The sequence below is a fragment of the Roseiconus lacunae genome, assembly GCF_008312935.1.
In the GTDB taxonomy this organism is placed as follows: Bacteria; Planctomycetota; Planctomycetia; order Pirellulales; family Pirellulaceae; genus Stieleria; species Stieleria lacunae.
Window position 1 is genome coordinate 1 of the sequence record NZ_VSZO01000017.1, and the last position, 115,343, is coordinate 115,343.

The 115,343-nt window shown below is 56.1% G+C and carries 76 protein-coding genes and 1 tRNA gene; 41 read left to right on the top strand and 36 right to left on the bottom strand.

Features of this window, described 5'->3' with window-relative positions:
- The 4 genes from FYC48_RS20715 to FYC48_RS20730 all read right to left on the bottom strand — a co-directional run.
- Nucleotides 1-631: hypothetical protein (locus FYC48_RS20715; protein ID WP_149498712.1), on the bottom strand; the 631-nt coding region annotated here is incomplete at its 3' end.
- 150 nt (nucleotides 632-781) lie between these two features.
- Nucleotides 782-4,018, bottom strand: a complete 3,237-nt coding sequence (locus FYC48_RS20720) for a WD40 repeat domain-containing serine/threonine-protein kinase (RefSeq protein ID WP_160149670.1) — start codon at nucleotides 4,016-4,018, stop codon at nucleotides 782-784.
- 120 nt (nucleotides 4,019-4,138) lie between these two features.
- Nucleotides 4,139-4,675, bottom strand: a complete 537-nt coding sequence (locus FYC48_RS20725) for a sigma-70 family RNA polymerase sigma factor (protein ID WP_149498714.1) — start codon at nucleotides 4,673-4,675, stop codon at nucleotides 4,139-4,141.
- A gap of 255 nt (nucleotides 4,676-4,930) precedes the next feature.
- Complete coding sequence (locus FYC48_RS20730; protein WP_149498715.1) at nucleotides 4,931-5,659, bottom strand: hypothetical protein; 729 nt, start codon at nucleotides 5,657-5,659, stop codon at nucleotides 4,931-4,933.
- Nucleotides 5,660-6,030: 371 nt separating this feature from the next.
- On the opposite strand from FYC48_RS20730, the gene FYC48_RS20735 reads away from it, so the two are divergent.
- Entirely contained in the window at nucleotides 6,031-7,863 is a 1,833-nt protein-coding gene (locus FYC48_RS20735; RefSeq protein WP_149498716.1) for an ATP-binding protein, read from the top strand.
- Nucleotides 7,860-8,918: a tetratricopeptide repeat protein gene (locus FYC48_RS20740; protein ID WP_149498717.1), complete on the top strand. Its 1,059-nt coding sequence runs from the start codon at nucleotides 7,860-7,862 to the stop codon at nucleotides 8,916-8,918. The genes FYC48_RS20735 and FYC48_RS20740 overlap by 4 nt, the downstream gene beginning before the upstream one ends.
- On the opposite strand, the gene FYC48_RS20745 is transcribed toward FYC48_RS20740, so the two are convergent.
- From FYC48_RS20745 to FYC48_RS20765, 5 genes are all read right to left on the bottom strand, one after another.
- Nucleotides 8,899-10,263 (bottom strand): DUF1501 domain-containing protein, encoded by a 1,365-nt coding sequence (locus tag FYC48_RS20745; RefSeq protein ID WP_200836662.1) that lies wholly within the window; start codon nucleotides 10,261-10,263, stop codon nucleotides 8,899-8,901. The genes FYC48_RS20740 and FYC48_RS20745 overlap by 20 nt on opposite strands.
- Nucleotides 10,264-10,267: 4 nt before the next feature.
- Nucleotides 10,268-12,757 (bottom strand): PSD1 and planctomycete cytochrome C domain-containing protein, encoded by a 2,490-nt coding sequence (locus tag FYC48_RS20750; protein ID WP_149498718.1) that lies wholly within the window; start codon nucleotides 12,755-12,757, stop codon nucleotides 10,268-10,270.
- A gap of 5 nt (nucleotides 12,758-12,762) precedes the next feature.
- Nucleotides 12,763-14,196: a DUF1501 domain-containing protein gene (locus FYC48_RS20755; RefSeq protein ID WP_149498719.1), complete on the bottom strand. Its 1,434-nt coding sequence runs from the start codon at nucleotides 14,194-14,196 to the stop codon at nucleotides 12,763-12,765.
- Nucleotides 14,193-17,222, bottom strand: a complete 3,030-nt coding sequence (locus FYC48_RS20760; protein WP_149498720.1) for a PSD1 and planctomycete cytochrome C domain-containing protein — start codon at nucleotides 17,220-17,222, stop codon at nucleotides 14,193-14,195. The genes FYC48_RS20755 and FYC48_RS20760 overlap by 4 nt, the downstream gene beginning before the upstream one ends.
- Before the next feature lie 118 nt (nucleotides 17,223-17,340).
- Nucleotides 17,341-18,396, bottom strand: a complete 1,056-nt coding sequence (locus tag FYC48_RS20765) for a lysylphosphatidylglycerol synthase domain-containing protein (RefSeq protein ID WP_149498721.1) — start codon at nucleotides 18,394-18,396, stop codon at nucleotides 17,341-17,343.
- 223 nt (nucleotides 18,397-18,619) lie between these two features.
- On the opposite strand from FYC48_RS20765, the gene lpdA (FYC48_RS20770) reads away from it, so the two are divergent.
- Nucleotides 18,620-20,011: a dihydrolipoyl dehydrogenase gene (gene lpdA, locus FYC48_RS20770; protein WP_149498722.1), complete on the top strand. Its 1,392-nt coding sequence runs from the start codon at nucleotides 18,620-18,622 to the stop codon at nucleotides 20,009-20,011.
- A 189-nt stretch (nucleotides 20,012-20,200) separates the two neighbouring features.
- Here lpdA (FYC48_RS20770) and FYC48_RS20775 read toward each other — a convergent pair whose 3' ends face one another.
- The 8 genes from FYC48_RS20775 to FYC48_RS20810 form a co-directional block, all read right to left on the bottom strand.
- Nucleotides 20,201-21,940 (bottom strand): prenyltransferase/squalene oxidase repeat-containing protein, encoded by a 1,740-nt coding sequence (locus tag FYC48_RS20775; RefSeq protein ID WP_149498723.1) that lies wholly within the window; start codon nucleotides 21,938-21,940, stop codon nucleotides 20,201-20,203.
- A gap of 137 nt (nucleotides 21,941-22,077) precedes the next feature.
- Nucleotides 22,078-23,247: a tetratricopeptide repeat protein gene (locus FYC48_RS20780; RefSeq protein WP_149498724.1), complete on the bottom strand. Its 1,170-nt coding sequence runs from the start codon at nucleotides 23,245-23,247 to the stop codon at nucleotides 22,078-22,080.
- Between the two features lie 128 nt (nucleotides 23,248-23,375).
- A complete protein-coding gene (locus FYC48_RS20785) occupies nucleotides 23,376-24,620 on the bottom strand; it encodes a M16 family metallopeptidase (RefSeq protein WP_149498725.1) in 1,245 nt (414 codons plus the stop codon).
- A gap of 94 nt (nucleotides 24,621-24,714) precedes the next feature.
- Nucleotides 24,715-25,953 carry a M16 family metallopeptidase gene (locus tag FYC48_RS20790; protein WP_235034344.1) on the bottom strand — a complete coding sequence of 413 codons (1,239 nt, stop codon included), beginning with the start codon at nucleotides 25,951-25,953 and terminating at the stop codon, nucleotides 24,715-24,717.
- A gap of 11 nt (nucleotides 25,954-25,964) precedes the next feature.
- On the bottom strand, nucleotides 25,965-27,368 hold the full coding sequence (miaB, locus tag FYC48_RS20795; RefSeq protein WP_149498726.1) for a tRNA (N6-isopentenyl adenosine(37)-C2)-methylthiotransferase MiaB: 1,404 nt from the start codon (nucleotides 27,366-27,368) through the stop codon (nucleotides 25,965-25,967).
- Nucleotides 27,369-27,375: 7 nt separating this feature from the next.
- Nucleotides 27,376-28,815, bottom strand: coding sequence for a dihydrolipoyl dehydrogenase (gene lpdA, locus FYC48_RS20800; protein ID WP_149498727.1), 1,440 nt, complete (start codon nucleotides 28,813-28,815; stop codon nucleotides 27,376-27,378).
- 212 nt (nucleotides 28,816-29,027) lie between these two features.
- A complete protein-coding gene (gene rpsD, locus FYC48_RS20805) occupies nucleotides 29,028-29,636 on the bottom strand; it encodes a 30S ribosomal protein S4 (protein WP_200836663.1) in 609 nt (202 codons plus the stop codon).
- A gap of 328 nt (nucleotides 29,637-29,964) precedes the next feature.
- On the bottom strand, nucleotides 29,965-31,050 hold the full coding sequence (locus tag FYC48_RS20810; RefSeq protein ID WP_149498729.1) for a 3-oxoacyl-ACP synthase III: 1,086 nt from the start codon (nucleotides 31,048-31,050) through the stop codon (nucleotides 29,965-29,967).
- 676 nt (nucleotides 31,051-31,726) lie between these two features.
- Here FYC48_RS20810 and FYC48_RS20815 point away from each other — a divergent pair.
- The 3 genes from FYC48_RS20815 (at nucleotide 31,727) to FYC48_RS20825 (ending at nucleotide 38,507) form a co-directional block, all read left to right on the top strand.
- Entirely contained in the window at nucleotides 31,727-32,500 is a 774-nt protein-coding gene (locus FYC48_RS20815) for a gamma-glutamyl-gamma-aminobutyrate hydrolase family protein (protein ID WP_230779957.1), read from the top strand.
- Between the two features lie 290 nt (nucleotides 32,501-32,790).
- A complete protein-coding gene (locus tag FYC48_RS20820; RefSeq protein WP_160149671.1) occupies nucleotides 32,791-33,537 on the top strand; it encodes a 3-keto-disaccharide hydrolase in 747 nt (248 codons plus the stop codon).
- A gap of 62 nt (nucleotides 33,538-33,599) precedes the next feature.
- Nucleotides 33,600-38,507 (top strand): serine hydrolase, encoded by a 4,908-nt coding sequence (locus FYC48_RS20825; RefSeq protein ID WP_160149672.1) that lies wholly within the window; start codon nucleotides 33,600-33,602, stop codon nucleotides 38,505-38,507.
- A gap of 16 nt (nucleotides 38,508-38,523) precedes the next feature.
- On the opposite strand, the gene FYC48_RS20830 is transcribed toward FYC48_RS20825, so the two are convergent.
- Nucleotides 38,524-39,111, bottom strand: a complete 588-nt coding sequence (locus FYC48_RS20830) for a hypothetical protein (RefSeq protein ID WP_149498732.1) — start codon at nucleotides 39,109-39,111, stop codon at nucleotides 38,524-38,526.
- A gap of 430 nt (nucleotides 39,112-39,541) precedes the next feature.
- Between FYC48_RS20830 and FYC48_RS20835 the strand changes: the two genes are divergently transcribed.
- Both FYC48_RS20835 and FYC48_RS20840 read left to right on the top strand, forming a co-directional pair.
- Nucleotides 39,542-40,315 carry a carbohydrate-binding family 9-like protein gene (locus FYC48_RS20835; protein WP_235034345.1) on the top strand — a complete coding sequence of 258 codons (774 nt, stop codon included), beginning with the start codon at nucleotides 39,542-39,544 and terminating at the stop codon, nucleotides 40,313-40,315.
- A 209-nt stretch (nucleotides 40,316-40,524) separates the two neighbouring features.
- Complete coding sequence (locus FYC48_RS20840) at nucleotides 40,525-41,292, top strand: class I SAM-dependent methyltransferase (RefSeq protein WP_149498782.1); 768 nt, start codon at nucleotides 40,525-40,527, stop codon at nucleotides 41,290-41,292.
- A 68-nt stretch (nucleotides 41,293-41,360) separates the two neighbouring features.
- On the opposite strand, the gene FYC48_RS20845 is transcribed toward FYC48_RS20840, so the two are convergent.
- Complete coding sequence (locus FYC48_RS20845; RefSeq protein WP_149498734.1) at nucleotides 41,361-42,704, bottom strand: extracellular solute-binding protein; 1,344 nt, start codon at nucleotides 42,702-42,704, stop codon at nucleotides 41,361-41,363.
- 350 nt (nucleotides 42,705-43,054) lie between these two features.
- On the opposite strand from FYC48_RS20845, the gene xylB reads away from it, so the two are divergent.
- The gene (gene xylB / locus FYC48_RS20850) at nucleotides 43,055-44,575 is read left to right on the top strand and encodes a xylulokinase (protein ID WP_149498735.1); all 1,521 of its coding nucleotides are present in this window, start codon (nucleotides 43,055-43,057) and stop codon (nucleotides 44,573-44,575) included.
- A gap of 37 nt (nucleotides 44,576-44,612) precedes the next feature.
- Entirely contained in the window at nucleotides 44,613-45,398 is a 786-nt protein-coding gene (locus tag FYC48_RS20855) for an enoyl-CoA hydratase/isomerase family protein (RefSeq protein ID WP_149498736.1), read from the top strand.
- 215 nt (nucleotides 45,399-45,613) lie between these two features.
- Here FYC48_RS20855 and FYC48_RS20860 read toward each other — a convergent pair whose 3' ends face one another.
- Nucleotides 45,614-46,624 carry a beta-ketoacyl-ACP synthase III gene (locus tag FYC48_RS20860; protein WP_149498783.1) on the bottom strand — a complete coding sequence of 337 codons (1,011 nt, stop codon included), beginning with the start codon at nucleotides 46,622-46,624 and terminating at the stop codon, nucleotides 45,614-45,616.
- Between the two features lie 386 nt (nucleotides 46,625-47,010).
- Between FYC48_RS20860 and FYC48_RS20865 the strand changes: the two genes are divergently transcribed.
- Nucleotides 47,011-48,045 carry a S26 family signal peptidase gene (locus tag FYC48_RS20865; protein ID WP_160149673.1) on the top strand — a complete coding sequence of 345 codons (1,035 nt, stop codon included), beginning with the start codon at nucleotides 47,011-47,013 and terminating at the stop codon, nucleotides 48,043-48,045.
- A gap of 51 nt (nucleotides 48,046-48,096) precedes the next feature.
- The gene (locus FYC48_RS20870) at nucleotides 48,097-49,194 is read left to right on the top strand and encodes a tetratricopeptide repeat protein (RefSeq protein WP_160149674.1); all 1,098 of its coding nucleotides are present in this window, start codon (nucleotides 48,097-48,099) and stop codon (nucleotides 49,192-49,194) included.
- 221 nt (nucleotides 49,195-49,415) lie between these two features.
- On the opposite strand, the gene FYC48_RS20875 is transcribed toward FYC48_RS20870, so the two are convergent.
- Nucleotides 49,416-51,221 (bottom strand): response regulator, encoded by a 1,806-nt coding sequence (locus tag FYC48_RS20875; protein WP_149498739.1) that lies wholly within the window; start codon nucleotides 51,219-51,221, stop codon nucleotides 49,416-49,418.
- A gap of 1,267 nt (nucleotides 51,222-52,488) precedes the next feature.
- On the opposite strand from FYC48_RS20875, the gene FYC48_RS20880 reads away from it, so the two are divergent.
- The 4 genes from FYC48_RS20880 (at nucleotide 52,489) to FYC48_RS20895 (ending at nucleotide 61,273) form a co-directional block, all read left to right on the top strand.
- A complete protein-coding gene (locus FYC48_RS20880; RefSeq protein ID WP_149498740.1) occupies nucleotides 52,489-54,669 on the top strand; it encodes a hypothetical protein in 2,181 nt (726 codons plus the stop codon).
- Between the two features lie 801 nt (nucleotides 54,670-55,470).
- On the top strand, nucleotides 55,471-57,120 hold the full coding sequence (locus FYC48_RS20885) for a putative transporter (protein ID WP_149498741.1): 1,650 nt from the start codon (nucleotides 55,471-55,473) through the stop codon (nucleotides 57,118-57,120).
- Nucleotides 57,121-57,293: 173 nt separating this feature from the next.
- Nucleotides 57,294-60,263, top strand: a complete 2,970-nt coding sequence (purL, locus tag FYC48_RS20890) for a phosphoribosylformylglycinamidine synthase subunit PurL (RefSeq protein WP_149498742.1) — start codon at nucleotides 57,294-57,296, stop codon at nucleotides 60,261-60,263.
- Nucleotides 60,260-61,273: an ATP-binding protein gene (locus tag FYC48_RS20895; RefSeq protein ID WP_149498743.1), complete on the top strand. Its 1,014-nt coding sequence runs from the start codon at nucleotides 60,260-60,262 to the stop codon at nucleotides 61,271-61,273. The genes purL and FYC48_RS20895 overlap by 4 nt, the downstream gene beginning before the upstream one ends.
- A gap of 39 nt (nucleotides 61,274-61,312) precedes the next feature.
- Here FYC48_RS20895 and FYC48_RS20900 read toward each other — a convergent pair whose 3' ends face one another.
- Nucleotides 61,313-61,981, bottom strand: coding sequence for a YceH family protein (locus FYC48_RS20900; protein WP_149498784.1), 669 nt, complete (start codon nucleotides 61,979-61,981; stop codon nucleotides 61,313-61,315).
- Nucleotides 61,982-62,187: 206 nt separating this feature from the next.
- Entirely contained in the window at nucleotides 62,188-63,612 is a 1,425-nt protein-coding gene (locus FYC48_RS20905) for a RecQ family ATP-dependent DNA helicase (protein WP_149498744.1), read from the bottom strand.
- Nucleotides 63,613-63,890: 278 nt separating this feature from the next.
- Here FYC48_RS20905 and FYC48_RS20910 point away from each other — a divergent pair, with 278 nt between their 5' ends.
- Nucleotides 63,891-65,183, top strand: coding sequence for a GspE/PulE family protein (locus FYC48_RS20910; protein ID WP_160149675.1), 1,293 nt, complete (start codon nucleotides 63,891-63,893; stop codon nucleotides 65,181-65,183).
- 208 nt (nucleotides 65,184-65,391) lie between these two features.
- Here the strand turns inward: FYC48_RS20910 and FYC48_RS20915 are convergent, their stop codons facing one another.
- Entirely contained in the window at nucleotides 65,392-66,456 is a 1,065-nt protein-coding gene (locus FYC48_RS20915) for a ThiF family adenylyltransferase (RefSeq protein WP_149498746.1), read from the bottom strand.
- 66 nt (nucleotides 66,457-66,522) lie between these two features.
- Here FYC48_RS20915 and epmA point away from each other — a divergent pair, with 66 nt between their 5' ends.
- From epmA to FYC48_RS20930, 3 genes are all read left to right on the top strand, one after another.
- Nucleotides 66,523-67,494, top strand: a complete 972-nt coding sequence (epmA, locus tag FYC48_RS20920) for an EF-P lysine aminoacylase EpmA (RefSeq protein WP_149498747.1) — start codon at nucleotides 66,523-66,525, stop codon at nucleotides 67,492-67,494.
- A gap of 127 nt (nucleotides 67,495-67,621) precedes the next feature.
- Nucleotides 67,622-68,164, top strand: a complete 543-nt coding sequence (locus tag FYC48_RS20925; RefSeq protein ID WP_230779925.1) for a hemerythrin domain-containing protein — start codon at nucleotides 67,622-67,624, stop codon at nucleotides 68,162-68,164.
- 168 nt (nucleotides 68,165-68,332) lie between these two features.
- Nucleotides 68,333-70,876, top strand: a complete 2,544-nt coding sequence (locus FYC48_RS20930) for a DNA gyrase subunit B (protein WP_149498748.1) — start codon at nucleotides 68,333-68,335, stop codon at nucleotides 70,874-70,876.
- 176 nt (nucleotides 70,877-71,052) lie between these two features.
- On the opposite strand, the gene FYC48_RS20935 is transcribed toward FYC48_RS20930, so the two are convergent.
- Nucleotides 71,053-72,123, bottom strand: coding sequence for a S1C family serine protease (locus tag FYC48_RS20935; protein WP_149498749.1), 1,071 nt, complete (start codon nucleotides 72,121-72,123; stop codon nucleotides 71,053-71,055).
- Between the two features lie 74 nt (nucleotides 72,124-72,197).
- Nucleotides 72,198-73,409: a S1C family serine protease gene (locus tag FYC48_RS20940; RefSeq protein WP_230779919.1), complete on the bottom strand. Its 1,212-nt coding sequence runs from the start codon at nucleotides 73,407-73,409 to the stop codon at nucleotides 72,198-72,200.
- A 66-nt stretch (nucleotides 73,410-73,475) separates the two neighbouring features.
- Here FYC48_RS20940 and FYC48_RS20945 point away from each other — a divergent pair, with 66 nt between their 5' ends.
- Both FYC48_RS20945 and FYC48_RS20950 read left to right on the top strand, forming a co-directional pair.
- Nucleotides 73,476-74,507, top strand: coding sequence for an NAD-dependent epimerase/dehydratase family protein (locus FYC48_RS20945; RefSeq protein ID WP_149498750.1), 1,032 nt, complete (start codon nucleotides 73,476-73,478; stop codon nucleotides 74,505-74,507).
- Nucleotides 74,508-74,681: 174 nt separating this feature from the next.
- Nucleotides 74,682-75,476 carry an MBL fold metallo-hydrolase gene (locus FYC48_RS20950; RefSeq protein ID WP_149498751.1) on the top strand — a complete coding sequence of 265 codons (795 nt, stop codon included), beginning with the start codon at nucleotides 74,682-74,684 and terminating at the stop codon, nucleotides 75,474-75,476.
- A gap of 71 nt (nucleotides 75,477-75,547) precedes the next feature.
- Here FYC48_RS20950 and FYC48_RS20955 read toward each other — a convergent pair whose 3' ends face one another.
- Genes FYC48_RS20955 through FYC48_RS20965 form a run of 3 tightly spaced genes read right to left on the bottom strand, consistent with a single transcriptional unit; the run spans nucleotide 75,548 to nucleotide 78,878 of the window.
- Nucleotides 75,548-76,339, bottom strand: a complete 792-nt coding sequence (locus FYC48_RS20955; protein ID WP_160149676.1) for a 2-phosphosulfolactate phosphatase — start codon at nucleotides 76,337-76,339, stop codon at nucleotides 75,548-75,550.
- On the bottom strand, nucleotides 76,339-77,820 hold the full coding sequence (locus tag FYC48_RS20960) for an MATE family efflux transporter (protein WP_230779915.1): 1,482 nt from the start codon (nucleotides 77,818-77,820) through the stop codon (nucleotides 76,339-76,341). Before FYC48_RS20960 ends, FYC48_RS20955 begins: the two co-directional genes overlap by 1 nt.
- On the bottom strand, nucleotides 77,817-78,878 hold the full coding sequence (locus FYC48_RS20965) for a rhomboid family intramembrane serine protease (protein ID WP_149498753.1): 1,062 nt from the start codon (nucleotides 78,876-78,878) through the stop codon (nucleotides 77,817-77,819). Before FYC48_RS20965 ends, FYC48_RS20960 begins: the two co-directional genes overlap by 4 nt.
- A 275-nt stretch (nucleotides 78,879-79,153) precedes the next feature.
- Between FYC48_RS20965 and FYC48_RS20970 the strand changes: the two genes are divergently transcribed.
- The 4 genes from FYC48_RS20970 to FYC48_RS20985 all read left to right on the top strand — a co-directional run bounded on the left by FYC48_RS20970 (nucleotide 79,154) and on the right by FYC48_RS20985 (nucleotide 86,000).
- Complete coding sequence (locus FYC48_RS20970; protein ID WP_149498754.1) at nucleotides 79,154-79,486, top strand: HesB/IscA family protein; 333 nt, start codon at nucleotides 79,154-79,156, stop codon at nucleotides 79,484-79,486.
- Between the two features lie 428 nt (nucleotides 79,487-79,914).
- Complete coding sequence (gene yidD / locus FYC48_RS20975) at nucleotides 79,915-80,160, top strand: membrane protein insertion efficiency factor YidD (RefSeq protein ID WP_235034347.1); 246 nt, start codon at nucleotides 79,915-79,917, stop codon at nucleotides 80,158-80,160.
- A gap of 373 nt (nucleotides 80,161-80,533) precedes the next feature.
- Nucleotides 80,534-85,309, top strand: a complete 4,776-nt coding sequence (locus FYC48_RS20980; RefSeq protein ID WP_149498755.1) for an Ig-like domain-containing protein — start codon at nucleotides 80,534-80,536, stop codon at nucleotides 85,307-85,309.
- 412 nt (nucleotides 85,310-85,721) lie between these two features.
- Nucleotides 85,722-86,000 (top strand): HU family DNA-binding protein, encoded by a 279-nt coding sequence (locus FYC48_RS20985; protein WP_235034348.1) that lies wholly within the window; start codon nucleotides 85,722-85,724, stop codon nucleotides 85,998-86,000.
- Between the two features lie 207 nt (nucleotides 86,001-86,207).
- Here FYC48_RS20985 and FYC48_RS20990 read toward each other — a convergent pair whose 3' ends face one another.
- Nucleotides 86,208-88,688 (bottom strand): transglutaminase TgpA family protein, encoded by a 2,481-nt coding sequence (locus FYC48_RS20990; RefSeq protein ID WP_160149677.1) that lies wholly within the window; start codon nucleotides 88,686-88,688, stop codon nucleotides 86,208-86,210.
- Between the two features lie 66 nt (nucleotides 88,689-88,754).
- Nucleotides 88,755-90,155 (bottom strand): DUF58 domain-containing protein, encoded by a 1,401-nt coding sequence (locus FYC48_RS20995; protein WP_149498758.1) that lies wholly within the window; start codon nucleotides 90,153-90,155, stop codon nucleotides 88,755-88,757.
- A gap of 130 nt (nucleotides 90,156-90,285) precedes the next feature.
- On the opposite strand from FYC48_RS20995, the gene lhgO reads away from it, so the two are divergent.
- The 7 genes from lhgO (at nucleotide 90,286) to FYC48_RS21030 (ending at nucleotide 100,326) form a co-directional block, all read left to right on the top strand.
- Nucleotides 90,286-91,494 carry an L-2-hydroxyglutarate oxidase gene (gene lhgO, locus FYC48_RS21000; protein WP_149498759.1) on the top strand — a complete coding sequence of 403 codons (1,209 nt, stop codon included), beginning with the start codon at nucleotides 90,286-90,288 and terminating at the stop codon, nucleotides 91,492-91,494.
- Between the two features lie 8 nt (nucleotides 91,495-91,502).
- Nucleotides 91,503-92,312, top strand: coding sequence for an ABC transporter ATP-binding protein (locus FYC48_RS21005; protein ID WP_149498760.1), 810 nt, complete (start codon nucleotides 91,503-91,505; stop codon nucleotides 92,310-92,312).
- Entirely contained in the window at nucleotides 92,309-93,259 is a 951-nt protein-coding gene (locus tag FYC48_RS21010; RefSeq protein WP_235034349.1) for an ABC transporter permease, read from the top strand. Before FYC48_RS21005 ends, FYC48_RS21010 begins: the two co-directional genes overlap by 4 nt.
- A 413-nt stretch (nucleotides 93,260-93,672) precedes the next feature.
- Nucleotides 93,673-96,738 carry a PSD1 and planctomycete cytochrome C domain-containing protein gene (locus tag FYC48_RS21015; RefSeq protein WP_160149678.1) on the top strand — a complete coding sequence of 1,022 codons (3,066 nt, stop codon included), beginning with the start codon at nucleotides 93,673-93,675 and terminating at the stop codon, nucleotides 96,736-96,738.
- Between the two features lie 13 nt (nucleotides 96,739-96,751).
- On the top strand, nucleotides 96,752-98,248 hold the full coding sequence (locus FYC48_RS21020) for a DUF1501 domain-containing protein (RefSeq protein ID WP_149498762.1): 1,497 nt from the start codon (nucleotides 96,752-96,754) through the stop codon (nucleotides 98,246-98,248).
- A gap of 114 nt (nucleotides 98,249-98,362) precedes the next feature.
- Complete coding sequence (locus FYC48_RS21025) at nucleotides 98,363-99,319, top strand: acetyltransferase (protein ID WP_149498763.1); 957 nt, start codon at nucleotides 98,363-98,365, stop codon at nucleotides 99,317-99,319.
- Between the two features lie 305 nt (nucleotides 99,320-99,624).
- Nucleotides 99,625-100,326: a LuxR C-terminal-related transcriptional regulator gene (locus FYC48_RS21030; protein ID WP_149498764.1), complete on the top strand. Its 702-nt coding sequence runs from the start codon at nucleotides 99,625-99,627 to the stop codon at nucleotides 100,324-100,326.
- 287 nt (nucleotides 100,327-100,613) lie between these two features.
- On the opposite strand, the gene FYC48_RS21035 is transcribed toward FYC48_RS21030, so the two are convergent.
- Complete coding sequence (locus tag FYC48_RS21035) at nucleotides 100,614-101,879, bottom strand: MauE/DoxX family redox-associated membrane protein (protein ID WP_160149679.1); 1,266 nt, start codon at nucleotides 101,877-101,879, stop codon at nucleotides 100,614-100,616.
- A 585-nt stretch (nucleotides 101,880-102,464) separates the two neighbouring features.
- On the opposite strand from FYC48_RS21035, the gene FYC48_RS21040 reads away from it, so the two are divergent.
- From FYC48_RS21040 to FYC48_RS21055, 4 genes are all read left to right on the top strand, one after another.
- Nucleotides 102,465-102,537 (top strand) — tRNA-Arg (locus FYC48_RS21040).
- Between the two features lie 911 nt (nucleotides 102,538-103,448).
- Nucleotides 103,449-103,949 carry a hypothetical protein gene (locus tag FYC48_RS21045; protein ID WP_149498766.1) on the top strand — a complete coding sequence of 167 codons (501 nt, stop codon included), beginning with the start codon at nucleotides 103,449-103,451 and terminating at the stop codon, nucleotides 103,947-103,949.
- Between the two features lie 58 nt (nucleotides 103,950-104,007).
- A complete protein-coding gene (locus tag FYC48_RS21050; RefSeq protein ID WP_149498767.1) occupies nucleotides 104,008-104,541 on the top strand; it encodes an MBL fold metallo-hydrolase in 534 nt (177 codons plus the stop codon).
- A 35-nt stretch (nucleotides 104,542-104,576) separates the two neighbouring features.
- Nucleotides 104,577-105,542 (top strand): hypothetical protein, encoded by a 966-nt coding sequence (locus FYC48_RS21055; RefSeq protein WP_149498768.1) that lies wholly within the window; start codon nucleotides 104,577-104,579, stop codon nucleotides 105,540-105,542.
- Between the two features lie 207 nt (nucleotides 105,543-105,749).
- Here the strand turns inward: FYC48_RS21055 and katG are convergent, their stop codons facing one another.
- The 3 genes from katG to FYC48_RS21070 all read right to left on the bottom strand — a co-directional run bounded on the left by katG (nucleotide 105,750) and on the right by FYC48_RS21070 (nucleotide 110,690).
- The gene (katG, locus tag FYC48_RS21060) at nucleotides 105,750-108,149 is read right to left on the bottom strand and encodes a catalase/peroxidase HPI (protein WP_149498769.1); all 2,400 of its coding nucleotides are present in this window, start codon (nucleotides 108,147-108,149) and stop codon (nucleotides 105,750-105,752) included.
- Between the two features lie 395 nt (nucleotides 108,150-108,544).
- A complete protein-coding gene (locus FYC48_RS21065) occupies nucleotides 108,545-110,116 on the bottom strand; it encodes a radical SAM protein (protein WP_235034350.1) in 1,572 nt (523 codons plus the stop codon).
- The gene (locus FYC48_RS21070) at nucleotides 110,103-110,690 is read right to left on the bottom strand and encodes a hypothetical protein (RefSeq protein ID WP_160149680.1); all 588 of its coding nucleotides are present in this window, start codon (nucleotides 110,688-110,690) and stop codon (nucleotides 110,103-110,105) included. Before FYC48_RS21070 ends, FYC48_RS21065 begins: the two co-directional genes overlap by 14 nt.
- A 258-nt stretch (nucleotides 110,691-110,948) precedes the next feature.
- On the opposite strand from FYC48_RS21070, the gene FYC48_RS21075 reads away from it, so the two are divergent.
- Nucleotides 110,949-111,791 (top strand): hypothetical protein, encoded by an 843-nt coding sequence (locus FYC48_RS21075; protein ID WP_149498771.1) that lies wholly within the window; start codon nucleotides 110,949-110,951, stop codon nucleotides 111,789-111,791.
- 410 nt (nucleotides 111,792-112,201) lie between these two features.
- Here FYC48_RS21075 and FYC48_RS21080 read toward each other — a convergent pair whose 3' ends face one another.
- On the bottom strand, nucleotides 112,202-113,047 hold the full coding sequence (locus FYC48_RS21080; RefSeq protein ID WP_149498772.1) for a hypothetical protein: 846 nt from the start codon (nucleotides 113,045-113,047) through the stop codon (nucleotides 112,202-112,204).
- Nucleotides 113,048-113,204: 157 nt separating this feature from the next.
- On the opposite strand from FYC48_RS21080, the gene FYC48_RS21085 reads away from it, so the two are divergent.
- From FYC48_RS21085 to rplJ, 3 genes are all read left to right on the top strand, one after another.
- Entirely contained in the window at nucleotides 113,205-113,750 is a 546-nt protein-coding gene (locus FYC48_RS21085; protein ID WP_160149681.1) for a CinA family protein, read from the top strand.
- A gap of 318 nt (nucleotides 113,751-114,068) precedes the next feature.
- Nucleotides 114,069-114,746: a 50S ribosomal protein L1 gene (gene rplA, locus FYC48_RS21090; RefSeq protein ID WP_149498774.1), complete on the top strand. Its 678-nt coding sequence runs from the start codon at nucleotides 114,069-114,071 to the stop codon at nucleotides 114,744-114,746.
- 41 nt (nucleotides 114,747-114,787) lie between these two features.
- Nucleotides 114,788-115,318, top strand: a complete 531-nt coding sequence (gene rplJ, locus FYC48_RS21095) for a 50S ribosomal protein L10 (RefSeq protein WP_149498775.1) — start codon at nucleotides 114,788-114,790, stop codon at nucleotides 115,316-115,318.
- Nucleotides 115,319-115,343 lie beyond the last annotated feature (25 nt).

The window sequence follows — 115,343 nt, forward strand, 5'->3', positions numbered from 1 at the left end:
CGACCACGCCGCCGTTGAGTGCTTCGACGCGAACTTCGTCATAGGGGTCTCGTACACCCGTCAGACTTGTTAGGTTGGGTAGCGACAAAACGCTGCCCACGCCGCTCGCGCGCAGATAGCGGTCAGCATTGTTCGTATTAGTATTCGTATAGCTAGTCGCCCCGAGCAATCGCAGCACACCACCATTGGAGACAAATAAGCTGGTGGTGTCGAACGTGGTGGTACTCTGAGCGAGAAAACTTGCCCCATCGACAGTGAGATTGCGATTGGCATCGATCACGGTTGATCCGGAAACCGTTAACCCCCCCGCGGTGAGTTTCAAACTCTCCGACAGATTTAGACTCGCGATCGAAAGCGGCTCTTCGATGTCGTAGACGACTTCGATACTGCGCGCGTCATCGATCGTAACTTCGTCGCCTGACGCCGGAATCTGGTTTCCGATCCAGTTTTCAGGCGTACTCCAGTTCAGATCGGGACCGCCACCGTCCCAAATCGCCGCTGCCAATACGTATCGCTGCTCTAATGTCTCCAAACGAGGACGTCGGAAACGCGAATTACGAATTCTCGACTGGCTTCGAATTGGTTGTAAAGAACGGTCGAAACGATTTCGAATCGAAGTGGGCTGAGTCATGCTAATCGCGCAAAGAACATCTAAGATCGAATTTCATCAGGCTTTTCGGTCGTATAAATCGCCGATATACACCTATCCACCCGTCTCTGCAGACTCCACGCCGGTTTTGCGACATCCAAAACGAGAGTTTTTGCCTGATTGATGGATTTTTTAATTCGTATCTAGCACGATCACATGATCTCCCTTCCCTCCTACGAGTAGCTGATCATCGCTTGGCGACAGACTGAGCGTCCGGATTGGCGCAATCCCGGTTCGAATTGACAATTGCGGCTCCCATACCACAGCGTCCCAAACGATGAGCTCGCCATCGGCATGCCCCGTGACCATTGCCTGGCCATCCCTCGTGAAGACAATTTGTGTCGCCGGGCGGATTCTCATTTGACGCGTCACATCTTTGTGTAGCTCTGGGACGCTCCAAACGGCGACTGTTCCACCTTCCGTGGCAAGAACCAGCGAGCGTCCCGATGGATGAAACTCCATTGCCTGAATGTCGATAAAATCTCGATAAGCGATCGTGGAAAGCTCGCCTTGTTCTGTCACTGCGCGTAGTTCAATTCGATTTTTAGCGTCATCAAAAGATGCGATCCAATTGTTTTCTTTGTGTACGGCATAGGTATGGACCGGTTGATTGCTCGCCGAATCGGCCAACAGTTCAGCGACGTCCGCCGTCTGCTGGACCCTCATCCAAGCGGCCCGCCCGTCGTGAAAGCCAATGAGAAGACGATCATCAAGTTCAGCCACTCTTCGAATATCGGTAGGATGATCGAATCTGGAAAGCAATTCACCGGTCTCGACATCCCACAGCGAAACGCCCCGTCCTCGATCTGCCGAAACGAGCAACCGACCGGAATCAAGAAACTTCAAGTCCGAAACTGTTCGGCTTCGGCTTGTCCACTGGCGAAGTAAGTCCCCTGTCTCGGAATCGAGGATGCTAATTTGACCTCCACCATGAGATAGCGCGACACGATCGCCGCGGGGAGAATAGCGTGAATGTGAAACGGTATGCTGGTTCGTCTGCCAAACGGGAAACTGAACTCCTTCGGACAGCTGTTTTGTTAACACTATGCCGCCACGAAGTGCGATTGCCACCGCGTTTCCATCGTTAGACACATCAAGAGCGACTGGCTGGAATTCGATCGCAGTCTTTCGGGTTGGTTCGGACCGTAAGTTGACAAGTGATTGGTCATGTCGAAACAGAGTTTCCAATCTTTTACCGTTCTCCGACAACCAGACTTCGCCACGCCCGGACTGAACGTACCGAGAGAACAAAGCAGACGGGTGGACGAAATCGAAATCGGGGCGAAAGCCGTTGCTGCGGTATGCCTGCACGATTTCCCGCGATTGAAGGTTCCAAACCAAAGTGCCGTTTTCCTCTTTGCAAAGGCTGGCAATGCTGAGGTCACTGGAAAACCGTCCACGATTGACATGAATTGTTTCACCCGATCGATCTAAAACTTGTTGTCTATCTTGAACTTCACCACTCGAGAGATTTCCAATAAAAACTTGCCCAGTTGACGACATCGCGGCATAGCGAGTTCCATCCTCGGCAACCGATAGCGCAATGATCGGCAGTCGTGCCAACTGAATCCGCCAGACTTCGACCTCCGTTTGCTGACTCATTCGCGCAACCAATCCATCTTGATCAGCCACCAAAAAGTCTGACGTTCCTTCGATCACCGCAATCGCAGAATGAGGAACTTTCGACATATCAGGCAGGCGTCTGACTTTGTTTTGCCGGATATCCAGTCTCGCCGCAGCGCCGTCCTGCTCAACGAACAGCACTGCGTTCGCTATCGAATCGACCGAAAGTCTGACAGCCGGTGATCGGATTGATCGATCGTATCTCGCTAACACTCGCTTCGATTCTGTATCCCATGCCACCAATCCATTGGGCCCACTGGTCACAACCCAAGAACCATCAGCAGAAACCGCAACATCCAACAATCCTTTTCCATCCGCATTCCATGCATGAGTTTCACTTGACAATTGTTGATGCAGCAAACTCCAGGCAAACCCGCGAAGATGCTCGGGACAATACGCTGGATCTTCTAACTGGCGGGCAGCCAAGTCTGGCTCATGCAACGCCATCATCCCCAATCGCATGAGCGTGTGGTTGAACGCGGATCGTTTTAAACGCAGATTGGAATCCGCAATTTCGACGTTAAGCCTCTTTAGATTGCTTCGTTGCGTTTGCAATTGGGAAACGGATTCCATTAACCTCATTGACCGATCCCTTGCGAGCTTCGCATACCCAAACGCTACGATCGCAAGTGAGATCAGCAGTGCTAGAACGACAGACGATACCAAGGCTGCGAAGCGATACCTCCTACTCCATTTGCGTAGCGCATCAAATGCGCTCGGGCGTCTGGTAAGGATAGGCCGGTGATCGAGATAGCGACGTAGGTCCTCACGCATTGACTCGATCGATTCATAACGCTCGACCGGATCCTTGGCGAGCGCTGTCTCGATGATCAATTCCAGGTCGCGCCCAATCGCTGGATTCAGCCTTCGCAGTGAATCAGGCGATTGAGAACGTACGACTTCGGCAGTCTGCCACAGCGTTAAGTTCTCCAACTTGTACGGCAGACGGTCTGTGAGCAACTGATAAAGCACCACCCCGAACGCATACACATCGGTGCGTGAATCAACTCGAAATGGGGCACCGCCGAATTGCTCCGGGCTCATGTAGCAACGTGTTCCTGCCCAAGATTCAGCCGTTTGATTTGTTGAATCTCCTTCCTGGTTCTCACTACGGATTCGCGCAAGTCCAAAGTCAATCAGCTTTGGAACACCATCATCAGTGACAAGCAAGTTTGCCGGCTTTAAATCACGATGTACGATGCCTTCGGCATGTGCCACCGCCAGAGCATCTAGAAAGGGCAGGCACAGTTCGACCGTGTCTTGATGCGACCAGTCGGAATGTTGCTCGCACCGCCGAATGTACTCCAGAACTGTTTTACCTCGGATCCATTCCATCGTAAAAAACAGACGCTGCGTCCCCCCAAAATCGACGACTCCTGCATCATAGATCCGAGCGATATGATGGTGCTGTAACGCCGCTAAAAGTTGAATCTCGAGTCGAAATCGCGATTCGATTCTGGGACGTGCGGTGACGTCATGCAACAACTTGAGTGCGACCTTTCGGGGTGGCATTTGCTGTTGAACGAGATAGACGACGGAGAATCCGCCTCGGCCAATCTCTGATAAAACTTGGTACTCACCAATCGAAGCCGGTAGTTCGTCCGCCAATTGCTCTTCGAATCGCGAGAACGCCTCCAGCGATCGCAGATAACCTTGCAGCTGGTCGGACAACTCTTCATCGCCTTCACAAAGGTGAGCCAGAGAAACATCCTGCCCCTGCTTTGTCAGCGATTCCCAACGATCCAAGAGACGTTGCAGCTTCTCTGATACGACGTTCCTATCCGTCGAAGAACCAATCGTGGAAGAGTCATTATTGGAAATAGACAATGGTCGTAGCTTCGCGCGCGAAAACCCAGAAAAGCCGGTCTACGAAAGCAATGCCTGTTGGCAAACCTTCCGGGCAATCATCATCCGTGCCGTAGTCCAACGTCGCTGACACTGCCTGAGACTGATTCCCAACTGGAGAGCCGCTTCCTGCTGCGAAAGCCCAGTGTACCAAATCATTTCGAAGACTTCCAAAACGCCTTTCGGGAGTTCTTCTACGCACTGATGAAATCGCCCCCATTCTTCCAACGTAGGATGATCCGGCCGATCCTGGATCGAGGGCAGACTGCCGAGCCATGATTCGTGGTTGGCTGCGTACGAGCCTTTTCGGCTGTGACGTTGCGCAAAATTAAGAAGCTCACGTCGAATCTGCAACGCAGCAAGACGGCGCAAATGCAAGGGAGACTGGATTTGTATCGACTCAATCGATCGGTGCAAACGCACCAGCGCCGCTTGCACGACGTCATCTGTTTCTTCCCAGCGACGAACCCCGGGAAACGTCCTGAGCATTCGATGAGCCAATCTGCGAAATTGCGATTCGAACTCGAGCAACAAATTGCTTTCGTTATCACTAGCCATCACGCTCTGAACCCGTTACTAGCAGCTTCAACTCTTTCGCGTCATTGGGCTGTAGAATAGTACAGAATCACTTTCGGTCAAGCACTTTCAGGATCGGTCCATCGTCCCTATCTTATCTACCTCCGCTGGCGTGACTCCCATTCAAAAACGGTATCGATGCATGAGATTGAGCAGCGATTTCCCGTTGCTCGGACTCGATTTTTGCGTGGTGAACTCCGTAGCCGGAGGCAAGTTCGGAAGTAGCGCCGAGTAAAGCTACGCAAATGCGACTGTTGCGGTCACGTGGCATCTGAAGGGCATGGATGAAGCAGAATCTGATCCGGTGAGTGAATGGCTATCGCCTTGGTCCAGACTCCTCAATGCCTCTCGCCTTTGAGTCGACTCTTTGGGACGGTACCAACGCAGTTCGTCGAATGCGCCTTGGTAGAAGCGTTCGATCAGCTTGAGCGTGGTGATCATGATCGGTCCTTCGCCAAATTTCGAAATCGCCATCGGGATTCCGGCGACCCATTTAAGAAATCCAGAATGGACGTAGTGATCGTGATCACGGTCGTAGCATACGAAGACATCGTGTTCACGGATTGCTGATCGCCCTTTGGACGTGACAGTCTTTGACGAAATACGTTCAAAGCATCGTGCCAAAAGCGTTCCCACCGGATTGTGATGCATCGTCGCCGGACTGGCGAGTCCCTCAAGCCACTGGTCGGGCCCCAAACCAACACTCGATCCGATCGCCAACGCATGACAATTGAAGTTGCGTTTGTCGGCGGTAGACCACTTCCAGCCGGACGACTCTAGGCGGATCGCCGGGCCGCAGCCATAGCTTCCGAGGATCGCTTCCCAGTCACAGTCGACTGCCGGGGCGAGGGGTTGGCCTTGCTTTTCGAAGACGACAACCGGGGAGCGATCGATGAAGGCAACCGATCGTTCCACGCGTCCACCGGATCTGTCAACGGGAGGCAGTGGTTGAAAGGTTTGGAACATCGATCGGGCTCGAGACGCAAGAGGCGTTTAATGGTAAGGACGTCTAAGGTGACGGCAAACCATAAGACGCGGTTTACGATCCCGTTGTTTAAGAAAACATTGCCAATGAGAAATCCAAGATGCTCGCAATCCCGTGGCCGCTCTTAGCGAACATCGCGATTGTTCGGTCGAACATGATCGATCGATGAGGGTCGACGGTCAACTCCATGAAGCCGCGATTTAGTCGTCAAGCCATAGAACCTGGAGAACTCGCGCCGGTCGACGGCGGGCTTCCCTCCTCGACTGCGTTTCGGGAAGCATCTTTGGCGATCGTCTAGATGAATCCCATCTTTGCACAGTCAACTTGACGATCCAACTAACGGGGGAATCTCATGTCGTCGCCTGCTACCGCGAAGTTCGATCTGCATCTTCCCGGCTTGTTAAAAGTACTCGCCGAGCACTTATATTCCGATCGTCGTGTCGGCTTTCGTGAGCTGCTTCAGAACGCCCACGATTCCTGCAGTCGCCGCCGGATCGAAGCCCCCGGTGATTTTCAACCGCGGATCCGTGTTTCAATAGATGCGGACGAAGGCATCTTAGTCATCGATGATAATGGGTGCGGTCTGACAGAAGACGAAATCGTCAATTACCTCGCAACCATCGGCCGAGGTTACACGCGACAACTTCGCGAAGAAGCCGCACTGAACGATCCCGAAAGTTATCGCGAATTGATCGGGCAGTTCGGACTTGGGTTCCTCAGTGCGTTCTTGATCGCATCAGAAGTCGAAGTCCATACGTTGTCATATCAGGCCGGTAGCGAGCCCATGATTTGGCGCAGCCAAGGCAACGAAACCTATCAAATGTGCGCAGGTACGCGTCGAGACATTGGCACAACAATACGACTGACGTGCAAGCCGTCGATGCGGTTTCTGTTTCAGGAAGACGCGATCGCCGAGTTGGTCGAGCGGTATTGTGATTTCTTACCGGTACCGATTTATGTCGCGCCATCGCGGACTCCCGTCAATCGGCAAATCGCCCCATGGGCAGAGGTCGATTTCGAGTCCGCATGGGATGAATTCGGCCAATCACAAACACGCGCCGCAGATTGCCTGTGGAAATTGCAATTGAAAGATTGGCGTTTGGATCTGGGGCACGATTCGATCCTGATTCCGCTTTCGGGTGTAGTTTATGTTCCGGCACGATCGACGGTGTCCTTGAATGAATTCGGTGACGCAACGGTCTACATTCGCAACATGTTTATCACCGACAGCAACCGTTCGCTGTTGCCGAACTGGGCCAAATTCATTCGAGGATACTTAGAATCACCGATGCTGCAGCCGACGGCATCTCGCGAAGACATCCACGAAGACGAAAACTTTGAACTCGTTTGTGAAGCAATCGAACAGCAGTTGCTTCAAGGTATTCGCGAACTTTGTGAAAACGACCTCCGGCGATGGAATATGATCGTCGATTGTCACACGGACTTGATCATGGGGTGGGCCGCGACCTGCGATCATTTCTTTGATCATATCGCCGATTGCATCCAGTTACGCACCACACGCGGGATGATGACGGTCGACCAATATCGATCCCAATGCCCGGACGACAAGATCTATTACGAAACCACACACTCGCCAAGCTTTTTCGAGCAGGTACTGCTTGAAGGCCAATCCAAACCGGTCATCGACGCATCTTGGTTCGGAGTGTTGCCATTTCTCAAAGAGTTCGCTCGGCGAGACCGTTCGATCGAGTTGGTGCGCACCGACGCCGATTTGAAAACGTTGATGCGGGACATTCCCGAAGATAGCTTTACTGACCTATTGGTTGCGTTTCGAAAGGTCTACGAAAATACTCGCATCGCGCGTTTTCAGCCCGACGAAATTCCAGCAGTGTTCCTGTACAGTCAGCATGCCGAATTCATCGCCGAATCGGAGGAAGCACTTTCCGGTGATCAACTATTCCCCGGTGTCGCCGATGCGATTTCGGACATCGTCGAAAATCTTGTACGTGCGGGAGAATCGACCGAGGGTGTTTTGACATTGAACGCCAACAGCCCGTTGATCCGGCAGTTGGCGGCCGCGGCACGCCAAGGAAACTTGGAACCACCGTATTGTGAAATGTTATGCGAGATGGCAAAGCTGTTCAGCGGTCGGATGATGGATGCTCGAAAGATGATCCAGTCGTTCGATACGTTCAGCGGCGCTCTGATGGAGATCGCACCATGAGTGTCTGGGACTGGTATCAACAGCATGTCGAATGTCTGGATCAAAACCCTGACGCGACCGCCAGTGACTGGATCATGTTCGAGTTGTTCGCCGAAGCAACCGAAGCAGAGGATCCGGAAGTCAAACTAATCTATTACCGTGAAGCCAAGGATGCCGCCCAGGCGTGTGGTGACAAAGCGTTCGCACTCTGGTGCGACGCGTGGATAGGAATGGAAACCTGTTCGGTCGGTCGCTATTCCGAATCGTTACATGGGTTGACCAAAGCGGCCGTCGAGGCCAGACATCCCAGGTACAACGGACTGCCCCAGCAAATCATGGTCAACGTGTTGACGATCGACCGGATGGGTGACATCGATCCGTTCGGGTACTTGGCCGAAATCGAAAAGGGCGTCGAGTACTTGGAATCCATTTGCCAGGAAGAACCTGAGCATGGTTGCGTGTATTGGTCAAACATGGCAGCGGTCTACACCGAAGTCGGTCGCTATGACCAAGCAACGCGTGCCCTGGATTATTTGCTACGATCCGTCCGCCGGCATAGCGGGTACGAGTACTACAGTTCGGCATGCATGCGAATGGCGGTGCTGCAATCGTTCTACGGGCAGTGGGATGCGGTGTTTGATTTAGCAGAAGAAGGCTTAAGAAATCCGCCGAAACCATCGGCCCACACGACGCTTTTAATGGCGATGGCTCGTGCATTGTTGCGACGCGACGAACCAGAACTCGCGAAGAAGATGTTTGCAAAAGCTAGCGTCCCGCTAGCGAAGTGTCACGCGTCGGCGCTGAACTATGATTTTGCGACCGCCTTCCACGTGGAGACTGGAAATCTGGAAAACGCGATCAGCGAACGTGAAAAGCAGTACGCGGCGACCAAAGGTCAAGGCCGACACTGGGAGTACGCCAAAAGCTGTATCGAACTGTCGCGGCTACATTCACTCAGCGGCAATCATTCCGCCGCCGATCGGTGGGCCGAGCAAGCGCAACTGGCGAGCGAAAATCTGCGCGATCCCAAAGTTGTTTTCGATCAGTTGAAAGAGATCAAGCGATCAGTTCCTTGACCACGTTGCCGTGCACGTCCGTTAAACGGAAGTCACGACCGGCATGCCGGAACGTCAACCGTTCGTGGTCCATCCCCAGTTGATGAAGGACCGTCGCGTGAAGGTCATGAACCTCGACGGGATTTTCCACGGTGTACTTGCCGATTTCATCGGTCGTGCCATGAACGTGTCCGCCTTTAAACCCGCCGCCGGCAAGCCATACACTGAAACAGTCACGGTGATGTCCACGGCCGTTCTTTCCTTCTCGTGTCGGTGTCCGACCAAACTCGGTCGCCCATAGCACGATGGTGTCATCCAGCATTCCGCGTTGACGCAAATCTTTGATCAGCCCTGCGGTCGGTTGGTCGACGTTGTACGCCAAGTCCTTGTGCTCGTTCATCTCGCCATGGCTATCCCAGTTTGGGCGTGATCCGGTATCAATCAACTCGATAAACCTGACGCCCCGCTCGACAAGACGTCGCGCCACCAAGCATTGCCAACCAAAATCTTTGCCGGGACCTTTGGTCTTGCGATCGAGACCATAGAGCTGCCGGACATGCTCGGGTTCGCTATCGATATCGAACGCTTCTGGGGCAGCCGCTTGCATTCGAAATGCGGTCTCGAATGACTTCATCCTTGCGGCGAGCGCCGAGTCGGTTGGGCGGTCGGCGAGGTGTTGTCGGTTGAGCTGCTGGGCAAAGTCGATTTCAAGTTCTTGCAGTTTTGCGCTTCGGCCGGGTGGCCGAAGATTGGCGATCGGGTTGTCCCCCGGAATCACACGTGTGCCCTGATGAAACGCCGGAAGGAAATCACTCGCGTAGACTTGCGTGCCTCCATAGGGCAGGTGAGGTGCGATCACGATAAACCCGGGTAGGTCTTGATTAAAACTACCAAGACCATAACTGACCCATGATCCCATACTCGGCCGAGCAAATGTTGGCGAACCGGTGTGCATGCCCAATGTCGCTTCGCTATGGTCGAAGTGTGACGCCTTCATCGATCGAATCAGGCAGATCTCGTCCATCACATCTCTGACGTGGGGAAACAGATCGCTGACGAGGGTACCGCAGTTGGGGCTGGGCTGGGCGCCGAAGAGGTTGCCCATCAAGCGATCTTTTCCGCTACCGTCGCGGCCTCCTGACGTTGGCTTTGGATCAAAAGTGTCTATGTGTGAGACGCCGCCGGTAGCATAAATGAAGATGACGCTTTTCGCCTTCGCGGGAAAGTGCGACGGCCGGGCGGCGAGCGGATTGAATGAACTGGACTCCTCCTCGGCACATATCTGCGAAACGATGCCCGGCATCAACAGTGAACTGCCGACCATTGAACGCAACATCGTCCGACGATTTGCTTGAAAGTTCAGCATGACATCAATCCAAATAAAGAAATTCGTTTAACCGAAACATTCCCCGAATCACGCTTGCCCAAACCGCTCGTTTATTGGCAGCGCGTTGATTAGCAACTTGACCGCCGGCCGACGTATTTTCGAGAGCCGCCCGGGCAGATTGCAAATGACTGGACACAAGTTTGATTTCGTCTTCGTCCGGAGGGCGATTCAAGATCTTTCGAAACATTACGTCGATTCGTTCGCCTTGTTCCGACGATGCTTCGAGCAATCGATCGGCAAACTGTAATGATTGATCGTGTAGGAAATCATCATTGAAAAAGTACAACGCTTGAAGCGATGTGACCGATTGGTCGCGTTCAGCCGTACAAACGTTCGGGTCTGGCCCATCAAAGGTCTGCAGGTAGGTGCCCACCGTCAAACGCTTGGTCAATTGATAGACGCTTCGTTTCTGGTTGGGGTAGTCGCCTTTAAACGGATGGTGCTGGGTGAACGACCAGTCGGACTTCTTGGGGAAGGGAAATGGCTCGGTTTGCGGAGCGGTGTCGAGCTGGCCGGCAAGAACGAGCAACGTATCGCGAATCGATTCGGCATCGAGCCGTTGTCGATTGAATTTCCACAACAAGCGGTTGCCTGGGTCTTTGACGGCGTTGTCAGGGTCGCCGATGCTGGCCAATCGGTATGTCCGACTGGTCATGATCTGTCGATGCAACTGTTTGATCGAATAACCGTCGTTGATGAATTGAGTTGCCAAGTAATCTAGCAGCGACGGATGCGAAGGCTTTTCGCCTCGGAGTCCAAAGTCGCTTGTCGAGGCAACGAGGCCGGTCCCAAAGTGTTTTTGCCAAACGCGATTGACGATCACGCGTGCGAATAGCGGATTGTCTGCCGAAGTCACCCAATTCGCCAATTGCAATCGACCGCTCGATTGTGCCGCGGTTTCACTGTCGAGGGTTTGACCACCGAGGACCGCGGGAAAGCCACGCACAACCTCGCCGCCGGGACGCGTCGGTTCGCCCTTTATCTGGATACGGGCATTGGTCGCAACAGCATCCGAGACTGCATACGCGGTTGGGTAATCGGGGATTTCACGAAGGTGGGCGGCTAACTTCTCACCCGCCCTTCGCGCTTTGATCAGCATCCCATCAAGCTCATCACGCATCTTGCGTTTCTCGTCAAGCGAACAAGACTTTTCACGCTCCGCGTTCTCGACCGCTTGCACGCGACAACGCTCAAGCTGCTGATTCAACTCGGTGGTCAGTTTATTCGTTTTTGGTTCGTACTCCGAAAGGTGCTTCGAAGTTGCAGCGGGATCAAGCAGGCTAGCGAAATCCTGTTGTGCTTTGAACAGTTCAATCCCTGGGAACGGATAACGGGTGCTCGCGAAGAAACCATACAACCCGTAGTACTCGCGAGTCGAAACGGGATCAAACTTATGATCATGACATCGCGCACAAGCGAGTGTCATACCGAGCATGGTTTTACCGACGTTGTCGATCGTGTCTTCGATCGTCAGGTGCCACGGGTAACGCTCGACAAGCGAACCGAATCGTCTCGCCATCGCCAGGTATCCAGTCGCGATCAGTTGCCGATTGCGTTGTACGATCGATTCGGCCGGCAGCAAATCACCGGCCAACTGCTCGGTCACAAAGCGATCGTAGGGGACGTCTTGATTGAGCGATTCGATGATGTAGTTGCGATACAAATATGCCTGCGGGATCGGATAGTCCGAATTGTCACCGGCGGTGTCGGCATACCGCACCCAATCCATCCAATGGCGTCCCCATCGTTCACCATAACTTGGGCTGGCAAGCAGGCGTTCGACCAACTCTCGGATCGCTTGATCAAGTCCCACTTGCTTGTGACGTTGCAAAAACGAATCGACTTCGCCGGGCGTTGGCGGCAGTCCCGTCAAGTCATAGGTGGCACGTCGAAGGAAAGCGATCGGATCGGCATCATTGGCGGCCGTCAAACCTGCGTCACTGCGACGGGAAGCGACGAATTGATCGATCGGTGATAAAGACCAACCGGAACGGTCGCTCGGCGGGGTGGCATGCCAAAGGGGCTTGAACGCCCAGTGCGTTTCGGATTCATCGATCGGATCACCCGAATGATCGGGGTCTTGCGGCCAAGCCGCACCGGCGGAAATCCAGGCCCGTAACGTGTCGATTTGCTGATCTGTCAGACGATCACCGTCGGGCGGCATTTGGTCGTCTTCGTTATTGGAAAGCACACGAACCAGGATTTCGCTGTTTCGCGGGTCACCCGAAACAATCGAATGTTTGCCCGAGTCACCTTCGGTGGTGATCGCCGAAGGATGATCCAGTCGTAGCCCGCCGTTTTGATCATCGGCCGAATGGCATTCGACGCAGTGATCACGAAAGATGGGTGCGACGTGCGTCTCGAAATCGACCTCGGCGGATTCGTTTCCGAAGGCGTGACCCTGAGACAAGATTGCCATAGAAAAGGCACACCCGATCCCCATTCGTCTCAGCCATTGGTCGCTTCGTAACATCAACGTTATCCCACCAGTTTGTCGACAACATGCCCGTGCACATCGGTCAGGCGAAAGTCACGACCGGCATGGCTAAAGGTCAATCGTTCGTGATTGATTCCCAACTGATGCAGGATCGTCGCTTGCAGGTCGTGGACATGCACCGGGTCTTCGGTCGGATGAAAACCAAGTTCATCGGTCTCCCCGATGGTCTGTCCGGGACGAATCCCACCGCCAGCCATCCACATTGTATACGCTTGGGGGTGGTGATCGCGACCAAGTGTACGGCCGAGTGCCGCGCTGGCTTCGACCATTGGCGTTCGTCCGAATTCCCCTCCCCAAACGACCAATGTGTCGTCGAGCATCCCAAGCCGCTTCAGATCCTTCAGTAGGGCCGCGCAACCTTGATCGGTTTGTTTGCATTGGCCCTTCAGCCCGTTTTCGACATTGCTGTGATGATCCCAGCCCGCGTGATAAAGCTGAACGAAGCGGACGCCCCGCTCGACCAACCGACGGGCCAGTAAGCAATTTTTTGCGAACGATCCTGTGTCATCACGCGACATACCGTACATCGCGAGTGTGTCGTCGGATTCGTCGGAAAAATCCATCAACTCGGGGGCGCGAGCCTGCATTCGATACGCCATCTCGTACGATTCAATCCGCGAACCGATCGCGTCGATCCCAAGTGCATCGAAACGCTTTTGATTTAGTTTGGAAAGCAGATCCAACGTCGCTCGCTGGGATTGATCGGAAATACCCTCCGGATTGGCGACGTGCAAAATGGGATCACCGTTGGCTCGAAAAGGTACGCCCTGATGCTCGCCCGGAAGGAATCCGTTGCTCCACATCGCGGCGCCGCCAGAAAGATTCCCGCCGCTTTTCAGCACGACAAACCCTGGCAGGTCATCCGCTTCGCTTCCCAGGCCATAGGTTAACCAAGATCCCATCGCCGGACGCCCCGGAATACCACTGCCGGTGTTGACGAAGATTTGTGCGGGGGCATGATTGAACTGGTCGGTGTGGACGCTGCGAATCAGAGCGATATCATCGGCGACTTCTGCCAAGTGCGGCATCACTTCAGAGATCTGCGCCCCGGATTGGCCGTGCCGTGCGAATTTAAATCGCGGCGACAAAACCGCCGCGTCAGGTTGGATGAATGCGTATCGCTGGCCGGCGATTACCGACGGCGGTATCGGTTTGCCTTCTAGTTCAACGAGCTTCGGCTTGTAATCAAATAGATCCAACTGGCTGGGGGCACCGGCCATGAATAGATAGATCACCCGCTTCGCTTTGGCGGGGTGATGAAGTCCAGGACCGGACTGATCACGGTTTTGCGATCCGCTGCTTGACGCGGCGGCAAGGTCGGTGGCCAGCATCGAAGCCAGCGAGATCTTTCCCAGGCCGACACCGCAGGTTTGGAACAGTTGGCGGCGTGTGACCGCTTTGAGTGGGTTGATCATGGCGTCGTGATAGCCTCGTCTAAGTTCATCAATGCGCGAGCGACCAACATCCATGGACTTTCGTGGTCGGTTTGTGAGTCATAAAACGCGAGGATCGAATCGAGCTCGTCGTCGCTTGGGTAACGTGACAACACGCGGCGAAACAAACGCGTGATGATTTGATCGGGCGACGCTTCTGTTCCGCCGCAGTCACGGATGGCTTGCTTGGCCAACGCATCAGCGATCTCGATATACATGCCGTCATTGAGCAGTGTCAGCGCTTGAAGCGGCGTCGTACTTCGATCGCGTTTGGCAAGGCAAATCTCACCCGATGGACCGTCAAAGGTCGCGTAGGCGGCAAAGGGGGCAGTACGTTTACTGAACGTGTACAAGGAACGGCGATACCGATCGCTGCCGGACGATACCGGCCAAGCGGGCTTGCCATAAGCGATCTGTGTCACCGCATCCGGTTGCGGCGGGCGGACGCTGGGGCCGCCAATTTGATTCGCGATCAAGCCCGATGCGGACAAAAACGCATCGCGAATTCGTTCGGCGTCGTACCGGCGATACGGAAAACTCGACAACAATCGGTTTTCCGGATCCGTCGCCGGTGCCGGTCCGACGGCCTGGCGGTAAGTTGCCGAAAGGACGATCTCGCGGTGCAGCCGCTTCAAAGACCAATCCCAACCGGTCGAACTTTGATCACGAAGCCGTTGACCGAGGTAGTCAAGCAACTCCGGGTGTGACGGAAGCTCGCTTTGGGTGCCAAAGTCACCGGACGTTTTGACAATCCCGGTGCCGAAGAATTGACGCCATGCCCGGTTTGCCGTCACGCGACCGACCAAAGGATTGTTTTCACTAACCAACCACTCGGCGAGTTCTAATCGGTTCTCCGGTTGCTTTGACGATGCGTCCGCTAAAAATTCTGGTACGGCCGGCTGCACGACTTCTTTGGCTTGCAAATATTCACCACGATGGTGCCGTCGGGTTTCTCGTGGGTGCCCGATCGGCCGCTCTCGCATAACGAGTGTTCGCACACCGGACGGTGCAGACTTACGCAGTTTTTCGATCGGTTGACGTTGCTCCTTCATCACCGGTGCTTGTCGCAAGAACTCGATCGCCAGCGTTTGAAGCACATCTGTCGGCCATTTCGAAAGCTGCTCGGATGATTCCGAGGCGAGGCGTGCTTGTTGCTGAACTTCGACCGGCAACACCGAAGCTTGCGGCTGTTCGTCGGAGGTCACCGAGACTCGGAAGCGCCCGAGACCGGCGACGTAGTGACGCTCAAACAATAGCTCGATCGTCCAAGGGTTTTCAAACGTCATCGGTTGGGCGAGCGGAATCACCAATCGATGTGTTTGACCGCTCCCGCCGGGAATCGACCAACCGGTCGATCCGTCGTCGTCAAGCACGTTGCCAGGGTAGGTTTTTCCGTTACCCGGTTTTGAATTGGGGATCGATGTTGTTCCTACGGCGAGTTCGATTGACTGCTCGCCAGCGAATACCTTCAATTCACTCAGGAAGAAATCGCCGCGCCGGCCTTCGTAGAAAGCCAGCCCAGGGCCCCGGGCCGGCAGCGATGCGTGGGTAAGGGCTTCCAATCGAATCGCCGTAATCGGTTTCCCATCGGTCGGCGGCATCGTCAACGTATAAACGTCTCGCTTGGTCGCATCACCGGATGCCAAGATCGATCCGTCATCAAGCAATTCCAGCATCGGCATCGTCGACTTCATCTCGCCGGGAACCAGTGTTTCCCATGCCGATAATTCATCGATCCGCTGTTGGCACCAATGGTCGAATTGCTCTGACGCAGTGGGGTCTTTATCGTCGGCGAACAATAGTTGCTGAACGGTTTCACGTTCGAGCGCATCGGCTTGGTGCTCGATCGCTTGTCGCTTGGCAACGACCGATGCGGGATCGGCATTCATTTCCGGTTCGTCCGCGTTGTTCATCAACGCCATCAAACCGAAATAATCGGTGTGCGTGATCGGATCGAACTTGTGGGTATGACATTGGGCGCAGCCGGTCGTCAGCCCCATCCAAACCGTCCCCGTCGTCGCGACGCGATCGACCATCGCATAGAAACGATACTCCAACGGATCAATGCCGCCTTCTTCGTTCAACATGGTGTTGCGATGAAACCCAGTCGCGATCTTTTGCTGCAAGGTTGCGTCATCAAGCATATCGCCGGCAAGCTGCTCGATCGAAAATTGATCGTAAGGCATGTCTTGGTTCATCGCCTGGATCACCCAATCGCGATAGGGCCAAATTGTTCGCGGGCGATCCTTTTCATACCCGTTGGTGTCGCTGTAGCGGGCAAGGTCCAACCAGGATCGCCCGAAACGTTCCCCGTAGCGCGGTGATGCCAGAAGCTGATCGACCAACCGTTCGTAAGCATCGGGCCGTTTGTCGGCCAAGAACCCATCGACGACATCGATCGGCGGGACGATGCCAAGCAAGTCCAAGTAAAGACGACGAACCAGACTGACACGGTCGGCTTCTCGATTGGGACTTAAGCCGGCTTGTTCAAGTCGAGCGATCACGAAGCGATCAATGGGGCTTCGGCACCAGCTGGCTGACCGTTCGACGGATGACTTTCGAGGGCGCGGGACCTTTGGCAACGTCGGCGGCACGAACGCCCAATGACGTTCGTACTTACCTCCGTCGGCAATCCAGCGTCGAATCGTTTCGATCTCCGATGCCTTTAAAGGTCGATGACTGTCCGCCGGTGGCATGCGCAGATCATCGTCGTCGCTGGTGATTCGCAACACCAACTCACTTTCCTCGGGGTCACCCGGTTCGATCGCGCGATAGCCGCCGAGATCGGCTCGTGATCCAGATTCTGTATCGAGTCGCAAATCGGCGGCTCGCGTTTCTTCATCGGGACCATGGCAGGCGTAACAATGCTTGGCCAAGATCGGTCGTACTTCTCGATTAAAATTGACCGGGGCGTCATTCGCCGAGCTGGTTGGGTTCGGCAGACAAACGAGCCCAATGCCGATCCAGGTCGGCAGGCTCGTTCGCAGTCGACGGAGCGAAAGAATCATCGTGGCGGGGTATCAATGGCGGGGTGGGAATCACCCACTATCATACCCAAAATCGCAGCAATGGATTCGTACAAATTCCTCGTTGATGCGCCCGCATTTTCACCGTCCTATGACGACGTCACTGCGGGGGAGGCCTATTTGGCTCGTCCGTTGATTTGGACACAGCGTTTTCTTCCGACGCATCAAGTTCGCCAGCAGGCTCAACTTCGTCACCGAGCTGGATATCGGTGACGTTCGCAGCCAGTTTTGCCGCTTGAGCTCCGCTATGAATCTCATGACCAACCAGGCAGGTCATTCCCGCCAGCAATGGCAGCCAGTAATACAAGATTCGAAAGATCAGCACCGAAGCGAGCACGGAATCTCCGACCGAACCTTTGAGTAGCGCCAACAAGATCACTTCCAATATCCCCAGCCCGCCGGGGACTTGAGTCATCATCGCGACACCAATTGCGACCAAGAAGGCCGCCAGAACCTGGGCGAACGGCACGACCGAATCCCCCGGCAAAACCAAGTACAACGCCGTCGCCGAAATCAGCAGGTCGGTCGCCGCGACGGACGCCTGGACAAACATCAAACCTGGACGTGGGGGACGGAGATGCAATTCCCCAATCGGCCAGGGCTTTCGCCAAAGGAAACACACCAGGGAATACCCCAGCGCCAACGAAAGCAAAATCCAACCAAACGTTTGAGTTCCGAACGGTAACGCGACGTCTTTGGGGAGCTGCAGCGGCACCCAGATCAGAACCATCCCCCCAAGGAACCACCACCCGCTCCAAAACGTCAAGCCGACAACGGAGATCAAGGCGACGATTTGACCAGGAGACAGCCCCCACTGAGAATAAAACCGGAAACGGATCGGCGCCCCGGCGAGCAAGGTCCCCAGGTTGTTGCCCAATGAGAATCCGGAGATCGAAACCAGCAAGACTCGCCGCAGCGGCAGACTTCGTGCGACATAGCGCAGCGCCAAGATGTCGTACGCCGTCAGCATGATGTAGTTGAGCGCAACCAAGAAGGCTGCGATCAAGATTTGGCTAAGTGGGACGCCGGTGAACCCGCGTTTGAATTCTTCCCAGGTGATCTGTCGCGCTTCGTTGACCAACAAACGCAACGCCAGCAGGAACAACAACGCTGCTAAGACCGGCCCGGCATACTTTCGGATTCTTTTTTTGACCAAGGAAGAAAACCGGGCGAGGGTAGTGTGGGAGGAAGCCGGAACAGAGGTCGCGGGTTGAATGTCGACTATGGTAACGAGACCCGCTACGAACTGGGTAGTCCAGTGAATACACGCTGGCAAGCCAATTTCACGGTGATTTACCGCGAATCGTCTACGCCGTAAAGTGTGGCATCGGCGACTCCTGTCAATTGAACGTACACGAAACAAGAATCGGCAAAATACGATGAAAACGGTCCGACATGAACTGGTTGTCCTTGGAGGTGGTCCCGCAGGATATGTCGCTGCGATCCGAGCCGCTCAACTGGGCTTTGATGTCGCATGCGTAGACGAGAACGATCGGTTCGGCGGAACCTGCTTGCGTGTCGGATGTATCCCTAGCAAGGCGTTGCTCGAATCCAGCCATTTGTACGACGAAGCAAAAAACCACTTCGCCGATCATGGCCTGAAAGTTTCCGGATTGGAGCTTGATCTCGACAAAATGATGCAGCGAAAAGCCAAGATCGTCGACACTCTGACCGGCGGCATCGGCATGCTTTTCAAATCCAACAAGGTCACGCCTTACAACGGACGTGGCAAACTGCGTGACCTCAATACGGTGATCGTCAGCGGCAAAGAAGATGTCGCGATCGAAGCAGATCGAATCCTGATCGCGGTCGGAAGTGTCCCCGCCGGTTTGCGCGGGGTCGAAGAAGACGGCGATCGCATCGGAAATAGCACGACCGCGTTGAGCTTCCCCGAGGTCCCCGAACGTCTGGTCGTCATCGGCGGTGGTTACATCGGAATGGAACTCGGAAGCGTTTGGAACCGGTTGGGGAGCGAAACCATTGTGCTCGAAGCGGCCGATCGGATTTTCCCCGGCATCGATGCCGACATTGCCAAACTCGCCGATCGCCAGTTCAAGAAACAAGGGATCAAAATTCATACCAAAACATTCGTCAAGTCTGCGACCGTCAAAGGCGACAAGTGCATCGTCGAAATTCAAGACGGCGACCCGATCGAATGTGATCGCGTCTTGCTCGCAACCGGACGTCGACCGGCGACAGACGAAATCGGTCTTGAGTCGATTGGTCTCGAGACCGATCGTTATGGCTTCATCGCCGTGAATGAGAATTTTGAAACGTCCGCCGAAAATGTCTTTGCGACCGGTGACTGCATCGGCGGAGCCATGTTGGCTCACAAAGCGATGGAAGAAGCGATCGTCTGTATCGAACGCATGGCGGGAATGCCAACGCACGTGAACTACGATGTCATCCCGGCAATCGTTTACACCCACCCAGAGATCGCCAGTGTTGGTAAATCCGAAGACCAACTTAAAGAAGCCGGCATCGCCTACAAGAAGGGCATCGGGTTTTATGGGGCCAACGGCCGTGCCCAGACGCTGGGCGAATCCGACGGACGCGTCAAAGTCTTGGCGGACAAAGAGACCGATCGCGTGTTGGGCATCCATATCATCGGCGCCCGCGCCGGAGACTTGATCGCCGAAGCCGCCGCGGCAATGGAATTTGGTGCCAGCAGTGAAGACATCGCGCGTACTTGTCACGCACACCCGACGCTCGCCGAATCGCTTCACGAAGCCGCCCTGGCCGTCGACAAACGCGCCATCCACACCGCTTAGCTATCCGGATACGTTCTTACCCGGGATTTAAATCGCGGCGATATGCCTATCGGTGATCGCCTGCAAGTCCATCGTTTAGAGTTGCCCACGCACGTCCCGGACGGGAACAAGAGGGTGCCGCCAGCCGGTCCAACCAGTATTGACGACCAAACCCAGGATTCACCCACCACGACGGTGTTCGTTATTCCGCTACAACGGGAACTCTTCCGGGGCTTCGTAAAGTGGTAGGTAGCGATAGTAAACCTCAAGAATCAACGCGCACATGGCGGTCGTGTAGAGCCGCCCACCGACGTTGCCCCACTTGTCACTGAAGTGCCAACTGCCGGCTTCATGTCCCGTTTTCGACTGCGTTCGAACCAGATGATCTCGCAACTGCGTGTTCCAGGCTTCCCAGTCGCGATGGCGTATATGGTGAAGCGCCATCGTTGCATAATAATCATGGTAAACGTTCGTCAGCGTTGGTCCTCGTTCGGCGATTCGGTCGAGTTCGCGATCAAAGAACGACAAGCCAGGTTGTTGCCCAAGGTACAGCAACAGCGTCAGACCGATTGCCGTCGTGGTCTTTTCCGGCTTGGGGCTGTTGTATCCGAACTGGTATCGTGGTTCGTCACGCACGCTCATCACAAACCGTTTCGCACGCGGAAACGTATCGCTACGGGTTTGTACGCCTGCCTTCTTTGCGGTCACCAACGACAGAACTTGCCAACCTGTGATGGTGATGTCTCCGGGCCGCCCAGGGGTGTATCCCCACGATCCGTTGGGATGCTGGGCATGAGTGGTAAAGTTGGCCGCTTGTTGGACGTGATGAAACAAGTCGCTGTCGACTTGCCCATTGATCTTCATCATCGCCATGGCTTCGGACATCGCCAACGTAGCGATACCATGGCCATACATACTACCGCCCTGTTGCCAATCGAATCCGACCTGGGTCTCCAACGCCACCGACTTTAGATAATAGATTCCCTTGCGAACGGTGTCTTGGTAGGGTCCGACGTCTGCCGTGTAGCCGGCGCCAAGGAAGGCCAACAAAGCTAAGCCGGTGGCAGCCGTTTTCGGGGTCGGCGTTGACTCGGACGCGGGTTTGCCGTGACGGCAGCGGCCGCCGCAAGGTGCTAAATCCAAATTGAATGACCACGAACCGTCCGACTGTTGGTGCGTCTGCAACCAGCGCAACGCCTGCTCCACCGCGGCTTCGCTTTCCGATGTCGCACCGAACTGTTCTCCGTATTTAATCCTTCCCTCGGGAGTCCGCGCCGACATGCCGCCGCCTCCCATGTACATCATCATTTGGCTGACTTGAGGACCACCTCCGCCTTCAAGTAGTCCGTGCTCGGAAAGCTCCAGTGGGTTCTTGGGCAGGACCGAATCGGTTTGGATCGTTGCCAGATCCTTCTCCGGTTGCATCACATTGACCTCGACTTGCGTGTCGAGCTGCTGGTCATTGTCGGTCGCTAAATCCGGCGTGACCGAGACCGATTCAAGTCTTGCGTCACTTGCACTGGTCGAGCGTGAGCCTTCGATTGCGATGCCAGTGTCGTTTCCGCCAAGTCGAAACGTCAGCAAAGCCAACAGGATCAGTAGGCCGAGGTGGATCGCGAGACTGAGTAGCCACGATGACGTCCGAGCAGAGCTGACGATGTCTTGCCAGCGACGCTCGTTACCTTCGATCGTGTGATCGGCAAGCGTTTCAGGAAGCGTCGTCTGTGATTGAGGCGGCACCACTGCGGGGGCGGGGTCCGATCGCTGCGTTTGATCCGATGTCCCGATTACCCGTGCGTTCGGCGGCGCGAGTTGCAACGGTGGCGGGGCAGAGCTTGCCGGTGGGCTGGGCTGCGGCGCAGGCTGCGGCTGCGTGACTTGCTTGAAACGCGATGAGGGATCCTCGCGCCATCGGTCGTCTGAATCGGATGCAGCGATTTTTCCGGTCACAAGATGGCGTTGGGCGTGGGAATGAGCGAGACGACAACAAAACCATCGTCATCGACAGTATAGCCTGTGACTAAAAATCCTCTTGATTCGCCCCCGCCCGGCGGCCCGCTTCTGGACTCCCCGGTTCACCTACGCCCTTACTTGTTCTGACGTCCTAACCAAAAATCGACCCAGCGTTTAAGCCACGAGGACTTCGAGCCACGCCGCTCGTCCACGTTTCCTTGATTCCGAAATCGCGCCGGGTCACCAAGTCTTGAGCGGCCTTCGAGTTCGGCGATCGAACGCGGAATTCGCGATTCGCCTGTGCTAACGGCATCGATTCGTTTGGCGAGAAATTTGTTGGTTTGATCATCGGGCTGAATCGCAATCGCGTGACGGATCGTTTTCACGGCCGATTGCACACGTTCGTCTAGCAGATACGCGACGGCAAGGTTGCCTAGCAATTCAACGTCGTTTGGACGAACCGCGACGGCGCGTTCCCCGATTTCGACTGCGTCGCCGGTCTTGCCCATCTCCAGCAACACACCGGCCCACTCTTTGAGGATGACCGTTTGTGGTTCATCTGAAACTTCGTCGGCATGTTCGTAAGCTTGCACGGAACGTGACAAACGCTGCACGGAGTGCCAGGCTTTCCCCAGTAGGAACCAGATCCGCCAAGATTCTTCGTGTCGGCTGAGCAACTGTTGCAACGCACCGATCGCTTCGCGGACTTGTTTTTGGGCCGGGCGTTTCAGCGGTGGGCCGCCGGGCATCCGCATGTTTTCCAGCACCGCCTTTGCCGCGACTTGATACATTTCTTCGGGCGTGTCGTTGATACGAGCGCTATAAAGCAGTTCGCCGGTTTCTCGGTCGCGGTAAACGTCGACTTTGTCTTCACGGCGGACGAACTCTAAGCGATCACGGACTTCGTCGGCGGACATGTGCTGAAGCGTCGGCCCCTGTTCGGGATCCCAGCTTTCCGGGGCCACGACAACGTTGGAATCATTGCCAACCAAGCTGGCAATCAGGTTGCCTTTGTATTCCATCAGCTGCAACCATTCGCATTCCGGGGTCACCGATTGGTGGTGGGCGTCGACGAGAACCACCTCCGGCGAATCGCCTTCGCCTCGAAGTCCCATCAGCACCAGCTTTTCGAAGAAGATCTCCGCGTCACGCGGCGACATAAAACTGGCCTGGGAAAGCTCGCCATCGCCGAACGACATCGAATTGGGGGCGATCGTGTGAAAGTCTGCGGCCCCACCGTCTAAACAGCGGTCGAGCGCATCGTTGCGAATCACCACGGCGGTGCCTTCGAGCAACACCGGCATTGTCTAGACCCAGAATTCGGATTGATAACGGACGACGGTTTGTTCAATCATACCGCCAAGCGGAGGGAGTCACAAATCGAGCGGCGGTGACCGACGCAATCGCTGGCCGTGCTCGGGGATTGTGGGGACTACGATGACTTTGCCGCCGCGATGATCTCTCTGGTCGGTGATGCCAGGTATTGATTGGCCGCCCGGGCGATCGCCGCTGCGTCGACGGCTTTGATTTGATCCAACGAATCATCGAGAGACATATAGTCATCGTGGACCAGGGCTCGGCTGCCGATACTGAACAGTCGATTGCTGGGCCGTTCACTTTGCATGATGTAACCGGCGAGCGTTTTGTTGATCGCTTGCCGTAGCTCGTCCGGCTTGACGCCTTCTTGGACCAAGCCTTTGGTGATGTCTTGGATGAACCGCAGATTGCATTGCAGGTCTTCCGGTGCGCAGACCAAGTACGTGAACCAGGCACCGCAATCACTGAACTCTTGTGGCCAGCAGGTCGCGATCTCAGCCCGACCGGTATCGATCAGTTCCCAAAACATTCGGCTTCCGCCCTCATCGCCTAAGATCGACGCGAGTAACCGAGTCGCATAACGATCGGCGGAGTCGGACGAAGGACCGTCGCCGATTCGGATCGCATACGCCTGAGCGGCATCGGGGGCAGAAAGGTCCGTATCAAGTTCGATGCCCACCGGGATCGTATTGAGGTCGTCATCGGGCAATGTCTCGGTCGGCTTCCGATCGCCCCAGGCCTTTGTCCGCGTTTCGATCTCGGCGACCAAGCCATCAAAGTCAACGTTGCCGGTTGCGGCGACAACGATGTTCTCGGGACGGTAGCGTTCGAGAAAGTAATCTCGCATCCGTTCGGCGGTCATCGCTTCGATCGACTCGGCCGTGCCAAGGACACGACGCCCCAAACCACGCGGAGAAAAGAAGATTTCCATCGCCCGTTCGAAACCGCCGAACGGAGGTTGGTCTTCGTACTTGGCGATCTCTTCGAGAATCACTTGGCGTTCGGTTTCGAACTCACTCGCGTCCAAAACCGGTGCCATCATGTCGGTCAGCAAATCGACGATGCGGTCCTGAAATTTTGGCAACACGGTTGCGTAATAAACCGTTTGCTCTTCGGAAGTGTAAGCGTTGGATTGGCCGCCGAGTTCATCGAGTTCGCGATTGACGTCTTCGGCGCTGCGTCGATCGGTGCCCTTGAACATCATGTGTTCTAAGAAGTGGCTCAGACCGGATTGCAAGTCACATTCGTTTCGCGAACCGGCGCGAACGAAGTAGCCCAGCGACATCGAATAGCTTCGCGGATCGGTTTCGGCAACGACACGCAATCCACTGGCAAGCGTCGCTTTCTTAAATTCGGGCATGAGTCAGTCGGAATGGGAATGGCAAACAGCCGCGGGCAAACCATTTCCAGGAACAACGTCACATTCCTGATGCCCGTCGGCTTATTGGAGTACCTTATGCGCTTGACGCAACTGTCAGCGGTTCAACCCCAAGCGTGACGATTCGATAATCAGACGGCTGGTGCTGGATCCAGTAATCGCGGACATCATCGAGTGTCAACGATTCGATCAATTGGCTCAGTTCTTCGGTCGGCATCGCCCGACCGAGTTGAATAAAGTCACTGGCAAGTGAACTCGCGCGTGAGGCACTTGATTCCTGCTCCATGATCAAGGCGCTTTCGATACGGACTTTCCAGCGATCGAGTTCTTCCTGCTGCAGGTCGTCGGTCAGGTGCCGGATCTCGTGCAGGGTGACGTCGAGCGTTTCTTGGGCTCGCTGCGGCGTAGTACCGGCATAGCCAAACACGCCACCGGCGTTCCGCAACGAGTGACAGCTCGCCGAGACGGTGTAACACAGCCCACGTTTTTCACGCACACGGTCGAACAAGCGACTGCTCATTCCGTCGCTTAAGATGCCGATGCCGGCTCGCATTCGAAAGTAATCCTCGTGTCCATACCAAAGGCTGGGGAACGAGAACGCGATATGGGTTTGGCTGCTGTCTGCTTGCAGGTGTTCGTAGCCCGGCGTGCCATCCGGGTCTGGCATCGGGGACGGTTCACCGGTTCTCCAATCGCAGAATGCCTCTTTGGCGACCTCGAAAATCTGTTCGGCGGTGACGTTTCCCGCGACCGTCAGGATCGACTGTGTCGCGTTGTACTGGGTCCGGTAAAAATCTTGGATCTGCTGCATCGTCAGCGAGCTGAGCGATTCAAACGTCCCTTGATTCCCACGTCCGAGTCGATTGCCGTAATGCATTTCGCGAAGTCGTCGCATCACGCGTTGCGACGGCTCGTCCTCGATCGCACGAAGCTCGTGCAACATCATCATCCGCGCGTCTTCGAGCTGGTCGCCCGGCAAGTGGGGACGTCGGACGATTTCGGCATAGAGTTTGATCGCTTCGTCGATCGATTCGCAGGGCATCGCCCCACCGAAGGAAACGGTGGCCGTCGCGACACCACTGTTGCGATCCATCCCCAAGTTATCTTGAACGGCGACTAGATCACGACTGTTGTAGTGTCCGGCGCCGCGCTGAACCATTTCGCAAACCAGCGAAGCTAACCCCGAACCGTCGGCCGGTTCGTCTTGAACCCCTGCGCGCAAAGAAAGTGTGAACGCCGCCGTTCGCAACCAGGGCATCGGCTGGACGAGCACCGTCATGCCGCACGGCAGCGATAACATTTGAATGTCGGTCACAGAAAAATCTCTTACAGTCCGATCGTGACAACGTCGACGGTTTTGACCCGTCCGATCAAGGTGTGGCTACTAACATCATCAACGTGTACGTCGAGCAACTGCCCGGCCTGGCGCAGATTACCGTCGAAGACAACGATTCGGTCGCAGTGGGTGCGTCCGGTCATCTGAGTGACAGCGGCGTGCGGATCGCTCGCTTTTTTGCTCGGACCTTCGACCAACACCTGAACGTCCCGACCGATCAGTTTGGCATTTTCTTCCTTCGCGATTCGATTTTGCACATCCAACAATCGGTGGTTCCGTTCCGCTTTAACTTCCCGTGGGATGTCGTCTTCGAAACGCTCAGACGCCTTGGTTCCCGGGCGAACGCTGTACTGGAAAATAAAGCTGTTCTTAAAGCGACAACGCTCGACCAAGGCGACCGATTTTTCGAAGTCTTCCTCGGTTTCACCGCAGAAGCCAACGATAAAATCACTGCTGACGGCAGCTTCGGGCAGGATCCGCTCGATGCGTTCAAACATCTCCATGTAATCCGCGATCGTGTAACCTCGCTTCATACGCTTGAGTACCTCGTCGCTACCGCTTTGTGCCGGCACGTGCAGGTACGGCGAAACCTTTGGTAGATCACGAATCGTGACCAACAAACGTTCCGTCATGTCCTTGGGATAATTCGTCACGAACTTGATGCGATCGATGCCGTCGACTTCATGCAACATCTCCAACAGCGACGACATATCGGTCGTCGAGTTTTCATCGCGGTATTTGTAGCTGTTGACGGTCTGCCCGAGCAGCGTGATTTCGCGACAGCCTTGCTCGGCCAAAATGGCGGCTTCGGAAACGATTTGGCTCGGCGGACGTCCCTGCTCGGGACCCCGTGTGTTTGGCACGACGCAATACGTACAGAACTTGTCGCAGCCGATTTGGATTCGCAAATAAGCTTGGAATGGCGTCGGACGCATTGACGGGTCACGCAACGGATCAAACGTTTCGTGTGACCGCGCGACCACGGCTTGCTTGTCGTCTTTACGATTCAGCGAGATCGCCATTTGACGACCATCACCGTTGCGGACCTTGTCCAGCAAATCGGGGATGGTGTGCAACTGCCCGGGGCCGACGACCAAGTCAACGTAGGGTGCTCGCTTAAAAATCAGTTCCTGATCTTTTTGGGCCATGCAGCCCATCACGCCGATGGTCTTTCCCGGATGTGAATCCTTGGACTGACGCACCTTCCCGAGGGCGCTGTAGACCTTTTCCTCGGCATGCTCGCGGACGCTGCACGTGTTATACAAGACACAGTCGGCCTCCTCCGGTGAGTCAACGACGGTGTAGCCGTGTCGCTTCAAATCGGCGATCACCATTTCGCTGTCCAGAACATTCATCTGGCAGCCGACGGTCTTGATGTATACGCGTTGCGTCATCGCTTACTCAGCCAACGGGGGCCTTGTTCTTCTTGGGCTTGTAGATTTCCGTGGCCGTCCCAAAGTGAACCTCGCCCGCATTCATCAGCGTTTCGCTGAGTGTGGGGTGAGGGTGGACACTGTCGGTCACGTCATGAACTTCACAGCCCATCTCGATTGCCAAAACCGCTTCGGCAATCAACTCGCCGGCGCCGCTGCCGACGATACCGCATCCGAGGACGCGGCCGGATTCCGGGTCGACCAACCACTTCGTCAGGCCTTCGGTGATCCCGAGTGCCTGTGCCCGTCCGCTCGCCGCCCAAGGATACGATTCAACGCTGACGTTGATCCCGTCCCGCTTCGCCTCGGTTTCGGTCAAACCTGCCCAGGCGATTTCTGGGTCGGTAAAGACGACCGCGGGAATCGCCTTTTTGTCGAACGACGATGTCTTGCCCGCGATCACTTCAGCCGCGACACGGCCCTCGTGGGTCGCTTTGTGGGCCAGCATTGGGTCACCGGCGATGTCACCGATGGCTAGGATGTGCGGGTCAGCCGTTCGCTGCTGAGAATCGACTTCGACGAAGCCACGCTGGTTGACCACCACCGACGTGTTCTCCAAGCCGATGTCGCGCGTGACCGGCCGGCGTCCGATGCTGACCAGGACACGATCAAAACGCTCATGTCCAAAATGGCCCGGGCCTTCGAAGGTGACTTCGACCTTGCCATCGACTTCGGCCATCGAGCCGACTTTGGTGTTCGTTAGCACGCGACCTTCACAGAGCTTATCGATCCGTTTGGCCAGCGGTTTGACCAGATCACGATCGGCACCGGGAAGCAAGTCTTTGGCCAGCTCGACGACCGTGACCTTGGAACCCAACTGGGCGTACACGCTGCCCATTTCCAAGCCGATGTAACCGCCGCCGACGACCAGCATTGTTTCGGGAATATCTTGCAAAGCCAGCGCGCCGGTGCTGTCCATCACCCGATCGCTGACTTTGAACGCCGGAGGCATCGCGGGAACACTCCCGGTCGCCAAGATACAGTGATCGAAAGTGATCTGGCCGCCTTCGGGGATCGACTCATGATCGCCTTCGAGCGATAACGTGGTTGAGTTAACAAAGCTGCCACGTGCCTGGATCACGTTGACCTTGCGACGCTTGGCCAAGTTACCCAAGCCACCGGTCAGGTTGTTGATCACTTGGTCCTTTTGGGCGCGGACTTTGTCGACATCGATCGTCGGTTCGCCGGCGTACTCGACGCCCCACTTCTCTTTCAGCTCGCCGACTTCCTGGATCACCTTGGCAACGTGCAAAAGGGCTTTGCTGGGGATACAGCCACGCAGCAGGCACGTGCCGCCCAATCGCGGTTCGGCTTCGATGATCGTGACGTCCAAACCTTCATCGGCCGCCAGAAAGGCTGCCGCATATCCTCCCGGGCCACCGCCCAAGACAACTACAGGGCTATGCATGATTCTCTATGTTAATCGCGAGTTTCAAAATCCGGTTGCGTTTCGGCGCAATCAATCTCGGTACAGAATGATACCGACCTGCACGCCCGACAATGTGCGACATGACGGCGGCAATTGAACCACCATCACGTCGGCTTAACGCACGATGAACGCACCCATCGGCCGCCGAGGCATTTGAACCCTTCGGCGAACCGCTATGGCCGCGATCGGAATTAGCGAGACAAGAATTCGACGACGGAGTTCGCGTCGACTGGCAGGCTGATGTCGCTGGCGCCAGGCAGGCCGAGCATGGTCGCTTTCAAGTTTTCGCTGTCGAAGGTGACCCAATCCAATGCGTCCGGAGACGAGTTGGCGATCACGCCACGATAAAGGTTACGAAGATTTTCGCGTCCGCGGACTTCGACGATGTCACCGGGCCGAAGGATGTAACTGGGCTTATCGACCTTGACGCCGTTGACCAAGAAGTGACCGTGCGCGATTCCTTGACGAGCTTGCGGTCGGGTCTTAGTGAAGCCGACGCGACGGACGACGTTATCGAGACGACGCTCGCACATCAGCAACAACAACTCACCGGTGTTGCCCGACTTGCGAGAAACGGCGTCAAAGTAACGGCGAAGTTGACGCTCGCCCAATCCATAATAGTGCTTGATCTTTTGCTTTTCCTGCAGTGCCGCACCGTAGTTACTCGGGCGGCGGCCACGGACGTGCATCCCCGGAGGTGTGTTGCGGCGATCGAGCGCCCGAGCCGCACCGGCGGTTTCATAGATCAACGTTTGGAGGCGGCGGTTAACGCGTGCTTTTGGTCCGGTGTAACGTGCCATTGTTCTTCCAAATTCTCCAGCGCCGTCATCAAATGACGGCAGTAAAAGGGGGATGCCATCGGCCGGATGCCAAGGCGGCATCGGGGACCTGCAGGCGGCGTGATCCGTCCCTTTGTCGCCGCCACAACCTGGGGCAATGGGGCACCGGACGACTCATCCGGTGGCGGTCACGCGCAAAATCTCAATGAGGGGCCGCAGAGTGTCGCCGCTGAACGAGCAATTTTCAAGTCCAACGCGGTATTTTGCGATTCTCGACGTCCGAATAACACGGTTCATCGTCAGGACGCCCGGTCGACATCAGCCGGGAAGGAACAAAAACGTCAAACGGCTACCGTGCGAGCAGGCCGATGTTGCCCGCAATCGGGGTCTGTCCCCACCGTGCGGCCAGCATCACGCTGTTGATTCCCGACCCGATCCCCAGCATCGCCACTCGGTCGCCATGACAGAGTTCACCACGGTCGGCCGCCGCCGCGACGGTCAGCGGGAGCGCGACCGATCCGGTGTTGCCAAGTTGCGGGAACGAAATGCTGTCGGTCTCGACGGGCAGGCCCATCGCGTCCAGCATCGCCGTGCGGTGCCGCGCCCCGACTTGATGACAAACCGATCGCTGGAGCGTTTCTCGGGTCCAACCGCTTTCGGCGAGCAGCTTTTCAAATCCCGCCACACCGGTCGCGATCCCTTCGGCCATCAGTTTCTCGCTGTCGGTTTCCATCAGTGGCTGCATCGCCGCGCCAGCCGAATCACTGTCACTGACACAAAGGTCATGAAATTCGGTGCGAGCCTCGGCAACGCCGCAGTGAACTTCCGCTGCCTCGGGGGCCAGACGGTCGTTCGTTAGCAGCCACGCGCAACTGCCCGATCCGATCGTCAGGGATGCGAAAGCGCCTTTGACCGTCTTGCGAGTGAGCGACTCGTCCTGGTTCAGGGCCGCGATGGTTGATTCAAGCAACATCCGGCTGTTTTCGGTGCCGACGACAATGCCTGCTTCGATCACGCCGGACTGGATCATCATCGCGATTTGAATCGCCCCATTGATGATCCCCAGACATGCGTTGGAAACATCGTAGACCCAGCAATCTGCCGACAGTCCGATGCCGTGGTGGACCTTCGATGCCGTTGCCGGTTCGAGAAAGTCGCGGCAAACGCTGGCATGGACCAAGCAGCCCACTTGTTCGGGGGTGATTCCGGCAGCGGCAATCGCCTGGCGTCCGCTTTCGATACTCGGCCCGCTGGGCTGCGTGCCGGTCGGCCAAACGCGGCGTTCGGCGATCCCGCTCATCAATTCCAGTCGGCCTTCGGGCAGACGCAGCCGATTGTAGAGCGGTGACAGGCGTGATTCGATTTCGGCGCTCGACCAAATCTCCTCGGGCAGGACGGCTCCGATCGAAGCCAGACGGACTCGGTCAAATCTCACGTCAAATACTCTCGCGTCGTTGACTCTCGCATCATTACTGAGAAAGGCGTCGGTTCATCATGAATTACGCCTCGCAGACTGCAAAGGGGGAGCCGGGTGCGAAGCGATCGAACACGCGGCAAAACGCCCCAAATCGGCCGCGTTTGCTAGCACAAAATCGCAATGCTAGCACTGCCTGTTGTGCTAGCAGACGCGAATTTCCACAAGATATGGAGAAGGTTTGTTTTCGCGGTTTTGAGCGGGTACTTTTCGTCCCGCTCGGGGAGGCACTTGGTTGTCAGGTGTTTCTGACCGGCAGTGAACCGTGAGTGCGGTCCTTCACAATCAGGGATGATCAAGTGGGAATCCATGACGGAACGGTGTTGTCGCTTTCGGCATCGCGGCCTACGTATTTGGCCCCAATGCGTCTGGCTACGTCGCTTCGGAGCCTGCGATCGACATTGCACCAGCATCACCCAGTCGGGGACGGCACTCTAAAGGAATTATTCCTTCGTTCGCTACCGCGTTTCTCTACGACATCTCTTTTCGAACACAACAGTCGATCGGCTTTGTCGCCAAGCAAGGCGAGAAGGTCTCTCCCGCCCGTTCATTGTTCGAGGGACCGCGCGTGTTTCGTTTGATGTAACACGTTGTTACGTCTTTTCTTGCTATTTCGACTTTTATGAGGAAATGTCGGATGTCTAGCGATGTTATGACTCGCAAACCGGTTATCGGAATTAACTGCGACTTCAAGGCGGCCGATCGCAACAAACCTGGCTTCGCTTATCTGGCGGCAGGTTACTTTCAGTCGATTGATTCAGCAGGGGGCATTCCGGTCGTCCTTCCACCGATGGACGATTCTCAATCGATCGCTCGCGCATTGGAGCTGGTCGATGGGTTCATGATGATCGGTGGCGGTGACCTTGACCCGCGAAACGATGGATTCATGTTGCACAGCAGCGTGCGGCCGATGGATCCGGTTCGCGAAACTAGCGATCGTCTGTTGATGGCAGAAATCGCCGAGCGACGCATCCCGCTGTTGGCCATCGGTGCCGGCATGCAGTTGATGAATGTGCAGCAAGGAGGAAACTTGTTCTTGCACATCAAGGAAGACCTTCCCGACGCCGTTCCTCACCTGGACCCGCACGACCCCAGTCACCGCCACACGCTGGAAGTGGAAAGTGATTCGTTGGTCGGCCGCGTGTTCGGCGACGGCGAAATCCGTGTCAGCAGCCGTCACCATATGGCGATCGACGAGGTCGCTCCGGGGTTCCGTGTGACCGCTCGTTGTCCCGATGGCGTGATCGAAGCCATCGAAAGTGAAATGATGGACTGGTTCGCCATCGGCACCCAGTTCCATCCCGAATGCGCCGCCGCGTCCGCACTCGACGTCCGTATTTTTGAAGAGTTCATTGAAGGCATCGTTGCCGGCAAGGCCGAAGAGGCCGACAGCCTGCGATTGGTAGCCTAGTCCACGTTCTCTCCTCAAAGCGACCCTCATCGACGGTCGGATCTGCTGTTCCCACGGCAGGTTCGACCGTTCGCTTTTGAGTTCATACGTTTTTCCCGGTAGCGTCACAGATGGCTCGGTAGCGGAACGCGCCGAGCGTTTCGGCCACTAGTCATCACCGAAAGCCTCCGCGGCTTCCGCTACGGCTTTCTCCCTTCCCGGACCTGACAGCGATCGACGCACCGACAAGCTGTTAAACTAGGGGGGTAATGGCCGTACCACTCTCCCCGCCTTCCCCACCGGAGTCCAACGTGCTTGATACCTTTGCCCTTGCGTGCGTGCGTTCCGCCTACAGATCCATACTGTTTGCAAGCTTCATCGTCGCGGCCGTCTCGGTGAACGCGGACGAGCCCGTGTTCACGCCGCTGTTTGATGGGGACACACTGGAAGGATGGGAAGGCGATGATCGGTTTTGGCGAGCCGAAGACGGCGTGCTGATCGGTCAAACCACTGCCGATGTCACGACCGAGAAAAACACTTTCCTTGCCTACACCAAAAAAGACTTCGGCGATTTCGAACTGCGATTCTCCTACCGCGTCACCGGCGGCAATTCCGGAGTTCAGTACCGCAGCGAGTTGATTAACAAATGGGTCGTCAAAGGGCTGCAGGCCGATTTTGAAGACCAAATGCATCAAGGCAAAGACAAGTTCTCGGGAATGTTTTTTGAAGAGAACGGGCGCATGTTTATGGGGCAGCGTGGTGACGTCGTCATCGTTCGCAGCAATCCCACGAACCCGAAGAAACCAAGGATCGAAAAGATCGCGACAGTTGGCTCTGGCGATGAACTTGAAACGCACATCAAACGCGATGGCTGGAATGACTACGTCGTAATCGCTAAGGGCAATGTTTTTATCCATATCATCAACGGCCATGTGATGTCGGTCGGGATTGATGAGGATGAATTGAATGCCAAGGCATCAGGGATCATCGCTTGGCAATTGCATGCCGGGCCACCTCTGAAGATCGAGATGAAGAATGTTCGTATCCGCGAACTCTAAGTCGTTTTTCCGATCTCACACTCCGCCTCTTGACTTGCCCACGATCCGCCATGTGCCTTCGAATGCCCCCTTGGCTGTTGCTCACGTTCACAGCGGTGCTGTGTTCCCCCGCCAGTGATTCGGCCGCCAATGATGTACCAATCACAACGACGCCTGACAAAATCGGGCTCTCCGCTGAAAAACTACGGCACATCACCAGCTACCTTCAAAGCGAAGTGGATTCTGGGCATCTTGTCGGTGCGGTCGCCGCCGTCAGTCGACATGGAAAGGTCGGCTACATCGAAGCGGTCGGAAATCGAGAGCTTGCGTCAACTCAACCGATGCCGGCGGACGCATTGTTTCGAATCGCATCAATGACCAAGGCCGTCACCAGCGCCGCGGTCATGAGCTTGGTCGAGGAACAGGCGATCGCTCTGGACGATCCGGTTTCGAAATACATCCCTGAACTCGCAAACTTGCGAGTCATCAAGAGTGTCGAAGGGGAAGCAACCGAAACCGTTCAAGCGAAACGAGAACCGACGATCCACGATTTGTTGACACATCGATCGGGTTTCACCTACGGCTGGTCGGGACCAGAGAAACTGAACGCCGCATACCAAACGCAAAACATTCCCAATCTGTTCGAACCGATCGAAGAAACGATCGGTGACCGGGTAAAACGTCTCGCGAACGTTCCGCTGAAATTTCAGCCGGGATCCGATTGGAACTATGGGGTGTCGACCGACATCTTGGGACGAATCATCGAAATCAGTTCGGGCCTGACTCTTGATCAGTTCTTTCGCGAGCGTATCTTTCGCCCACTGGGGATGCATGACACTTACTTCTATGTCCCCAAGGCTAAGCAGCAGCGGTTGGCGGGACTGACAACCATCGACAAAAACCGGAACCTTCAGCCGGTCGGAGATGTTCCGGTTCAGGCGGGGTTCCTGCGTTTCTCGGCAAACTACTGCACCACTCCGGGAACGTTCTTTTCCGGCGGCGGCGGATTGGTGTCGACCGCGACCGACTACATGACGTTCTTGCACATGCTGCTGCACGAAGGGGAACTGAACGGAACTCGCATTCTCGAGCGAGCGACGGTCAACCAAATGACTTCGAATCAGATTGGTGATCGAACCATCCCTTTCCCCGGACATGGTGATGGGTTCGGCCTGGGATTCGGGGTCGTGACCGAGAGATCTTTCGGGCAATCGGAATTCTCAGTCGGCAGCTTCTCCTGGGGCGGAATCTTTAACACGTATTACTGGGTTGATCCGCAAGAACAATTCGTCGGCGTGTTGATGACGCAAGTCTTTCCGCACGATCACCTGAATACACGCGACGAATTTCGCCGTCTTGCGTACGAAGCGATTGACGATTCAGGATTTCAAAAACTATATCACTACCAGCCTGGTGAAGCATACGCCAACCCGCACTTCAACGGACGACAGTTGCGAGTTAACGGAGCAGAAATATCGACACATCCAAAGTTTGCGTCGCGAAGTGAGACGCGTTCCAGCGGGTTGGCAAGGATTCGTATTGATGAGGACTTGCGAACGATTCGGCGTGCGGATTTAGAACTCGACGTCTGGGGTGGGCACCCGGGAACACTAAACAAACGCGTCACGATCAACGGACGAAGCACTTACTTCTTTCCCGAAGTTGGCACGGCGTCCGATCAATGCACACACCAGTCGCCGACGTTTAACTTGCGACCGACCGATCTGGTCAATGGTTACAACTCCATGCAATTCGCATGCGATACGGGGGAGACGTTTTGGGGGCACTACCTTGTTGACCGAGCCACCCTGTGCATCGGACTCGATCGTGACGACGATCGATTGAAGGACTTCGGCATCGCCGACTTTGATGCCACCGTTAATGTTCATCCGGCAGACGATTCAATTGAAGGCTTTGTCTTGTCGATTCAATCGCCGAAGGCGTCGCACGACCAAGTCAAATCCGTTCGGTATGAGGCTCGATACGTTGGCTACGACGAAAACGGAAACGGTTCGCGTGCCGATTGGCATCAGGTCGCAACCTGGACTGCCGAGGAAACCCGTTATCCGGGTTCGGATGACTCACATCCATCCGCGACCGATTCTGGTCTGGCCACGATTCGCTGGGAAACATCGCTATTGCCAAAACAAACCGGGATTCAGGTACGAGCGATCATCCATTTTTCCGGCCCTGATGATTTCCGGTTTCTAACTTCGCTGTCTGCCCCGTTTGCGATTCAGCGGGATCCTGCGAACAAGGTCACGTTGTACCATTCGGACGATTTACCGAGACCGTTTTGGTCGAGAGCGAACCGGACGAAGCAGTGCACGATCAAACTCGACATCGACCCAGCGAACATCGAATCCGTCGAACTTCATGTCGTCGCCTGGACCGGTGGTGCGGGCGACATAAACGACTACTTCACGTTAAACGGACATCCAGTCGCGATCGCCGAAGGACACGATCACCAGACGGTCTATTCCCGCGTCCCCATTGACCGAAGCTGGTTGCTTCAAGGCGAGAACAAACTGGTGCTACGTTCAAGCACGGAACACCATGGCATCGAAATCATGGCCCCGGGGCCCGCACTAATGATTCGCAGCCATGTGCCAGAACCCAATCCGGTGTCAGTTTCCACGGCACAAGTTCATGGGTTGGAATGTTACCGGGTCGAGACACCCAAAGCGACGTACTACCTAGACAAAATCGGCGCCGGATTGGCGAGCCTTGTCGACCAAGACGGCAATGACTGGATTGGTTTCGATCCAACCGAAGGTACCGCGGCGGGTGGAGAGTACCGCGGTTTTCCGAATGCCGTCTTCAAAGAAGCGGGCAACTACTTTCATGCATTAAATAGCGGGACCGATCGCTGCACCACAACGATCGAGCACGCCTCACCACATCGCGTCGTGATATCGGCACTCTCTGACAACCAGTTGTGGAAAGGGCGCTACACGTTTACCGAATCATCGTGCACATTCACGATGGAGCGAATGCCACCAGGTCATGCGTACTGGGTTTTGTACGAAGGAATCCCGGGAGGGCAATACGATGACTCCGATTGGTGGATGACAGCTGATTCTGCCACCAAACATCCGCTGACCGTGAACCATGAAGGCGATATCAATGCGCCCAGCATCAGCACAGGCGAGCGGCAAACCGAGTGGATTGCCTTCGGTGACGCCGAATTGGATCGCATGGTTGTCCTGGCGCACCTGAAAGACGACAACTCCCCGGATCGGTTCTATCAGATGAACCGTAGGATGACCGTCTTTGGGTTCGGCCGTGACGGCATGCAGAAATTCCTAGGCGATGTCCCACGAAGTTTCTCGATCGGATTGGTCGAATCAACAAACCATCAAGATGCCGATCAATGGGCAAACGAACAAGCCGCGGTCTCGATCGCTGAAACGACGGCGGTCGAGTCGAACGCGGCGAGCGACATCGCTCTGATAGAAGAATTACAACAGCATGCGCTCACTCATCGAGGTGACGCGAAAGTTGGGAAGCAATTGTTTAATGACCAGCGAACCAAATGTTCGGTCTGTCATCGCATCGGAACGCAGGGCGGTCAAGTCGGTCCGGACCTGACGAAGATCGGTGGGAAGTTTGATCGCCCCCATTTGATAGACTCTCTGCTGTATCCCTCTCGGCAAATCGGCTACGGCTACGAAACGAAAGTTATTTTGACGAGCGATGGAAAAACGACGAGTGGGATCCAAAAAGAATCTAACGATCGAAGCATCACTTTGGCGGACGCGGGCGGACAAACGATCGTCATCGAAAGGGATGCCATCGAGGACTCAAAAGTCTCGACGACCTCGATCATGCCAACGGGGCTTGCGAATCAACTCTCACACGAAGAGTTCACGGATTTGATCGCTTACCTCGAATCTCTCGGTCCCGGCAACGGCCGGTTTGGGAATGGTATTTCCGGTCCGGTGACACTGCCCCCGGGATTCAAGATGACGACGGTCGCGACCGGGTTGTCCGGGGCGGTCGGAATGGATATCGCACCCGATGGCAGGGTGCTGATCTGTGAACAAGAGGGCAAGCTTCGAATCGTAAAGCCAGGATCGGGATTGCTGGAACGACCAATGATTGAACTCCCCGTTGAGTTCAATTGGGAACGCGGTTTGATCGGTGTCACCGTCGCACCTGACTTTCCCACCAATCCATACGTCTATGTCCTTTATGTAGCAGCCGAACCCTTCTCACACCATCGAGTGGCTCGATTCAAAGTCGACGGTGATGTTGCCATTCCCGGAAGCGAAGAGATTTTGTTTCGCGGGGACGACCAGAGTAAATTTGGCGGCAATGTTCCTGCCGGACATCAAGGCGGAGCGATTCACTTTGGCCCCGATGGGAAGCTCTACATCGGATTGGGAGAGCAGACCGCCGGAGCCCCGGCGCAACGAATGGACGCCTTACAAGGAAAGATCCTCCGACTCAATCCCGATGGATCCATCCCAGATGACAATCCGTTCCTGAGCCAAACCGAGGGCAAATACCAAGCGATCTGGGCCAAAGGGTGTCGCAATCCGTTCTCACTGGCCTTCGACAAAAGCGGTGACATGCTGATCAATGACGTCGGCGGCAAATTTGAAGAAATCAATCGCGGGATCGCGGGCGCGAATTACGGCTGGCCGAAGACCGATCATGGCCCGAGCGAAGAACCGGGCATCACTGGTCCGATCCATATTTACCGGCAATCGTCAATCAACGGAAGCGACTTCTGCCCATCGGAAAGCAAGTGGCCGAAACGCTTCCGCGGAAAATACTTCTTTGCCGACTTTGTACTTGGGAACATCAAGTTCATCGATCCTCAAGCACCAAAGGAATCATCGGAGTTTATTGCAGGAATTCGACGCCCTGTTGATATTCGTTTCTCTCCCAACGGAGACCTATATGTACTGCTTCGCAACGCTTGGGTCGTGGACGAGAACTTTGCAGGTGGCACGGGGGCATTGATCAAAATTTCAAGTCCGTGACGCATCGGTGATACGCTCACTGCGAAGGCGAGGCCTTGGCAGTGACTAACGTATTGATTGCGTGTTGGACTGCGCCGATGAGTTTCTTCATCGCATTGATTGAAAACTGGTAACGGTCATCACTGTCGTCTGACTTGTTCCCGAGGACAACGACTTGCGACTTGGGCGACTCCTTTTCGAGTGAGAGGGTCCAATTCATGTCTTTGATCATCGTCTTAAGCGAGACCTTGGATTCCGCGTCTTGCTTTTTCTTGGTTAATTTCTCGGCTGCTTTGACAAAGGCCTTCGCCTGTTCGACGTTCATCATGACGATGCCGCCGGCGACGGGTTTCGTTTCGCCAATTTCGAGCGGAACCATTAACGACACACCGACCGATGGATCCATACCTTCGTATTGGTTCGCATTGACATGCGTGTAGCCGGTCCGCTTGGTACCTTGATGGACAAAGGGAGAGGGGTCTCCAATCCAAGTCCGGTTCCCGATCACGACCGACTTCAAAGCTGGATCAAAAGTCGAGTCATTCGGATCCCATTGGGCTGACACCGTTGCGGTCGAAAGTACGACCAAGAGGGCGACGCAACAAGCGAGTCGAGAATTGATCATGAGCAGATTGCATGTGTGAGAGTATCAAAAAGACAATACAGAGCATTGCGGAATCGTAAAACGTTAGTCGCGCATCGCCGCTCCGGCAACCTTCTCCCACTCCCTGAGGCGGCTTGGATTGATCGGGGCGGGAGTTGTTGGTGCTGGTATTTCGAGTCGGCGTTTTTCAAACCACCGGCTAGTGCTTCGTTTAGAGCCAACCTTCGGTTTCGGCTCAGCAGCCGTCTACCGCTCGCACCAGATTGCACGGAAACCGTGGCGAACGCCTATCGACGAGTCCTGATTCCAGAGGTTGACGACATGCGAGCGTTCATCAACCGTTCTCCGAGTTTACGCCCCGAACGATCCGGCTCCGCACACCAGGGAGTCGATTCGATACGATGGGGGCTGGTTGTAGTTTCTTCTTTGCCTCTCTGCCGTGACGCTATCCATGATCAATCTCCGTGACCTACCGGCGCGATTGAGTTTTCCCTCGCCCACTTTGCTTGTTTTTGCTCTCGCGTTCTTCGCTGTTCTGATGAGCAATTACCGGACGCTTTTGGCTGCCGAGTCGGATCGTCCGAGCATGACGGTCAATCGCTGCGACGATTTCGAAATCACCGGCCTCGGTGACAACGACGCCTGGAGAGCTGCGGACTGGGTATCGCTTCGCCGCCGCGACGGTGGCACCGCTGATTACACCGCGCGAATCAAGATGCTGTACTCGGCATCTGGTGTGTACGTGCTTTTCGATGGTACCGACAAGAAACTAACCGCGACGATGAAGGAGGACTTCCTAGATCTGTGGAATGAAGATGTCTATGAGTTCTTCTTTTGGCCTGACGAGGATCATACCGTTTACTTTGAATACGAGATTTCACCGCTGGGCTACGAACTTCCCATCCTCGTCCCCAAACTTGACGGACAGTTCCTGGGCTGGCGTCCCTGGCATTATGAGGGTGATCGCAAGATTAAAAAGAAAGTCACCGTACGTGACGGCAAGTCTGAATCGATGGCAACGGTGAGCGGCTGGAGCGCCGAGGTCTTCCTCCCGTACGCGTTGCTTAAACCACTACAAAATGTTCCGCCAAAATCGGGGACAACTTGGCGAGCCAATTTTTACCGCGTCGACTATGACGCAAAACCTTCAACGTCATGGGACTGGGCACGTGTCGGTAAGAGCTTCCATGACATCGACAACTTCGGCACACTTCGATTCGAGTAGCACGGAAACGCCGGCTTCGGTCATGCTGGCGTGGTCGCAAGTGCAAGCAGATGCGGACTTGGTATATTTCCCTGAAACACCAAAGGGATTGCCTCGACCAATCCTGCCATCAACTTGTTTGTAGTGGACGCATCGTGGATCAGCAATCTTCACCCCCCTCCGGCGCCGACGCATCGGTTCTTGATGCGAATCGTCGCGTCTATGATCGGATGGCGGCGGCCGGTGATCCATTGTGCCGGCCGGCAACGGAAGAGGAGCTCGCCGACCCGCTGTCCGTCGTCGACCGAGCGGGCTGGTTAGGTGGAAACATCAAGGGCAAGCATGTTTTATGCCTAGCCGCCGGCGGGGGTCGACAGAGTTCATTGTATGCCGCCGCCGGTGGGTTGGTTACCGTCGTTGATCTGAGCGGTGCGATGCTGGAGCTTGATCGGCAAGTCGCCGCCCAACGTGGCTTTTCGCTTCGGATCCTTCAAACATCGATGGAGGATCTCTCTGGGCTTGCCGATGCGTCGTTTGATGTGATCATCCATCCGGTCAGCACGTGCTACGTTCCCGATGTCGCCCCGGTCTTCCGCGAAGTCGCGAGGGTCGCCAAGGCCGGGGCCATATACATCAGCCAGCACAAGCAACCGACCAGTCTACAGGCCGCGTACGAACGGAATGCCGAGGGGTATTCCGTTCGCCACACGTACTATCGTGATCGCCCGGTCCCGCCGCCCGATCGACCGACATCCAGTTCGCGGCGTTTGCGTGAATCGGGCGCCGTGGAGTACTTGCATCGCTGGGAGCAACTTGTAGGCGGAATCTGTCGCGCGGGATTTGTGATCGAAGACTTGGTTGAACCCAAGCATGCCAAACCGGATGCGTCGCTGAATAGCTTCGCCGATCGTGCGAGCTTCATTGCACCCTATGTTCGTATCAAGGCCCGGCGCAGCGGGAACCTTGGTCAAGCGACACCAAAGCTGCTTTTGCTTTAGTTGTCACATGCGGGTTGGCATTGCCGATTGGCGAGTGATCGATGCCGGATGAATCCGCCAACACACCACTAAACGTCTAATTTTTTCCACGCGACGAGTTGTTTGTCGCGGCCGAGCTTTTCGGTAATTTGGCTCCAGGCGTCGGCGACGTTCTTGAGAGCCTGCGCCGGCGTTCGTTCACTTGCCAAACAGCTTCGTACCTCTTGATCCAAGACGTCGTAGTATCGCATCCCGCCCGGAATCCAAGGTCCTGGTACGACACGTGATGTCTTTAGTTGGTCGACAACCCAACGGTCATAGCCGTTCCCACCGCCGGTTGCCTGTTGCGACTCGATCGGCTCGCGAGTGACACCGATTGCAACCGTTTGCCGTAACGCCCCCGATTGCGGCGCGCCACCGGAAAGCCAACCGATAAATCGACGCGACGCTTCGGTCTGCCGGCAACCGGTACTCACACAAGCAAGTCGCGTTTGTGGCCCAAGCCAAACCCGTTCTGTTTCGGTCTCATTGGGGCACGCCGTAGCACTGATGTCGAACACTTCCTTCGCCGCATCGCCATCGGACAGGGATTCGGTCGGCGGTGCGACGAAACCGATGCCGCCTTGCAGTACTCCATTACGGATTTGATTGTAGATTCCGCCTGGCGTCATTTCGGTCGACGCATAGACCTTTGCGGTGTCAACCAAACCTTGCAGCGCATCGATGTACCGAGGCTGATCGATGCTTGGTTTCAGCGTCAGGCGATCGAATAGCCAGCCCCGGTCAAATTGCAACGCACAGCGATTAAAAAACGAATGGGCAGCCCAACCCTCGGCCAACGGTTCAGCGGTTTTTCCGTTTAGGTCCGCGGCCCACTGGGCATGGTCAGCCCAGGTTTTCAATTCCAAGTCTGGGTCGAGCGAAAGCACGGCCAATGGTTTGGCGCCGACCGCGACCCCCCAACGAAGACCATCGAAACGTCCGGAAGAGTTTTCGATCGCGGAGAACGAACGACCGTACCGCGAATCGATCTCATCGAAGACATCGTCGTTGATATCGACGATTGCTTCGTCATTGATCAACCTTCCCAGCAACGCTTGCGAGACAACTGCGACGTCACTGAGTTGAACTTGCTGAACGATCGCTGAGATTTGATCGGACTTTGCGCTGTCAACACTTGAGACTTCGATCGGCTGCTCGGCTGCGGCTCCATACGCACGTCGGATCCGTTCTGCGTCGTCGGTGCCGCCGTCGAAAACAATTCGCAGCGGAACGTTGCTCGGGGCGGGAGTGGATGATCTTTCTTCAGGGACCGACTCGGAACGATCACATCCGAATAGGGCAAGCGAAGAAAGAATCCCCAAAGCGGTACGCCGCGGGACCGGAATGCGGGCGTCATTGGGGCGTTGACTTCCGTGAGCAATGCTTGACATCAGGTCGAAGGTGAATCGAGGTGGTGTGGGCTGCGTCAGCCATATCAAAGCAGGAGGGGCATGGTCCGATCGAGCGGGTCCCCAACGATCGACTTCAAACGTTTTTGCTTGAACGCTGACGATGTAATATATCTCCGCCGACCGACATCATTTTGGGAAAACAATTCGGATCGCGGCATCGCGAAATGACGATACAGCATCGGCCTCGGTACGATACGCAGTCCCCGCGATTCCGGTTCACCGCTTGGTCAAGATGCCGGGGGTGCGTTGCCGAAACCAATGCATACGGTTTTGGTCGGCGGTTATTGTCAACGCAATTTTCCTTTTCCCCTTTTTGAATTTTCTTCATCATGAGTCACTACTTAGGAATTGATGTCGGTACCAGCGGAACAAAAACGTTGTTGATCGACGAGAATGGTGCGTTGCTCGCCGAAGCAGACGCGACTTATCCGATGGAGCAACCCAAACCGGGATGGACACAGCAAGACCCCGATGATTGGTGGGCGGCAACGATCAAGACCGTACACACGGTGATGAAGAAGGCAAAGCTAAAACCACAGGACGTCAAGGCAATCGGCCTGAGCGGCCAAATGCATGGCAGCGTGTTCTTGGATGCAAAGAACAACGTCATCCGACCGGCGCTTCTGTGGAACGACCAACGCACGGCCGCCGAGTGCGATGAAATCACGGCCGCCGCCGGCGGGCGCAAGCGACTGATCAAGATGGTCGCCAACCCAGCACTCACCGGCTTTCAAGCTCCAAAGATTCTCTGGCTTCGTAACAACGAACCGAAGAACTATGACCGGCTCGCGAAAGTGCTGCTCCCAAAAGACGAAATCCGTCGGCGAATGACGGGGGAGTTCTTTAGTGAAGTGAGCGATGCCAGCGGCACGCTATTGTTGGACGTTGTGAAACGTAAGTGGTCGAAGAATTTACTGTCGAAGCTGCAACTCGATGATAGCCTATTGCCCGAGGTTGTTGAGAGTGAACAAGTCACCGGGACATTGACTCAAGCGGCCGCGACGGCACTCGGTTTGACGACAGACTGCAAAGTCGTCGGTGGCGCGGGCGATTGTGCCGCCGGTGCGGTCGGCAATGGCGTGGTCAAGAAAGGAATCCTCAGCACGTCGATCGGAACCAGCGGCGTAATGTTCGTTCACAGTGACGAACCACAATACGATGCGAGCGGTCGCCTGCATACGTTCTGCCATGCAGTCAACGGTGCGTGGCACATGATGGGAGTCAACTTGACCAGCGGCGGGTCGCTACAGTGGTGGGTTGAATCGGTCTTGCAAGGCCTGGCGGGAATCGGCGACGGGGATGCCTATGCCGCCGCCACGGCCGAAGCACAGCAGATCGACGCGGGTAGCGGAGGCTTGCTGTTTTTGCCTTACCTGAACGGCGAGCGCACACCGCACGCTGATCCCCAAGCACGCGGCTCCTTCGTCGGCCTGAACCTAACCCACACGCGCGGCGCGATGACCCGAAGCGTGATGGAAGGGATCACGTTTGCACTTCGTGATAGCCTAGAGATCATCGAGTCACTCGGCGTTCCCGTTCGTGAGATCCGAGCGTCGGGTGGAGGCAGCAAGAACCCATTCTGGCGACAGATGCAGGCGGATGTCTTTGGTAAGAAGATCACGACGTTAAAAGTCGAGCAAGGTCCGGCATACGGAGTCGCACTGCTGGCCGCCGTCGGCGATGGTGCGTTTAAAAACATTCAGTCGGCATGCAAGGCGACCATCGAAAAAGCAGACGCGACGGGCGTCAATCGCAAAGATGCGGCGAGCTACAACAAGCTATTCCCGGTCTACCAAAAACTGTACCGTGACCTCGCCGATTCGATGCACACGCTGGCCGAGTTGCAATAACCCCACCCGACGACTGATCAGAGGAGAAGACGATCCCATGGAACAAGTCGACATCAAAGTCAATGAAAATGTGGCGACGATCGTGATCGATCGGCCCGAAGTTCATAACGCGCTCAACGCGTCACTCGTTCATCAGTTGACCGAAGCGTTTGGCGATATCCATCAGGAGAAACGGGTCACGGCAGTTGTCTTGACCGGAAAAGGCGATCACTTCTGCAGCGGCGTCGACTTGAAGGACTTTGCAAAAATCTCTGTCAAAGAACCGATCGATGCAATGCCCGAATGGCTGGAAGCGTGGCAGCAGTTGACCGAGCTTTGCGAGACGCTGTTGCGATTTCCCAAACCCGTGATCGCGGCTGTCGATGGCGGTGCGATCGGGGCAGGGCTGGCCGTCGCACTCTCATGTGACTTGCTGGTGATGTCAAAGCGTGCGGAACTGATCGCTAACGCCGCCCAACGTGGATTGATCGGTGGCCTCACGGCACCGCTACTGGAGTTCCGGATCGGCAGCGCGATCGCATCGCGAATGCTGCTGACCGGAGAACCGATGCGAGCCGAAGAAGCATTCACGCGTGGATTGTGTTGCCAGGTGACCGATGCGGATCAGGTCTGGGTCACGGCCAACGATTGGGCCAAGCGATGCGGGCAGGCACCTCGCGAATCGATCCAAGCAACCAAGCGAATGCTGAACGAATCGATCGGCGAAACTCTACTGACAAACTTGGCCGCCGGTGCGGCCAGCGGCGCTACACTATGCAGCACCGATTCGGCCGCCGAAGGGATTTCGGCATTCGTCGAAAAACGCGCCCCCCAATGGCCCTAATCTTGCGCCTAGCATCGGAAACCCGGTTTACCGAAACGGCACGAGCACTCTGTCTGGACAAAATGTTCGCGTTTGACTCATCAGCCGACGGGTGTTAGCTCCGGTTTTGCACCGAAACCGTCGCTAACGCCATTCGGCTAACCCTAATTTCAGAAGTTGACGAAGCACTAGCCACGGTTGCTCAGTGACACTCAAGGTTCCGATCGGCCAAACCCCTAATACCGAATCAGCGCCGTTCCCCAGGCCAAGCCGCTTCCGAAGCCGCATAGCAACACGTAGTCACCGCGATTAATCCGCCCGTCCTCGAAGGCCTCGTCGAGAGCAAGCGGGATGCTGGCACCGGAAGTATTGCCGTAGCGATCCAAGTTCACCAGGACCTTGTCGGCGGTCACACCGAGGTCCGAGACGGCTGAATCAATGATTCGCTGGTTGGCTTGGTGCAGAACGACGAGCCCTAATTCACTGGCATCCACGCCGGCGGCATGGAGCACGTCCTTCGCGCTTTCGGCGAACACCCGAACCGCCCATTTGAAAACATTGCGGCCGTCCATCTGCAGGTACTGCAGCCCTTCTTCCTTTGCCCGGTCGGTCAATGCCATCCGTGTACCGCCGGCGGGAATACAAAGCATTTCGCCTCCGCAACCTTCACTGCCCAGTTGGTACGAGAGGATGCCTGCCGGTCCGCTGCCTTCGCTCACCGAGTCACCGTGGTCATCGGGGCCAACGATGACCGCACCGGCTCCGTCACCGAACAGCGGAAACGTCTTTTTGTCATTCGGATCGATCAGCCGACTCATCAAATCCGCACCGACGACAAGAACCCGCTTCGCATTTCCGTTGGCGACAAACTGAGCCGCTGTTGTTAGCGCGTACATGAATCCGGCACAGGCGGCCCCGACATCCATTGCCGGGGCGAAGGCCCCAAGGCGCCGTTGAAGGTGACAAGCGGTCGAGGGGGTGAAGTGATCGGGCGTGATCGTCGCGACCAAAATCAGGTCAATGTCTTCGATCGCTACCGATGCGTTCTCCAAACATCGTGTCGCGGCTTCGTAGCACAGGTCGCTGGTGGCCTGGTCTTCGGTTGCATGCCGGCGTTCCAAAATTCCGGTACGCCGCACAATCCACTCGCTGTCGCACCCGAGTTCGGCGAGATCATCGTTGGTCACAACGTTGTCGGGGACGAACGATCCTGACCCCAGAATGCGGACGCCGGGAACCATTCCCATCCTGCCACGTGTCGATTTCTCTTCTGGGGTCGGGCGATTTTCCTCGCTTGCGTCGGTCTCGTTCACCGAGTTGGATTTGCTATTGGCGGGGGTTTGGTGAAGGAGGGTGGATTGATCTCGCATCAGGCAGTTTGATTCCAAGGCAACATTCGAATGGCAGCCGACGAGGAGACGCGTCTGCGTGGAATAGGACGTCAGTGATCGAAATGGTCTGAAAAGATTCTCGTACAATCAAGAATCGCGTCATTCGACCGCCACGGACATCAATCCAGAGTATAACGAGAGGTCCGGCCGAACGTCAGCCGAATCGCCATTGCTCGGTAATCCCCGTCGAACCCCGCCCCGCAAAGGCGGATTGTCTTCCCCTCTTGCCCGATCCTGCAACGTTGTCCAAGCGGTTTCTTTCCTCACGAATCGCAAAGATGCTGGTCGGTTGCGGCGGTGTGGCGTTGCTGCTTGTTTCAGCATTGCTGGGTTTTCGGCTCGGCAGTGATGCCGGGGTCGCCGAGCATCAGGGCACCGCCAGATCCGACATCGGTCGCAGAAATCGAACCGTCGATCCGCACCAGCGAACGACCAGGCGCCAATCCAAGTTCCTGGTCCGAGGCCGTTCGATGCTCCCCACACTGTCCGAAGGCCAGGTTTGTGACGTCATGCTATCAGATCAGGAGACGCTGCCGCTCAGGCGAGGTGATTTGGTGGCGGTCCGCTTTGCCGACGGTAATCATGTTAAGCGGCTTGCCGGAATTCCCGGTGACCGCATTGAACTGCAACAAGGCAGATTGAGTTTCAACGGCAACCGACTGGAAGACTGGATCGCGAATGCTACGATCGCGATCCCACCAGCCATGGTGGAGGTCCCGAGCAACCCAGGGGATTGGAGGCGATCCAAAGAAGGCAGCTGGATCGTCTATCACCACCGTGATCCCTACCGAGACGATCAACCTGGCCTGGTTCACGATGACTATCCGATGAACGTCGACGTTAAACGCGGGCTCAACCCTGTCGATCGGCTCGCGATCGAATTTAAATCGCCATCTCGGCGGCGGGTACTGTTTTCCATCGGTGGTGAGGTGTTGGCAACCCTTGTGGCCGGCGGAACTGCACGTTCACGCGATGGCGCCCCCAACCTGCAGCCAGATGGAAAGAAAGCGATCCCGCCGGAACTTACCGACGTACACCCGATCGCGGTCGAGTTAACACCGGGAGAGTCCATCAATGAACTCACCCAAAACCTGCGAGTGGTACGCGAGATTGAATTTCGAGACGACGTTCGGAGACGGAAGGCTCGTTATCCGATCAGACTCGGTGCGGACCAGTATTTTGTCTTGGGCGACAACGTCCCCGTCTCTGTCGATAGCCGGGAAATCGGGCCGTTGCCGAGGTCGGCAATCCTTGGACGCGTGGTCTCTTGTCGGTGATTCTTCGTTGACAATCTTGATTAGTGCTTCGTCAATCTCTGAAATCACCCGATGCGGCGGTGGCCGATCTTGACGAACCTACTGCGAATTGCCTATCGCAATCGCATGATGGGTATGACGACAACATTTCGAAAGATCTTGCTGATCGCGTGTTTCACGGCATGCGTCGGGTGCCGGGTCACGGCTCCGGTCCATCGCTGGGTTCCGCCTGTGCTCGATTCGGCAGTCGACCAAAGTGTACTGCTGTCTGAAATCGTTGGGCCACCACAAGTGGTCGCGTCGCTTGAGGAGCGTTTACTCGATGCGGTCCCACGCGATGCCGGACGCCGTTTCGATTTAATCAGCATCGATCGCTTGCAAGAACAATCCCAGGCCGAATCACCGACTGGGCCAATCGCCCTGGTGGCTCATCAAGAAAGCGTGCCAAGTGATGTGTCCTTGATCCCGTTGGCGAAGCAACAGGGAATCAAATACCTGCTCCGTGGTGAGGTACTTCCGCAGCCCGGGCCGGTCCCGATCGCGAACGCCAACGAACGCCTCGCGGTCTCTTGGTGTTTGACACCGATCGACGAAGCCGCCTCACAGGGCCAGCTCACGAGTTCGGCTGACGGCAACACCAAGTCGGCGGCATCGCCGGCTCAGCAGCAGATGGGCATTCCCCTTGTGATCACACTGGAATCGGCGATCGAAAAGTATCCCGACCTGGGGTTGGTGTCTGACAAGCAGACCGCGCTCGAAATAGCGATGGTGCGTGAGACCTTGCCGTTGCTTTCGCCTTCCATCCGTCGCGATCGTGTACGGCTGGATCAGCCAATCTGGCTCCTCGGAAGCTCGCACGTCCATCGCGGAAATCGCTTCGCCGCGACCGGACGATGGCAGGAAGCCGAGCGAGAATGGCGAACGGCGTTGCGTTGGAACCCGCTATCAACGGCGGCAATGCACAACCTTGCAATTGCGAATGTTGCCAAGCAAGATTTTTCTGCGGCGAGGAAGTACGCACGCAAATCAATTCGATTTGGCCCAACGAAACGGCATCAGCGTACCGCAGTTTGGGTTGAAAAATCTCAACGCGACTATCACGAAGCATTCGAGTTGGCCGACCCCGCCGAAGGCTGGATGGTCACGCGTTCCACCGGTCAAGACGGCTAGCGTCTAATCGACAAGGGCAATGCGGCGGAACCGACCAAGAGCTTGTCGATTTAGCGATGCTCACCGCACTTCTGAGTAACCCATTGAGCCGTCATCTAGACTTGGCGTACGTTGTTCGCTGCAGAGGTTCGCTGCAGAGGTTCGCTGCAGAGGTTCGGCGGCAGAAAGCCTGAGCGTTCTCCACGAAGGTGTGAACCTTCGCTATCAACCGGGACGTCACACTAGTTGCTTTCGCTATCGTCAGCGTCTTCCGGCGTCGCGCCGTAGGCTTCAAGGACCGTTTTGACCACATCGATCAATTGGTCCAGCCGGAAGGGTTTGTAAAGTCTCGCCTTGGGATGCAATCCATTCTGCAATGCGTTGACGATCGAGTGTCCGGGATCGTACCCAAATCCGGTCATTAGGATCATCGGAACGGGGTCAATCAGTTCCTTCAAACGCATCATCAATTGGAACCCGCTGTACTCGGGTAACTTGATGTCGCTAATGATGACGTCGTATTTATTTTCGTCCCCGGCGTCGCGAACCATTGGCACCGCCTGAACGGCACCGCGGGCGGTTTCGACGATACAGCCGTAACGTTCGAGCAACCGGTGGGCGTCTTCACGGACCGTGGCGTCCTCATCGACGACAAGGATACGCTTGTCGCGAAGCAGTGCGTGTTCGTTCGGCGAGATGCCAGGCGGAACCGCTTCCAAAGGCGTCATCCGCTGACCGATCTGCTGGATCGTTTGCTTGATGTCGCGGGCATTTTTCAGGATGCGACGAATCCGATCGACCATCTCGGGTGAGTGCCCGATATAGTCTTCCATCACATTGACGGCGTCGTTCAAAATTTCGTCGACCGGCATCGCGACCGCGCTGTGAATCGCGTTGCAACTTTGCTGAGCCGTATCGGCTTTTTGAGCGACCAACAACTCAAGCGTATTGAGTGCGTAGCTGATGTCGCGGGCAAAGATCTCCAAGAACTGCAAATCGCTCTCGGTGAACGCGGCAATCTGAGGGCTTTCGACGTTGATCGTGCCGAGCACTTGATCGTTAAGAATCAACGGCACGGTCAGTGAACTGCGTGAGTTGGCGACTCCGGGAATGAACAACGGATCGTTGATCACGTCATAACACAAGTAGCTCGTGCCGCTCGACGCGGCGTAGCCGGTGATGCCATTGCCGTGTGGATGGGCGTAAAGCTGCCGATCGGCGGCTTCCTGGTCGATTCCGACGCTCAGCAACGGCAGCAGGTAGCCGGTGGCTTGCTCGAGCAAACGGATCTCGATGACATCGAAGTTCAGCAAATCCTGCAGGTAGTGCCGGATGTTGTCCTTGAGCAACTCAATCCGCTCATCGACACCCATCTGGAAAATTTCGCTCGGCCGCAAGTCGGCCAACTCTCGCCCGGCGCGGTGAATCGCGGCGAGTTTTTGCTGCTGAAGGATTTCTTCGGTGATGTCGCCGACTGTGATCACAAGCTGAGTCGGCGGCGACTGATCGCCGACCGGCGCGGCGCGAACCTGATAGTAATGCCCGCTTTCGGTTTGAAACGTTCCGCTGCTTTCTTCGCCCGTCGTGAACGCGGTGTGAAACGGACAAAGGTCAGACCCCAGAATTTCGGGGTTGCCCATCATTTCATAAATCGTATCGCCGACCGGATCGCTCTCAACCTTGTCAAACCAGCGACGCAGCCGGCGGTTGGCCCAGAGGACGCGATTTTTCTGATCCAGAAGCGCGGCACCTTCGGGAAAGTCGCGCAGCATCAGGCCGCTTTGACAAAGGCCGCGGAGTTCGCCGAGTTCGGGTAACAGATCTCGCGCGATCCACACGCCTTCGATGCTCTGGTCGGACAATTGGTCCAGCACCGTTGCGGAAGAATCAAGCAACAGGACATCGTCTTCGACGTAGTCGCGCGGCAAACTGGAAAGCTCTCCCACACAGATCAGTCGCTTTTTTCCAGCTCCTGTCTCTGCAGGTCTAGACTGGTCTCCTTGGCTGATTTCATTTACAGCATCAAAGGAGGAAGTCGACTGAGTCATTGAAGACGCCTCTGACCACGCGACACAACGTATGGAGCAAAGGGGATCTCGCGAGCCCGCCTGCTCGGTTTGACCGATGATTTCGGATCTACTATCCACGGGTGTTCATCGGCAACCGCTCACCATGAATGATAAGAGAAAACCGATACGCTTACACCTTTCGTCCAGAGCGAATTTCACCCGAATTCCGCATCGAGGAAGAGTCTGCAATTAAGACGGCCTTGGGTCCATTCATCTGCCGCTAACAATATTTCCATCCAAACCAAAAATTTGCCTCATCTCGTCGGACCGTCCCCCACGGCCTCCCGCCGCCAGCACGAAAGCTGCAGTGTAATTAAAAACGCCCCCAAACCGGCACCTCCCCGGCGGACTCAGCGCGCGTCTGCCCGATGGTAAGAACCCGCCCCGCTGCTGAACTGTCCCGCCGCGCACCAGAAGCCTGATTAGCGGAACCACTGCTTCAGAATCACTGTTCAATCGCGGGCATCGAGGTTGTCGCTTCTTTTCAGTGCTCACCTTCTGCCTCACTCAATGCTCCCGTTCGCTACCGGTGACTCGTCTAGTACCTGGACTTAAGATTGCCCGATTGGCGCTCGCCCATGTTTCGGTGCAATAACGCAGGACCAACGCCCGCCGGCTGATGAGCCGATTCCGTATCTTTAAGTGGAACGAAGCACTAGGTTTTCGGATCGAGGAATCGCGCGAGATGTTGCCCCAGGAGGCGCGAACCAACCCGCTGCCCTCTGTGATTCGCTGCGTAACCTCTCACCGCTCGATCATTGCCTCCGAACTACCCCACCCCCTGGTGCCGAACCGGTCAACCGCTGAGCAATTTCCAACCGGTCGGCAACCGTTTCAACCGATCGGACGCGAGCGTCACCGACGAGTTTGCGCCGATGCGATTCGCCGCGATGTCGCGATCGCGTGAACTCGAGAAAAATTTTGAAACCCGCGGTGTGCCAAACAGCCGCGCCAAACCCGCTGAATATGCGGATTTGGAGAAAAAGATGATCAAATGAACGGGTTTCCATCAAGTGTTTCGCGTCTTCAGACGACACGCGTGGCCTGCGGTTTGAAGGCGGCTAATTTGCGGTTTAGGTAAAACCGCTAATTTGAGGAAAGTCGTCGCAGCGTCTTGTTGACAGTGTTTATCGCAGGTCTACATTCAAGGGGCTGGGCGGTAGCCCAGACTGCGCAGCCGTTGCATTTTCCAGAAATTCTCAACATTTGGCTCGCGAGCTGTGAAACTACTTGGAGGAATCCCTGAATGATGAAAAGTATCGTTAGAGGCGTGGTCGGCATCTGCTCGGCCCTGCTGCTCGCTGCGAACGTTTTCGCCGGATGCGGCGATTGCAGCGGCTGCGCTGCCGGCGCGGCGTGTGTTACCCCGTGTGCGGACACCGCCACGGCTGACGGTTGTGCCCCTGCCCCCGCCTATGAAGAGCGGACGGTGATGCAAAACCAGTGGGTCACCGAAACCAAAATGGTCCCGGTGACGTCTTACGAATGCCAGACGAAGACCCGTATGCGTACGGTGACCCGTCAGGTTGCGAAAGTCGAAACTCGTGAAGAAACCTACACGGTCAACGTTCCCGAAGTTCGCACCAAGACCGAATCATACAAGGTCATGGTCCCCGTTTCGTACACCGAAGAAGTTCCTTACACGGTGACGATCCCGGTGACGACCGAGGTCGAGGAAGAGTATCAAGTCTGCGTCCCTTACGTCGACCAAGTCGAAAAGACTTACGACGTCCAGGTCCCGCAAACGACCGAAGTCGAACAAGCCTACACTGTTTGCGTTCCCTACAAGGAAACCAAGCAGTACGAGGTCACGGTCCCGTACACCGAGCAAGTCCAAGAAGAGTACACGGTTCAAGTCCCGGTTCGCAAAAGCCGCACCGAGACTTACCAGGTATGCGTTCCGTACGTCGAGCAAGTCCAGAAAGAGTACCAAGTCCGAGTTCCGGTTCGCAAAACCAAGACCGTTGAGTATCAAGTTTGCGTTCCATACACCGACTACGTCACTCAGACCTACTGCGTGAAGGTGCCTTTCACCGAGCAGAAGACTTATCAGGTTCAGGTGCCCTACACCGAGACGGTCGAACAGCCTTACTCGGTCAGCGTTCCTTACACCGAAGAAGTTCAGCAAGAGTACACCGCTCAAGTTGCCTACACCGAAGAGGAACAACAAGAGTACACGGTGATGGTTCCCGTAACGGAAACCAAATCTGCGACTCGCACGATTACGAAGTGCGTTCCTGTGACCACGACACGAACGGTCACCGAGGATCACGGCAAGTATGAGTGCCAAGCGATCGCGGCCGAGTCGACCTCGTGCGGCGGCTGTGGCTCGACCGCCAGCGCCGGTTGTGGCGGATGCGGTGGCTGCGCTACCAGTTGCGGTGGCTGCGGCGGTGGAGTGGTCGGTTGTGGCACCCCATGTGCCCCGGCCGTCACGTACAAGAAGGTTTGGGTTCCCAACGTTGTGACCAAGGAAGTCCCCGTGACGACCTACGAACGTCAGACCGTCGAAGAGCCCTACACGTACACGACAACTCGCTGCGTTCCGGAAACTCGCACTCGCACCGTCAAGGTCACCAAGTGCCGCCCGGAAACTCGCACCCGTACGGTCTGCGTCACTAAGTACCGCACCGAACAACGCACTCGCCCTGTCACCCTTTGCAAAACTCGCATCGAAGACCGGACCTGCAACGTCACCAAGTACCGTACCGAAACTCGCACCCGTCAGGTTCCGGTTCGCAAGACCCGCTTGGAAACCCGCACCCGCGAAGTTCCTTACTGCGAATACGTTGTTGAGACTCGCACCGCGACTGTTCCGGTTCGCAAGACCCGCTTGGAAGATCGCACCCGCGAAGTTTCGTACTGCGAAATGGAACCACAAACCCGCACCCGCACCGTCTGCGTTCAAAAAACGCGTCAAGAGACTCGCGAGTGTGAAGTGACCAAATATCGCAATGAGACTCGCACCAAGATGGTTCCCGTGACCAAGTACGTCACCGAGACCAAAACTTGCACCGTTCCGGTTCGCAAGACTCGCTTGGAAACCCGCACCCGCAAGGTTTCCAAGACGACCTGCACGACTGAAACGCGAACTCGTGAAGTCACCAAAACGCGCATGGAAGAAGAAACCCGTGAGCGTGAAGTGCAGTACACCGTTTGCGTCCCAGAAACTCGTACCCGTAACTACAACGTCACCGTTTATGAAACCGTGACCGAAGAAGTTCCGGAAACCTATCAGGTCCGAGTCCCGGTTGAGACCATGAAGGAAGTTCAAGTACGAGTTTGCAAGCAGGTTCCGACGACCGTCAAAGTTCCTGTCTATTGCTACGGAACCTCGGCTCCTTCGGCAGCCGGTTGCAGCTCTTGTGGCGAAGCAACCGCAGCTCCGATTGCCGAAGGTGCTGGTTGCACCAACTGCGGACAGTAGTTGAGCGCGAAGCGACGCCCGAGGCTGAAGCGAAGCATCCCGCGCCGAACTTCAGAGTCAACGTTGCTTTTGCAAAGTAAAAAATGACCCAGCGGCCTTGAAGACACCACGCTTCAAGGCCGTTTTTTTATGCGCGATCGAAGACTGCGCCGATACGCTCGCGTTCTCTCCGAGCGACGAACCGGAGTTTGCGTCTAGTGCTTCGTTAATCTTTGAATTTAGGATTCGCCGCATCGCGTTAGCCACGGTTGTTGCAAGTGCTTGCTGATGCGATCGATTGCGAACCCAGTCGGAACACTTAACCGCGAGCTAACGCTCGGCGGCGGATCCAATCATTAGCCGCATCGCGTTAGCCAGGGTTGTTGCAAGTGCTTGCCGATGCAATCGATTGCGAACCCAGTCGGAACACTTAACCGGGAGCTAACGCTCGGCGGCGGATCCAATCATTAGCCGAATGGCGTTAGCCACGGTTACTGCACCGAATCCGTGGCCAACGCCATTCGGCTAACCCTGATGTCAGACGTTGGCGAAACGTGCGGCGGGAAGTTCCTCACCGACGCGTCGGCGATCCATCAGACTGATTCGTTCACTCGATAAGGGCCGAGAATCGATCGACAGAGCGGTGGTAGGGAGAGCGGTGCGGTGCTTTGCCGAACTCGCTGCCCCGCACGTTGCCCGGCGTGTTTGCTCCTGTACATTTCCGCTGGACGGAAGTTTGTGTCGACCGAGGATTGAATGAGAGCGGGGGTCGCTTCGCTTCAATCTTTGACGCGATTCATTTCGCTAGGGGGAATCAAGACCGTGTCCACGATCACCACCGCCATTTTGGTGATATCTGCCGTCGCCGTGAGCGGTCTCGCTTTCGGCAGTCTTCGCATTCGCGGTATCGGACTCGGACCTGCCGGTGTGTTGTTCTCAGGGTTGGTGTTTGCCCATTTCGGCGCAACGATCAATCCCGAAATCAATCACTTTGCTAAAGAGTTTGGCTTGATCCTGTTTGTCTTTACGATCGGAATCCAGCTCGGCCCCGGGATCATCCAGCTTTGGAAACAGCAAGGGTTGTTACTCAACGGACTCGCGCTGCTGATCGTGCTGCAAGGGTTTGCGCTCGTAGCGTTGTTTGGATACCTGCTCGGATTCCCGGCCACCGCCGTGGCGGGTCTGTTCAGCGGATCGACGACCAACACACCTTCCCTCGGTGCGGCGGAGCAAGCGGCAACGATGCTAAGCGAATCCGATAGCACGATGGACATCTCGTCATTGGCATCGGCATACGCGGTCGCCTACCCCGGCGGGATCCTTGGCATCATTGCATCGATGTTGCTGCTCAAGAAGTTTTTTAAAGTCGACTTAGATAGCGAAGTCGAACGATATGAATCGAAAAACAGCAACGGACATGAAGCCATCGAACGACGAAGCGTCATTGTCGAAAACGCGAGGCTAGATCTTGTTCCATTTGGTGAAATCCCCGGCATCGACGAAACCGGCGTCCGAATCTCACGGATTCGCCGCGCCGGTGACGACACCGTCGAAGCGGCGACCGAACAGACGCTCTTGGGCGAAGGCGATGTCGTTCAAGTGGTGGGCCCGAAAAGTGGCTTGGCAAGATTTGTACCTTTGATCGGCCGCCCCAGTGACGAAGACTTGATGCAACAATCGGGCAATGTGACTTCGCGACGAATTTATGTGACCGCGGGGCCGGTACTCAACAAAACACTCGCGACGCTCTCGCTCGACCGGTTCTACAACGTCACGATCACCCGGATCACGCGTAGTGGGGTGGAAATGGTCCCGCGAGGGACAAGCCGATTGTTCTACGGCGACATCGTGCAAGTCGTCGGGGATAACGAAAGCCTTGATCGAGTCACCGAACACCTGGGAAATTCGACTAAGTCGATGAAGGAGACGCAGTTCTCCCCCTTGTTTGTCGGCATTGCGATCGGCGTGCTCGCGGGCATGATCCCGCTATCGATCCCGGGAGTCCCGTTTCCCGTGCGGCTGGGACTTGCCGGTGGTCCGCTGATTGCCGCGATCGTGTTCAGCTTGGTTCGTAGTATCGGTACATTTGTTTGGTACATCCCCTCGTCGGCGAACCTGGCGCTTCGGGAATTGGGAATCATCCTGTTCCTTGCCTGTGCGGGACTTGGTGCGGGCGAGACCTTTGTCGAATCCGCGATGAGTTTCAACGGATTGCAGTGGATCGTCGCCGGATTGTTCATCACGATGATCCCGCTGCTGATCGCCGGGGTGCTCGCCCGCGTGGTCTGGAAACAGAACTACCTGACGATCTGTGGCGTGATTGCCGGAAGCATGACCGACCCGCCGGCGCTGGCCTTTGCCGGTTCGATGCGTGACTGCAACGCCAGCGCGACCGCCTACGCGGCGGTTTATCCGTTGACGATGATTTTGCGGATCATCGTCGCCCAGTCGCTCGTGTTTATCTTTGCCTAAAGACTGCTTGGCGACTGCGTCAGGAACTACCCGAGTGCACTAGGGCCTACCCGAGTGCGTTCGGACTCACTCTAACGGTGGAGCCCGGCCTGCCCATTACCCGAGACGCCTGATTTCGATAGACTTCCGGACAGTCATGTCACTGGTAATTCCCCTTTGGTCAGGTCACAACGATGCCACTTTGGCAAATCGACATTTTTCCCGCAGCAAACGAGATGGATCGCGAAGGCGCTCGGACGAGCGAAGAAGTCGGCGAACTCGGTCTGGGCGATCAAATCTCTGTTGTCTTCGCACGCGGCTTTTTGGTTCAAGGGGATCTCGATGCCGATCAGGCTCAGCGGCTCGCGTCGGGACTGCTTAGTGACAGCGTGACCGAACGGACAGTCGTTGCCCAAGTCGGCGAAGAATCGCTGCGGCAGCCACCGGCCGGTGCGGAAAACTATCGCCTTGTCAATGTGATGCCGAAAGCCGGCGTGATGGACCCGGTCGCCAGCAGCACGATTAACGCGGCCCGTGACATCGGCTACGAAGTCGAGTCGGTGCGGACGATGCGTAAGTACTGGATCGACGCGAGCGATGACGCCACCTTTGATTCCATCTGTCGCCGCGCACTTTCCAACGATTCGATCGAACAAGTCGTCGTCGGCCCGCTGGACATGGAAGAGCTGGAAGTCGGCAGCCACTACGAATTTGACTTGGTTCGCATTCCGATCCGATCGCTTTCCGACGAAGAACTCGAACGCCTTTCCAAAGAAGGTCAACTGTACCTGACGCTGGTCGAAATGCAGACGATCCGCGACCACTTCGTCAGCCTTGACCGAGACCCGACCGACATCGAACTGGAGACGATCGCGCAGACTTGGTCGGAACACTGCAGCCACAAAACGCTCGCCGGACGGATCCACTATCGCGGGGTCGGCGAAGACGGAACCCCCGGCGGTGACGAACGCCAGTACGACAACATGCTCAAAGAAACTGTCTTTGCGGCGACGCAGCAGATTCGAAAACAGCTTGCCGATGACGATTGGTGTGTGAGTGTTTTTAAAGACAACGCCGGTGTCGTCACCTTCAACGATCAGTACCACGCTTGCTTCAAAGTTGAAACGCACAACCACCCGTCGGCGCTTGAACCTTACGGCGGCGCCAATACCGGAATTGGCGGCGTGATCCGTGATCCGATGGGGACCGGGATGGGCGCTAAACCAGTTTGCAACACCGACGTGTTCTGCTTTGCACCGCCGGACACGTCACCGGAGGATCTGCCGCCGGGCGTGTTGCATCCGCGACGTGTGATGAAAGGCGTCGTCGCCGGGGTTCGCGATTACGGCAATCGCATGGGAATCCCGACGGTCAATGGCGCCGTGTACTTTGACCGACGCTACCTCGGTAACCCACTGGTGTACGCCGGCAACGTCGGCATGATCCCAGTCGGAATGGAAGACAAACAAGTTCACCCCGGTGACCTGATCGTTTCGCTTGGCGGACGAACCGGACGCGACGGAATCCATGGCGCAACATTCAGCAGTGCCGAGCTGACCAGCGAATCGGAGTCGCTTTCCGGTGGCGCGGTCCAAATCGGTAATGCGATCACCGAGAAGATGGTGTTGGATGTTTTGATGCAGGCCCGCGATCGTGGCTTGTACAACGCCGTGACCGACTGCGGTGCGGGCGGTTTCTCCAGTGCGGTCGGCGAAATGGGCGAAGACGTCGGTGCGGAGGTTTGGCTTGAGAAAGCGCCGCTGAAGTATGACGGACTGTCGTACACCGAAATCTGGATCTCAGAAGCTCAGGAACGCATGGTGCTGGCCGTCCCACGCGCGAAGTGGGATGAACTCCGCGAGTTGTGTGATAGCGAAGGCGTCGAGTCGGCCGTGTTGGGAGAATTCAAGCCGACCGGGCAATTGGATCTGACCTATCACGGCGAAACCGTCGGTAGCTTGAGCATGGCGTTCCTACACGACGGTCGGCCACCGGTGATCCGCGATGCGGTTTACCAACCGCCGGAAGTCAAGTCGCTTGACCAATCGACGTCGCTGTCGGCCGAGCAGCACCGCGAGTGCTTGCTAGGCGTGCTGTCCAGTTTGAACGTTGCCAGTAAGCACTGGGTGATTCGCCAGTACGATCATGAGGTTCAAGGCGGAAGCGTTGTCAAACCGTTGGTCGGTCCGCTGTGCGATGGTCCCAGCGATGCCGCCGTGGTGCGTCCATTGCTCGACAGTCAGCGAGGCCTCGTGATCTCCTGCGGCATGAACCCGCACTTCGGCGATTTTGACACCTATCACATGGCCGCTTCGGCGATCGACGAGGCGATGCGAAATGCCGTCGCCGTCGGTGCCGATCCGTCTAAGATTGCCATCCTGGACAACTTCTGTTGGGGCTACACCGATCGTCCCGAAACACTCGGGTCATTGGTCCGCGCGGCGATCGCTTGTTATGACGTCGCGATCGGATTGGGGACGCCGTTTGTCAGTGGCAAAGACAGCCTGAACAATGAATTCAGCTACACCGATGCGAGCGGAGACAAGCAAACGATTTCGATCCCGCCAAGTTTGCTGATCAGTGCCATGGGACAAATCGAAGACGTCGCGACCGCGGTGACGATGGACGCGAAAGAAGCTGGCAACGTTGTCTTCTTGGTCGGTCAAACCAAGGATGAATTCGGCGGTTCGCATTACTGCCTGGTTCGCGAACTCGAAGGCGGACAGGTGCCGGTCGTTGACGTTCCGGTGGCCAAGGCGACCTTTGCGGCCGTTCACGACGCGATTCGACAACGATTGGTCCGCAGTTGCCACGATCTTTCCGAAGGCGGCTTGGCAGTTGCGGCGGTGGAAATGGCGATGGCCGGGGGACTGGGGATGCAGCTGGATCTTGCCGCCGCCGGCAAACAGATGGCGACCGATTTGTCGGAAACGCAGTGGTTGTTCAGCGAATCGAACTCACGTTTCTTGCTCGAAGTACCGGCCGAGGCGAGCGAACCGATTGCCGAGATCTTTCGCAAGCACGGTGTCACTGCCGCACAGGTAGGTACAATAACGGCAGACGGCGTGCTGTCGGTCAAGGCAGTCGACGGCGAGTCAACCTGCTTGGAAGTCACCGTCGAAAACGCCAAACAAGCCTGGAAAAAGCCACTGGATCTTCAATGATTTCTGCCAACGTGCAATCGGAAGCGAGCACGACCTGGACTGTCGTTTTATCGAAAGGACAGTCGCGAAATCCGGTTAAACGATCGCTCGAACAAGCGATCGCCGAAGCGGCCGCCCAAATCGAGGGCGTGGCGGTCGTTGTCGTCCCCCACCTGTACGACTTGCCCAAAGGCGGCGAGTCGTTGACGACACTTGGCGAGATCGAATCGAACCTGATTGTCGCTTCCTGGATCTTTCCACGCGCCGCCCATTGGGTTCTCGATCGTAACGGCGTCCGCGGACAGTTCGTTGCCGTCGAAGACGAAGAGGAAGACGACAGCGAGGAATCGCCCGCCGCCACATCAGAATCCGATGTCGACCGAGTCACCGAGCTCTATCCGCGGCCCGATCGCGAAATCCACTGCATCGACCTTAAGACCGACGAGGACGCCGAGCACTTCATCAATCTCGTTCGCCAAATCGTCCAAGGCGAGTTAGATCCAAATTCAAATGGCGGCGAAGAACGATCGTTGCCGATCGTCGGAGGCAAGCTGGTTCAGGTCGATGAAACGACGTCGCGCCGCTGGTATCCGGTGATCGACTTCAGCCGTTGCACCAATTGCATGGAGTGCGTCGACTTTTGCTTGTTCGGTGTTTACGGAGTTGACCAAGCCGAAACGATCTTGGTCGAGCAGCCTGACAACTGCCGCAAAGGATGCCCGGCATGCAGTCGGGTCTGCCCAGAAAATGCGATCATTTTTCCCCAGCACAAAGCGCCCGCCATCGCCGGTGCCGACGTCGGCGGGGAAGAAGGATTCAAGATTGACCTTTCGAAATTGTTCGGCGCCCCCGACGGTAGCGATGACGCGATCGCGACGGCGGCTCGGGAACGTGACGAACAGCTACTGCTGTCCGGGCGCGAGGCAGTTGGGATCGACGACCAACTAAAGCGTCGCCAACAAGACATGACTCAAAAACCAAAAGATGAACTCGATGAGTTGATCGATTCGCTCGACGCACTCGATCTCTAATTCACCGGGTGTGCATCCCACCAGCCCGGGCCGTGTTTTTTATGATTCGAGCTGTTTGATCCGCTCTTCTAGCTCGTCGATACGCGACGTCACCGCGTCCAGTCGCGAAATCAGTTGATCGATCGCATCCTTTTGCTCAGCCGGAACGGCGGATGATTTCGCGGACTGCTTCTCGACACGGGCCTCCAAGTACTGACGCTCTTCGTGCGGATAGAGCTTGTGTGCGAACGTTTGGCCGCGTCCGGGAGGGCTGAGGGCCTCGACGAGGTCTTTTTCGATCAACGAATCGAGGACCGACTTGACCGCATTTAGGTCGGCTAAGTTGTACATCCGTGAGGCCCGCGTTCGAAGTTCTCCTTGCGTTTGGGGACCGCGCAGAAGCAACTCTGTGAACACCGCCGCTTGTGGATTATCCAGATTCAACCAGTCATAGGCGGCATGCCTGAACTTGTTGACTCGACCGCTGCCTTGAATCTCACGTGCCGCCCCATGCTCACGCAATTCATCCAACGCCAGCAGCACGTCGTTTTCATCGAGCGACATCTGCGGGGATCGGTTGGATTTTTGATTGCAACCACTGATCAATGCGGCCACGGTCATCGGATAGTTGTCCGGTGTCGTTTTCGCTTTTTCAACCAACACGCCCAGGACACGACGGGCATTGGCAGACAGGGGAACGATCGGGTTGGTTTCTTCGCCTTCGGACATCGGAGCAAAAATAAGAGGAATCTGATAACGGAAACGCCAGGGATGAATGCCAGCCGACGGCGCTAGCCACGGGCCATGGAGCGAGCCGAGCATGCCGTCCACGGACCTTCAAAGAACACACATCAGTGCGACGTCTCAAGTATACCCGCGTCGCGGCGAACCGGTTAGCCGCTGTGCGTCATGCGACCTTAGCAAATGCCGAATGGTCAGCCAAAGTACCGATTTAGAAACTCTTTGCGATCGCCCTCTTCGGCGGCGAATTGGACCATCGCATACAAGCGTTGTTGATCGCGGCGTTTCTTTTCCGCCAGCACATCTTCGTCCTGCAAACGCGGTGGCAAATCGGCAACCACGTCATAACACGCCGGTGGATGCGGACCGGCGACGACACCATGTCGATCAAGCATCGAGAGGGCCGTCGCCAAACGATGGTCGTACTTGCTGCGTCGCTGAAGCTGACCGTTAATCCAATCAAAGCCATAAGCATGGCACTGTTCGGGATGCTCGGCCAACAACTGATAGAGCCGAGTGTAGAACGCGGCGTCGGGGTTGGACCATTCGATGAACTGCATCTGTGTCATCAAGTCCTCCTGGGCATACATCCAAACACAACGACTGGGTGCCCCGTCGCGACCGGCGCGACCGATTTCCTGATAATAGGCTTCGATCGATCCCGGCGTTTCGGCATGCACGACGATGCGAATATCCTGCTTGTCGATTCCCATGCCAAAGGCATTGGTTGCCAGAACAAGATCACGATCGCCCGACATGAATTCATCTTGGACGTTTCGCCGGACGTGCCTCGGCAAGTCGCCGTGATAGCAGACGTGATCGATGCCTCGAGAAAGCAGGTGATCGCTGAATCGTTGCAGCGTTTTGATCAAGGAAAAGTAAACGATCACGCTGCCGCCGCCAAAGTCGGGATCCGCAACGATCGACGGCAGCTTTTCTAGCTTCTCCGACTCATCGAATACCGGCTCGACATCCAGGTGAAGATTTGGACGGTCGATGCCTTCGTGGAACAATCGAATCTCGTTGGGATCGATACCCATCTGGCGATAAATGTCTTTCCGACATTCGCTTGTCGCCGTCGCGGTCAACGCAATCGTGGTCGGCTCTCCAAGCCGCTCGCGAATTTCGGCGATTCGAGTGTAGTCGGGGCGAAAATCATGCCCCCATTGGCTGACACAGTGGGCTTCATCGATCGCCAACAAGTTGACGTCTCGTTTACCAATCGCTTCGAGAAATTCTTGCTTCCGAAAACGTTCCGGGGTGACATAAAGGATCTGGTAGTCGCCGGCGGAAAGTCGTTCGTATCGGTCCGTGCGGCGTTGGCGATCGAGTGACGAATTGATGAAGGTTGCATCAATACCACGACTGGTGAGCGACTGGGCCTGATCTTGCATGAGCGCAATCAGTGGGGAGAGCACCAGTGTTAGCGAACGCGGTTGCTGCTCGGATTGGATCAATGCCGGGATTTGATAACAGATCGACTTGCCCATTCCGGTGGGCATCACCACCATCGCATGGTTTCCGGTCAATACATGATCGATGATCGCGCCTTGGCTGGGGCGAAAGCTGTCGTAGCCGAAGTAGCGCTGAAGCTGTTGAATTGGTGTCGTGGTACTCATGGCGGCATTGTCGCGTGCGTGCGACGAAGCGAAACCCCACGGCCCCGGTGATCTGTGCCTGCGATAAGGATGCTTGCGACCGCTGTTGCAGTCCAATCAGCACTTCCTTTCCGCGGTGGGGGGGAAGCCCAGTCGGTGAATTACGCCACAGTTTTGCATCGGCGTAGAGGATCGTTCATATTGTTCACACGGTTCGGCCGTCATCGATGGCTGGATCTCATCCTAGGCTGAATCAACAGTGACGCATCGCGAACAGACGACAACGGGAAGAAGCCATCGTGAAAGACGAATCAACGATTGAATTTCAAGAAGTCCAGGGAGGGGGCGGAGACACGGAACTGACGCCACCGGAATTGTTCGCGGCGAACTTGATCGAGTGGGCGTTGGAGCGACACGTGAGCGACCTGTTTGTTTCCGATGTTGACGGGGCCGTCATCATCACCGTCAGACGACTCGGGAAAATCGAACCCGTCCGTCGTTTCGCCAGTACGTACGGGCATCGCCTGCAAGGCCATTTACGAGTTCTCGCGGGCGCGGACGCGGGCGAGTCAGTTCGTCCTACCGAAGGGCGCGGAGTGATCACAACGCCCGACGGATCGACCGCGCATCTACGACTCAGTAGCGTCCCGACGATCTTTGGCCAAGACGTCGCGATTCGACTATTTGATCCCACGCGTGGTCGCAGGCGGATCGATCAGTTGGGGATGGATCAAACCGATGTCGATGCGATCGAGTCGTTGGTTCGCCGAAAAAGCGGTTTGATTCTTGTCACCGGTCCGGTTGCCAGCGGAAAAAGTAGCACGCTGTATGCGATGTTGGATTATCTCAACGACGGCAGCAAGAAGATTCATACGATCGAAGACCCGGTCGAACATCCAATCTCCGGTGTCATGCAATCGCAAGTCAACACGCGAGCAAGGATGGACTTTGCGGATCTTTTAACCGCCGTCTTACGCCACAGCCCTGACGTGATCATGATCGGCGAAGTGCGTGATAGCCAAACCGCCCGCGCGGCGATCCGCGCCGGCGCAAGCGGTCAACTTGTACTCGCCACCGTGCATTCAAAGAGCGCCGCCGAAGCGATCGAGATGATGCTGCAATACGAAACCGATCACAAGTTCTTGTCCAGTTCGTTAAGCGGGGTGATCAACCAACGATTGATTCGTCGACTCTGTACCGAGTGCCGCAAGGTGGTCGATGTCGAAGATGAAATCGAAGTCCCCGATCGCCTTCGGTCTCGGATGGACGGTCACAAACCGGTTTTGTATCGCAGCCAAAAGTGCGGTGGCTGCCACGAGGGAGGCTATGACAACCTGATCTCACTTCCTGAAATCATGTTGGTCGATGCTCAAATCGAAGATGCGATCAGCAACCGGGCGACGGCGATGGAAATCGAATCAATCTCGATCCAAAATGGAATGCTTAAGCTACCCGAGGTGGCGCTCAGCTACGTCCTTCGCGGGCTGACGTCGATTGAGGAAGTCAACCAGGTGCTCAACGACCCGATCCTCGCTTCACTAGCACGCAAGTGGTCACGTTCTGACACGATCGCCGAATCAGGATCGAAGTAGCGATTCAACCGACGTAGAAAGGTGTGTTCGCCTCTGTCGCCGATCGAATCATCGCCCGTCGGCTTCGTGTTTCGTCAACATTGCAAATTTGGATCAGCCGATTGGCGTAGCCACGGTTTCGGTGCAATCACTGTGCTAACGCACGTCCACTGACGAGTCGAACTCGGGCATTTGATCTCGCTAACGCACGAGGCCCGAAGCGACGCTGTTAGCTGCCGACGTAACGATCGACCAGCGATCGGGCACGAGCGATTTCATCGGTCCCACTTACAATCACTCGACCATCGCGGAAGAGTGTCAATTGTGTCGTCGCGTCAATTTGCAATCGAACAAAGAAACGGGTTTGCTGCGTCGCACCGGCTTTGTCCCAACGTTTCGCCAACGCGGCTAGGTCAACGATGCGAGGCTCGACCGGGGTGATTTGAATCGCATTGCGACCGCACAGCTCGGTTTCTGTTTGCGATCGTTGTTGTCCGTGTAAAAACTCAAATCGTCTTTGTCGACAGGCCACGCAAGTCGGTGCGGCGTCTTCGGTCAAACTCACACGCCGCGTCCGGTTGTGCCAGAAATCGATCGAGACCACGTCTTGGCTAATTGCATCGTGGTTACCGGTCAGCCATTTGATCGCTTCGGTGACTTGCAGACTTGCGATCGCGTGCGTTGCCGAGCCAAGGACGCCGGCGGTATCACAGGTCTCGACGGCATCGGGCGGCGGAGGCTGTGGGACGAGGCATCGAAAGCAGGGGCGGCCAGCACCGTCAAACAGCCGCACCTGTCCGCTCGCACCGACGCAGCCACCGTGAACCCACGCCGTTCCTGTCGCCAGGGCCCAATCGTTCAGCAAAAACCGGACCTGAAAGTTGTCCGTCGCGTCGACCACCAAATCGACTCCGGCGAGCAGCGATTCGATGTTGTCCGCTCGCACGTCCACCACAAGTGGTCGCAATTCGACGGTGTCATTGATTTCGGCCAAACGGGTCGCAGCGGCTTCTGCCTTGCTTGTTCCGGCAGAAGCATCGGCACCATCGAACAATGATTGCCGCTGCAGATTACTCCACTCGACAATGTCACGATCAATGATTCGAATCCTTCCTGCACCCGCGCGGCAGAGCAGTTCGGCCGCAACCGTTCCCAGTGCACCGCAACCGAGGACGGCGACGTCGGATTGCCGCAGCCGCCGTTGGCCGTCTTCGCCAATCGGGGCAAATTGCTGTTGTCGACAGTAGCGGTCATTGGAAGGCTGGTCGTGCAAAGGCTGGCCGTTCGTGGGCATGACAGTCAATGTATGACAGAAACAATGTGCGAAAAAACAATGAATGACAAAACCGAATAGGGCGTGATGATCAACTTGCAAACCCTCACGGCGCGGGCGGAGCTCCTTCGGCGGACCCGCCACTTTTTTGATCGACATGGATTCAGCGAAGTTCAGCCGCCTTGCTTATCACGTGACTGTGTCGTCGATGCATACTTGGATCCTATTTCGATTCCGACGGATCGGCTAGGCGTCTCTGACACAAGGTTGTCGGCGAATTATTTCCTGCAGACGTCTCCCGAATCAGCGATGAAACGCTTGCTTGCCGCCGGAGCCCCGTCAATCTATTCACTCGGTCCAGTCTTCCGGGGCGGCGAACTGGGCGACCATCACAACCTCGAATTCACCATGCTGGAATGGTACGAGGTCAACGGCGATTACGAATCGGCACTGCAGCTCACGGCCGAATATGTCTGCGAGATGCTGGCGGTCGATCAAGTCGGACGTGTCAGCTACCGAGATGCGTTTTTGAACGCAGTAGCGATCGACCCGCTGGAGGCGTCCGATGGCGAAGTGATCGCGTTAGCCGAGCAGCTTCTCCCCGACTGGTCGCCAACCTCAGCCGGCCGCTCGCATGCCGATCGCGATGACGCACTTGACATCATCTTGTCGCAAAAGGTCTCGGCTACGTTGGGAGCGAAGCACCCCCAGCTATTGATTGACTATCCGTTATCGCAAGCGGCATTGGCGAAGCCATCGGGTAATGATCCCCGCTGTGCGTGCCGGTTCGAATTATTTGTCGGTGGCGTCGAGCTTGCCAATGGCTATGACGAGTTGCTTGATGCCGACGAACTTCAGGAGCGGTACCGAATCAACAACGAAAAACGTGTTGCAGTCGGGAAGTCGCCGCTGGCGATTGAAACGAGCTTGATTGCGGCGATGCGGCAGGGGCTGCCCCCATGCAGCGGCGTCGCATTGGGGTTCGACCGGCTAATGATGGTGATGACCGAATCGCCGGCTTTGTCCGATGTCATCCCGTTACCTTTTTGGGAAGCGTAATAACTCAACTGTTCACCACAAGCGTGCTTCAAGTCCCATTGGGCCGCGAAAATGCGGTGATTCTACTCCTTCGAATGCGGCCAGCGGTTACAATAGAAGCGTCTCAAAACGAATAGGAGGAGGCCCAATGAGTGATGCGATCACGCAAAGCAATACCGGGATTCCGGCAGTGTCAGCGCAAGGGGAGTCGTGGCAGATGCAACAGAAACGCAGCGGGCGTTTGGGAGTCAACGCCGCCTTCCTCCAAGAAATCAAAGACGACAACCGCCAGTTAAAAACGGATTGGGATCGGCTGGTCCCCATGTTGGCCCATCCCGAAACAGCCCTGAATCACTGGAATGAGATTGTCGCCGCCCTGGCGGAATTGCGTGACCAGCTTGCCATCCACTTTTCGCTCGAAGAGGCCTACGGTTACTTTGACGATGCGATCGATGTGGCCCCGCACCTAAGTGTCGAAGCTGAATCGTTAAAAGGCCAGCACACCGCACTGTTTGCCCAGATTCGCGACTTAGCTGATCAATTCGCCGAAGCCGACCTGAAACGCGACGGTCAAGTTGAAAAACTATTGCGGAAATTCGACGCCTTTCAGGCCGAATTTCAGACGCACGAAGAGTCCGAATTGAAGCTGATTCTCGATTCCTTTGGTGACGACATCGGCGTCGGCGACTGAATCCAGATTTGTGGCGGCAACATCGAGCCAATCGAGGCTCAGACGTCTCGCGAAAAGCCTGGAAAAATGCTAGAATCCGGCTTCTAATAGCAGCCCTTCGGGCCTTGCCCGAAGGTGGCAATTCCCCGGAGGTGCGATGATGTTTTTCCGCCTCCTTGATAGGGTTCTATGAGCGACGCCTCCTCCCCAGAACCGGCCGATTCTGAACCAATTGATTCGACTCCCGCACTGAGCGCCACCCCGGCGGCGAACGAGGAGTACACCGACGAGGATCTCAAGCACCTCTCCGACCTCGATCACGTTCGAAAACGCCCCGGGATGTATATCGGCGATACCTCCACTCGCGGTCTGCATCACCTTGTCTACGAAGTCGTCGACAACTCGATCGACGAGGCGATGGCGGGATTCGCGAGTAAGGTTTCGGTGACCGTACACACCGACGGAAGCGTGACGGTCGAAGATGACGGCCGCGGTATCCCTGTCACCCAGCACAAAGAACTGTCTGCCGAGATGGGCCGCGAAGTCAGCACGCTCGAGGGCGTGATGACGGTATTGAAATTCGGCGGCAAGTTCGAGAAAGGCGCCTACCAAACCTCCGGTGGTTTGCACGGCGTCGGCGTCACGGTGGTGAATTTCCTCAGCCAATGGGCCGAAACCGAAGTCAGCCGAGATGGCTTTACGTGGAGCCAGGAATACGAGCGTGGCGTCGCGACCGGCCCCGTCGTCAAGGGCCGTGAGACGAGCAAGACCGGCACGAAAACCACCTTCAAAGCTGACTCGCAAATCTTTTCCGTTACCAAGTACAGCTTTGACACGCTGAACAAACGACTGCAGGAACTGGCGTTCCTTAATAGCGGCGTACGGATCACGTTCTTAGATGAACGCAACGGCGAAGGCGGCGACTTTCGCTACGAACGTGGTATCACCGAATTTGTCGAACACCTTAACCGCGCCAGCGATGCATTGCATGCCGATGTGATCTCCATCGTCGGCGAGAAAGAAGGGTGCCAGTACGAGATCGCACTTCAGTACAGCACCGAGTACACCGAAAACGTCCAGTCCTACGTCAACAACATCCACACCATCGAAGGCGGAACGCACGTTAGCGGTTTCCGATCGGCATTGACGCGGACGTTGAATAATTACGGCAAGAAAGAAAACCTGCTGAAGAATGCCGCACTCAACGGTGACGACATCCGTGAAGGGATCACGGCAGTCATCAGTGTTCGAGTCCCACATCCTCAGTTCGAAGGACAAACGAAGACAAAGCTGGGCAATAGCGAAGTCGACGGGATCATCGCCGCCGGCGTCGGTGAACAACTCGCGAAGTACCTCGAAGAAAACCCCCGAACTGCCAAGGCAATCGTTCGCAAAGGCTTGCTCGCGTCGGAAGCCCGTGAAGCCGCTCGCAAAGCAAAGGATCTGCTGCGAAAACGAAAAGACGCCCTCGGGGGCGGCGGCCTGCCTGGCAAGCTTCGCGATTGCATCAGCAAAGAGATGGAGCGGTGTGAGCTTTACCTAGTCGAAGGTGACTCGGCGGGTGGATCCGCCGAAGGTGGGCGGATGCGCGATTACCAAGCCATCCTGCCACTTCGCGGTAAGATCATCAACGCGTACAAGAGCCGCGAAGACAAGGTCCTGGCAAACGAAGAAGTTCGCTCGATGATTCAAGCCATCGGGACTGGTATCGGTAACGACCAAGACATTTCCAAACGTCGCTACAACAAGATTGTGGTGATGACTGACGCCGACGTCGATGGAAGCCACATTCGCACGTTGCTACTGTGTTTCTTCTATCGCCAAATGTACCAATTGGTCGCCGACGGGCATGTCTATGTGGCACAACCGCCGTTGTTCCGTGTGACCCAAGGCCGCAACCGGTACTACGTTCAAACCGAAGAAGAAATGAAGGGCCAATTGCTCGACCGCGGTTTGAATGACACCGTCTTCGAAGCCGAAGACGGTCGTCGCGTCGAAGGCGATCAGATGCGAAAGCTGTGCTCGTCGCTTGCTTCGATGGAAGACGCAATCTTGGCACTCGAACGTCGCGGCGTTTCGCTACGGGTTCATGCGCAACGCCTTGACCCGGTGTCGAACAAATTACCCGCGTGGTTGCTGACGTACGGGAACGAAGAACATTGGTTCCAAAGTACCGACGAAGTTCAGGAACACCTGACCGCGAACCAACTGATCCTCGATGACGAAGCCCGCGCCGAGGAAACCGAAGGCGAAGGCGCATCGGCTGAAACAGAAGAAGCAAAGCCCGAAGAACAAAAGCAGATCGCGCACTTGGCCGAATTGCACGAAGTCCGCACGATCAATAGTGGCTTGAAAGAAATCGCCGTCATCGGGTTCTCAATCGATGACCTGATTCCCGCCGATCGGACCGGACTGACGACGCCACGATTCGAACTCGTTCGTGGAGAAGACACTCGGCGACCGCTCGACGACCTTCGTGAGCTGCTGCCCGAAGTGCGTGCGGCCGGTGAAAAGGGTCTGCAAGTGACTCGCTTTAAGGGACTGGGCGAAATGAACGCCGAGGAGCTTCGTGAGACAACGCTGGACCCAACCAACCGAACGCTGGTCAAGGTGAACATGAAAGACGCCGGAGCGGCGGACGAAATGTTCCGACTGCTGATGGGCGATAAGGTCGAACCACGTCGCGAATTTATCGAAAAACACGCCCTCGACGTGCGAAATCTCGACGTCTAAGACCACACGCGATTGCCGCGGGCCTCGATCGCTGCGGGGCTCGCCCGCTACCCGTTTTCGGTAGAAGTGGCCCGACAACAACGCGATCGGACGACGGCATTTGCTTGGTCGCATTTTCCGATTCGCGCTGGCGCGATACGCAGCTGCGCCGTCGGCCGGCACCGCTCCCTAACACGTTATTGCCGACGAGCTTCGTCGAGCATGCTCACCATCTCGGCACTGACCAACGCCGAGGGCAACGCGTAGGTAACGACACGCCCGGCGCGGGCGATATTGACGCCGATTATATTACCATCGGAATCGAGGATCGGCCCGCCGCATTGATTGGGCGCCAGAACCGTGTCGTGCTGAATCACCTGATCAAACCCGCTCAGACGGGCGTTGCGTGGGCCGTTGACCTTTGCATCGTTTTGCGACTCCATTAGCACGGTTTGATCACGCATGCGAGCATCCAATTCCAACGTGTCGTCACCACGCATGATGGTCAGCTTGACTACCTCGCCCGGATAGAACCGGCCCAGTGTCGTGATCGCCGACTTTGATCCCGACATTTGCTGGCCATTAATTTTTAGAATCCGATCACCATCCTGGAGTCCGGCATCGGACGCGCCACTGCTGGGATACACCGTTTGAACGATCGGTGGTTCAGTACTGCCGTCATAAAACGTTACCCCCAAGCGACCACGGTGCCCCACATGTCGGGCGCGAACGCCAAGCGTTCCCAGCCCCAATGCGTATCCGTCACGGTCGGGTGTGATGACGAAGCTGCCCGTCGGTGGTTCCACACTCGCAAAATTTGCAGGCTTGATATCCCAGGTTTCAGGTTCGCTGCCGTCAAGTTTAAGCAGCGCCAAATCGTTGGCCGGACGGACCGCGGACACGCGGGCGGGGACTTTTTTCCCACTGGGAACGCGGACTGAAATCGGCGCCGCACTCAGTTCACTGTATTTGGTCACCGCGTAGCCGTCGGCGCTGACGATGGTGCCAAGGGCAACGATGCGTCCACCGGAAAAAACTTGTATCACCGATTGGTCGACACGCTCGGAGAGTGGTCGGACCAATCGCATCATCGCGGCACTGTCACGCGAAGCAATTTCGGGGCGACGTGCGAATAGGCCTTGCAGCCATGATTCCTGTCCCGAAAGCGATGTGGTATCGACGACCAAGCAAGCGATCGCCAAACATCCTGTCGCTAGCCAACTCCGGCCAATGCGACGAACCAGCGTTTCCTGATGAGGATGATCCATAACTTAAAATAGGAGCGAGCGAACGAAAATGTTGAATGCAAAAAGGATGGATGATCGCGTGGCAAACAGCTCTGCTAATCGCCGCTGCGACCGATCTCGACCGATATTCGAATCGTCGAACCGTTGCGCCGAAGCAGGATCGGAACCCGCTCGCCGGGCATGGTATCGGCGACCGCTTTGCGAAGCGATTCGAAATCAGAAATTGTTTTTTCGCCGAATTCGATAATCACGTCGCCGACTTCAATTCCGCTTTTCTCGGCCGGTGAGTTGGGGGAAACATAGTTGATGGTTGCCAGCGGATCTGATTTTTTCCCAGTCACGCCGAGGGTCGGCTTGAAGTTTGGCAGGTGTCCCCAAGCCTCGCCTTTGGCCATCCGCTCCCATGATGTGTCGTAGTGATCGATTGGCACGTGCAAGTTATCCGCCACGTCATTTCCGATGCGGCTGTGGACGGCTACCAGTTCGCCGGCAAGATTGAAGAGGGGGCCGCCGCTATCGCCACCGATCAATGCACAATCGGTCCGGATCACGTTTGGTTCGACATCCAGCAGCCGACCGACACGAACCACCGGTCCGCGTGAGGCGTCATACCCACCGGGATGCCCCATCGCTACACACCACATTCCGGGGACTAGGTTATTGCTTTTCCCGAGGCTCGCATGTGGCCAAGGTTTGCCAAAATCTTGGTTCGGGTCGATTCGGATCAATCCCGCGTCGACATGTCGATTCATTCCCAACGTCGTCGCCGTCACCCGCCGCCCGTCGCTCAACGTTATCACCGCCCGTTTTCCGGGTCGCATCGCGACATGTGCCGCAGTGACGATGTATCCGTTGCTAGTGATCAGCACCCCACAGCCCTGAGCGGCCCCGATCCGGACGCTCACCGTGCACTTCGCCGCGCGTTCGGCGACAAGCCGATGCTGGTCTTCCATCCGCCGCAGGATCTCCAGCGAATCCGGCGTTCCACCGATCCGCAGCAATTCCTCAAGTTCCGCAGGGACGGGAACGCGTGTGCCTTCGGCGGGAATCTTGCGAGCAACATAGGCGTTTGGGCGCGCCGAAGAAACGTCCTGCTGCTCGAAGTCCGGCTGACCAAATCCAGGACGGATCGGTCCCGGAATCGTTTGAGCCACCGCGCTGGCAGGACAAGTCATCAAAACGACGCCGCACAACAATGCACCACAAAAAATCGCGGCCGGCGAAGCGCCATCGCTTCGCAACACCACCGAAGCCAACCGAGCCACCGAAGCCGACCGAGCATTGTGAGCATGGCGTTCGCAATTCAATGGGTTCCCTCTCAATTCGTTCCCTCGTCTAATTGACAGATTCTAGGTCAACGGTGCGGTGCGTGCGTGGCGTCCCATTGTAGCCGGGAAGCGATCAAAGGCGAAAATGTGATGGAAAATGGTGTCCGTGCCCACCAAAAGGACGTCCTAGTGGTAGGGACAGGCTACCTGGGCAATCGGGTGGCCCAACTGTCGCAACGGCTAGGGTACCGTGTCTTCGCGACAACCCGCCGTTTAAACCGATTGGACGAGCTAAAAGGGCGGGGATTCCACCCAATTTTGCTCGATTGGAACGATTCACGGATGTTTGAAGGGGCAGGAATTGTGTCTGCGGAGTCAAGCTCGCGCGATGATTCCAGTCAGGTTGCCGACGCGGTCTCGCTGATCGACCAGTCGTTTTCGCCGGAATTAAGAGTCCTCGTCGCGGTCAGCTACGACTCCCAATCGCCGTACTCGCGGTATGAGTCGCAGGTCCTGGGGCTGCGCCGGTTACTGCGATTTCTTCCCGAAGACGCCCGCATCAGCTACGTCAGCACGACCGGCGTCTACCATCAAACCGACGGAGTGTGGGTCGATGAAACTTCGACAACCCGTCCGTCACGCGAAGCCGCTCGGGTGCATCTACAGGCCGAACAAGAACTTCATCGCCGGCGTCCCAGCGGCATGAACCTTGTGTTACGTCTGGCCGGAATTTACGGTCCTGGGAGGGTTCCCCGCGTAGCCGATGTGGTGTCAAAGGTTCCAATCGCGACGGTTCCAGATAGCTATGTCAATTTGATCCACGTCGAGGACGCGGCGCGTGCATGCGTTCGCTCGTGGGACTATTGGGATGAAACAGCCGATCGCAGCCCATCGATGCAGCGGCGGTTATTTTTGGTGGCCGACGATCGGCCAGTTACCCGCGGGGACTTTTATCGCCACGTCGCTCGGCTCTCCGGGGTCCCGGAACCGGAGTTTGTGGCCCCCGATTCCCAGACCACGCCACGGCGGCGAGCCGAAACGAATAAGCGGATTTGTAACGCCAAGATGAGACGCCACCTAATTCAGAAATTGAATTACCCCGACTACCGCGAAGGTCTGGTAAGTGCATTGCATTGACCGCTACACTGACCGGTCAGTCCGGACTTGAGTCCCCCCGACCAGGACGGACCTCGTCCCCGCGCAATCCGGTGGTCTACATCGTCGGCGGTCATGAATCCACCCGATTGCGATAGCCTACGGGCTTCTTGTGGCCAGTTGTTTACCGCAACGTTGACTATCAATCTAAATCTGATGCTTGAACGAAATCCAATCTTTCCCGGAATCATTGAACTGAACTTCCAAGCCCGAGAAGTTCTGGGGTGCAACGTCTACTTGATCTACGACGCCAACGAATGGGCGTTGGTTGACATCGGTTATGAAGAAACCGTCGATGAATTTGTCGATATCATTCGGCAGCTCGATTTCCCGCTCTCGCAGTGCAAGACATTGATCGCCACCCACGCCGATGTCGACCACATCCAAGGCCTCGCGAAACTGAAGTCGATCTTAAAGACCACCGTTACCGCCCACCCCCATGCCGTTCGGCCGCTTGCCGAAGGTGATCCGTTGTGGACGCTAGCGGAGATCGAGGCTCAAAACCTAAAGCTCGAAATGCCGAAAGTCGACGTCGAGCACCAAGTCGACAATGGCGACATCATCAAAGTCGGCAATCTTGAAATCGAAGTCTGGCACACTCCAGGTCACACGAACAGCCAGCTCGCATTTCGCATCGGTGACGTGCTCCTAAGCGGCGACAACATTTATCGCGACGGTTGTATCGGCGCAATTGATGCCCATCACGGTAGCGACATCAAAGCATTCATTAAATCACTCGAACGGATTCGTGACAGTGACGTCAAATGGCTTGCCCCCAGTCACGGGCCGATCTTTGCGAACGACCGCGATTTCATGAATCGCACCATCGATCGAGTGCGAGGCTACTTGCACATGGCCGACTTCGGAACACTCGCCGAATCGTGGCCGCTAATGGACCAGTGGGACGACGAAGTCGCCGAAGGGAAGTTACCCGAAGGTCTATCCGGCTGACGTCAACCGACGTCGATGAGGCAATTGTCCTGCGCGTTTTCGCCTGCTCGGCTTGGCCTATCCGGGGATCGTTAGCCGGTCCAGCCGAAAGAAACGATCACATCGTCGGGTTGAGCGGGCAATCGTTCGATCGTCCCCCCGACCGAATCAATAGCGGCACAGCGATCAAGGTCAGCACCGTAGCCTGCGGCGAGAAGATTTCGTCCGCCAAGTGAATCACGAAGCGTTTCGCCGAGCGGAATACCGGAATCGTTGACTTGCCGCCACGCCGCCCAGGCAAGCCTGGCCGAATCATCGAGAACGATTCGTTCATCGTCGGTGCCGCCAAAGCGATCGATCATCGCACCGGCAAGCAACACGTCTTCGCGACTGATTTGCTTTTCCGTTCCCGCGCAAACGATCAATACGTCGTCTTCGTTTTGAAGGCTTTCGATGGTGTCACCCAGATTCAAGAACGACACCGTCAACAGACGTTTCGCATGTTTGACCGATGCGATCGCACGCGTCCCATTCGTGGTCGTCATCAAGACTTCGCGATCGGCGACGACCTCGGCGGAGTACTCGGCGGGCGAGTTACCGAGATCAAATCCGTCGATCGGCACACACGATCGTTCGCCGCAAAGCAGCGGTATGGAAGCCTGTTGTTGGGCCGCTTGCTGGGCCAGATGACGTGCGATTGCGATCTCGCCACACGTGCTAATCTTTGCCGCACCATTGCGGCCCGCAGTCGCCATGACACTGGTCGCGCGCAACACATCGATTACGACGGCACAGGGCAGCCGAATGACGGAACGGCCATCGTCACCGCGATACTTTTCAGTGATCAGTGATGGCAAAAAGGCGACCGATAGATTCTTGGGCATTAAACCATCCGCATTGATTTCCAGCGGCCACCGAGAAAGCGAATCACCATGGTGACAGCCAGGGTCCAGATCCACGCGGTGATCACCCACCACCATAAGTACAAGGAGTTCTGCCCGTCATCAAGCACCATTCCGGTGCCGACCGCGGCCACGCTGACGATCGCGCCAGCGAGTAGAACGAACCAGGTATCACCGGCGCCCTTGAGTGCCGCCGCGATGATCAATTGGACCGCATCAAACACCACGTAAGCGGATACGAACCCGAGCAATGTCCCTGCGATGACAATCGCCGATTCGGATTGCCCGTCGGCTTTGCCAAGTCGGTAGAGCGAAAGCAACCAATCGCCGCCGGCTTGGTAAGCAACCACCCACATCAACGAATACGCCAACGAAATTAACAATGCCGCCACGGTAGTTCTCGCTGCGAACGCGGGGCCGTTTTGAAGCAGATGCCGTCCGGCCAAAACCGACGTGGCAATCGCGACGCCAACCAAAGGGATGAATGCAATCATGTTGAAATTGATCGCCATCGTTGTCGCCCGGAGCGGCATGTCGCCCATTTGGCCGATCTTCAGCACGATGATCGTGAACGCGCTCGCTTCGGTGAGATACATCAACCCACTCGGAAGACTAAAATAAACAAAGTTCCAAAGAACCTGCCAATCCAAGCACAGTCCGGTGTCTAGGCCGTATCGTTTGCGATAGTCCTTCCGGAACAAAATCGCGGCATAGCAAACGACCTTGAACCAAAACGCCAGGACGCTGCCGATCGCCGCCCCGGTGATCCCGAGCGCCGGGAATCCGGCATAGCCAAAGATCAGCAGCACGTCCAAGACGACGTTCAATAAGCCGCTCGCGACCGACACCCACATGATGACCGAAGTGCGTTCGGTACCACTAAAAAAACCACTGAGCGCCGACTCGATCACCAAGCCCAACCCGCCCAACATCAGCCAACGCAAGTAGGTCGTTTCGGCCGGGATTAGCGTCGGATCTTGGCCCGCCATTGTAAATAAGCCTTCGGCGAAGAATCCCGCGAAGACGAACCAAGGCGATGTGATCAATGCGATCCAAATCGACTGCCAAAGCAATCGTCCGATCTTTTGTTCTTCGTTGTTGCCGATGAGTTGACCGATCACCGCACCGGTCATCGATGCGGCGCCGACGGGAACACAGACCAGCACCCAAAATAAATTGCCGCCCGCCATCGACGCGCTCATCGAGACGCCGTCATAAAACATCAATAGCGTGCGGTCGGCGAACAGCACGATCGAAAACATACCGGTGCTGACCATCAACGGTAGTGCTACACGAAACACCTCCATCGCCGCTCCGAAGAGTGTCGTCGGCGCGGGCAAGTTGTTTCGGTCCAACAGCGGTTGTGATTCGGCGGCCGGTTCCTCGCGATCGATCGAATCCTCGCCCCCGAGGGCAGGCGACGGTTTCATCGGCGACACGGCGAGGTGGTCAGCATTGGTCACGGAAATCGGCCTGGAAAAGCTTTGGCGATCACCACCGCGGCGAGCATGCCCATGAACAAGCCACCGATGTGCGCCCCATTGGCGATGTGATCAAGGAAGAAAATACAAATCACCAAATAGCCGAGCAAAAAGGCGACGTTGGAGGGAGAGATATCGATCGGGTAACTATTCGACAGCATCGGTCGGATCCATAGGTAGCCGAACAGTCCGATCACCCCGCCAGACGCGCCGATCGACGAATGAGATCCGGCCAAGCCGTGCAAGATCGGTGGCAACGCACTTTCCGGTGGCAGCGAAACTTGAAAAAGCGTCCCCACAATCGCGCTCGCAATGAATAGCACCGCTAAGAACACGCTGCCTTCGATCCGCTCGATCGCTGAACCAAGAAAGAACAAGGCCATCATGTTGAAAGCCAAGTGGAATGTGTTGCCGTGAAGGAAAATAGGAGTCACCAATCGCCAGACTTCACCCTTCTTGATCGAGGCATAGGGATCGCCGTCGATCAGATAGTCACTCGGTTCGACAAAGGTCAATGCATTACGGAGCGTTTCTTCGCTGGAAGGTTCACCCGGAATTAGCGAACGCTGTGGACGGTCAAAGCCAGTCGAAAAACTAGCCAACACCGAAAGCACGATGATCGTGATCACGACCGGGATCGTTTGCTGGCGAGCTCCGATCCGCGACAGGCCACCACCGGACATTCCACCGGGAGTCCGATGCTGGACTTTTTTGACCAATTGTTTTTTTCGCTGCGCGTCCGACGCTTTCTTTTTACGCAAAGATTCCGCTTCGCTGGCGACCCGAAATTTCTCCGCATCCGGGTCGGCACGAAAGGCCGCCAATTCTTCGCGAGCCCGGTCGACCTGCTCTTCGTCGCGAATCCACAAGTGGCATTGGTAGTCACCAGCGGCGACCTCGCCGTTCGTGTTGTCGCCAGTTTGGGGGCCCGATTCCGTTGTTTTTTCGATGTCGAGATTGCACTCGATCGACTGGGTAAACAAATAGTCGGTAAAACGGCGGGCTTTGGTAGGATCCGAAAGGGTGCCAATCCGGCGCATGGAATTTGGTTACTAAGGGAGGAAAAACGGGCCACTGGAGGGGCTTCGCGGGGAGAGACTCGCAAAAACAGCAGACTTGAACGCCCGTTTTGTCGAAAATCACCCGCGTGGCATTTGTCGATCAGACTTGCCGCAGCCGGGCCTCTGCTGAATACTATGACGGGTAGTTAATTCGGTCGCCATGCGATCTGCCGGAAAGAAGCGGAAACCGCTTCACGGTGACTACACTAACAACGAACTATTCGATTCGTCCACATAACCCAGGTGACGCCCCAATGGCAGTCAAATTGAGCGAACGCGCCGCTCAGGAAGTTGAGCGGTTCCGCAAGGAACATGATTTCGGTGACGATATGGTCCTCCGTATTGAAGTCGCTGGCGGAGGATGCAGCGGATTCGAATACAAGTTGAACTTTGACGACAAGTTTGACGAGACCGCAGATTCGAAATACGAAAGCTTCGGTGTTGCCGTCGTCGTCGACAAGAAAAGCGCCCTGTACCTCGATGGAACAACCGTCGATTGGTACGAAAGCCTGGAAAAGCAAGGCTTCACGTTCGAAAACCCCAATGCCGTGAAAACCTGCGGCTGCGGTAGTTCGTTCCAAGCCTGATTTCAGGCTCAGATACGTGCTGAGTGAGACGCTGATCGGCGGTGCCAACGAGCACTGCCGATAGCCGCCCCCATCAGCCGCAGAGCGTTAGCTCACGGTTCCCCCACTGCTTCGTCAGAATCTGAAATTAGGATTAGCCGATCGGCGTTAGCCGCGGTTTCGGTGCAACAACCGGGGCTAACGCCCGTCGGCTGATATGCCGACCCCGAACATTTGGTTGACACCGAGCCCTAATCCGCCCCCATCAGCCGCAGAGCGCTAGCTCGCGGTTCCCCAACCATCAGCCGCAGAGCGTTAGCTCACGGTTCGCGTTCGCCGCGGTTCCCCCGCCATCAGCCGTTCCTCCGGCGGTGATCGCCGCGAACGGGCTTTCTCTGACGCGCGCCCCCAGCACGCAGGCCCCCCCTCTCCCTGAAAAGGCCTCTGTCGTGATCGCTCGGATTCTGATCGGGTGCATTCGAGGCTACCAGAGCTACGTCAGTCCGCTCTTTCCCCCCCGCTGCAGATTCCGGCCGACGTGCAGTCAATATGCGGTCGAGGCGATTCGTAATTGCGGCCCCTTGCGAGGGACCTGGTATGCGATCGTGCGAATTTTGAAGTGCCATCCCTTGCACCCAGGTGGCGAAGATCCCGCACCGCAGGGACGCCAAACCGGCAAGGATGGCGGCAACTGAGACCTCACATCGCTCGAAACCGTCGTTTGGGCGAAGCGAATTGGGGAGTCGAAAAAGTCGATCGAGGGCGGTTTTTTCGGGGATTTTGAGATCCCATCGTCTCTGCACATGATGGAAGCGGTAAATCTGCTTCCAGTCACCGTCTGCGTTCCCTCAGCCGGAACAATTTCGCGGTTTCTGCGTCCAACTAACGCTTGTCAAAAGGTAGCGGTTGTGACGGATTTCCTCAGTCCGACCGTAGTCGATTGCCGAATGCCCCAAGAGTAGCTAGCGCGTCGTTGAAAAAAAACGTCCTAGTAACTTTCCTGGAGTGATTCGCGAAGCGTCGATCTCCGGCCCAATTGCCGACGAATTTCACCGAACTTGGTTAACCATGATGTCTAAAGGTCGCACCCTGTCTGCCCGCCGCAACCAACTTCTTCGCTCACTCGGCGAACTTTTGGGCCCCGGGAAAGAACAGCGTCCGCGTCGAAGAGGTCAACGCTTGGTCCTCGAGGGATTAGAGCGTCGTCAACTGCTCGCCGGAGATGTAACCGGGATCGGCGACGCATTGATGGGACCGATCGATACGCGAGTCGCGGCGGCAGAGTCAACCGCGGTCGTCACTTCAACATTGACCACGACCACGGAAGCAGAAGGCGAAGCGGCTCCCGATCTGGTTCAATTCGCCAAAGACTTAGCCGCCGCCGACGTGAAGTTCTATGGTGCCTACTGGTGCCCGGCTTGTTCGGAACAGAAAGCACTCTTCGAAGACGGCGAGCAATACTTGCCGTTCATCGAAGTGACGAATCCCGACCGCACCATCGGCCAGGTCGGGATCGACAACAATATCACCGCCTATCCGACCTGGGAGTTCCCCGACAACAGTCGCGAAACGGGTGTGCTGACACTCCAGCAACTAAGCGACCGCAGCGGAGTTGCAATCCCAACGAGTGAAGACCCAACGTTCGCAGAGATCGGTGACCAAACGGTCTTGATCGGATCGCCATTTCATATCCCCGTCGATGCTTACGATCCGAACGGTGGCCCGCTAACGGTGACGGTGTCGGTTGCCGACAGCAATCTGCTCGATGCGACGGTCTTGAGCGGTAACCGTTCGATTCGAATTGATATGGAAACGTACGGGGACATGGTGTTCGAACTGTTCGAACAGCGAGCCCCCGACGCTACCGGACGAATCATCGAACTCGCCGAAGCTGATTTTTATGACGACATCATCTTTCACCGCGTGGTCAACAACTTTGTGATCCAAGGTGGGGACCCAACCGGAACGGGATCCGGCGGATCAACCCTCGGAGATTTCGACGACGACTTCCATCCGGAACTTCAACACAATCGATCGGGGGTGTTGTCATTTGCCAAGTCGTCTGACGACACCAATGATTCACAGTTCTTTGTCACCGAGGTCCCAACCCGGTTTTTGGATTTCAACCATAGTGTGTTCGGTCAATTGATCGAAGGCGACGATGTTCGTGAAGCGATCAGCAATCACGAAGTCAACGGCTCCAGCCGACCCACGACGGACATCACGATCAACACGATTGAAGTGTTTAACGACACCGAAAACTCATTGATCATGCTTAACCCCGTCGGTAACGCGGTCGGCTCGACTAACGTCACCGTCACCGTCACCGACGGCGATGGCAATACTCACAGTGAAACATTCCAAGTCGACGTCAACAACGATAGCGAGAACAGTCAACCTTACTTAAGCAACGAAGTCACCACCGAAGCCGAATACAACGCCGACGAAGACGCGACGCTCCAATTGGTTAGCATCGACATCGAGGGTGATCCGGTAACCTATTCGGCGTCGGTTATCTCGAGCGGCACCGGTGCGACCGCGACGGTTAGTCAAAGCGGTTTATTGACCGTGACGCCCGCGCAAGGATTCACCGGGGTGGTCGAAGTCACCGCCCGAGTCCAGCCCGGTCCCGGCGTGACAGGACACAGCTCAAGCGACCACGACAACCAAGTCTATCAATTCAATTTTGTCGCCGATGCCGCTCCGTCGGCTCCGTCCGCTGTTGACCTTCTGGCGGCGAGCGATAGCGGTTCAAGTGATAGTGATAACATCACCAATGCCGCGACGTTGTCGTTCACGATCGAAGGCGTGACCGACGGGGCCTTTGTCGAATTGGTCAACACTCAAACCAACGCCGTGCTAGGGACGGCCACGGCCAGTGGAACAACGGCAACGATCACGACCAATAACTTCCCCGCCCTCGGGGATGGGGTCTACAACATCGCCGCACGTCAAACGATCGAAAGCACCGCAAGTGCGCTTTCGCCGACGTTGCAGGTCACCTATGACGCGACCGCTCCCGCCTCGGTCGTTGCCAGTGCGAACACCAGCGGTAACGTCGGTCGCCAGTACTTATCGGATTTGATCAGCGCCGAAGAAGGCGCGATTACCTACGCGTTGACCCAAGCGCCGTCGGGTGCCAATATCGATTCCGGATCAGGCGTGATCACCTGGACTCCCGTCACCGGTGATATTGGCGATAACGTATTTACGGTCCAGACGACCGATGTGGCGGGAAATCAAACGACTGAAAACTTCACCGTCGCGATCGCCGATGAACCGTCCGCCGAGGTCAAGTTGGTTGCCCGTGACACCGACGGCAACATTATCACCAGCCTCGAAGTCGGACAGGAATTTGTCCTCGAACTCGTTGGCGTGGACGCCCGAAACGCCTTCGATCGAGCCGGGGTCTTTGGAGCCTATGCGGATATCCTATTCGATTCGACCATCGTCCGGCCCGTCAGCGGATCTACGATCGAATACGTGGGCAATTTCCAACTCGGACCAACCGGAACATTTTTGACCGGTTTGATCGATGAACTGGGTGCCTCGTCGACGACAATCACCGCGACCAACCAAGTCGAATCGGTCATCGCCCGCGTACAGATGGAAGCCGTCGGCAGCGGAACGGTTAACATCCGCAGCGAAGAAGCAGACGGTACCGAACAGGTTTTGCTTTACGGGCAAGATGACAACGTGCCGGCCGAAGATGTCTTTTATGGGACAGTCAGCTTGACGGTCGGATTGACGTTTACGCTGAACGACGACACGGCCACGGTAGACGAAGATTCCGGTGCGACGATCATCGATGTGCTCGACAACGACACCGTCAGTGGCAGCGATTCGTTGAGCATCGTTTCGGTGACACAGCCCACCGAAGGCGGCACCGTCGTTAACAACAACGGTGTTCTTCAATTCACACCCGCGGCGGACTTCAACGGGACAACGGAGTTCACGTACCGAGCCGGAACCAGTTCCGGGGCACAAGCCACCGCGACGGTGACGGTGACCGTCAATGCCGTCAACGATCCTCCGACAGGTGTCGACGACTCGTTTAATATCGATGCAAATTCGTCGAACAACACACTGGACGTACTGGCCAACGATTCGATCGATCCTGACTCCGGTGAAACGTTAACCGTGACCGCGGTTAGTTCAACTTCCGACGGCGGTACCGTGACGATCGCGTCTGGCGGAACGGGTTTGAATTACACTCCGCCGGCCAATTTCACCGGATCAGAGACATTTACGTACACGTTAAGCGACGGAACCGCGACGACCGAAGTATCGGTCACCGTGTTGGTCGCGTCGGCGGACACGCCGCCAACCGCTGCCGACGATGCCTTCAACATCAACGAAGATATCGCCGAAGCAACCTATGACATTCTGGCCAACGACCAACGTGATACTGACAACCAATCGTTCGTCATCGATAGCGTTGGCACGCCAAGCGAAGGCGGGACGGCTCGCATCAGCAGCGATGGGACGACGTTCTTTTACGAACCCGCCGATGATTTCTTTGGCACCGAAACGGTCACATATATCATCCGTGACACCGGCGGCGGGCTGGCAACCGCGACCGTGACGTTTACCATCGCCGGCGTGAATGACGCGCCGCCGGTGTTGACCGATACCGTGCAAATTAGTCAAACCGATTCCCCGCAGATCGTTCTGCGGATCGCGGATCTTCCTGATAACGTCGATGGGTCCGGAGAAACACTGACGTTTACCAACTTGGGAACTCCGACCAACGGCGGCACCGTTGCGATCGATTCATCGGGCAACATCACCTATGAACCGTCGAGCGATTCGTTCGCCGGAACCGACACCTTCACGTACTCTGTTTCCGACGGCACGACGACCAGCAGCGGAACACTAACCGTCCAAGTCGAGAACTTTAACGAACGAGACATTCGTGTAAATTTCAGTGGCAACCAAGCCCTCTCGGTACTGAGTAGTATTCGTTTGGTTGGCACCGATGCGTTGGGCAACGATGTCAGTCAAGGTGCGATCCTAGATGGCAACAACACGCTCCTGTTTGGTGACGTTTTGCCGGGTGAATACCGCATCGAAGTGCCTGCGGTTCCGTTCTATCTCGGTGCCGAAGAAGCTCAGACCATCAATGTGTCGAGTGCCCCGACTGACGGAGACACGTCCGTAGAAGCGACGATGGGCCGACTGAAAGCACGCTACCTGTCGGTTCGCGACTGGTTGCGATCGGCCCCATCACAGTCGGCTTATGTCGTCGTTCAACCGGGTGAATCAGCCGTGTCGACGGAGCTTTCAGAGGCGGCTTCACAGTCGATCGTTGATCCCGAAATCTCATTGAATTCAAGTGCGACCGCCCTGACGATCACCGGAAAGAACAGCGCGGATGAAGATGTCACTGCAACCGTGCCAACGTCACGAACCGACTTGGTTCAAGAACGCGGACGCGTCGGTGACTTGCGGCTGTACCGGGTCAACGTGGATGACGCCGTTTTGAACTACACCGAAGTCGCATCGTCATCGGCCAGTGACACATCGATTGCGGTCTCCGGATCCGGTGAAGCGGAAAGTGTTGCAAGCCTATCAACTGCCGACGCGGATTCATCGACCGGCTTGAACGCGTCGAGCGAAGCGGAAGGCGAACCGGTCGCCCCATCGTCGAGTGACTTGATCACCGAAGAATCGTCGTCAGCTGCTACGGCAACGCAGACGCCGGCGGAGACAAACACGTCTTCCGACTCGGAAGAATCGTCCGAAAGCTTGTCGACGGTCGGAGATGCCGAAGCCGAGGCGGCGGCCTCACGAGCCTCACGATTGGCCGGTTTGACCAGCCGGTTCTTCCGCCGAGGTCGCTAATCACGACGTTTTAGGAATTATTCGCAGGAAAAACTTTCAGCGATTCTGCGACGGTCGTGTCTCGAATTGATTCTCGAAAAACGTCTAAAAACTCGCTAAACAGCGGGTTTTTGGCGTGTCGAAGGCGAAAAACCGGCCGAATCCGGGGTTTTTAGGCTGTTTTTGGCCTTGATTCGGCCAGCGGCATCATCGGTGAAGGTACAGTTTCGCCGGGCCGCGGTTGGAAATACCCCGTAATTCGCGGGTTTTTTCGACGATGCCGGGTTGCAACAACTCTCGGCGACGCATAACACTTGGCCCCGTCAGAAACGCACGGGATCATCATTCCCGCTCTAACCCTTCCTGCATAAGCAATCAGAAAAGGTTCTCGCAAATGGCTAAAGCTCCGCCTAAAGCTCCCACTAAGACTCAAATGATCGCCAACATCGCTGAGTCGACCGAATTGTCGAAGAAAGATGTGGCAGCGGTCTTCGACGCATTGACTGAAGAAATCGCACGTGAGATGGGCCGCAGCGGCTCGGGCCAATTCACTCTCCCAGGACTTTGCAAAATCCAACGCAAAGACGTTCCCGCAAAACCCAAACGTAAGGGACGTAACCCTGCCGACGGTTCGGAAATCTGGTTGAAGCCCAAGCCCGCCAGCAAGAAGGTCGTCATCCGACCGCTCAAGGGCCTCAAAGAAATGATCTAAGCAAACGCTTGGATCCAATGAACGATCGAGACGCGGCATGCCAGGTATCTGGGATGCCGTTTCTTTTTGCGCGTCGTTGCGAATACTGCGTCAACATTCGTAGCGAGGGTCAGCGGGATAGGATCGGCCACGGTTTCCGGACATTAACCGGGGCTATCGCCCAATCGGCTGATGAGACGAATCCGATCACCAGATCGAGACGAAGCACTAGCGGCGAATCAGTTGCTTCAGTTCGTCCAGCGCGCGAGAGATTTCTTCCGGCGTCACGACGCTTTGCCCGCCATATCGAGTTTGAATAAAGGCATGGGTGAGCACCGCAAACGGTGGAAACTTTGTCCCCAATCGGGACGCAAATTCGTCGGGCGTTTCAAAGTCCTGGCGGTCAAACCCAACGCGACGCAGCAGTTTTAACGCATCGGAATAAAACTGGATCGCGATTGTCGGTCGCAATGGTTTCCGTTTCCATCGGAAATGCCATTTGAATCCGCGCAAGCGAACCTTGGACAAAACCATCACCGCGGCAACGACGCCGGTCACGCTCAGAAAACTCACTAACCAACGCCGATTGAATTGAAATCCTGGGGCATCACTGTCCGGCGAAAACTGGCTCAAGTTGCGTTTCATCTGCCGCAGAAAGATGTCATAGCTGGACTTTATCTGTTCAAGTTGTTGTGGATCTTGGAATGTTTCATCCTGGCGATCACGGTCCATGTCGACAACATAATCTTCCCAAAAGTTGTTGGCCAAGTTCATCAGCCCTTGAGCACCGGTGCGGTCTTGATGTTGCAAGAACAGGCTGGCCGCCGGCGTCGGATCGAGACGCAACCAATACCAGTCGGCCGGACGAGCTCCCGCCGGTAGTGCCGATCGAGGAAGCTCGTCGGCATCGATTAATGCTTCGACCCAAGCGTGTGCATGTTGTTGACGGGCGATGTAATAACCGCCTACTTGATTGAATTCATCGGTTCGGTAGCCAACGACCACACGACAAGGAATCCCCGCCGACCGTAACATCATCGCCAGCGCCGCAGAGAAATATTGGCAGTGACCACGGCGGTCGAGGGAGAGAAACTGTTCGATCGGGTCGACGTTCTTAATCGGTTCGGCGGTCAGATCGAGCGTGTATTGAAACTGCTGGTCGGTCGCCAAGAAATATGCGAACTCTTTTGCCAAACGCGCTGCCGATCGTTCGTCGGGAGGGACGGTCATGATGATCCTGTCGGCGAGCTGGCTGGCCGTAGGGACCTGTCGCCGGTCGAATGTCAACAGTTGTTGTTGGTACTTGCGGATCGGGTTGATGTTGCCTGACCGACTCGAACTCTTAAACAAATTTATGACTTGGTCTCTAATCGACCGGCGTGGCATCGGAGCCGGCCGCGGAATCAGCGCCGATTGAATCCCGTTGTGAAATGCATGGGTTTCGAAACGGTAGGACATTGCCGGGTAGGGAGGGCTATCGGAATCTCTTGTGAGCGTCCAACGATCGATCGTGTGCATCACGTCTGGCTGGGACTGCTTGCCGTGATAGGGCGCGATCGCGAACAGTGCCGGCCGTGACATCGACTCACAAGTGATCTCCACGTCTACCTTGTCGTAACGTTTCTGATCGTCTGGATCGGACGATTCATAGCCAGCCGGAAGTCGGCTACGGATCGTCGCCGGGGACTTCGTCGCGATCCATTTTGCGATCGGGCGTCCACTGGAATGATCGACAACGTATTTTTCCAGAACTTTCCCGCGAAGATACAACCCATGCTGTAACTGATACGGATCTCCCGTACGCGTGTTGGTAAGCTTCACTTTCAACGCACGTTTGGAATTTTGCATCACACGGCCTAGTTGCTCCAAGCGGATCTCATCGGAAAAACCAACCATCGCGGGACCGCCGAGTGCCGAACGTCCCGAGTCAATCCGCCTCGGTAACAAATAAAAGAAGGTCAACGCGACCAGGCAAACCGCCGGCCCCGCGATAATCAGCGGAAGTCGGGCCCAATTTCGCACCGACTGATCCACCGATTCGGCCGTCATCGAAGTGGTGATTGTGACACGCGAATCATCATTTTTGCGAGTACGAAACAACTCCATGACTTTAGAGACCACTTTGTGCCATCGCGTCGACGGCTCGGGGTCTTGGCTCACGGGAAGGTGGGATTCGATGTTCTCGGAGATCGTGACTAGCCCGAGCAAACAGAGGGCGTTTGCGCCGATGATTGAAATCGGCAGAACCATCAAACCAAACTCGATCGCATCGTTGAAAATCGCAGCAACGACCAGTTCAAGCAAACAGAAGACGGCTAGCTGTTCGAGTATTCGACGCGTCTTGCGCTGCATCATCAAGATGCCCTGGACGAGCACCAACAACAACGCGACCGACACCATTTGCAATTGGCCACGCTGTTCCAGCAACCAAAAATCCTGAATGCAATATGCCGCCGAAGCCCCCATCGCTAAGTAGCCGGCTAACTGTGGCAATGCGATCAAACGGAGATAATCGACAAACAGAAACCCGAATACCGCGAAGAACACCGACAGCAAGGCGATCTCGTTGGCTCCTTGTCCCAACCCCAGGACTACTCCGCCCGCTGCCGAAAGCACAGCAAAATGAAAATGCAAACGGTTACGAGCCGTCGGCAACGATGCCAATGGCAAACGCGAATGCGGTTCGGATGCGATAGAGTTACCGTTCACGGTTGGTCGGTCAAACAAGAAAGGTTCATCAGGTGAGTGGCCAAAACCAGTTGCTCCGAAAGCCGATTAAAGAAGGCGCCCCACTTCGGGCTGCCCCCTACGGTTTTTCGTCGGATCTTGAAAATCAACATACCGTTGAACTTCGGGAGATTCGATGCACAGCCAGCTTAATCGTCCGCCGCGGGCAAGCTGATGCCAGTCGGGCATAGTCGCGGCGGCCGCGGTTGCTTGCCGACCGCCGGCCTTCGAATGCAAACGCATCACATCTTTCAAACGACGATGGCTCACAATGACAAGATCCTGGCGGGCGAGCTGCGAACCGACCGCACTAATTGCTCTCATCAGCCGATCGGACCGATTCGATCGATCCGACTGGCCAGGTACAATTGGCTCGGCAATCGCAAGTCGTTCGAGTAGCCGGTGATTGTCACTCCCTTTGGAGTAGTGAAGTGAATCCTGACTTGTGAACGTGGTCAAGCCATCGGAAACAAGCAGGCTCGTCGGAATGCCTGCCTGGCCGAGTTCGACAATCAAAGTCGCCGCGAGCGACAACAGGTCTTCGAAGTTATCCGTAGCATCGGTTTCCGTCGCCGGGCCATCGACCACACAACAAATCCGGTGTTGGTGTCGTTGTTCAAACTGGCGGACCGCGGGTTCACCAATGCGTGCCGTGGTGCGCCAATGAATGTGGCGGATGTGATCTCCCGATTGCCAAGGCCGTAGACCATAAAAGTCGCCCTGGTAACTGGTGCCTGATGTCGAGCGATCTCCGTCGCCTCCCGGACGTGGCGGCAATAACCGCTGCCATCGCCCCCGCAGCGTCAGCAGACGAGGGTAAACAAACAGGGACTGTTGGCTGTTCATGACCACACGTTCGCTAACCGTCAACGCGAATGGAAACGTCGTCGAGGCGATCGTTGGGCCAATGCGAAAGACGCCGCGATTCTGGAATCGGCATTCGGCACCGGTCAATCCGGTTTGCTCCGAATCCACGGTGCCGATCGCGGCATGGATCGTGTATTGGTCCTCGTCATCATCGCCGTCGGCCGGTACCAATACTTCTTCGATTTGAACAAAAGCAGCGGGAATGAAGCGAGAGCGATTCTTGACCAAGTACCCCACCTCGATCGCTTCACCGACATGACCGCCGGCGATCGGCCGACGTGTTACCGAGACACGTCGAATGGATGCATGGGCACAACGCCACTGAACGATGACGACGCTGACCAACAGGCCAGCCAACAGCAAAAGCAAATTGAAACCACGCAGCGAACCGCCGATGATCGCAAAGAGGGCGACGAACAAAAAATGCAAACCCAATCGTGTTAATCGATCGCGGTAGCGGATGCGATTCGCGACCGCACGTATTTTTCCCCCTGAACCTGCGGTGCCAACGTCACGTCGAGATGAAAGAGATCGCTCTTCGTTGGCGACGCGTCGCATATCGGGGTAAGACGTCGTCGGCATCCAGGGTTTCACGAACGGGGGTGTTGAATCAAGATGGAAGGGCGATCACGCCCCGTTTAGTTTACCCGCCTTCGACCTTGCCCGCAGCGGATCATTGATATGAAGATCCGCCTATCGAGAATGCAACGAAATGCCCAGTCCCAACTTGACCTGTGATTTCGTCGTCGTCGGTGCCGGTATCGTGGGGCTGGCGACCGCGGCAGAACTGCGAAGACGCTACCCCGATTGCAGGGTCGTCGTGGCCGAGACCGAGCGACGCGTCGCAGAACACCAAAGCGGCCACAACTCCGGCGTCCTACACAGTGGGCTTTACTACCGGCCCGGGTCGCAGCGAGCACTGACATGTCGTCGCGGCAAAACATTGATGGAAACGTTTTGCGACCAGATGAAGATTCCTTGGGAGCGATGTGGGAAGGTCGTTGTCGCAACCGACGCAGGGGAGCTCGAAGCCCTGCAACGAATTTCCGAACGCGCCGAAGCAAATGGGGTCGACTTCCGTCGTATCAACAGTGACGAACTTCGCGAACTCGAACCGCGAGCCAACGGGATCGCGGCCCTCCACGTTCCTGAAACTGGAATCGTTGACTACGCGGTTGTTTGCCGCAAGCTTGCCGAACGGATCGACCAAGACCATGGAAATCTTCGGTTGAATTCCCAAGTCGTCGCGATCGATCACCTTGGTGCCTCGATCGATGTCCGCCTGGTCGACGGCCAACGACTTTCGGCACGCCACTTGGTCAACTGTGCCGGCCTTCAGTCTGATCGCGTGGCCCGACTGGCCGGCTTGCAGACGAAGGTTCGAATCGTGCCTTTTCGTGGTGAATACTACGAACTGGCAAAGGGCAAAGAGCACTTGGTGCATAACCTGATATATCCGGTCCCGGATCCGGCATTTCCGTTTCTCGGGGTACACTTCACACGGATGATCAACGGAGGGGTTGAATGCGGCCCCAATGCGGTCCTTGCGTTTTCTCGCAAAGGCTACGACTGGACGACCTTCAGTCCACGCGACCTAATGGAAACATTTGCCTTCAAGGGATTTCGGAAGTTGGCACGCCGCCATTGGAAAACTGGAATCGGCGAGATGAACCGATCGTTACGAAAATCGGCATTTGTGACGGCCCTGCAAAAACTGATGCCCTCATTGAGCGCGGATGATTTGGTGCCCGGACGTGCCGGTGTTCGTGCACAAGCGGTTTCACAGGACGGAGATTTGATCGATGATTTTTTGATTGAGCATGGGCCCTCATCGACCCACGTCTTGAATGCACCTTCGCCGGCAGCTACCGCGTCTCTTGCCATCGCCGAAACCATCGTTGAGTCGATTCGATTGAAATAAGTCTGCTTATGTCCATTCCTGAATCAACGCATTGTTCATCGATCCATTGTGATCGCGTGACCGTGGCTTTCGGCGATCAAGTCGCAGTGTCCGATATCAGCCTGGACGTCGAACGCGGCGAAATCCTGTCGCTGATCGGACCAAGTGGCTGCGGCAAAACCACGTTGTTGCGTTCGATCGCCGGCTTAAACTCTGTGACGTCCGGCGAAGTTCGGATCACTCCCGCCGCGATCGCAAACGAAGGCCAAATCGGTTTTGTTTTCCAAAGTCCGGCGTTGTTGCCGTGGGCGACGACACTGCAAAACGTGATGCTACCCTTGCAGTTGATCGGTTACGGCAGTGATCGTACCCGCCGCGAAAAGGCGCTGGCCTCACTCGCGTCAGTCCAACTAGATCACGCGGCTGATCTACGGCCCGATGAACTTTCCGGCGGCATGCAGATGCGTGCTTCGATCGCGCGGGCCCTGGTAACAGAGCCCAAAGTCTTGCTTCTCGATGAACCCTTCGCGGCGCTCGACGATATGCTCCGCAATGACCTAGGCCGGCTATTGTTGTCCTTGTGGCAGCGTCAGCGATTCACCGCTGTGATGGTGACTCATAACATCAGCGAATCCATTTTGCTGTCGACGCGAATCGCCGTGATGCGAGCTGGAGCCTTAGAGTCGGTACTGCCAAACCCGGTCGCTTGGCCGCGCAGTCCCGCGCAGATGCGAACCCAAGCGTTCGCCGAATTCTTGGGTGTGGTAAGCGATCATCTGCGAGGCCGGTCCGAAGAACAGCCCGAGCGAAGCGTAATGAGCGATGGGGGCGGTTCGTGACTCAACCTCCGCCCAACACCGATGCGTCTTCGGCGAACGATGAAAGCCCTGCCGTGGCAGCAAACAAGACACACCAAGACTTGGCGATGCGAGCCACGGCGTCTCGCCCCAAGGAGGCCAGAACGAGGAGAAGCCGGACGAAGCTCATTGGGACATGGGGGCCGGTCCTGGGGGTCGCCTGCGCGATGGCGGCGGTCTGGTCGATCGTCGTAAGAGTGTTTGGCTTGCCACGCGCACTGTTGCCCTTGCCGAGCGAAGTTGTCGAAGCGGCGTGGGCCTACCGCGTTGAACTTTGGCAAGGTTTTTTGACGACGGGATTGGCGAGTCTTGCCGGACTGATCGCCGCGATCGCGATTGGATGTTTGATTAGTGTGGCGTTTTCACAGTCACGGCGTATCCGTTTAGCGTTCTTTCCCTACGTGGTGTTTTTGCAAACAGTTCCGATCGTTGCGATCGCTCCGTTGTTGATCACGTGGAGCGGTTACGAATTTCGAACGGTGGTGATCGTGACAGTCATTGTCTGCTTGTTCCCGGTGGTCAACAGTGTGACCGCCGGACTGACGGCGGTCGATCGTGCGTGGGTCGACCTGTTTCGACTTTACGGGGCATCGCGAGCACAAACACTTGTCAAACTGCAGATCCCGACGGCGATCGAGTACCTGATTATTGGATCGAAAACCAGCAGTGGTCTTGCGGTGATCGGCGCGATCGTTGCCGAGTTCTTTGTAGGAAACGGCAGTGGCAACCAATACGATGGCCTGGGGACGTTGATGACCCACTGGCAGGGGTTCGTCAAAACAGACGCGTTGATCGCCGCCGTGTTTGCGTCGACCCTGCTGGGACTGGGGCTGTTTGCAATGGTCCAGCTTGCATCGGTAACCGTACTATCGCGTTGGATGCGGCATACGCAATCGGGGGCACTTCGCAATGACCGGACAAGTCACTGAGGCGACGGACCGGTTGCCGGATAGCTGACCAGTGTTCGTGCTCCGTCTAGACGAAATGTTCGGGTTCGGCTCATCAACCGACGGGCGTTCGCCCCAGTGGTTGCACCGAAACCGTGGCAAACGCCATGCGGGTAACCCGGTTTCTAACTTTGACGAAGCACGAATCGGCGGCTGAATCGGTAACGGATCGAACCGATGCAAACGCGATAAAGATTCGACGGCGTCTGTCCCAAGAAAAACGTTCGAGAAACGCCGGCGTTCGGTTATGATGAAGCGCGGAGCGAACGACGCTCCCACCGCAATAATGACGCTCGCGACTCGATCGTTCGCAGCGTTCGATCACCGTGTCCCTTTGACGGATTCGCAGGGACGCATCGTGCGGTGCCCACCTTAATCCTTCCGCCCCGATGACAATGCCACGTTTCGCTGTCACCCTCGCCATCGCGATGGTCGCCGTCTGGGCCTTCTGCCCGGCCCCCGTCTTTGTCGACTCAGTCTTGATCGGCTCGGTCCGCGCCGACACCGCCGTCGCCAATGATTCGCTGGATTTCAATCGTGACATCCGGCCGATCCTGTTCGGAAAATGCGTGACCTGTCACGGCCCCGACGAAGAAGAACGTGCCGCAGGGCTGCGATTGGACACTGCCGAAGGGGCCCGCGAAGACCTTGGCGGTTACGCGGCGGTGGTCCCGGGTGATCCCGACGAAAGCGAAATGCTGTTGCGGATCACGACCGATGATTCAGACATGGTGATGCCGCCAGCCGACAAAGGAAGTCCCCTCACCGAGACCGAAAAAGAACTGATTCGTCGTTGGATCTCAGAAGGTGCCGAATACGACGTCCACTGGTCTTATCGCGCTCCGAAACGTCCGAAACTTCCTCAAGTCGAGCATCAAGAATGGGCCGCTTCGGCGATCGACTACTTCACGTTAGCGATGATGGAACAGAAGGGATTGCATCCTTCGCCCCGGGCCGACCGATTCGCGATCGCTCGACGCGCCGCGCTCGACTTGACCGGGTTGCCACCGACCTGGGAGCAAGCCGAGGCGTTTGCCCGCGACACCAGCGTCCACGCATACGAAAACTATGTCGATCAGCTCCTTGCCACCCCTGCCTTCGGCGAGCGTTGGGCCCGCGTCTGGTTGGATCTGGCCCGCTACGCAGACTCGGCCGGTTACGCCGACGATCCTCCGCGAACCATCTGGGCTTACCGCGATTATGTCGTCGATGCGATTAACGCGAACCTTCCCTTTGATCAATTTACGGTCGAACAGATCGCCGGCGACCTGCTCGAAAACCCCACCGAGCGTCAGCTGATTGCCACCGCATTTCATCGAAATACGTTGACCAACAACGAGGGTGGAACCAACGACGAAGAATTTCGGAACGTTGCCGTAGTCGACCGAGTCAACACGACGATGGCGGTTTGGATGGGAACAACCATGGCTTGTGCCCAATGTCATACGCATAAGTACGATCCAATCACGCACGAAGAGTACTTCAAGTTCTTCGCGTTCTTCAACAGTACCGCCGACGCGGATCGTCGTGATGAAAGCCCGACGATTGAACTCTGGACCGAAGCGGCGAAGACGAGAAAGCAAACGCTTGTCGATACCATCACTCAGCTCGAATCAGACTACGCCCAAGACTCGCCCGATTTCGAATCAGAGTTCGCCGCCTGGACCGATACGGTTGTCGAGCCCACCGAGTGGACCCCACTAAAACCTAGCCACGTCGAGTCGTCACGGATGATCGATGTCGACGACGACGGATGGATGAACGCGAATGGCGATAAACCGGACAAAGATGACTACGAGTTGACGATTCCCGTCGAACGAGGCGATCTAACGGCACTGCGGTTAGAGATTTCGCCGAAGCAAACGTCCAACTTCGTCCTCTCTCAAATCACCGCCACATGGACCCCCGGTGAGGAGTCGGCAGGCACGGCCTTGCCGATCACGTTTTCGTTCGCCAACGCCGATTTCGAACAAAAAGGGTTCCCGGCAGCCTCCGCGATCGGCGACAAGGTCGACGCGAATCGTGGCTGGGCGATTTCACCAAAGATGTCGAAGGAGCATCAGCTTGAACTGTTGCTTAGTACTCGCTTCGGTGACCAACCCGGCACGCTGCGAGTGACGCTTAAACAACAGTCAAAGTACGCCAAGCACTTGCTCGACGTGTTCCGCTTGACTGCCTCACGCGATGCCAATGCCGCTTCTTGGATTAAACTACCGGCCAACGTTCGACAGATCGCCTCAACAGCGATCGACCGACGCTCGGACGAAGAAACCGATCAGCTTCGCGAGTACTTTCGATCGATCGCTCCTTCGCTTGCTCCGATCAGAAAGCAGCTTCAACAAGCTCGCGGCGAACTGGCAAAATTGAAGCCAATCACTACGGTCCCGGTGATGCGAGAGTTGCCGGAATCCAAACGCCGAACGACAAAGATTCAAATCCGCGGAAACTATCAAACGACCGGACAAACCGTTGACGTGGGGGTGCCGGATGTCTTTCATGAATTGGAAACCGAAGGGCGTCCGACACGGTTGGATCTGGCCAAATGGCTGGTGGCTCCCGAAAACCCGCTCACCGCCCGCGTGATCGTCAACCGACACTGGGAACAGCTATTTGGGATCGGTTTGGTGGAAACGAGCGAGGAGTTCGGTTCGCAAGGCGAGCTGCCATCCCACCCGATGTTACTCGACTGGTTAGCCGTCGATTTAATCGAAAATGGCTGGGACATTAAACGGCTGCTGAAACAGATCGTGATGAGTGAGACGTATCGGCAAAGCAGCATGACGACGTCCGAAGCGGTCGCGATTGACCCGGCCAATCGTTGGCTCGCGAGGGGACCACGATTCAGGATCTCTGCAGAAATGGTTCGAGACCAAGCCCTGTTCGTCAGTGGACTGCTCGTCAACAAAGTTTCCGGGCCGCCTGCCAAGCCACCCCAACCGGCGATGGGCCTGAAGGCTGCCTTTGGTTCGGCCACGGACTGGCAGACCAGTCAGGGCGAAGATCGTTTTCGGCGTGGACTGTATACCACCTGGCGTCGTAGCAACCCTTATCCGTCGATGGCTCAATTCGATGCGCCTAATCGCGAAGTTTGCACCGTTCGGCGGATTCGTACAAACACGCCGCTGCAAGCACTCGTGACGTTGAATGATCCTGTTTACGTTGAAGCCGCCCAGTCACTCGCACGTCGCTGCCTGAAGGCCTCGACCGATCCACGCCAGCGGATCGAGTGGCTGTTCGAGCAAACATTGATTCGCAAGCCGACAGATGCCGAAATCAGTCGCTTGCTGGACTTGGTCAACCATGTATGGCAACGTTATCAAAGCGATCATGATGCCGCGATTCAAATGGCAACCGAACCACTGGGGCCACTGCCAAAGGACGCCGATGCCGCCGAATACGCGACCTGGACGGTGGTCGGCAACGTGATGCTAAACCTGGACGAATTGTTGATGAAACGGTAAGGAAGACGACGTCATGAATCCATTGCTCCGACAAATACAAACTCAAACTCGACGGCACTTCTTTCGCCAATCGACCACCGGGTTGGGATCGATCGCCCTCTCGTCATTGCTCGCCCAGGACACGTCTGCGGTGGGTACCGCGGGCGACCTAAATACCGATGCCCAAAACGTCGGCCAGACCCCGGCGGTCGACAATCCGCTCGCCCCACGCTTGCCACACTTTGCGGCCAAGGCGAAGCGTGTGATCTACTTGCACATGACTGGATCGCCGCCAAACCTTGATCTGTTCGATTACAAACCTGAATTGATCAAGCGTAGCGACCAAGAATGTCCCGATGAATTTTTGGCCGGCCGCGAGTTCGCGTTCACCAGCGGGACGCCGAAACTGATGGGATCACCTCGTCAATGGAAACAGGTCGGCGACGCGGGAATGTGGATGTCCGATGCGGTCCCACACTTTCATTCGATCGCCGATGAGATGTGCATGGTGCATTCGGTCTACACCGACCAATTCAACCACGCACCGGCCGAACTTTTGGTCTACACCGGTTCGCCGCGAAGCGGACGCCCCTCGATGGGTTCTTGGGTGACCTATGGGCTAGGAAGCGAAAATGAAAACCTGCCCGGTTTCGTCGTGTTAATCTCAAGTGGGGTTCAACCCAACGGCGGAAAAAACTCGTTCGGTAGCGGTTTCTTACCATCGGTCTATCAAGGCGTCCAATGCCGATCCAAAGGCGATCCGGTCCTCTATTCGTCTGATCCCGTGGGGATGCCACGAGACGTTCGACGATCAACACTCGACGCCCTCGCAGATTTGAATCGATTACAGATCGACCAGATGGGTCACCCCGAAACGCTAACGCGGATCGCGCAGTACGAACTCGCGTTTCGGATGCAAACGTCGGTTCCAGAGGTAATGGATATCTCGGCGGAACCTCAGACGATCCTGGATGAATACGGTGCCAAACCAGGCGAATCCAGCTTGGCAAACAACTGTCTGCTTGCGCGGCGTCTGGTCGAATCCGGTGTCCGATTCGTCCAGCTATTCGACTGGGGTTGGGACTTTCATGGGACCGGTGCCGACACCGGGCTGACCGATGGCTTGACGAAGAAGTGTGCGTCAATGGACCGACCCGTCGCGGCGTTAATCAAAGACTTGAAACGCCGTGGACTGCTCGACGATACGCTGGTCGTTTGGGGAGGTGAGTTCGGACGTACGCCGTTTCGCGAAGGCCGAACCGCGAAAAGCAAAATTTTGGGACGCGACCACTATCCCGATGCATTCACCATGTGGATGGCCGGGGGCGGAATCAAACCGGGGTACGAATACGGACGTTCCGATGAACTCGGTTTCAGCGTGGCAGAGAACCCGGTGCACGTTCATGATTTGCAAGCGACGATTTTGCATCAATTGGGATTCGATCACGAACGATTGACGTACCGATTTCAAGGACGTGACTTCCGTTTGACCGACGTGCACGGCCATGTCGTCAAAGATCTATTGGCTTAGTGACACGGTCTCGTTGATCGTTACCGGGTGGGCTGTTTCAGGAAGTGGGTTCGTCGCTTAAGCTTTCCGGTCGGGGCTTGGACGTTTTCTTCCCGTCTTTCTCGCACAGATCGCATGACCGACTTCGATGTTTTCAATGGTGACGCCGATGGCATTTGCGCCCTCCACCAACTCCGCTTGGCCGAACCTCGGCAGTCGGAACTGATCACCGGAGTCAAACGTGACATCAATCTCGTTCGGCGGATTGCCGCTAAACCGGGTGATCGTGTGACGGTGCTCGATGTTTCACTCGACAAGAACCGTGACGAACTGGGGCGTGTTCTCGGCGAGGGGGCAAGCGTTCAATATTTTGACCATCACTTCGCAGGCGAGATCCCCCAGTCCGATCGCTTGGAAGCCCACATCGATACCGCCGGAGATGTCTGCACCGGCTTGCTAGTTAGCCGGTATTTAAAGGACGCGTTTCTGCCGTGGGCGGTGACGGCGTTGTTCGGAGACAACCTTCACGACGCCGCGCGAGCCGCTGCCGAACCGTTGGGGCTGTCCGACGAACAACTCGCCAAACTGGAACGACTCGGAACGCTGATGAACTACAACGGCTACGGAAGCACGATTGACGATCTGTACTTCCCGCCCGACCAGCTTTATCAAAAGGTCGAACCTTATAGCGACCCATTCGAGTTTATTGAAACGGATGCCGCGTTCGAGACCTTGGCCGATGGCTTTGAAGACGACATGAAGCGGGCGGAATCCGTCGAACCCGTGTTGGAAACCGACTCCTGTGCCGCATTCGTATTTCCTTGCGAATCATTTTCTCGGCGAGTCAGCGGCGTCTACAGCAATCAACTCGCCCGATTGAATCCCGCCCGGGCACATGCACTCGCCAGCCAACTTCCCGGCGGCGGATACTTAGTTAGTGTCCGGGCTCCGCTGCAGACAAAATCGGGAGCAGACGAGCTTTGCCGCCAATTCCCGACCGGCGGCGGACGTCAAGCCGCTGCGGGAATCAACGACCTTCCTGCCGATCAACTCGATGCGTTCCTAGCGGCGATGCAAACACAATTTGCTTAGCGAAAGACGCAATTCGTCGAACCATCGCCAAGGCAAATGTGTCATTTTTAAGTGATGGCACCGTAATTGCGTTGCACGCCAGCTGTGGTGTATTCCAGCGATGCCAAATTGGCGGTCATGATCGGAGTGCGGCTTCTCTTTGTCGATCTCGCTTAATCTACGGAAGGAGCATCGCCCGGCTGAGCCTGCGACATTCCGTCCCTCGGAAGGGGTTGGCGGTCAGTTCCTAGGAAAACCATAGGCAGCGACCATAGCCAAACTATTGTGTCTGTTACCTAGTCACGAACCATCTGGAGATTTGATCGGTGCAAAGCGTCTCGCCATTGGATCTACCGCAAGTAACGGATTTCATTGAGCCCTACTTTTTCTTTTCAAATCGTGGGCTAACCGAAGTCACTTATGTCAGCCCGTCGGTGGAAAGAGTCCTCGGTTATAACCCCGCGACCCTTCCCGGTGCGTCCTACAGTGATTTCTTAGTCGGAGATGATCCGCTGAATGATGACGTCGAGGAATGCCAACGAGCGGACCTCAGCGGCGGTCGAACGATTCACGCGCTGCGAAGCGTTTTTGACCGTCACGGCAGCCGTCGCATCCTGGCGGTCAACACGGTCGGAGTTTGTGAGCGTCCCGGCGGCCCGATAGTGCGACGTCACAACATCGCCCGGGACGTCACCGAGAGTGTTGAATCGCATCGACAGTTGATGATGCGTTTACACACCTTGGATCGTGCCGCACGACAACTCAGTCCACAAGAACGTGAAGTCGCTGAATTGATCATGGAAGGAAAAATGAATCGCGACATCGCGCGTGAACTGAACGTATCGGACCGAACGGTCGAACGTCGCCGGGCGGCGATTATGAAACATCTCGATGCCGCCACGGTGTCAGAAATGGTGGCCCGATTGGTTGAACGCGAATTGCTTCGCAAGTGGACGTTCTCGGCGAGTGATGCCCAGTGGCAAACGGCCCGCAACTCGCATTTAGCCGTGACAGCCGTCGCCGGTTAACGCTTCGCTTCCGTTCAAATTAAGACTCCCCCGTAGCGGAAGCCGCCGAGGGCTTGTCGATCTGACCTTCGTGCTTCGTTCCAACTCGACTTTAGGATTAGCCGCATTCCGTTAGCCACGTTTTCGGTGCAACCACCGGGGCGAACGCCCACCGGCTGAAGACTCGGACCCGTAGCTTCAAATGAAACGAAGCTCTAGTCGCCCTTGACTGCGAAAAAACCGCGGCCGCTATCGCTACTTTCGCGCAACACAAGACGACTTGGATAGCCTCTCTGCCTACGAACAGATCAACGCTTTCGCAGCGGCAACCAATATTCCGCCCTCGCTTTCCCGACTTCGCTTGTCCCGATCAAATACGTCGACTGCCGTTTCCCAGTCCAACGATCAGACGTCGATCGCAACTCAACGCGAATTGCTTGTTGAAGCTCATAGGTTGCTGCTAATACATCGGCAATCGCAAGCTGATACCTCGCTTGCGGATAAATGGGAACCAAACGAGACTCGAACGACCAGGGTTCGAGTTTCAACCGATACCACTGATCACCCTCAGTGTCTTGCAGGTGGTCGCGGACCGAAGCCGGAAGCTTCTGCAATGCCGACTGATGGACCTCAATGATCGCACGACTGGTGTGAGGCGAGTACAGTGACCATGACGTCCAGTGGTCCCAGATTCCGACTCGTTCCGTAATCGGTGCGACCAGAATCAGACAGGCAAACACGCGTGTTCCATATGGAATGCTTTTCCAGACAAAGCCGGCAGGCGTTTGATCGGGCGCTGGGTTCGTCGAAGATGCCGATCCCTGCCCCGGGCTCTTGACGAACAGCAACCAAGCCTGGAATGCGAGCACGAGATTCCATCCCAACACGCCAAAGCTGTGATTCAGTGCCCACGGGCCAAGCAAGACAAAGAGCGTCGCGTGCATCACCATTGCGGCGATTCCGCCGACCCGCCGTGTGAACGGAACCAGCAACATGGCCCCAATCATCAATTCAGAGATCGGTAGCATGACCGCAAGTTGGGTCGCGTGCGCTGCCGGGTTGTCCAGAAAAAGCCCGAGAGGTTGCGAGACGATTTCGCGGCCAACCGTATGAACAAACTGGTAGTCTAACTTACCGGCCGCACTGTAGAGATAGATGCTTGCCGTGATCACGCTTACCCAACGGCGAGCTTCTCGCCACGGCAGACTGGCCAACAGACAACCGTAAACGATCGCTTGGTAACACCAGGGCTGCAAGCGATGCTGATCGACGATCACAAGCAGTCCGAACCCCAGAGAAACCAATCCCCAGCGCCAATCCGTGCCCGGTCGCAGCGCGTTGCACACCAGTCCAATCAGCACAAACAACGCGCCAACAAGACTGCTTAGAACTTGGGCCTGAGTGGGGAGTTTTACCAAGCCAATCGAAGGAAATGTCGTGAGAGTCAACTCACTGGGAATCCAAAGCGGATAGGTCACACCAATCAAGCCGAGCAAACCGATCGCCCAGCATCGTGAGAAAGTGCGTCCAAGGTCCGCATCTGGGGACAGCGTCGGGAGGCTATCAGAGTTCAAAGGATATGGCAGGGGGGAACGGGTGTAGAAGGTAAAACTCGGGGACGTCTGTAATCATCTTGACACCGATCTGCCAGCGTGTCAGCCACCATGTCTGGAGTGCCGATGCCGTGCAGTGGAGCCCGACAGACCATGACAGGAAAGAGGCTGCATGGGAACATGCCGGCGTCCGGGAAGCGGCTCGCCTGTTCCTACCGTGCGGTGTCGCCCGAAACACTCGCGGATAGGGTTTGATTCGAGATCTAATCTAAGTCGACGGATTGTCGAGACCAACGTCTCGGGCCGATCGACCAGTCGTCGAGCTTTCGCCCAAAGAATTGCTGGAAAATCGTGGCAAATAAAGGGCGGATGACCCGAGATTCAATTGAACGTTTTGTTGACGACGGCAGAAGAAATTGCCTGCCAGCTTTTCGTTGAACCGGCGCGTTGGTAAAACTGTGTTTTGCGAATTGGAACACGGCGCGATGTTTCAACGTGGTTTGTTTGGCTTGAAAACAAGCGGTAGCCTTCGGCCATCGTCACCGCCGCCGTACAGCAACAACCGCTTCGCAACTTCAAATTAAACGTGAAACGAATCACGGATTCGCCCCCGTAGCTCAGGGGATAGAGCACAGCTTTCCTAAAGCTGGTGTCGCAGGTTCGAATCCTGCCGGGGGTGCTGCTTCTAAGCTGGGAGGCAAATGGGAATCCGCTGTGCGAATACAGCTGGCGAACGCCGTGGTACCTCTATTGACGCACCAACCCGCAAATCGCAAGCGGCTATTCGGTCGTGTCCATCTTGATGGGGAATCTCGTTGGCCGACCAAGTCGATTGACTGCGACCAATGATTTTGTAAACGCATTGCAGAAACGGTCGATGGTCAGCGTCGGTCGGCGCAGGACTCTTCAGAAGTCTCGATGGGGTAAGAGTTCACTCATAAGTCAACATCGTCGGATCGGCGTGCGATGAGATTCTGTGAGTGTTCCTAAAAACTCGATCTCGCCAAGTCCAATCACGGCACCGGTTGTGGGTCACCAGTCGAATCCCCGTGTCGATTCGGTTTGCTAAGAGACTCGTGGATGCTCCGTTTCAACTGAGAACTCGATTGCGAGTTTTCAGCCGACAAGTGATGCCACGCTTACCGTACCGGAACCGCAGCTAACGCTGTGCGGCTTGCCCTAAAACCGAACAGGAACAAAGCGGTAGCTTGTGCGAAAGAACCATAGCACACGACGTCTGTACAGTTCAGTTGGCAATTTGTTCAGTTGGCAATCTAACTGCATCGGAGTTTGCGTTTCGCGGCACTGGTGTCGTTCGGCTTACGACCTCGCTCCAGTAGCACTCCGATTCCCCCGTCTTTATTTACTAAAGTTCACATACCCAACATCTGGTTCAAGAAATTGGGGCATTCAATTGTCGCCTCACCGGGCGTTTTCTCATCAAGGCGGGGTGATCGGATCGTCACAAGCAGATCTTCGAGGGATAATGGTGGAAAAGGCCGACTTAGCCGGGTCGATTAGCGCAAATCATGTATTATCAACTGGTCATGAAACATTACCTACTATCCCCCTCGTTACCCGAATGTAACCATGAACCAATTCCCTGTCCTAGTAACCGTGACACTCGTCTCGTGCCTACTCGGGTGTGCGACAGAGAGTGACATTACCGAGTCATTGACAGACAGTAGTGTCGCCAAAAGTTCGGGTCAGTCACGGGATCTGGAACCATCGCCGGAAATTATCCAGAAGCGAATCGAATATCGAGACGCAATGCGTCGCGTCGTTAGCATTCTTGAAGGTCGGTACTTGCAAGGAATAGATAGTATCACACCGCTTGCGGAAGCGAACGTTGAATTGGCGGAGGCGGAATTGGCGGCTGCAGTCAGCCAAGAAGAACGCGATGCAGCACTCGAAAAAATGCTGGGGCACGCCATTAAGCGTGAAGACTACGCCCGTATTACGATGGAGACTGGGGCTGGGCGCACTGACAACCTGGCGATGGCCACTGCGGGCCGGCTTAAGGTGGAGCTGATGCTGCTTGAGGAAAAACAGCGTTTAGCCACGCCTGTGTCTCCTGAGGATACAGATTAGAAATCGTCGAATCAGACGATGCACCGAAGGACCGCTTTCGTTATGCCATTAAGAAATCATGCAAATCGATCACTTAAATTTTGGTTGGTTGCACAAACCGCCGCTACCGACCGCATCGTGCCATTGCTTGGTGGTTCAGGCTAATTCCGGTGTTGTCCTGATCGACACCGGCATTGGAATGCACGATGTTGCCAATCCAGAACAACGTATCGGTGCCGAAGCCATCGACGCAGCCGGGCTCAAGTTTTCCCCCAACGTGACAGCGATCCAACAACTTCGATCGCGCGGTATCGACGCGTCCCGTGTAACTGACATTGTCCTAACACACTGCGATTCCGATCATGTGGGCGGCCGGTCTGACTTTCCCAATTCAGACGTTCATGTCTCATCCGAAGAGAAGTCCAATCTTGATTCCGGAAATCCACGTTACACACCTCGCGAATTTGGACACGGACCCAAATGGCAAACATACTCCGAGAATGACTCCAACCATCATTCATCGGACTTGCATGGACTCCTTCTGCACAGTCATATTTGGCAAAGTTGTGACAAGCAACCTGCCAATCTTCATGGTCGGGCACCATCTCCGTAATGTGCGGACGTCCTAATCTGGAATGAGGTAATTAAATGCGCGGCTTAACCATCATCTTGGCAGCTTTTGCTTTCGCCCAATTCGTAAAAGCAGATGACAACAAACAGAGCCCGCCAGATGCAGAAAAACTGCTGAAGGATGCGATTGCTTATCGTGAGAAGTTGCCGAGTTCGTATGCGGTAACTCTGCGAATGCTCAACGTCGTCCTGGATGACAAGGGGTTCATTGACAGCGACACCATTTACCTGTTTTCCGAGGAGCCAAACACAAAATACGTGGCATTCGGAATTGCGAACTCACGTGATGGTGAATTTGCTCGTAGAACCTGGGATCAAACACTTATCAGAGGACTGACGAGAGCGAGACGTATTGGCATACCTACCGGTCCATTTAAAGATCAGACGGTAGAGAATATCAATATTGATCCGAAGGAGTCAAAAACGAAGAGATTCCTGCCAGAGTTTGACCCGTTCTTTTTCGTTTTGGCTCAAGATACTGACTTTTCCTTTCGGCGAATCAACCGACGGTTTGGGAGCCATATTGATCAATGGTATACCTTTATAGAACAGAAGCCTGCCGAAAAGGGTTGCATCGAATCGGACTGGCAAGTGAATAAATTGGTGGTCAAGATATGGTTCGACCCATCACAAGGCTGGCTTCCAGTTAGGATTGACCGGCTCGGGCTTCCAGAATCGGGCAGCAACGGTGAACGTCCTACGCAATCGACGCAAAGAATTGAGTGGAAGAAGCTGGAAGTCGGTGGAGACCGCATCTGGTTGCCTGTGGAATTCAAAAGATCTGCAATCAAGAATCGAGGGAAGGTAACCGATCTAGTAGGTCGATTTTGCTGGAAAGAAACCAAAGAACGATCAGTGATCCCTAACCTGGAGGAAGAAGATTGGCGAGAAAGGTTTAGAGAAGAGTTTGATGAGCAATGGAACTGGAATTTCGAAGACTATTTAAGAGCTAATTCGTACGAAGCACAGCGAAAAAAGCGTTAGGGCGTTGGAGTGCCCCAATTAGTCAATGGGCGTTTCCAGTGGTCATTGCTCAGAAACCGTGGCGAACGCCATTCGGCTAAACCTCTCTTTTAACGCTAACGAAGCACCAGCCAGACAGTGATAGTAGTGAGGTCCCTCCTATAAAAAAACCGCGAGCCCGATAGAAAGGACTCGCGGTTGCGTTGGATCAGTCGTGTCCGAGCTTCACTAGCGAAGGTCGAATCGATCCAGATTCATAACCTTGTCCCAAGCGGCGACAAAGTCGTCGACGAACTTTTGCTCGCCTCCTTGACTCGCATAAACCTCCGAGATGGCTCGCAACTGCGAGTTGGATCCGAAGACCAAATCGACTGCGCTGGCGGTCCATTTTACGTCCCCTGTTTCACGATCCCGGCCTTGGAAGAAGTGCTCGCACACCGGCGACTTTTTCCACTCGGTGTTCATGTCCAGCAAATTGACGAAGAACGCGTTATTCAGTTTTCCGGGAGTCTCGGTAAACACTCCCAAGTCAGGGTATCCTACGTTGGTTCCCAACACTCGCATCCCGCCGACGAGGGCTGTCATTTCTGGAGCGGATAACGTCAATAATTGGGCACGATCGACCAACATCTCTTCCGCGGGACGGTCTTGATGATGCCCCAGGAAGTTTCGAAAGCCGTCTGCCTTTGGTTCAAGCACATCAAAAGATTCTGCGTCAGTCATTTCCGCGGTCGCATCGGTTCGCCCAGGCTGAAACGGTACCTCAATGTCGTGGCCGGCGTCTTTTGCGGCCTGCTCGATCGCCGCGCATCCGCCCAAAACGATCAAGTCCGCGAGCGAGACCTTCTTGTTGCCTTGCTGTGACTCGTTAAATGTTTGTTGGATCGCCTCCAGTTTGGCGAGGACTCTCTGCAATACCTCGGGCTGGTTGACGGCCCAATCTTTTTGCGGTGCCAATCGAATTCGTGCCCCGTTGGCTCCGCCACGTTTGTCGCTGCCTCGGAACGTGGATGCCGACGCCCAGGCGGTCGAGACTAATTGCGAGACCGACAAACCGGAGTTCAAAAGCTCGCCTTTCAGGCCAGCGATATCCGCTTCGTTGATTAACTCGTGGTCGACCTCAGGAATCGGGTCTTGCCAGATTTGAGGCTCAGCCGCCCAGGGACCAAGACTTCTCGATGCCGGCCCCATGTCACGGTGAGTCAGCTTGTACCAAGCTTTTGCAAACGCTTTCTCAAATTCCTCGGGATGCTCGTGGAACCGTTTCGAGATTTCGCGATAGGCCGGATCCATCTTCAGAGCCAAGTCGGTCGTGAACATCATCGGTGCATGGGTCTTCCCATCAACATGCGCGTCCGGGACCAAGTTTTCCGCCGCCGGATCTTTTGGCTTCCATTGATGAGCACCGGCAGGACTCTTGGTCAACTCCCACTCAAACGTAAACAAGTTGTCAAAGTAGTCGTGTGACCATTCGGCCGGTGTCGAAGTCCAGGCACCTTCGAGGCCACTGGTGATCGTGTCCTCAGCATTCCCCTTTCCATACGTACTGATCCATCCCAAGCCCTGCGTTTCCAATCCAGCGGCTTCGGGCTCGGCGCCAACATTTCCGTCTGGCCCCGCCGCTCCGTGGGCTTTACCGAAGGTGTGTCCACCGGCGATCAACGCGACGGTCTCTTCGTCGTTCATTGCCATTCGACCAAACGTTTTGCGAATCGCTTCGGCCGCGGCCATTGGATCTGGTTTACCTTTAGGTCCTTCTGGGTTGACGTAAATCAATCCCATCTGGGTCGCGGCGAGTGGGTTTTCTAGATTGTCGTTCTCGCTGTCATAACGTTTACCGCCCAACCACTCGCTTTCCGGTCCCCAGTAGATGTCTTGTTGCGGTTCCCACACATCTTCTCGGCCGCCGGCAAAGCCCATGGTTTCAAACCCCATTGACTCTAGCGCGCAGTTACCGGCAAAGACCATCAAGTCAGCCCAAGAAATCTTGTTGCCGTACTTCTGCTTAATCGGCCAAAGCAACCGGCGTGCTTTGTCCAAGTTCGCGTTGTCGGGCCAACTGTTCAGAGGCGCGAATCGCTGGGTTCCGTAGCCTGCTCCGCCGCGGCCATCGGTCACCCGGTACGTTCCGGCGCTATGCCAAGCCATACGGATAAACAGCGGACCATAGTGTCCATAATCCGCCGGCCACCAATCTTGCGACGTCGTCATCAACTTCTCGACGTCCTTTTTTAACTCGTTCAAATCCAGCTTGCCGAACTCTTCGGCGTAATCAAAATCGGGGCCGAGAGGATTGCCCTTCACCGAATTCTGATGCAACACATTCAGATTCAGTTGGCTTGGCCACCAATCTCCATTGCCCATCGAACCTGCGGCAGTGTGCCGAGCCCCCGCGGGCGCATACTGATGAACTCCGCCGACCACAGGACACTGCGCCGCCGAGGAATTGGATCCGTGGGACTCAGCATGCGCCGATGTCGCTGCGTCCTGACTGAACGCTTGTGTGCTGGCGGACACCGCCAGGCAACTTGCGGCAACACAAGAGGTGGTGATCGCAAGTTTTCGAAGGGGAGCCGCGGCACGTCTGGGCTTGGGGGCGGATGCCAAGGCCATGATCATTCGATTCATTTTCGTCTCCGGGGGAAGGGTGGTTTTCACTTCAGACGCCGCAAGCCCCGTCACGATCTTTCCTAGCACAGATCACTCGGTGGACTCGACGCCCTCGCTGCCGTGGTACTGTAGGAGCCTAGGAACCAGACATCCAATGCATTGCCGTGATGCCATCCATGCACGCCATGCATAGATCAATTTGTCGATATTGACCGGAGAAAAGCCGTTTTCACGCCAAAACATGTCTCAATTTTGATTTGAAGCGATACACCAGTGCGGTAACACACCGGTACTCCGTCTCGATTGAGCGTTCGGATTCGGCGATTCAGCCGACGAACGCTCGCGGCTGATGGTGCTCGAAAACCGTGATGAACGCCCTTCGGGCAATCCTAATTCCGAAGGCCGAAGGAACTTTAGCCCTCGCCCTTGATCGGTGGCAACTTAAGATGTCCGGGTCGGTAGAGCGTGTTGTATGCACAGAAAGGAACCACGTGACCGCTTGGTAAAACATGGTGAGTGCAGCATTTCATCAATTGACGCACGTCAAAATTGTAGGCGTCCAGAAAGCTGGTGATCGTGATTCGAAACATGTCCCGCGCCGAAGCCTTGCCACGCAGCACCTTGGCAAAGAAACGTTGCAGCTTTTCGTCACGTGCCGAAGCAGGCGACACCGTAGATTGATCGAGGTCGCCGAACGTCATCACCGCATCTCCACAATCACAATCGCTTCCGCAGTGACTGGCCCGCGATAAGAACACGCGAACCAAGTCTTTGGCTTTCTCCGGCGTAAAACTGATCCCACCGGCGAGCAGATCCAGGTTGTCAGCGATCGGTGCGGCATCGGATAACGGGATGATCGAACGCCCGTCACGAGCGGCTAACATAATTTGATGACAATTGGGGTGCGCACACGGCAATGGGGCAAAGTCATGAGGATGAAACATGCCGCCTGACGCGTCAGCCAATCCGACGATGACATCGGGAAACGTCACACGGTGTTCCAAGTCGTCGGGGCTTAGATGTCGGCCACTATAGGTTGCCGGCTGCAAGCTAAGCCCGGTGACGTTAGAGCGTGACAAAGCGTCGGCGAGCAACGTCTCATAGAAGCCGGCGGGGAGTGGTGAAACCAGCGTGGCGACCAGGGTCACGTTTAATCCGGCATCTTCAAGCCGATCGAGGGCGCGACGCTTTTGTTCAATCAACTGCGTGCCTGAGACATCGCCGCGTAACCTTGTCGCAGTCTTAGCATCGCTGCCGTCGTACTGCAGATAGATTTCCAAGCGATCACGATGACGCGACAAACGCTGAACCAATTCCGCGTCTTTCGAAAAGCGAACACCGTTGGTATTGATCATCACATAATCGATCGGCCTGGCAAGCGCCTCCTCGACCACACGCTCGAACTCGGGATGCAACGTTGACTCACCACCGGAAAGTTGACAGACCTCGGCGCGTCCCTCGCATTCGACCAAGCGATCCAAGCACGCGACAATGTCGGCGAAGGAATGATCACTCCCAGCCGGACTGCTTCCGGCAAAGCACATCGGACAAGTCAAATTACAACGGTCTGTCAGTTCGACCAAGCCGATGCAGGTGTGCTGCTCGTGTTCCTCACACAATCCGCAATCGTGGGGGCAGCCTTTGTTCGCCGACGTCCCACGTACCAGTGGCAACACCGACGCGGTATGGCCTTCTCCGCGATCCCACCACTGGACGTCGCTGCAAACGAAGTCTTCACGCACGCCGTGTTCGGGGCAGCGTTTTCGAAAATAGACGCGTTTGCCGCGCACAATAATCTTCGCCGAAACGACTTCCATGCACTCCGGACAAAGTGACTCGGTCGAGCCGACCATCACATGCGACGCACGTGGCCTGGCATCTGGATAAGAACTGTAATCTGGGCGAGAACCACCAGGGACCGCGGGTTGATTGTGGACATCTGATGGGGTGTCGATCGAAGCGGACGAAGGCTCACTTGGTCTCATTGGATTCCTGACTAAAAGGATTCGAGCCGGGCCTGTCCGCGGAAACGGCATACGAAGTCGCCTCCTGCGTACCTGATTCGACGTCAACGAGGTAGCCATCGGACTGGCCATAAGTCCGTCGGGCGATCGCTCGGATCAAAACGGCAAAGACCGAGAGTACGATCATGTTGGCTACGACGGTCCCCAAACCAAACCCGACGGAATTGAAGTTCGTCAGCGAGACCGTCGTGATGGTGACGGCCGCGCAAACGGTCACGAACAACGCAAAAAAGGGGATCGCCAATACACACCCCAACAACGCACGAAGTGCTCTGCGGAGCGGCGATCCAGGCAGAATCGCCGCGATCAATGCACAACTTGCCGCCCAGATAAACAGATACGCGCCGATCGCAGAGTCTCCGCGACCTCTTAGCAGCAGAATCGAGAGCAACATCAACACTCCGCCACCGAACGAGATTCCTAGGATCGAGTAAAACCGACCAGGAAAATTGAGGCTGGATTTCAGGACCGGCGTGACAGCCTTGTCGGTGGCTTCCGAGCTAACGTGATACGGATTCGGCTCGCCTTCGGACATCCAATAACCCTCGGGTAAATGAACTACGATTGCCTTCTGGATGACGCTCACCTCAAGTTACCATGCTCGCGGGCACCGCGTGTGGCCTGTCCCCTCCTCGATGCCCGTCAATTGACTGCTCGACGCTGCCCTATCCACTGCGCTGCCTAATCCACTGCTTCAGGCTGGCCAATTGACTGTCTTGAGTGTTACCCTGTTTCTATGCGACGCCAACCGAACCCATATCGCTCCCGCCGCGGAACCGTTACCCGCGCTCCGATGCTTGATCAAGAAGAGTATGTCGAGCAGGCACACCTGTTTGAATTGCTTCATGAGCAGGCCGGTGAAGGGTTCCCGATTCAAGACTTGCTGGAACAATTGCGGCACGAAATCCTCGCGACGACGCGGCTGCCGATGGCAATGGAGTACCTACTGACCGAGGTACGCCATTCGGGGTTACTCGGCCCCGCGATGCACCAATTGTCACACTACTTCACTCCCTTTCAGACTTTCCTGATCGACCAAAGCGAACTCGACACCGGTCGCTTCATGATGAACACGGCGTTCAAAGTGATGCAGTCCGAAGCGGAGTATCGAGTTGCCGGGACCACACCGGCAGGAATGTTCTTCTATCAATTCGAAGTTCTCTGTCGCAACCGGCTCAGCTACGATCTCGGACTGACCGCAATCAGCAGCGACCCGTCTTATGATTCGACGTGGAGCAGTTGGATACTGAAGCTGCGAGCCGAGATTGGTTTGATCGATTTCGCCGATCTCGTTTTCCTCGCCAGCGATGACTACCTCCGCCGACTCGAGAAGGCGGGCAAAGAGGAAACCGGTAAGGGCCCCTTCCTGTTTGGTGAAAAGGAAGGCCGCATCGCCTTCGCCAACCGCCGCAAAGACCCTCTCTATCTCTTTAGCGCGTTACAACGCCACCTCGGTTATCCGGCCGTCCCCAAGCCGACACCCATCGACGAAACAAATGAATTGATTCCACAGATGGCGCGACGTATCGAGCGGCTCGAAGCACGAATCCAACTGATGGAAGAAGAACGCCGCCAATCGCTGGACATCACCAAGTTCTACGAACAGAACAAACACCGCCTAAACTATCCCGAGTAAGTCGAATGGCCATGGATAGTGCGATGGATTGATAGTGCGATGGATTTTCGATCAGTCAAACTCGACGACTCCTCTGGATACACATCGCGGCTAGTGTTTTATTCCCATCGGAACATCAGTCGTGATTGACCAGCCGACGAATGCTCGCGTCCGCTGACTTGAATCAACCGTGGCTAACGCCATGCGGCTGATAAACCCTTCCCACCCATGAGCCGACGTGCGTTAGCACCGGTTGCGCGAACAGCGATCAATTCTCCGATCAACCGTGGCTAACGCCATGCGGCTGATAGACCCTTCCCACCCATGAGCCGGCGTGCGTTAGCACCGGTTACGTGACCAGCGATCAATTCTCCGATCAACCGTGGCTAACGCCTTGCGGCTGAGCCGCACTAGCAATTTCGTCCATCACTTCAGGAACGTGGGGCAGCGTAGGGATTGATCGATTCATCGACCGCATGAGGTCGGGGTGACCGCTCTACGAACGTTTGAACGCGCCCTTCAAAATCTGGATCGACGATCGAATCCTCGGCACCGGTCGCGACTTCATTGATCGCTTCGGCAAGCCGACTTGCATCCTCAAGTCGCTTCTTGGAAGACAATCGCCCGAAGGTGCAATCGCGCGGAGAGATCGGAAACTCTTCGGTTCCATCAACCGTTCTGGCGACAACACAGATATAGTGCAGACGGTGAAAACAACCCGGCAGTCGCAAGGATTCCACCGTCGCGCCCAATAGCGAAGCAGCGGGAAACTGATAGCGAGCGCGATCGCCTTCCAGACAAACACCGCCGACCGACACGGTGACAAGCACCAGATCGGACGCGGTTTCAAATTTGGGAAATAGAGTCGCCTGCATATCAACGCGACGAACGTATTCACACATGACTGCGTCAGAAATCCAGTCCGCGTTCTCTCCCCGCATTGGGCCGCAACGGATCCGGCAACGCTTCCGCAGCCTGGCATCCAACCATCGATTCATCGGCCACTCGGGAAACCGTGTCACCCAGAGTACGATCAACAAGAAACTCAGTGCGGTGGACGTTCCGAGCACGGCCAAGGCGGAGGACAGATCGAGTGGCTTCCAAAGCCGGATCGCCACGGAAAGAGGCATCAGCACGCCGACAAACCCGATCGTCGTCGGCAATGCAACGAGGAATAAATTGCTCAGCACCGTAAAACCGATTGACAATGCCCGCGAACCGGCTTGATCAACCGGGGTGATTGTGGCGAGATGGCTGGAAGCGGTTGCGGGGTTCATCGGTGTGGAAGATGATTCGCGGCACAAAATGTCAGGCGGTCCTCGGCAAACGACCGCCCATCACGATAACACGGCACCGCGGGGCGATCGCCGTAGACTTTTCCGACTTCCGGTCAAACGTACTCACCCGGGGTCTGCCTGTGCTGATTGCGGAAGCGTGCTACCGACCAAGCGGCCGCCACCGGACAACCCCGGCGCCGACCGGATCCAACTCAAGCGAGATACATCGATGGACTTAGAAACGATCGCCGAACACGTGGCACAAAAACTCGCCGACCGCGGCGAGCGGCTGGCATTGGCGGAAAGCTGCACCGGCGGCTTGATCGCGGCGACGCTAGCGACGATTCCGGGGATATCGACGAACCTCGCCGGATCGATGGTCGTTTATCAGGAAGCGACCAAGCAGTCCTGGCTTGGCGTCGCCGAAGACACATTGGCCGAACACACAGCGGTCAGTCCTCCTGTGGCGCACCAGATGGTGACCGGATTACTCCAGCGGACGCCGCAGGCTGAACTCGGGGCGTCCGTGACGGGACACCTCGGTCCCGATGCCCCCGACGGATTTGACGGACTGGTATTCGTCGGCCTCTGTCGCCGTGGAGAATCGCCGAAAATCCTACGAGTGGATCTTGCGAAGAAAAAACGCGTCGCCCGCCAGCGTGAAGCGGCGATGCGAGTTCTGGAATTGCTCCTCGACTTGTAAAGTTTCAGTCACCTGGTCGATCGCTTTGCGCCGATGGGGAAAGTTCGGCAGCCGTTTTTGGAGCTTGCTGGGCAGAGAGAACATGAACGTTGCCAAGCAAAAGCCGGGCGCAAATTGCAAAAAAAGGCAAATTGCCGTTGACGCTCGGGGAGTGTCAACGCATATTCTTCGCTCCCTGGTTGATCAGCCCGGTTGACCAGCAAACGTTGCTGCCAGTTTTGCTGACCAGGGAAGTGGGAGAATTTGCCGCCGAGACGTTTTCTCGGGCCCGGTGATTTTGCTAACACCACCCGACCTTTAAACAAGGCTCGTGACCATATGGGTAAAAAATCAAAGCGGTATCGCGCCGCGCTCGCTAAACAACCATCTGCACCGATGCCTCTTGACGAAGCCGTCAAGACGCTGAAGACGTACGATTCAACCAAGTTTGACCAAACGGTTGAAATCCACTTGCGTCTGGGTGTCGATCCTAACCAGGCCGATCAGATCGTCCGAGGTTCACTGGTGCTTCCGCACGGGATCGGAAAGCAACAACGCATTGTTGTCTTCGCCAAAGGCGACGCAGCCAAGGCAGCCGAAGAGGCTGGGGCTGACGAAGTTGGCCAAGAAGACCTCGCCAAAAAGATCAAAGACGGCTGGACGGATTTCGACGTCTGCATCGCCGCCCCGGACATGATGGGTCTGGTTGGTCCTCTCGGACGCGTCCTCGGCCCCCGTGGTTTGATGCCCAGCCCGCGTGCTGGCACCGTCACCCCGGACGTCGGTAAAGTCGTTCAGGAGTACAAGGCGGGTAAAGTCGAGTTCCGTAATGACAAGGGCGGCAACGTCCATGCGATGGTGGGCAAGATGAGCTTTGACGAATCGAAGCTCGTCGACAACATCAACGCATTCATTCAGTTTATCGACAGCCTGAAGCCTCAGAACGTCAAAGGCACCTACATGAAAGGTGTGGCGATCTGTGGAACGATGAGTCCCAGTGTACGTGTGACTTGTTAGTCGATCTGTCTCCGCTCTCCTTGTTTCCGTGAATCGATTCGATGAGTAAGTACGTCAAAGACCTCGTGACCCGCGACATCAAGCGGCGGTTGGAGGGCGTTGAAGACGCCGTCCTGGTCAGCTGCGTGGGGATGGACGCGAACACGACGAACGAACTACGCGGTGAGTTGGCCGAAAAAAATATCACGATCTTCGTCGTGAAAAAGGCCCTCGCCCGCCGTGCCACCGAGGGTACCTCGCTGGCACCCGCCTTCGAAGGCGCCAATGGCCAATTGGCCGTTTGCTTTGGCGGCGATGACTTTGTCTCGCTGGTCAAAGAAGTCGTCCGCCTGGACAAAGATGAAACGAAATACGCCGACTTCGTCGCCCAAGGCGGCGTCATGGATGGCGAGCGTTTAGATGCCGATGGCGTTAAAGCTGTCAGCAAATGGCCCAGCCGTGAAGAACAAATCGCAACCCTCGTTGGCCAAATCCTTGGCCCAGGAGCGACTCTGTCTGCCGCGATGCTTGGCCCTGGAAAGATGCTCAACAGCCAGCTGAAAAAGATCAGCGAAGGCGAAGGCGACGAGTAGTTCGCCAATACCGAACCCTAACGTT

What these genes read in the sequence shown, in the direction of transcription:
- FYC48_RS20725 (WP_149498714.1), bottom strand. Translation starts at nt 4,675, where the DNA reads ATGGCTAGTGATAACGAAAGCAATTTGTTGCTCGAGTTCGAATCGCAA.
- FYC48_RS20730 (WP_149498715.1), bottom strand. Translation starts at nt 5,659, where the DNA reads ATGTTCCAAACCTTTCAACCACTGCCTCCCGTTGACAGATCCGGTGGA.
- FYC48_RS20735 (WP_149498716.1), top strand. Translation starts at nt 6,031, where the DNA reads ATGTCGTCGCCTGCTACCGCGAAGTTCGATCTGCATCTTCCCGGCTTG.
- FYC48_RS20740 (WP_149498717.1), top strand. Translation starts at nt 7,860, where the DNA reads ATGAGTGTCTGGGACTGGTATCAACAGCATGTCGAATGTCTGGATCAA.
- FYC48_RS20745 (WP_200836662.1), bottom strand. Translation starts at nt 10,263, where the DNA reads ATGCTGAACTTTCAAGCAAATCGTCGGACGATGTTGCGTTCAATGGTC.
- FYC48_RS20750 (WP_149498718.1), bottom strand. Translation starts at nt 12,757, where the DNA reads ATGTTACGAAGCGACCAATGGCTGAGACGAATGGGGATCGGGTGTGCC.
- FYC48_RS20755 (WP_149498719.1), bottom strand. Translation starts at nt 14,196, where the DNA reads ATGATCAACCCACTCAAAGCGGTCACACGCCGCCAACTGTTCCAAACC.
- FYC48_RS20760 (WP_149498720.1), bottom strand. Translation starts at nt 17,222, where the DNA reads ATGATTCTTTCGCTCCGTCGACTGCGAACGAGCCTGCCGACCTGGATC.
- lpdA (WP_149498722.1), top strand. Translation starts at nt 18,620, where the DNA reads ATGAAAACGGTCCGACATGAACTGGTTGTCCTTGGAGGTGGTCCCGCA.
- FYC48_RS20780 (WP_149498724.1), bottom strand. Translation starts at nt 23,247, where the DNA reads ATGCCGGTGTTGCTCGAAGGCACCGCCGTGGTGATTCGCAACGATGCG.
- FYC48_RS20785 (WP_149498725.1), bottom strand. Translation starts at nt 24,620, where the DNA reads ATGCCCGAATTTAAGAAAGCGACGCTTGCCAGTGGATTGCGTGTCGTT.
- miaB (WP_149498726.1), bottom strand. Translation starts at nt 27,368, where the DNA reads ATGACGCAACGCGTATACATCAAGACCGTCGGCTGCCAGATGAATGTT.
- lpdA (WP_149498727.1), bottom strand. Translation starts at nt 28,815, where the DNA reads ATGCATAGCCCTGTAGTTGTCTTGGGCGGTGGCCCGGGAGGATATGCG.
- rpsD (WP_200836663.1), bottom strand. Translation starts at nt 29,636, where the DNA reads ATGGCACGTTACACCGGACCAAAAGCACGCGTTAACCGCCGCCTCCAA.
- FYC48_RS20815 (WP_230779957.1), top strand. Translation starts at nt 31,727, where the DNA reads ATGTCTAGCGATGTTATGACTCGCAAACCGGTTATCGGAATTAACTGC.
- FYC48_RS20825 (WP_160149672.1), top strand. Translation starts at nt 33,600, where the DNA reads ATGCCCCCTTGGCTGTTGCTCACGTTCACAGCGGTGCTGTGTTCCCCC.
- FYC48_RS20830 (WP_149498732.1), bottom strand. Translation starts at nt 39,111, where the DNA reads ATGATCAATTCTCGACTCGCTTGTTGCGTCGCCCTCTTGGTCGTACTT.
- FYC48_RS20835 (WP_235034345.1), top strand. Translation starts at nt 39,542, where the DNA reads ATGATCAATCTCCGTGACCTACCGGCGCGATTGAGTTTTCCCTCGCCC.
- FYC48_RS20840 (WP_149498782.1), top strand. Translation starts at nt 40,525, where the DNA reads ATGGCGGCGGCCGGTGATCCATTGTGCCGGCCGGCAACGGAAGAGGAG.
- FYC48_RS20845 (WP_149498734.1), bottom strand. Translation starts at nt 42,704, where the DNA reads ATGTCAAGCATTGCTCACGGAAGTCAACGCCCCAATGACGCCCGCATT.
- xylB (WP_149498735.1), top strand. Translation starts at nt 43,055, where the DNA reads ATGAGTCACTACTTAGGAATTGATGTCGGTACCAGCGGAACAAAAACG.
- FYC48_RS20855 (WP_149498736.1), top strand. Translation starts at nt 44,613, where the DNA reads ATGGAACAAGTCGACATCAAAGTCAATGAAAATGTGGCGACGATCGTG.
- FYC48_RS20860 (WP_149498783.1), bottom strand. Translation starts at nt 46,624, where the DNA reads ATGGGAATGGTTCCCGGCGTCCGCATTCTGGGGTCAGGATCGTTCGTC.
- FYC48_RS20870 (WP_160149674.1), top strand. Translation starts at nt 48,097, where the DNA reads ATGCGGCGGTGGCCGATCTTGACGAACCTACTGCGAATTGCCTATCGC.
- FYC48_RS20875 (WP_149498739.1), bottom strand. Translation starts at nt 51,221, where the DNA reads ATGACTCAGTCGACTTCCTCCTTTGATGCTGTAAATGAAATCAGCCAA.
- FYC48_RS20880 (WP_149498740.1), top strand. Translation starts at nt 52,489, where the DNA reads ATGATGAAAAGTATCGTTAGAGGCGTGGTCGGCATCTGCTCGGCCCTG.
- purL (WP_149498742.1), top strand. Translation starts at nt 57,294, where the DNA reads ATGCCACTTTGGCAAATCGACATTTTTCCCGCAGCAAACGAGATGGAT.
- FYC48_RS20895 (WP_149498743.1), top strand. Translation starts at nt 60,260, where the DNA reads ATGATTTCTGCCAACGTGCAATCGGAAGCGAGCACGACCTGGACTGTC.
- FYC48_RS20900 (WP_149498784.1), bottom strand. Translation starts at nt 61,981, where the DNA reads ATGTCCGAAGGCGAAGAAACCAACCCGATCGTTCCCCTGTCTGCCAAT.
- FYC48_RS20905 (WP_149498744.1), bottom strand. Translation starts at nt 63,612, where the DNA reads ATGAGTACCACGACACCAATTCAACAGCTTCAGCGCTACTTCGGCTAC.
- FYC48_RS20915 (WP_149498746.1), bottom strand. Translation starts at nt 66,456, where the DNA reads ATGCCCACGAACGGCCAGCCTTTGCACGACCAGCCTTCCAATGACCGC.
- epmA (WP_149498747.1), top strand. Translation starts at nt 66,523, where the DNA reads ATGATCAACTTGCAAACCCTCACGGCGCGGGCGGAGCTCCTTCGGCGG.
- FYC48_RS20925 (WP_230779925.1), top strand. Translation starts at nt 67,622, where the DNA reads ATGAGTGATGCGATCACGCAAAGCAATACCGGGATTCCGGCAGTGTCA.
- FYC48_RS20930 (WP_149498748.1), top strand. Translation starts at nt 68,333, where the DNA reads ATGAGCGACGCCTCCTCCCCAGAACCGGCCGATTCTGAACCAATTGAT.
- FYC48_RS20935 (WP_149498749.1), bottom strand. Translation starts at nt 72,123, where the DNA reads ATGGATCATCCTCATCAGGAAACGCTGGTTCGTCGCATTGGCCGGAGT.
- FYC48_RS20950 (WP_149498751.1), top strand. Translation starts at nt 74,682, where the DNA reads ATGCTTGAACGAAATCCAATCTTTCCCGGAATCATTGAACTGAACTTC.
- FYC48_RS20955 (WP_160149676.1), bottom strand. Translation starts at nt 76,339, where the DNA reads ATGCCCAAGAATCTATCGGTCGCCTTTTTGCCATCACTGATCACTGAA.
- FYC48_RS20965 (WP_149498753.1), bottom strand. Translation starts at nt 78,878, where the DNA reads ATGCGCCGGATTGGCACCCTTTCGGATCCTACCAAAGCCCGCCGTTTT.
- FYC48_RS20970 (WP_149498754.1), top strand. Translation starts at nt 79,154, where the DNA reads ATGGCAGTCAAATTGAGCGAACGCGCCGCTCAGGAAGTTGAGCGGTTC.
- FYC48_RS20980 (WP_149498755.1), top strand. Translation starts at nt 80,534, where the DNA reads ATGATGTCTAAAGGTCGCACCCTGTCTGCCCGCCGCAACCAACTTCTT.
- FYC48_RS20985 (WP_235034348.1), top strand. Translation starts at nt 85,722, where the DNA reads ATGATCGCCAACATCGCTGAGTCGACCGAATTGTCGAAGAAAGATGTG.
- FYC48_RS20995 (WP_149498758.1), bottom strand. Translation starts at nt 90,155, where the DNA reads ATGCCGACGACGTCTTACCCCGATATGCGACGCGTCGCCAACGAAGAG.
- lhgO (WP_149498759.1), top strand. Translation starts at nt 90,286, where the DNA reads ATGCCCAGTCCCAACTTGACCTGTGATTTCGTCGTCGTCGGTGCCGGT.
- FYC48_RS21005 (WP_149498760.1), top strand. Translation starts at nt 91,503, where the DNA reads ATGTCCATTCCTGAATCAACGCATTGTTCATCGATCCATTGTGATCGC.
- FYC48_RS21015 (WP_160149678.1), top strand. Translation starts at nt 93,673, where the DNA reads ATGCCACGTTTCGCTGTCACCCTCGCCATCGCGATGGTCGCCGTCTGG.
- FYC48_RS21020 (WP_149498762.1), top strand. Translation starts at nt 96,752, where the DNA reads ATGAATCCATTGCTCCGACAAATACAAACTCAAACTCGACGGCACTTC.
- FYC48_RS21025 (WP_149498763.1), top strand. Translation starts at nt 98,363, where the DNA reads ATGACCGACTTCGATGTTTTCAATGGTGACGCCGATGGCATTTGCGCC.
- FYC48_RS21045 (WP_149498766.1), top strand. Translation starts at nt 103,449, where the DNA reads ATGAACCAATTCCCTGTCCTAGTAACCGTGACACTCGTCTCGTGCCTA.
- FYC48_RS21050 (WP_149498767.1), top strand. Translation starts at nt 104,008, where the DNA reads ATGCAAATCGATCACTTAAATTTTGGTTGGTTGCACAAACCGCCGCTA.
- FYC48_RS21055 (WP_149498768.1), top strand. Translation starts at nt 104,577, where the DNA reads ATGCGCGGCTTAACCATCATCTTGGCAGCTTTTGCTTTCGCCCAATTC.
- katG (WP_149498769.1), bottom strand. Translation starts at nt 108,149, where the DNA reads ATGAATCGAATGATCATGGCCTTGGCATCCGCCCCCAAGCCCAGACGT.
- FYC48_RS21065 (WP_235034350.1), bottom strand. Translation starts at nt 110,116, where the DNA reads ATGAGACCAAGTGAGCCTTCGTCCGCTTCGATCGACACCCCATCAGAT.
- FYC48_RS21070 (WP_160149680.1), bottom strand. Translation starts at nt 110,690, where the DNA reads ATGTCCGAAGGCGAGCCGAATCCGTATCACGTTAGCTCGGAAGCCACC.
- FYC48_RS21075 (WP_149498771.1), top strand. Translation starts at nt 110,949, where the DNA reads ATGCTTGATCAAGAAGAGTATGTCGAGCAGGCACACCTGTTTGAATTG.
- FYC48_RS21080 (WP_149498772.1), bottom strand. Translation starts at nt 113,047, where the DNA reads ATGAACCCCGCAACCGCTTCCAGCCATCTCGCCACAATCACCCCGGTT.
- rplA (WP_149498774.1), top strand. Translation starts at nt 114,069, where the DNA reads ATGGGTAAAAAATCAAAGCGGTATCGCGCCGCGCTCGCTAAACAACCA.
- rplJ (WP_149498775.1), top strand. Translation starts at nt 114,788, where the DNA reads ATGAGTAAGTACGTCAAAGACCTCGTGACCCGCGACATCAAGCGGCGG.